83 protein-coding genes are annotated in these 97,634 nt (G+C 71.0%); 25 read left to right on the top strand and 58 right to left on the bottom strand.

What is annotated here, in order from left to right; genetic code table 11:
* Positions 1 to 414 precede the first annotated feature (414 nt).
* Together AC07EJ_RS07925 and dapE are read right to left on the bottom strand one after the other, a co-directional pair.
* Positions 415 to 1,164 carry an LOG family protein gene (locus tag AC07EJ_RS07925; RefSeq protein ID WP_389478527.1) on the bottom strand — a complete coding sequence of 250 codons (750 nt, stop codon included), beginning with the start codon at positions 1,162 to 1,164 and terminating at the stop codon, positions 415 to 417.
* Between the two features lie 73 nt (positions 1,165 to 1,237).
* Positions 1,238 to 2,317 carry a succinyl-diaminopimelate desuccinylase gene (gene dapE, locus AC07EJ_RS07920; protein WP_362903732.1) on the bottom strand — a complete coding sequence of 360 codons (1,080 nt, stop codon included), beginning with the start codon at positions 2,315 to 2,317 and terminating at the stop codon, positions 1,238 to 1,240.
* Between the two features lie 62 nt (positions 2,318 to 2,379).
* Here dapE and AC07EJ_RS07915 point away from each other — a divergent pair, with 62 nt between their 5' ends.
* Positions 2,380 to 3,306 carry a VldE C-terminal domain-containing protein gene (locus AC07EJ_RS07915; RefSeq protein ID WP_389478526.1) on the top strand — a complete coding sequence of 309 codons (927 nt, stop codon included), beginning with the start codon at positions 2,380 to 2,382 and terminating at the stop codon, positions 3,304 to 3,306.
* A gap of 300 nt (positions 3,307 to 3,606) precedes the next feature.
* Positions 3,607 to 4,065 carry an ATP-binding protein gene (locus AC07EJ_RS07910; protein ID WP_389478524.1) on the top strand — a complete coding sequence of 153 codons (459 nt, stop codon included), beginning with the start codon at positions 3,607 to 3,609 and terminating at the stop codon, positions 4,063 to 4,065.
* Between the two features lie 112 nt (positions 4,066 to 4,177).
* Here AC07EJ_RS07910 and AC07EJ_RS07905 read toward each other — a convergent pair whose 3' ends face one another.
* On the bottom strand, positions 4,178 to 5,287 hold the full coding sequence (locus AC07EJ_RS07905) for a bifunctional succinyldiaminopimelate transaminase/glutamate-prephenate aminotransferase (protein ID WP_389478522.1): 1,110 nt from the start codon (positions 5,285 to 5,287) through the stop codon (positions 4,178 to 4,180).
* Between the two features lie 103 nt (positions 5,288 to 5,390).
* A complete protein-coding gene (fdxA, locus tag AC07EJ_RS07900) occupies positions 5,391 to 5,711 on the bottom strand; it encodes a ferredoxin (protein ID WP_030573070.1) in 321 nt (106 codons plus the stop codon).
* A gap of 140 nt (positions 5,712 to 5,851) precedes the next feature.
* Between fdxA and AC07EJ_RS07895 the strand changes: the two genes are divergently transcribed.
* Positions 5,852 to 6,865 carry a GNAT family N-acetyltransferase gene (locus AC07EJ_RS07895; protein ID WP_389478521.1) on the top strand — a complete coding sequence of 338 codons (1,014 nt, stop codon included), beginning with the start codon at positions 5,852 to 5,854 and terminating at the stop codon, positions 6,863 to 6,865.
* 11 nt (positions 6,866 to 6,876) lie between these two features.
* The gene (locus AC07EJ_RS07890) at positions 6,877 to 7,719 is read left to right on the top strand and encodes a transglutaminase family protein (protein WP_478883953.1); all 843 of its coding nucleotides are present in this window, start codon (positions 6,877 to 6,879) and stop codon (positions 7,717 to 7,719) included.
* Between the two features lie 19 nt (positions 7,720 to 7,738).
* Here the strand turns inward: AC07EJ_RS07890 and AC07EJ_RS07885 are convergent, their stop codons facing one another.
* From AC07EJ_RS07885 to AC07EJ_RS07850, 8 genes are all read right to left on the bottom strand, one after another.
* Positions 7,739 to 8,353 (bottom strand): response regulator, encoded by a 615-nt coding sequence (locus tag AC07EJ_RS07885; RefSeq protein WP_389478517.1) that lies wholly within the window; start codon positions 8,351 to 8,353, stop codon positions 7,739 to 7,741.
* Positions 8,350 to 9,492: a sensor histidine kinase gene (locus AC07EJ_RS07880; RefSeq protein ID WP_389478652.1), complete on the bottom strand. Its 1,143-nt coding sequence runs from the start codon at positions 9,490 to 9,492 to the stop codon at positions 8,350 to 8,352. The genes AC07EJ_RS07885 and AC07EJ_RS07880 overlap by 4 nt, the downstream gene beginning before the upstream one ends.
* A gap of 35 nt (positions 9,493 to 9,527) precedes the next feature.
* On the bottom strand, positions 9,528 to 10,268 hold the full coding sequence (locus AC07EJ_RS07875; RefSeq protein ID WP_389478515.1) for an ABC transporter permease: 741 nt from the start codon (positions 10,266 to 10,268) through the stop codon (positions 9,528 to 9,530).
* Positions 10,265 to 11,185 (bottom strand): ABC transporter ATP-binding protein, encoded by a 921-nt coding sequence (locus tag AC07EJ_RS07870; RefSeq protein ID WP_362903717.1) that lies wholly within the window; start codon positions 11,183 to 11,185, stop codon positions 10,265 to 10,267. The genes AC07EJ_RS07875 and AC07EJ_RS07870 overlap by 4 nt, the downstream gene beginning before the upstream one ends.
* Positions 11,186 to 11,367: 182 nt before the next feature.
* Positions 11,368 to 13,386, bottom strand: coding sequence for a hypothetical protein (locus AC07EJ_RS07865; protein ID WP_389478512.1), 2,019 nt, complete (start codon positions 13,384 to 13,386; stop codon positions 11,368 to 11,370).
* A 307-nt stretch (positions 13,387 to 13,693) separates the two neighbouring features.
* Positions 13,694 to 14,173: a DUF6113 family protein gene (locus AC07EJ_RS07860; RefSeq protein ID WP_478883952.1), complete on the bottom strand. Its 480-nt coding sequence runs from the start codon at positions 14,171 to 14,173 to the stop codon at positions 13,694 to 13,696.
* Positions 14,173 to 15,066 carry an N-acetyl-1-D-myo-inositol-2-amino-2-deoxy-alpha-D-glucopyranoside deacetylase gene (mshB, locus tag AC07EJ_RS07855; RefSeq protein ID WP_389478508.1) on the bottom strand — a complete coding sequence of 298 codons (894 nt, stop codon included), beginning with the start codon at positions 15,064 to 15,066 and terminating at the stop codon, positions 14,173 to 14,175. The genes AC07EJ_RS07860 and mshB overlap by 1 nt, the downstream gene beginning before the upstream one ends.
* Positions 15,067 to 15,097: 31 nt before the next feature.
* Positions 15,098 to 15,292 carry a hypothetical protein gene (locus AC07EJ_RS07850; RefSeq protein WP_100596611.1) on the bottom strand — a complete coding sequence of 65 codons (195 nt, stop codon included), beginning with the start codon at positions 15,290 to 15,292 and terminating at the stop codon, positions 15,098 to 15,100.
* Positions 15,293 to 15,457: 165 nt separating this feature from the next.
* Here AC07EJ_RS07850 and AC07EJ_RS07845 point away from each other — a divergent pair, with 165 nt between their 5' ends.
* Positions 15,458 to 17,590 (top strand): S9 family peptidase, encoded by a 2,133-nt coding sequence (locus AC07EJ_RS07845; protein ID WP_389478506.1) that lies wholly within the window; start codon positions 15,458 to 15,460, stop codon positions 17,588 to 17,590.
* A 174-nt stretch (positions 17,591 to 17,764) separates the two neighbouring features.
* Here the strand turns inward: AC07EJ_RS07845 and AC07EJ_RS07840 are convergent, their stop codons facing one another.
* The 13 genes from AC07EJ_RS07840 to AC07EJ_RS07780 all read right to left on the bottom strand — a co-directional run bounded on the left by AC07EJ_RS07840 (position 17,765) and on the right by AC07EJ_RS07780 (position 36,786).
* Complete coding sequence (locus AC07EJ_RS07840) at positions 17,765 to 18,838, bottom strand: ABC transporter ATP-binding protein (protein ID WP_478883951.1); 1,074 nt, start codon at positions 18,836 to 18,838, stop codon at positions 17,765 to 17,767.
* Positions 18,831 to 19,805: an ABC transporter ATP-binding protein gene (locus AC07EJ_RS07835; RefSeq protein ID WP_389478502.1), complete on the bottom strand. Its 975-nt coding sequence runs from the start codon at positions 19,803 to 19,805 to the stop codon at positions 18,831 to 18,833. Before AC07EJ_RS07835 ends, AC07EJ_RS07840 begins: the two co-directional genes overlap by 8 nt.
* Before the next feature lie 6 nt (positions 19,806 to 19,811).
* The gene (locus tag AC07EJ_RS07830) at positions 19,812 to 20,825 is read right to left on the bottom strand and encodes an ABC transporter permease (RefSeq protein WP_478883950.1); all 1,014 of its coding nucleotides are present in this window, start codon (positions 20,823 to 20,825) and stop codon (positions 19,812 to 19,814) included.
* Positions 20,818 to 21,741 (bottom strand): ABC transporter permease, encoded by a 924-nt coding sequence (locus AC07EJ_RS07825; RefSeq protein ID WP_389478499.1) that lies wholly within the window; start codon positions 21,739 to 21,741, stop codon positions 20,818 to 20,820. The genes AC07EJ_RS07830 and AC07EJ_RS07825 overlap by 8 nt, the downstream gene beginning before the upstream one ends.
* A gap of 63 nt (positions 21,742 to 21,804) precedes the next feature.
* Positions 21,805 to 23,439 (bottom strand): peptide ABC transporter substrate-binding protein, encoded by a 1,635-nt coding sequence (locus tag AC07EJ_RS07820; RefSeq protein ID WP_389478498.1) that lies wholly within the window; start codon positions 23,437 to 23,439, stop codon positions 21,805 to 21,807.
* 156 nt (positions 23,440 to 23,595) lie between these two features.
* Positions 23,596 to 24,906 carry a serine hydrolase domain-containing protein gene (locus tag AC07EJ_RS07815; protein WP_389478497.1) on the bottom strand — a complete coding sequence of 437 codons (1,311 nt, stop codon included), beginning with the start codon at positions 24,904 to 24,906 and terminating at the stop codon, positions 23,596 to 23,598.
* Positions 24,907 to 25,045: 139 nt separating this feature from the next.
* Entirely contained in the window at positions 25,046 to 26,176 is a 1,131-nt protein-coding gene (locus tag AC07EJ_RS07810; protein WP_389478496.1) for an ABC transporter ATP-binding protein, read from the bottom strand.
* Positions 26,177 to 26,203: 27 nt separating this feature from the next.
* Positions 26,204 to 27,265, bottom strand: a complete 1,062-nt coding sequence (locus AC07EJ_RS07805) for an ABC transporter ATP-binding protein (protein ID WP_389478494.1) — start codon at positions 27,263 to 27,265, stop codon at positions 26,204 to 26,206.
* A gap of 10 nt (positions 27,266 to 27,275) precedes the next feature.
* Positions 27,276 to 28,253 (bottom strand): ABC transporter permease, encoded by a 978-nt coding sequence (locus AC07EJ_RS07800; protein ID WP_389478492.1) that lies wholly within the window; start codon positions 28,251 to 28,253, stop codon positions 27,276 to 27,278.
* A gap of 110 nt (positions 28,254 to 28,363) precedes the next feature.
* Positions 28,364 to 30,163, bottom strand: coding sequence for an ABC transporter substrate-binding protein (locus tag AC07EJ_RS07795; RefSeq protein WP_389478490.1), 1,800 nt, complete (start codon positions 30,161 to 30,163; stop codon positions 28,364 to 28,366).
* A 104-nt stretch (positions 30,164 to 30,267) separates the two neighbouring features.
* The gene (locus AC07EJ_RS07790) at positions 30,268 to 31,299 is read right to left on the bottom strand and encodes an ABC transporter permease (RefSeq protein WP_389478488.1); all 1,032 of its coding nucleotides are present in this window, start codon (positions 31,297 to 31,299) and stop codon (positions 30,268 to 30,270) included.
* A 914-nt stretch (positions 31,300 to 32,213) separates the two neighbouring features.
* Entirely contained in the window at positions 32,214 to 34,088 is a 1,875-nt protein-coding gene (typA, locus tag AC07EJ_RS07785; RefSeq protein WP_389478486.1) for a translational GTPase TypA, read from the bottom strand.
* Positions 34,089 to 34,425: 337 nt separating this feature from the next.
* Positions 34,426 to 36,786: an ABC transporter family substrate-binding protein gene (locus tag AC07EJ_RS07780; RefSeq protein WP_478883949.1), complete on the bottom strand. Its 2,361-nt coding sequence runs from the start codon at positions 36,784 to 36,786 to the stop codon at positions 34,426 to 34,428.
* Positions 36,787 to 37,217: 431 nt separating this feature from the next.
* Here AC07EJ_RS07780 and AC07EJ_RS07775 point away from each other — a divergent pair, with 431 nt between their 5' ends.
* Genes AC07EJ_RS07775 through AC07EJ_RS07755 form a run of 5 tightly spaced genes read left to right on the top strand, consistent with a single transcriptional unit; the run spans position 37,218 to position 42,029 of the window.
* Positions 37,218 to 37,505, top strand: coding sequence for a hypothetical protein (locus AC07EJ_RS07775; RefSeq protein WP_389478482.1), 288 nt, complete (start codon positions 37,218 to 37,220; stop codon positions 37,503 to 37,505).
* 20 nt (positions 37,506 to 37,525) lie between these two features.
* A complete protein-coding gene (locus AC07EJ_RS07770) occupies positions 37,526 to 38,353 on the top strand; it encodes a hypothetical protein (protein WP_393584649.1) in 828 nt (275 codons plus the stop codon).
* A 17-nt stretch (positions 38,354 to 38,370) separates the two neighbouring features.
* Positions 38,371 to 40,323, top strand: coding sequence for a fumarate reductase/succinate dehydrogenase flavoprotein subunit (locus tag AC07EJ_RS07765; protein WP_393584650.1), 1,953 nt, complete (start codon positions 38,371 to 38,373; stop codon positions 40,321 to 40,323).
* Positions 40,320 to 41,090: a succinate dehydrogenase/fumarate reductase iron-sulfur subunit gene (locus tag AC07EJ_RS07760; protein WP_389478477.1), complete on the top strand. Its 771-nt coding sequence runs from the start codon at positions 40,320 to 40,322 to the stop codon at positions 41,088 to 41,090. Before AC07EJ_RS07765 ends, AC07EJ_RS07760 begins: the two co-directional genes overlap by 4 nt.
* A gap of 39 nt (positions 41,091 to 41,129) precedes the next feature.
* The gene (locus tag AC07EJ_RS07755) at positions 41,130 to 42,029 is read left to right on the top strand and encodes a hypothetical protein (RefSeq protein ID WP_389478476.1); all 900 of its coding nucleotides are present in this window, start codon (positions 41,130 to 41,132) and stop codon (positions 42,027 to 42,029) included.
* A gap of 99 nt (positions 42,030 to 42,128) precedes the next feature.
* Here the strand turns inward: AC07EJ_RS07755 and AC07EJ_RS07750 are convergent, their stop codons facing one another.
* The 3 genes from AC07EJ_RS07750 to AC07EJ_RS07740 all read right to left on the bottom strand — a co-directional run bounded on the left by AC07EJ_RS07750 (position 42,129) and on the right by AC07EJ_RS07740 (position 44,476).
* Positions 42,129 to 42,818: a hypothetical protein gene (locus tag AC07EJ_RS07750; protein ID WP_389478475.1), complete on the bottom strand. Its 690-nt coding sequence runs from the start codon at positions 42,816 to 42,818 to the stop codon at positions 42,129 to 42,131.
* A 75-nt stretch (positions 42,819 to 42,893) separates the two neighbouring features.
* Positions 42,894 to 43,526 (bottom strand): NAD(P)-dependent oxidoreductase, encoded by a 633-nt coding sequence (locus tag AC07EJ_RS07745; protein ID WP_389478474.1) that lies wholly within the window; start codon positions 43,524 to 43,526, stop codon positions 42,894 to 42,896.
* Positions 43,523 to 44,476, bottom strand: a complete 954-nt coding sequence (locus AC07EJ_RS07740; protein ID WP_389478473.1) for an EamA family transporter — start codon at positions 44,474 to 44,476, stop codon at positions 43,523 to 43,525. Before AC07EJ_RS07740 ends, AC07EJ_RS07745 begins: the two co-directional genes overlap by 4 nt.
* Positions 44,477 to 44,556: 80 nt before the next feature.
* Between AC07EJ_RS07740 and AC07EJ_RS07735 the strand changes: the two genes are divergently transcribed.
* From AC07EJ_RS07735 to AC07EJ_RS07725, 3 genes are all read left to right on the top strand, one after another.
* Entirely contained in the window at positions 44,557 to 45,447 is an 891-nt protein-coding gene (locus AC07EJ_RS07735; RefSeq protein WP_389478471.1) for a LysR substrate-binding domain-containing protein, read from the top strand.
* Positions 45,448 to 45,594: 147 nt separating this feature from the next.
* Positions 45,595 to 47,694, top strand: coding sequence for a TPM domain-containing protein (locus tag AC07EJ_RS07730; RefSeq protein WP_389478470.1), 2,100 nt, complete (start codon positions 45,595 to 45,597; stop codon positions 47,692 to 47,694).
* 101 nt (positions 47,695 to 47,795) lie between these two features.
* The gene (locus AC07EJ_RS07725; RefSeq protein ID WP_389478469.1) at positions 47,796 to 48,509 is read left to right on the top strand and encodes a PspA/IM30 family protein; all 714 of its coding nucleotides are present in this window, start codon (positions 47,796 to 47,798) and stop codon (positions 48,507 to 48,509) included.
* Positions 48,510 to 48,530: 21 nt separating this feature from the next.
* Here AC07EJ_RS07725 and AC07EJ_RS07720 read toward each other — a convergent pair whose 3' ends face one another.
* The 6 genes from AC07EJ_RS07720 to AC07EJ_RS07695 all read right to left on the bottom strand — a co-directional run bounded on the left by AC07EJ_RS07720 (position 48,531) and on the right by AC07EJ_RS07695 (position 55,634).
* Positions 48,531 to 51,236: a SpoIIE family protein phosphatase gene (locus tag AC07EJ_RS07720; RefSeq protein ID WP_478883948.1), complete on the bottom strand. Its 2,706-nt coding sequence runs from the start codon at positions 51,234 to 51,236 to the stop codon at positions 48,531 to 48,533.
* Between the two features lie 299 nt (positions 51,237 to 51,535).
* Complete coding sequence (locus AC07EJ_RS07715) at positions 51,536 to 51,949, bottom strand: ATP-binding protein (protein ID WP_393584658.1); 414 nt, start codon at positions 51,947 to 51,949, stop codon at positions 51,536 to 51,538.
* Positions 51,950 to 52,200: 251 nt separating this feature from the next.
* Entirely contained in the window at positions 52,201 to 52,596 is a 396-nt protein-coding gene (locus tag AC07EJ_RS07710) for a (deoxy)nucleoside triphosphate pyrophosphohydrolase (protein WP_478883947.1), read from the bottom strand.
* Positions 52,597 to 52,626: 30 nt separating this feature from the next.
* Positions 52,627 to 52,818 (bottom strand): SPOR domain-containing protein, encoded by a 192-nt coding sequence (locus AC07EJ_RS07705; protein WP_389478465.1) that lies wholly within the window; start codon positions 52,816 to 52,818, stop codon positions 52,627 to 52,629.
* A 222-nt stretch (positions 52,819 to 53,040) separates the two neighbouring features.
* Positions 53,041 to 54,726, bottom strand: a complete 1,686-nt coding sequence (locus tag AC07EJ_RS07700; RefSeq protein ID WP_393584661.1) for a purine-cytosine permease family protein — start codon at positions 54,724 to 54,726, stop codon at positions 53,041 to 53,043.
* 155 nt (positions 54,727 to 54,881) lie between these two features.
* Positions 54,882 to 55,634, bottom strand: a complete 753-nt coding sequence (locus AC07EJ_RS07695) for a GntR family transcriptional regulator (RefSeq protein ID WP_389478462.1) — start codon at positions 55,632 to 55,634, stop codon at positions 54,882 to 54,884.
* A 287-nt stretch (positions 55,635 to 55,921) separates the two neighbouring features.
* Between AC07EJ_RS07695 and AC07EJ_RS07690 the strand changes: the two genes are divergently transcribed.
* A complete protein-coding gene (locus AC07EJ_RS07690; RefSeq protein WP_478883946.1) occupies positions 55,922 to 58,582 on the top strand; it encodes a discoidin domain-containing protein in 2,661 nt (886 codons plus the stop codon).
* A 93-nt stretch (positions 58,583 to 58,675) separates the two neighbouring features.
* On the opposite strand, the gene AC07EJ_RS07685 is transcribed toward AC07EJ_RS07690, so the two are convergent.
* From AC07EJ_RS07685 to ychF, 17 genes are all read right to left on the bottom strand, one after another.
* Positions 58,676 to 60,103 (bottom strand): sodium:solute symporter family protein, encoded by a 1,428-nt coding sequence (locus tag AC07EJ_RS07685; RefSeq protein WP_389478460.1) that lies wholly within the window; start codon positions 60,101 to 60,103, stop codon positions 58,676 to 58,678.
* On the bottom strand, positions 60,100 to 60,330 hold the full coding sequence (locus tag AC07EJ_RS07680) for a hypothetical protein (RefSeq protein ID WP_389478458.1): 231 nt from the start codon (positions 60,328 to 60,330) through the stop codon (positions 60,100 to 60,102). Before AC07EJ_RS07680 ends, AC07EJ_RS07685 begins: the two co-directional genes overlap by 4 nt.
* Positions 60,331 to 60,392: 62 nt before the next feature.
* On the bottom strand, positions 60,393 to 61,844 hold the full coding sequence (locus tag AC07EJ_RS07675; protein ID WP_389478456.1) for an amidase: 1,452 nt from the start codon (positions 61,842 to 61,844) through the stop codon (positions 60,393 to 60,395).
* 157 nt (positions 61,845 to 62,001) lie between these two features.
* Complete coding sequence (locus AC07EJ_RS07670; protein ID WP_389478455.1) at positions 62,002 to 63,000, bottom strand: AsnC family transcriptional regulator; 999 nt, start codon at positions 62,998 to 63,000, stop codon at positions 62,002 to 62,004.
* Between the two features lie 61 nt (positions 63,001 to 63,061).
* Positions 63,062 to 63,745 carry a DUF1775 domain-containing protein gene (locus AC07EJ_RS07665; protein WP_478883945.1) on the bottom strand — a complete coding sequence of 228 codons (684 nt, stop codon included), beginning with the start codon at positions 63,743 to 63,745 and terminating at the stop codon, positions 63,062 to 63,064.
* A 69-nt stretch (positions 63,746 to 63,814) separates the two neighbouring features.
* On the bottom strand, positions 63,815 to 65,413 hold the full coding sequence (locus AC07EJ_RS07660) for a YncE family protein (protein ID WP_478883944.1): 1,599 nt from the start codon (positions 65,411 to 65,413) through the stop codon (positions 63,815 to 63,817).
* Positions 65,414 to 65,503: 90 nt separating this feature from the next.
* Positions 65,504 to 66,151 (bottom strand): hypothetical protein, encoded by a 648-nt coding sequence (locus AC07EJ_RS07655; protein WP_389478451.1) that lies wholly within the window; start codon positions 66,149 to 66,151, stop codon positions 65,504 to 65,506.
* Positions 66,136 to 66,732: a sigma-70 family RNA polymerase sigma factor gene (locus AC07EJ_RS07650; RefSeq protein ID WP_389478450.1), complete on the bottom strand. Its 597-nt coding sequence runs from the start codon at positions 66,730 to 66,732 to the stop codon at positions 66,136 to 66,138. The genes AC07EJ_RS07655 and AC07EJ_RS07650 overlap by 16 nt, the downstream gene beginning before the upstream one ends.
* Before the next feature lie 210 nt (positions 66,733 to 66,942).
* Positions 66,943 to 67,668: a hypothetical protein gene (locus AC07EJ_RS07645; protein ID WP_478883943.1), complete on the bottom strand. Its 726-nt coding sequence runs from the start codon at positions 67,666 to 67,668 to the stop codon at positions 66,943 to 66,945.
* 46 nt (positions 67,669 to 67,714) lie between these two features.
* Positions 67,715 to 68,296, bottom strand: coding sequence for a COG4315 family predicted lipoprotein (locus AC07EJ_RS07640; RefSeq protein ID WP_478883942.1), 582 nt, complete (start codon positions 68,294 to 68,296; stop codon positions 67,715 to 67,717).
* A gap of 195 nt (positions 68,297 to 68,491) precedes the next feature.
* On the bottom strand, positions 68,492 to 69,487 hold the full coding sequence (locus AC07EJ_RS07635; RefSeq protein ID WP_389478445.1) for a zf-HC2 domain-containing protein: 996 nt from the start codon (positions 69,485 to 69,487) through the stop codon (positions 68,492 to 68,494).
* Complete coding sequence (locus AC07EJ_RS07630) at positions 69,484 to 69,966, bottom strand: sigma-70 family RNA polymerase sigma factor (RefSeq protein WP_389478444.1); 483 nt, start codon at positions 69,964 to 69,966, stop codon at positions 69,484 to 69,486. Before AC07EJ_RS07630 ends, AC07EJ_RS07635 begins: the two co-directional genes overlap by 4 nt.
* Positions 69,967 to 70,183: 217 nt before the next feature.
* Complete coding sequence (locus AC07EJ_RS07625) at positions 70,184 to 70,582, bottom strand: Imm7 family immunity protein (protein ID WP_389478442.1); 399 nt, start codon at positions 70,580 to 70,582, stop codon at positions 70,184 to 70,186.
* A gap of 4 nt (positions 70,583 to 70,586) precedes the next feature.
* Positions 70,587 to 75,272 carry a putative T7SS-secreted protein gene (locus AC07EJ_RS07620; RefSeq protein WP_389478441.1) on the bottom strand — a complete coding sequence of 1,562 codons (4,686 nt, stop codon included), beginning with the start codon at positions 75,270 to 75,272 and terminating at the stop codon, positions 70,587 to 70,589.
* Positions 75,273 to 75,275: 3 nt separating this feature from the next.
* Positions 75,276 to 75,935: a hypothetical protein gene (locus AC07EJ_RS07615; protein ID WP_383887063.1), complete on the bottom strand. Its 660-nt coding sequence runs from the start codon at positions 75,933 to 75,935 to the stop codon at positions 75,276 to 75,278.
* The gene (locus AC07EJ_RS07610; RefSeq protein ID WP_389478439.1) at positions 75,932 to 76,372 is read right to left on the bottom strand and encodes a hypothetical protein; all 441 of its coding nucleotides are present in this window, start codon (positions 76,370 to 76,372) and stop codon (positions 75,932 to 75,934) included. Before AC07EJ_RS07610 ends, AC07EJ_RS07615 begins: the two co-directional genes overlap by 4 nt.
* Before the next feature lie 207 nt (positions 76,373 to 76,579).
* Positions 76,580 to 77,668, bottom strand: a complete 1,089-nt coding sequence (ychF, locus tag AC07EJ_RS07605; RefSeq protein WP_383002514.1) for a redox-regulated ATPase YchF — start codon at positions 77,666 to 77,668, stop codon at positions 76,580 to 76,582.
* A gap of 149 nt (positions 77,669 to 77,817) precedes the next feature.
* On the opposite strand from ychF, the gene AC07EJ_RS07600 reads away from it, so the two are divergent.
* The gene (locus AC07EJ_RS07600) at positions 77,818 to 78,507 is read left to right on the top strand and encodes a DUF6542 domain-containing protein (protein WP_478883941.1); all 690 of its coding nucleotides are present in this window, start codon (positions 77,818 to 77,820) and stop codon (positions 78,505 to 78,507) included.
* Between the two features lie 71 nt (positions 78,508 to 78,578).
* On the opposite strand, the gene ppgK is transcribed toward AC07EJ_RS07600, so the two are convergent.
* Positions 78,579 to 79,328 (bottom strand): polyphosphate--glucose phosphotransferase, encoded by a 750-nt coding sequence (ppgK, locus tag AC07EJ_RS07595; protein WP_389478416.1) that lies wholly within the window; start codon positions 79,326 to 79,328, stop codon positions 78,579 to 78,581.
* A gap of 30 nt (positions 79,329 to 79,358) precedes the next feature.
* Positions 79,359 to 80,357 (bottom strand): 4-hydroxy-3-methylbut-2-enyl diphosphate reductase, encoded by a 999-nt coding sequence (locus AC07EJ_RS07590; protein WP_389478415.1) that lies wholly within the window; start codon positions 80,355 to 80,357, stop codon positions 79,359 to 79,361.
* Between the two features lie 86 nt (positions 80,358 to 80,443).
* On the opposite strand from AC07EJ_RS07590, the gene AC07EJ_RS07585 reads away from it, so the two are divergent.
* The 4 genes from AC07EJ_RS07585 to AC07EJ_RS07570 all read left to right on the top strand — a co-directional run bounded on the left by AC07EJ_RS07585 (position 80,444) and on the right by AC07EJ_RS07570 (position 84,276).
* Entirely contained in the window at positions 80,444 to 81,823 is a 1,380-nt protein-coding gene (locus AC07EJ_RS07585; protein ID WP_389478414.1) for an APC family permease, read from the top strand.
* 147 nt (positions 81,824 to 81,970) lie between these two features.
* The gene (gene xseA / locus AC07EJ_RS07580; RefSeq protein ID WP_389478412.1) at positions 81,971 to 83,218 is read left to right on the top strand and encodes an exodeoxyribonuclease VII large subunit; all 1,248 of its coding nucleotides are present in this window, start codon (positions 81,971 to 81,973) and stop codon (positions 83,216 to 83,218) included.
* Entirely contained in the window at positions 83,215 to 83,451 is a 237-nt protein-coding gene (locus AC07EJ_RS07575; protein ID WP_389478411.1) for an exodeoxyribonuclease VII small subunit, read from the top strand. Before xseA ends, AC07EJ_RS07575 begins: the two co-directional genes overlap by 4 nt.
* A gap of 234 nt (positions 83,452 to 83,685) precedes the next feature.
* The gene (locus tag AC07EJ_RS07570) at positions 83,686 to 84,276 is read left to right on the top strand and encodes a malonic semialdehyde reductase (RefSeq protein ID WP_362903593.1); all 591 of its coding nucleotides are present in this window, start codon (positions 83,686 to 83,688) and stop codon (positions 84,274 to 84,276) included.
* Positions 84,277 to 84,364: 88 nt separating this feature from the next.
* Here the strand turns inward: AC07EJ_RS07570 and AC07EJ_RS07565 are convergent, their stop codons facing one another.
* On the bottom strand, positions 84,365 to 84,886 hold the full coding sequence (locus AC07EJ_RS07565) for a DUF4245 domain-containing protein (protein ID WP_389478410.1): 522 nt from the start codon (positions 84,884 to 84,886) through the stop codon (positions 84,365 to 84,367).
* A gap of 149 nt (positions 84,887 to 85,035) precedes the next feature.
* On the opposite strand from AC07EJ_RS07565, the gene glpX reads away from it, so the two are divergent.
* Complete coding sequence (gene glpX / locus AC07EJ_RS07560) at positions 85,036 to 86,070, top strand: class II fructose-bisphosphatase (RefSeq protein WP_100596554.1); 1,035 nt, start codon at positions 85,036 to 85,038, stop codon at positions 86,068 to 86,070.
* Positions 86,071 to 86,153: 83 nt separating this feature from the next.
* Here glpX and AC07EJ_RS07555 read toward each other — a convergent pair whose 3' ends face one another.
* Positions 86,154 to 86,531 (bottom strand): WhiB family transcriptional regulator, encoded by a 378-nt coding sequence (locus AC07EJ_RS07555; protein WP_383886754.1) that lies wholly within the window; start codon positions 86,529 to 86,531, stop codon positions 86,154 to 86,156.
* A gap of 171 nt (positions 86,532 to 86,702) precedes the next feature.
* The gene (locus tag AC07EJ_RS07550) at positions 86,703 to 87,371 is read right to left on the bottom strand and encodes a DUF1707 SHOCT-like domain-containing protein (protein WP_389478409.1); all 669 of its coding nucleotides are present in this window, start codon (positions 87,369 to 87,371) and stop codon (positions 86,703 to 86,705) included.
* A 166-nt stretch (positions 87,372 to 87,537) separates the two neighbouring features.
* Between AC07EJ_RS07550 and AC07EJ_RS07545 the strand changes: the two genes are divergently transcribed.
* The gene (locus tag AC07EJ_RS07545; RefSeq protein WP_478883940.1) at positions 87,538 to 89,208 is read left to right on the top strand and encodes a fumarate hydratase; all 1,671 of its coding nucleotides are present in this window, start codon (positions 87,538 to 87,540) and stop codon (positions 89,206 to 89,208) included.
* 74 nt (positions 89,209 to 89,282) lie between these two features.
* Here AC07EJ_RS07545 and AC07EJ_RS07540 read toward each other — a convergent pair whose 3' ends face one another.
* Positions 89,283 to 90,806 carry a ricin-type beta-trefoil lectin domain protein gene (locus tag AC07EJ_RS07540; RefSeq protein WP_478883939.1) on the bottom strand — a complete coding sequence of 508 codons (1,524 nt, stop codon included), beginning with the start codon at positions 90,804 to 90,806 and terminating at the stop codon, positions 89,283 to 89,285.
* A 104-nt stretch (positions 90,807 to 90,910) separates the two neighbouring features.
* On the opposite strand from AC07EJ_RS07540, the gene AC07EJ_RS07535 reads away from it, so the two are divergent.
* The 4 genes from AC07EJ_RS07535 to AC07EJ_RS07520 all read left to right on the top strand — a co-directional run bounded on the left by AC07EJ_RS07535 (position 90,911) and on the right by AC07EJ_RS07520 (position 96,150).
* On the top strand, positions 90,911 to 92,329 hold the full coding sequence (locus AC07EJ_RS07535; protein ID WP_389478405.1) for a class II fumarate hydratase: 1,419 nt from the start codon (positions 90,911 to 90,913) through the stop codon (positions 92,327 to 92,329).
* A gap of 73 nt (positions 92,330 to 92,402) precedes the next feature.
* Positions 92,403 to 93,095: a cytidylyl-2-hydroxypropylphosphonate hydrolase gene (gene fomD / locus AC07EJ_RS07530; RefSeq protein ID WP_389478404.1), complete on the top strand. Its 693-nt coding sequence runs from the start codon at positions 92,403 to 92,405 to the stop codon at positions 93,093 to 93,095.
* A gap of 93 nt (positions 93,096 to 93,188) precedes the next feature.
* Entirely contained in the window at positions 93,189 to 93,929 is a 741-nt protein-coding gene (locus AC07EJ_RS07525; RefSeq protein WP_389478403.1) for a class I SAM-dependent DNA methyltransferase, read from the top strand.
* 49 nt (positions 93,930 to 93,978) lie between these two features.
* Positions 93,979 to 96,150, top strand: coding sequence for an ATP-binding SpoIIE family protein phosphatase (locus tag AC07EJ_RS07520; RefSeq protein ID WP_389478402.1), 2,172 nt, complete (start codon positions 93,979 to 93,981; stop codon positions 96,148 to 96,150).
* Positions 96,151 to 96,211: 61 nt separating this feature from the next.
* On the opposite strand, the gene AC07EJ_RS07515 is transcribed toward AC07EJ_RS07520, so the two are convergent.
* Positions 96,212 to 97,372 (bottom strand): RNA-guided endonuclease InsQ/TnpB family protein, encoded by a 1,161-nt coding sequence (locus AC07EJ_RS07515; RefSeq protein WP_478883938.1) that lies wholly within the window; start codon positions 97,370 to 97,372, stop codon positions 96,212 to 96,214.
* Positions 97,373 to 97,634: the final 262 nt, after the last annotated feature.

Below are 97,634 nucleotides of genomic sequence, written 5' to 3'. Positions count from 1 at the left end.
GGTCCACGAGGTGGCCGAGACCAGGCAGGTGCTCGACATGGTCGCCACGATCGCCGGCCACCGGCCACCCGCCGTCGCCCGCCGCGGACTCGCCTGACGCCGACACCCACCAGAGGCCGGAGGCCGACACAGCCGCCCGAAGCCGGGGAGGCCGCCGCCGGCCGAGCAGTGCGAGAACGGCACGAAGAAGCAGCCCAGGCAGGTGCTCGACATGGTCGCCACGATCGCCGGCCACCGGCCACCCGCCGTCGCCCGCCGCGGACTCGCCTGACCCCGACACCCACCAGAGGCCGGAGGCCGACACAGCCGCCCGAAGCCGGGGAGGCCGCCGCCGGCCCCCGGCGATCACCCACCGCGGGCCGGCTCTTGGGCGCCTGCTGTCAGGAACCCGCTCTCAGGGCCGCTCTCAGGCGCCTACTTGCCGACTTCCTTGGTCACGAGGGCGATCGCCTCTTCCACGTCGTCCGTGACGTGGAAGAGGAGCAGGTCGGCCTCGGATGCCTTGCCCTGGGCGATGACGGTGTTCTTCAGCCACTCGACCAGGCCGCTCCAGTACTGCGTCCCGAACAGGACGATCGGGAAGCGCGTGACCTTCGTGGTCTGGACGAGGGTGAGCGCCTCGAACAGCTCGTCCAGGGTGCCGAGGCCGCCCGGCAGGACGACGAAGCCCTGCGCGTACTTCACGAACATCGTCTTTCTGACGAAGAAGTAGCGGAAGTTCAGGCCGAGGTCGACGTACTGGTTGAGGCCCTGTTCGAAGGGCAGCTCGATGCCGAGGCCCACGGAGATGCCCTTGGCCTCGACGGCGCCCTGGTTCGCGGCCTGCATCGCGCCGGGCCCGCCACCCGTGATGACCGCGAACCCGGCCTCGACGAGCGCCCTGCCGATGGCGACTCCGGCCGCGTACTCCGGCGAGTCCGGCTGTGTGCGGGCGGAGCCGAACACGCTGATGGCGGGCGGGAGTTCGGCGAGCGTGCCGAAACCCTCGATGAACTCCGACTGGATGCGCAGGACCCGCCAGGGATCGGTGTGCACCCATTCGGAGGGACCGTCGGAGTCGAGGAGGCGCTGATCGGTGGTGCTCGACTGGACCTGGTCGTGGCGACGGATCACCGGGCCGAGCCGCTGCTCCTTGGGACGCTTCCTGCCCTCGGGGTTGCTCATTCGCTGCTCCCTCCACTGCGTACGTTCAGCAAGGGTAGGTCTACGCGGGTTACGTGCGAGGGACCTCGGAGTGTCAGGCCGTGAGCCAGGAGCGCAGGCGTTCCTCGGTGGCGAGGATCTTGCGGGTGTCCACGTGCTCGTCCCTCTTGTGGGCGAAGATCGGGTCGCCGGGGCCGTAGTTCACGGCGGGGACGCCGAGCGCGCTGAACCGGGAGACGTCCGTCCAGCCGAACTTGGGGCGGGCCTTGCCGCCGACGGCGGCCATGAAGGCGGCGGCGGCCGGGTGGTCGAGGCCGGGGCGCGCGCCGCCGGTGTGGTCGTCGACCACGTAGTCGTCGATGTCGCAGCCGGCGAAGAAGTCCCGCACGAAGGCCTCGGCCTCCTCGGCGCTGCGATCGGGCGCGTAGCGGAAGTTGACGGTGACGGAGCAGGCGTCGGGGATGACGTTGGTGGCGACGCCGCCCTCGATGCGTACGGCGTTGAGCCCCTCGTGGAACTGGAGTCCGTCGACGACGGGCTTGCGGGGCTCGTACGCGGCGAGGCGTTCGAGGATGGGGGCGGCCTTGTGGACGGCGTTGGAGCCCATCCACGCGCGCGCGGAGTGCGCCCGCTCCCCCTTGGTGGTCAGGATGACGCGCAGGGTGCCCTGGCAGCCGCCCTCGACCTCGCCGTCGGTGCCCTCCAGGAGGATCGCGAAGTCACCCTCCAGCCAGTCGGGGTGGGCCTCGGCCACATGTCCCAGACCGTTGAGGTGTGCGGCGACCTCTTCGTTGTCGTAGAAGACGAACGTCAGGTCGCGGTTGGGCTCGGTGACGGTCTGCGCGATGCGCAGCTGGACCGCGACGCCCGACTTCATGTCGCTGGTGCCGCAGCCCCACAGGATGCCGTCCTCGTCCAGGCGCGAGGGGACGTTGTCCGCGATCGGGACCGTGTCGATGTGCCCGGCGAGAATGACCCGCTCCGCACGGCCCAGGTTCGTCCGCGCGACGAGGTTGTTGCCGTACCGGTCGACCGTGAGGTGCGGCAGGGCGCGCAGGGCCGTCTCGATGGCGTCGGCGAGGGGCTTCTCCTGGCCGCTCGGCGACGGGAAGTCGACCAGCTGGGCGGTGAGCAGCGCGGCGTCCTGTGCGAGGTCAAGGGCGGTGAGGTCCATGGCGTCGACCCTAATGCCCGGCGGCCGCGGGCCGTGTCGGTGGCCTCCAGTACCTTGGACGCGTGCCTGAGCCCCCCACCCTCGTCCGGCGCGGCCGTCTCCTCCGTATCGGGGCGGCCGTCGTGGTGCTGCTCGCTGTCGCCGCGTATCTGGTCGTCCAGTACGTCTCGGGCGGCAGACCGGCCCCGCGCTGCACGGTCGTGTCGGGGAACGACGACGGCGCGTCGTACGAGTTCACCTCCGAGCAGGCGGTGAACGCGGCGACGATCTCGGCCGTCGGCACCTCGCGCGGCATGCCCGAGCGCGCGGTCACGATCGCGCTCGCGACCGCGCTCCAGGAGTCGGGCCTGCGGAACATCCACCACGGCGACCGCGATTCGCTGGGCCTGTTCCAGCAGCGCCCGTCGGAGGGTTGGGGCACGCAGGCGCAGATCATGGATCCGGTGTACGCGGCGGGGCGGTTCTACGAGCATCTGGACAAGATCCCGGGCTATTCGCGGCTGCCCCTGACGGTCGCGGCGCAGCGCGTGCAGCGCAGCGGCTATCCGCAGGCGTACGCGAAGCACGAGCCGGACGCCACGCTGCTGGCCGCGGCGCTGACGGGCCGGGCGGGTGCCTCGCTGACCTGCGAGGGCCGGCCGAGCGGCACGGAGGTCAGGAAGCCGGGCGATCCGGCGAAGGTGCGGGCGGCTCTGGTGCGTGACTTCGGGCGCGAGGTGTCGCCGGCGGCCGCCGGTGGCGGGCACGGCGTGACCGTGCCGGTGCCCGCCACCGTGGACTCGGCCGAGGGCGGGGAGCGGCAGCGCGGCTGGGAGGTGGCGCACTGGGCGGTGGCCAACTCCTCGGCGCTGCGCATCGAGCAGGTGTCCTATGCGGGCCGCGAGTGGACCGCGGGCGACGACGGCGGCAAGTGGAGCGGGACGGCGGCGCAGGCCGCGGCGGGGGCCGCGAAGGGCCTCGGCGAGGTCCGGATCGTCATCGCGCAGTAGTGCGGTTGATAGCTCGATCGGGCGATATGCGTCAGCCGGGGGCGACGCCTCGCACGGTTCTTCGCAGGACCCGTGGGCATATGCGGAATTCCCTTGCGGGCCAAGGGGCGTAGGCGTTTTACGACCTCGCGGGGCGCGTGGCGTTTGCCCGTTTTTCGCCGCAGATGATAATGCGACACATTGCCAACTCTTTACGTTGCGTGAGCGAAACCTTCGCGACCTTCGAGCGGTAGTCACTGCGTCCGAGCGCCGGGCACCCGACGCCGGACACCACCGTTCTCTCCCGTCTAAGGAGCATCAATGTCCCTCCCCCTGACCCGCCGGATCGCCCGTGCCGCGCTGCTGATCGCAGCGGGAGCGGCTCCCGTGGTCGGAGCGGCCGGATCCGCGAGCGCCGTAGACCTCCCGGCCACCCCGAACGTGGGCAGCCTCACCGCGCTCGACGGCGCGAACCTCGGCAACACCGTCGACGGCGCCGCCCAGAGCGCCACCGGCCTCGCGGGCGACACGGGCAGCAAGGCCGTGAAGAAGGCCGTACCGGCCGCCGGTAAGGCCGTGGGCCGGAGCGCCAAGACGGCCACCCCCGCCGCCCAGAAGGCGGCCGGTGACGTCGCGGGCAGCGCCGGCGACGTGGTCGGCCAGACCGCGGGCACGGCCACCAACGGCGGCCTCCCGACCGACGCGCTGGGCAGCGGCCTGCCCGCCGGCGCGCTCCCCGCCACGGGCGACCTGCCGACGCAGGGCCTGCCGCTCGGCTGATCGTCCGGTACACGGCGAAGGGGGCGGGGAGCCTGTGACGACAGGCTCCCCGCCCCCTTCGCTGTGCCGGGTAAGCCGTAAGCCGGAGGCCGTAATCCCTAAGCGGTAACCCCTAGGCCTTGCCGGCCTGGCTCAGGCGCTCGGCCGCCGCGGCCACGCGCTCGTCGCTCGCCGTCAGCGCCACGCGGACGAACCGGTCACCCGCGGGCCCGTAGAAGTCGCCGGGCGCGACCAGGATCCCCAGCTCCGCCAGGTGCGCCACGGTGTCCCAGCAGGACTCGTCGCGCGTCGCCCACAGGTAGAGGCTCGCCTCGCTGTGCTCGATGCGGAAGCCGTGCTCGACGAGGGCGTCACGCAGGGCCGTGCGGCGGGCGGCGTAGCGTCCGCGCTGTTCCTGCACGTGCTGGTCGTCGCCGAGTGCCGCGACGACGGCCGCCTGCGTCGGGGCGGACGTCATCATGCCGCCGTGCTTGCGGATCTGGAGCAGGTCGCCGAGGACGGCAGCGTCACCGGCCAGGAAGGCGGCCCGGTAGCCGGCGAGGTTCGACCGCTTCGAGAGCGAGTGGACCGACACGATCCCCTCGTACGAGCCGCCGCAGACGTCCGGGTGCAGGACCGAGACCGGGTCCGCCTCCCAGCCGAGCTCGATGTAGCACTCGTCGGAGAAGACGAGGATGTCGTGCTCGCGCGCCCAGGCGACGATCCGGGTCAGCTCGTCCTTGGACAGGACGCGGCCGGTCGGGTTCGAGGGCGAATTGAGCCACAGGAGCTTGATCCCCGTCGGGTCGAGCTCTGTCGGGTCGTCGTACGAGACGTGGTCCGCGCGGGCCAGGCGGGCGCCCACCTCGTACGTCGGGTAGGCCAGGCGCGGGTAGGCGACCTTGTCTCCGGGGCCGAGGCCCAGCTGCGTCGGGAGCCAGGCCACGAGCTCCTTGGAGCCGACGATCGGCAGGACGTTGTGGTGGGTGAACCCGCGCGCGCCGAGGCGCCGCTCGCTCCAGCCCACGAGTGCGTCCCGCAGCTCAGGCGTGCCCCACACCGTGGGATAGCCCGGTGAGTCCGCGGCCGCGATCAGCGCTTTCTGGATCAGCTCGGGCACCGGATCGACCGGCGTGCCGACGGAGAGGTCGACGATCCCGCCCTCATGGGCGGCGGCCGTCTTCTTGTACGGCTCGAGCTTGTCCCAGGGAAACGTGGGAAGGCGGTCGGAGACTGCGGACACCTGGCTCACTTCTTTCATACATGCATGCGCACTCGGGCCAACGCCTCGGTCCCGTACGGCGAGCGTGCCGTACGGGACCGGGGTTGCGCGTTGTGCGACCCGCTTACTGGTTCTGCGGCGGAAGCGCGGCGATGAAGGCGTGGTCGCGTTCGATCAGGCCGAGCTTGCTGGCGCCGCCGGGCGAACCGAGCTCGTCGAAGAACTCGACGTTCGCCTTGTAGTAGTCCTTCCACTCTTCAGGAGTGTCGTCCTCGTAGAAGATCGCCTCGACCGGGCAGACCGGCTCACAGGCTCCACAGTCGACGCATTCGTCCGGGTGGATGTACAAGGACCGGGAGCCCTCGTAGATGCAGTCGACCGGGCACTCCTCGATGCACGCCTTGTCCTTCACGTCGACACAAGGCTGCGCGATGACGTAGGTCACGCTGTCGTTCCTCCTCGGTAGGGCGCGGCGGGCCGATCTGCGGCTCGTCCGCGTGGCGCGCGGGAGCGCGGCGTCGTCGATGCCCGCACCTAGTATCTCCGTTCCTGGGCATGATCCGAACAGGAGGGGTGGACCGAGCTGTGGAATTCACTGCGGGCGGACGGCTCGAGCTTCGCTTGACGGCCGCTGACGTGGGAAAACGCGTGTCTGTTCGGCGGCTTGCGGCCGAAGGCTCGCCGGGGGCGAAGTTCACCGACACGGTCGGCGTTCTCACATCGTGGAACGCGGGTGTGCTGCACATCACACGACGGGACGGTGAACAGGTCCAGATTCCGGAATCCTCGCTGGTCGCGGGCAAGGTGGTGCCGCCCGCGCCCGCCCGGCGCCGCGGGCCCGCCGCCTCGTACGAGGAGCTGGCGCGGGCGGCGGCGCGCGCGTGGCAGCCGGTGGAGAGCGAGCGGCTCGGCGGCTGGGAGCTGCGGGCGGCCGACGGCTTCACGCGGCGGGCAAACTCCGTGCTGCCGCTCGGCGATCCGGGGCTCCCTCTCGACGAGGCGCTCGCGCGCGTCGGTGCCTGGTACGAGCGGCGCGGGCTGACTCCGTACATCCAGACCGCGACCGGCGCCGAGGGCACGCAGGAGCTGCTGTGCGCGGAGCTGGACGTGCGGGGGTGGGTGCGTGAGGTCAGTGCGGAGATGTGGATCGGCCCGCTCGCGCCGGTCGCGGACGGCGTGGAGCCGGGCGACCGGGTCGAGCTGACGCGGGAGCCGGGCGAGGCGTGGCTCGGCCGGTACCAGCGCAAGGGCGCGAGCGAGGTGGCCCTGAAGGTGCTGACCGCCGGGCCGTCCGTATGGTTCGCGACCGTGCCGGGCGATGGAGAGGAGCCGGACGCGATCGGGCGGTGCGTCGTGGACGGGCGGTGGGCCGGCTTCGCGGCCGTCGAGGTGGCTCCTTCGCGGCGGCGCCAGGGCCTGGCCTCGGCCGTGATGACGGCGCTCGCGCGCCGCGCGCTGGAGGAGGGCGCGTCGGCGGCCTGGCTGCAGGTGGAGGCGGACAATGAGGGGGCTCGGGCGCTGTACGGGCGGCTGGGTTTCGCCGCGCACCACGCCTACCACCACTACCGGGGCCCGGACCCGGAACCGGCCGGACTCTGAGCGAGGCACGCATGTCCCCCCACATCTCACCCCGTTCCGAGGAGCTGCGCCGGCGGTTCGCCGAGGAGGCGCGGGCGGAGCGGCCCGATCTGTCGCAGCTGTGCCTGCTGGTGGCCGCCGAGGCCGACGGTTCGCTCGACGAGGCCGGGATGGACGCCGTCCAGATGGACCTCGACCGGCTCGCCGGGCAGGTGCCTTTCCGTCCCGGCGGGCCGCGGGAGTGGGCGACGGCGCTGGCCGGGCTGCTGGGCGACCGCTGCGGCTTCCGTGGCTCGCCCGGCGACTACGAGCGGCTCGAGTCGTCGCTCCTGCACGAGGTGGTGCGGCGCAGGCGGGGGCTGCCGATCCTGTTGTCGGTGGTGTGGATGGAGGTCGCGCGGCGGGCCGGGGCGCCGGTGTACGGGGTGGCGCTGCCGGGGCACTTCGTGGTCGGGTTCGGCCCCGCGCAGGACCAGGTGCTCGCCGATCCGTTCGACGGGGGCCAGGTGCTGACCGGCGCGGACGCGGAGCTGCTCGTGGCGGGTGCGACGGGGGCGCCGCTGAACGCGTCGATGCTGCGGCCGGCCGACCCGCTGGACGTCGTGCTGCGGATCCTGAACAACATCCGCGCGTGGGCCGCCGCGCGGCCGGAGCGCTCGGACGTGGCGATGTGGGCGGTCGAGCTGTCCCTGCTGCTGCCCACGCACCCGGCCCGGCTGCGCTACGAGCGGGCCCAACTCCTGGTCCGCAGCGGGGACTTCCTCGCGGGGGCGGCGGAGCTGGACGCGTACGCGGATGTGGTGGGCGCCGTGGACGCCCCGGCCGCCGAGACGGTGCGCGCGCAGGCGCGGGCGGCCCGCGCGATGCTCAACTGACCGGGCTCCCCGCGCCCAGCTACAGCCACCCCTTCTCGCGGGCGATCCGTACCGCCTCCGCCCTGTTGCGCACGGCGAGCTTCTGGATGGCCGTCGAGAGGTAGTTGCGGACCGTTCCCTGCGACAGGTGCAGGGCCGCCGCCAGCTCGGCGTTGGTCGAGCCGTCGGCCGCCGCGCGCAGGATCTCGCGTTCCCGGTCGGTCAGCGGGTTGGCGCCCCCGGCGAGCGCGGCGGCCGCGAGGGTGGGGTCGATGACGCGCTCACCGGCGAGCACCTTTCGTACGGCTTCGGCGAGTTGGGCCGCGGGGGCGTCCTTGACGAGGAAGGCGTCGGCGCCGGACTCCATCGCCGTACGGAGATAGCCGGGGCGGCCGAACGTCGTGAGGACGACGACCTTGAGGGCGGGCAGGTGCTCGCTGAGCTGGGCGGCGGCCTCGATGCCGGTCATGCCGGGCATCTCGATGTCCAGGAGCGCCACGTCGGGGCCGTGGGCGCGGGCCGCCGCAAGCACCTCGTCGCCGCGCGCCACCTGGGCGACGACCTCGATGTCGGGTTCGAGGCCCAGGAGCGCCGCGAGGGCCTCCCGCACCATCGACTGATCCTCCGCGAGCAGGACCTTGATCTGAGCGCTCATGCGGCGGATCCTACGGAGCCCACCGGCACCCGGGCCACCAGCAGGAACCCGCGGTCCCGCCCGGGGGCCGCCTCCAGGGTGCCGCCGACGGCCTCGACGCGTTCGCGCAGGCCGGTCAGGCCGTTGCCGGGAACGCCGCTGCCGCCCGCCGCGGCACCGGCCCCGTCGTCCTGCACCGTCAGCTCCATGACGGGGCCGTCCAGGGTCTGGCGGCGGGCGATGCCGACCGTGCAGCGGTGGGCGCCGCTGTGCCGTACGGCGTTGGTGACGGCCTCGCGCAGGGTCCAGGCGAGGGCGGCCTCCTGTTCGGCGGGCAGGTCGTCGGGGGCGTCCGCGGGGACGTCGGCCTCGATGCCGGCGGCGCCCAACGCGGCGCGTGCTCCGGCCAGTTCGGTGCCGAGGCGGGGGCGGCGGTAGCCGGTGACGGCCTCCCGGACGTCGACGAGTGCCTGGCGGCTGACCTGCTCGATGTCGGCGACCTCCTTGCCCGCCTTCTCGGGGTGGTCGGGGAGCATGCGGCCGGCGAGCTCGCTCTTGAGCGTGATGAGGGAGAGCGAGTGGCCGAGCAGGTCGTGCAGGTCGCGGGCGAGGCGCAGCCGCTCCTCGTTGGCCGCGAGCTGGGCGACGGTGGCGCGCGCCCGGCGCAGTTCGACGGTCGTGCGCACGAGTTGGCGTACACCCGTCATCGCGAAGCCGCCGAGGAGGGCCGGTACGACCAGGCCGAGGTCCCAGCCGCGGCCGAGCGGGATCCCGAGGAGGACCATCCCGACGGTGACCAGGACGATCGTCCAGCGGGCGTACCGCATGGGCAGCACGGCCCCGCAGGACACGGAGACGTAGACGAACAGGACGAGCCAGGGGGCGCCGAGCGTGAGGGACATGACGACGGCGACGGCGGCGAGCGCCCCGAGGATCGCGGCCAGCCGCCCAGGGCCCATGGCGCGGGCGGTGTGCCGGAACACGAGGACCAGGTAGACGCCGACGAAGCCGACCAGGCCGAGCCAGCCGAGCGCAGTGGCCCAGGCCGTGTGGCCGCCGCCCACGAGATCGTTGATCGGGTCCGCCATGAAGACCAGCCAGATGCCGATCCACAGCAGCTTGCGCAGGGCCTCACGGTGATTGCGGGGCGGCTGCCCCATGCCGGTGAGCCTGATCTCGTCCGACGTCGTGGCGTTCACGCCTTCAGGGTGTCCTTCCGGTACAGCCAGGCCGCGCCGCCGGCGAAGACCAGGAAGTAGGCGACGATCAGCGTGACGTCCTTGCCGTGCGGGGCGTTGCCCAGCTCGATGGCCTGGCCGAGGGCAGCGTACGCGTGTGTGGGCAGCCAGGACGCGATGTCGCTGAGCCACTGCGGGAAGCCGGTCGAGGGGAACCACAGGCCGCCCAGGATCGACAGGCCGAAGTAGACGATCATCGTGATGGGGCGGACGGCGTCGCCGCTCGCGAGGTAGCCGATGGCGACGCCGAGCGCGGCGAAGCAGAGGCTGCCGGCCCAGATCGCGACGACGAGGGCGAGCCACTGCCAGGCGTCGAGGCGTACGCCCTTGGTGACCGCGGCGACGACGAAGACGACGACGATGGACGGCAGGCTGACCACGGCCGCGCTGGCCGTCTTGGCGAGGACGTAGCCGCGCCCGGGGAGCGTCGTCAGGCGCAGCTGGCGCACCCAGCCGCTCTCGCGCTCCTTGGCGATGCGCTCGCTGTTGCCCATGAGGACGGCGGTCAGGGCGCCGAAGGACGCCATCGACACCATCATGAACGCGGCGAGGTTCAGGCCGGTGCCGTCGACCATGGTCGAGCTGTCGGAGCTGCCCGCGATGAGCAGGAACAGGACCGACGGGTAGACGACGGAGAAGAACAGAAACTTCTTGTTGCGCAGGGCGCGGGTGATTTCGAGCTTGATCAGGCTGTTCATGACGTCCTGGCCTCCTCGGCCGTGGTGATGGCTACGAAGGCCTGCTCCAGGCCGAGTCCCGCGACCTCCAGGTTGCGCGGGTAGACGCCGAGTCCGTACAGGGCGTGCACGGTGGCGTCGGCGTCGCTCGACTGGAGGCGGACGGTGCGGCCCGACACGTCGAGGGTGGTGAGGAACGGCAGGGCGCGCAGGGCGTGTTCGTCGATGTCGCCCTCCAGGTCGAAGGCGACCTTGCGGGCGCCCGCCCTGGCCTTGATCTCGGCGGCGGTGCCGTCGGCGAGGAGGCGGCCGCGGTGCAGGACGAGGACGCGGTCGGCGATCGCGTCGGCCTCCTCCAGGTAGTGCGTGGCGAAGAGGACCGTGCGGCCCTGGTCGGCCTGTTCGCGCATCGTGGCCCAGAACGCCTGGCGGGCCGAGACGTCCATGCCGGTGGTCGGCTCGTCGAGCACGATGAGGTCGTTGGCGCCCGCGGTGGCGAGGGCGAAGCGGACGCGCTGCTCCTGGCCGCCGGAGAGCTTGTTGACCTTGCGGTCGGCGATCTGCGTGATGCCCGCCCGGGACAGCACCTCGCCCGGCTTGTACGGCTTGGGGTGCAGGGCGCAGGCGAGCTTCACGAGCTCGGCCACGGTGACCTCGTCCATCAGGCCGCCGCTCTGCAGCATGGCGCCGACGCGGCCCTGGACGATCGCGTCCCGGGGGCCGGTGCCGAAGACACGGACAGTGCCGGTGTCCGCCGGGCGCAGGCCGAGGAGGAGGTCGAGGGTTGTGGACTTGCCCGCGCCGTTCGGGCCGAGGAGGGCGACGGTCTCGCCCGGGTGCAGTTCGAGGGTGAGCCCGTCCACGGCCCTGACGTCCCCGTAGCTCTTGCTCACCCGCTCGAAGCTGACCACCTCGGTGGCCTTGGCTGTCGTTGTCATGGAATCCATGGTGCCGGGCGGGGGCGGGTGGCCGGCAGTGTCGGGAGGCCGTTGTCCGGGATGACAGATGTCATGTCCGCTGTCACGTCCGCCGTCACGTCTGCTGTCACGGTCCGCGGGAGACAGCACAGCGGGCGGGCCCCCGCGAAGGGACCCGCCCGGTGTGTGACGTTACGTGGCGACTAGCTCGGGTTGGTCTCGATGACCCCGATGCGCTCGGCAGGCGTCTTGCCCTTCAGGGCGAGACGCATAGCGCTGATCACGTCCTGGGGCGTCACCGGGGTCTTCTTGCCGGTGGCGCGGGTGATGAGGACGCCGTCGAACGTGTTGCCGTAGAGCTTCTTCACGGCGTCCGGGTCGTAGTAGTCGACGAGCTTGCCGTCGATGGCCTTGACCCCGAGGATCTTCGGCAGCGACTTGGCCGGGCCGAACGGGATCTGCGCGTTGCCCGCCTTGATGATGACGTTCGCGGACATGGCCGGCTCCGCGAACTCCTTCATCATCCGGTCGACCTCGGCGTTCGAGACGGTGGGCTTGCGGGTCGTCGTCGCCATCGGCACGGCCCGCGCGGCGCCCGTCTCCACGTGCGCGCGGTACGCCTCCTCGACGGACGAGGAGGAACGGGCGACGTCGATGCCCTTGCCCGTCTTGCCGTACACGGCGATGGCCTTGCCCGGGACGAACTTGATCGTGCCGTCGCCCGACGAGGCGCCGCCTGCGGCCCGTTCGAGGGCGGCCTGGAGCTTCTCCGCGTCGACGGGCATGACCGGCTCGACGACGCGTTCGTTGCCGAACAGCGAGCCGATCACGGAGACCGGGTTGTAGTCGCTGCCCGCGGCCGCCGCCACCGTCGCCGTGCTGTCCAGGCTCAGGCCCGCCTGGTCCGGCCTGAGCGGCACGGACTTGCCGTCGACCGACAGCTGGAGCGGGTCGGTGGTGCGCTTGCCGAAGGCCGTGTCGAGCTTGGCCGCGGCCTCGTCACGCGTGCCGCCGCCGATGTCGACGCCGAGCACGGTCGTGTTCTTGGGCACGTCCGAGTGGTTCATCAGCAGCCCGGCGCCGTACGCGACACCGGCGAGGCCCACGACGCCCGCCCCCACGAGGACGAGCTTGTTGCGGCCCTTCTTCTTGCGGGGCGCGGCCGGGGCGCTCTGGCCGACCGGGTCGGGGAGCTTCGGCGGGGTGTGCGGCAGCGGCCCTTCGGGGCGCGGGCCCTGGGCGAACGGCGCGTTCGGTCCGCCGAGGCCCGGCGGGACGACCGGGATGCCGCTGGTCAGCGTCTCGCCGGAGACATGGCCGCCCGGGGCGCCGGGGCCCGGCTCGGGCGCGGGCTTCTGCGGCGTGAGGATCGCGGTGTCGTCGCTCATCTGCGGCGGCCGCTGACCGCCGGGAGGGCCGCCGACGGGACCGCCGATGGGGCCACCGGGAGGACCGGCGACAGGACCACCAGGGCGCGCCAGCGGATTGTCGCCGCCGGGACGCGCCATGGGGCTGTCGCCGCCGACGGGACCCGTGGTCGGGCCCGAGGGGCCGCGCGGGGGGACCCCGGGGCCGCTGCCGTCGACGTTCCCTGCGAAGTAGGGCAGGTCGCCGCGGTGCGGGTCGCCGGAGTTCTGGGGCTGCTGCGGGCGGCCCTGCGACGCGGTGGCGCCGAGCGGCCCGGCCGCGCCGGACACGTCGAAGGCGCCGGAACCGCCCGAAGAGCCGGGCGCCGCACCGGAGTTGCCCGGAGCGGGAGCGCCGGCGGAGGCGCCCCGCTGGGGGCCGCCCGATCTGCGCGGCGCGAACCAGTCGCTCGTCTTCTCCTCCGCGGCCGGTGCGCCCTGGCCGTCACCCGAAGGAGCGGTCCGGGGAGCGGGGGCGGCGGGGGGCTCCGGCGCGGGGGCCGGTGCGGCGGCCGGGCCGGCCGGATTCTGGGGTCCGGGTCCCGCGTCCACGTCGCTCATCGGCGTACGCATCACTACGGGCGGGATGGGGCGCGATCCGGGGATGTTGATCCGGATCCGCGTCGTCAGCGTGGTCTCCGTCTTGCGTTCCTCGGGGACCGGCCGGCCCTCGGCGGGCTGCCCGGCATCGCCGGGCGCACCATCGCCGGACCCGGCGCCCTGGGCGGAGGTGCCGTACGGAGGCGTTCCCGAGGGGTACGCGGCACCGCCGCGGCCCTGGGGCCCGGAGGACGAACTGTCAGTTTCACGGCTCAAAGCAGGTTCTCCCGGTTGGCTCCGCCGCCCGTCTCGACCTCACGCGGGCTGCTCGGCGGCGCGCACCACCATACTGGCCGCGGCCGGAACGCATCCGGTGACCGCCGACGAAACCTGTGCGAGGCACGGGCCGGGGCGTGCCCGGCGGGTCAGGGTCGGACAGGTCGCGGCGCCTGGTGCGGTGCATCGCAAGGCGCCGGAGCATCCTAATAGCGGAGCTATTCGGGCGTTTCGGCAACGCGACGAGGTGCCGTGCCGGACGCCGGGACCCCGACCATGACCCGCCGGGCACGCCCTAAGTGGTACGTCACTTCCCAAGTCGGGCGGCGGGCCCCGTTGGTTGCTGCGGCAGGCCAAGGGTGGCGCACATCACAGCGACAGCCATCCCGCCGAGAAGGAACAGATAGGAGCCGGTTCCCGCGCCGAAGAGGAAGTCGCCCTCGGGCCGGGTCGAGGTGAGCAGGATGACCGTGACGGCCCAGCCCACGGCGGGCGCGACGGCCCCGCCCCTGGTGCCCGTCGCCCGCGCCCCGCCGAGGAACGCGCCGGCCGCGCCGAGCAGCGCGAGCAGCAACCCGCCCGGGAACAGGCCGCCTTGGACCAGGGAACCCGCCACCCCGACGAGCGCGCCGAGCACGAGGAGCCCCGCCAGCGCGGCGATGCTCCCGGCGTCGGGGCCGGACCCCGTCGGCCGGACGGGCGGGCCGGCCGGGGGCTTCGCGGCGCCGCTCGACACCGCCGCCCGGCCGGACTTGGCCGGGTTGCCCGACTTGCCTGCACCACTCATCACGCCACCACTCCCGCGAACAGGTCCGTCTCGTGCGGCGCCCCTGCCTCGCCCCGCGCCAACTCGTAATACTCCACGTCGAAGACCGGCTGGGCGAGCCCGTTCGACAGCGCGAAGACCGGTTCGCCGCCGGGCGCGATCTCCACCTGGGTGGCGTGGGCGCGCATCGCGGCGGTCTTGGCCGCGGCGAAGGCCCTGCCGTCGATCTCGGCGGTGACCTGCTCGTCGTCGACGACGCCCGGCACGTCGCCGATCGAGGCCACGGTCTCGTACGGGGTCGAGCCGAGGACACCGGCCAGCCACCGGAAGCGCTCCTCGGCCACGGACCGGGGGACGCGGTTCCAGTAGATCTTCGCGACGGTGTGGGTGTCGCCCAGGTCCCGGCGGAACGCGGGCTCGGCCGCGAGGTCGGCCGCGCGCATCGCGACGCGGTGGGCCTTGATGTGGTCGGGGTGGCCGTAGCCGCCGTCCGGGTCGTAGGTGACCAGGACCTGGGGGCGGATCTCGCGGATCACCTCGACGAGATGGGCGGCGGCCTCGTCCAGGTCTGCGGACCAGAAGGCGCCGGGCCGCTCGTTCTGTTCGGCGCCCATCATCCCGGAGTCGCGGAAGCGTCCCGGGCCGCCGAGGAAGCGGTGGTCGGTGACCCCGAGCTCCTTCATGGCGGCGGTGAGCTCGCCGATGCGGTGCGGGCCGAGGATGTCCTCACGGTCCGGGGCGAGGTGCGCGAGGACGTCCGGAATGACCTCGCCCTCCTCGCCGAGCGTGCAGGTCACCAGGGTGACGTGGGCACCGTCGGCCGCGTACTTGGCCATGGTGGCGCCATTGTTGATCGACTCGTCGTCGGGGTGCGCGTGCACGAGGAGCAGACGCCGGTCGGGCAGTTCCGTCATGCGTCCCAGCCTAGGACGCCCGCGCGCGCGGCTAGAACTTGATCCCGCCGATCATGCCCGCGACATTCGTCGTGAGCTCGCTGATGGTGGGGGCGATGGAGGAGCTGGCGAGGTAGAACCCGAGCAGGACGCAGACGATCGCGTGTCCGGCCTTCAGACCCGACTTCCTGATCAGAATGAAGACGATGATCGCGAACAGCACCACTGCCGAAATCGAGAGTGCCACAGCGGTCCACCTCCCTTGATCCGAGTCCAACTCCCGTACGCCACGCGGCAGCCGACCGGCTCCTGCCCACGCAGCGCTATGGATCATAACTATCCGTCCCGCCGCATGAGTCGGTGCATGGCAGCAAGGGGGGCGCACGGCGGCACGGCCCCATAGGGTCGGGGGATGACCACCGAGCCTCTCTCCTTTCCGCGCCAGCACGCCCGCACCCAGCGCTTCACGCTCGGCGCACCACGGGCGTTCACGGTGGCGCCCGACGGCGAGCGCGTCGCCTTCCTGCGGTCCGGGTCCGGTACCGATCGGGCGAACGCCCTGTGGGTCCTCGATGTGGCGTCCGGCGAGGAGCGGATCGCCGCCGATCCGCGGCTGCTCCTCGGCGGCGCCGAGGAGAATCTGTCGGACGAGGAGCGCGCACGGCGCGAGCGCAGCCGCGAGGGCGCCGCGGGCATCGTCGCCTATGCGACGGACGCGGCCGTGGAGCTGGCCGCGTTCGCGCTGTCCGGGCGGCTGTTCACGGCAGAGCTGCGTGCGGGCACGACCCGCGAACTCCGCGAGCCCGCACGTCATGGTCCGCTGATCGACCCCCGCCCGTCTCCGGACGGCCGCCATGTCGCGTACGTGTCCGGAGGCGCCCTGCGCGTCGTCGGCGCGGACGGCGACGGGGACCGGGCTCTCGCCGGTCCGGGCGAGGACGAGGCGTCGACCGTCACGTACGGGCTCGCGGAGTTCATCGCGGCCGAGGAGATGGGGCGCTCGCGGGGCTTTTGGTGGTCGCCCGAATCGGACCGGCTCCTGGTGGCTCGCGCGGACGACGCGGCCGTGCGGCGCTGGTGGATCGCGGATCCGGCGCACCCGGACCGCAAGCCCGCCCGCACCGCGTACCCCGCGGCGGGCACCCCCAACGCGGAGGTGCGGCTCTTCGTCGTCGGCCTGGACGGTGCGCGCACGGAGGTCTCCTGGGACCGGGCGAGGTACCCGTATCTGGCGCGGGTGCACTGGTCGGCCGACGGGGCGCCGCTGATCCTCGTACAGGCCCGTGACCAGCTCAGTGAGCTGTACCTTGCGGTGAACGTCGAGACCGGGTCGACGCGGATGGTGCACGCCGACGAGGACGGGCAGTGGCTCGAGCTGTTCCCCGGCGTGCCGTCGTGGTCGCCGAGCGGGCAGCTCGTGCGGATCGCGGACGAGGGCGGGGCGCGGGTCCTCGCGGTCGGTGAACGGCCGCTGACCGGCCCGCAGTTGCATGTGCGGGCGGTCCTGGACGTGGGGGAGAGCGATGTGCTCATCTCGGCGTCCGCGGGCTCGGCGGCGCCGGACCGGGAGACCGGCGAGGTCCATGTGTACCGGGTCAACGAGCTGGGCGTGGAGCGCGTCTCGGACGAGCCGGGCGTGCACTTCGCGGCGCGCGCGGGCGGCGTGACCGTCCTGGCGTCCGCCCGCACCGACGAGCCGGGCACGCGGGTGCGGGTGGTGCGGGACGGCAAGCAGATCGCTACGGTCGCCTCGCACGCCGAGCGCCCCTCGCTGAGCCCTCGCCTGACCCTCACCGAGGCGGCCGGCATCCCGTGCGCCGTCCTGCTCCCGTCCTCGTACGAGCAGGGCGACGGGCCGCTGCCGGTGCTGCTCGACCCGTACGGCGGCCCGCACGGGCAGCGGGTGCTCGCCGCGCACAACCCGCATCTGACGTCGCAGTGGTTCGCCGACCAGGGCTTCGCGGTGGTCGTCGCGGACGGCCGCGGCACCCCCGGCCACTCCCCCGCCCGGGAGAAGGCGGTCCGCGACGACCTCACGCTGACGCTCGACGACCAGGTCACGGCGCTGCACGCGCTGGCCGACGCCTTCCCGCTCGACCTGAACCGGGTGGCGATCCGCGGCTGGTCGTACGGCGGCTACCTGGCGGGGCTCGCGGTCCTGCGCCGTCCGGACGTCTTCCACGCGGGCATCGCGGGCGCCCCGGTCACGGACTGGCGGCTCTACGACACGCACTACACGGAGCGCTACCTGGGAGACCCGAAGGCCTCGCCGCAGGTGTACGCGAAGAACTCGCTGGTCACCGACGACGGTCTGGCCGAGGCGGCGGGGCAGCACCGGCCGCTGATGATCGTGCACGGCCTGGCCGACGACAACGTCGTGGTGGCGCACAGCCTGCGCCTTTCGTCGGCGCTCCTCGCCGCGGGCCGGCCGCACGAGGTGCTGCCGCTTTCGGGCGTGACGCACATGACGCCGCAGGAACAGGTCGCGGAGAATCTGCTGCTGCTCCAGGTGGACTTCCTGAAGCGCTCGCTGGGGCTGGTCTAGCCGGGCCGGGCCGGGACAGGCGACCGGCCGGGGCGACATGGCGCGCCCCGGCCGGTCCACGGCACCCGCACGGCCGTACGCTGTTCAGCCTGACGCGTTCGTATATCGGTGCCGCGACGGTCAAGTTGCCTGTGTGTTAACGAAGTTGACACGTATTTATCACGACATGTACGCCTACTCGCTGGGGACGACGTGCTTCTCCTCGGCGAAGTGGCAGGCCGAGTCGTGCTTCGCCGGTGAGTCCCCGATGCGGAACACGGCGGGCACCGCGAGCGCCGGCACCTCCAGTTCGCACCGCTCCTGCGCCTTCCAGCAGCGGGTGCGGAAGCGGCAGCCCGAGGGCACGTTGGCCGGGGACGGCACGTCGCCGGTGAGGATGATCCGCTCGCGGTGCTCGCGCGCCTCCGGGTCGGGGACGGGCACGGCGGACAGGAGCGCCTGGGTGTAGGGGTGCGTGGGGTGTTCGTAGATCTCCTCGTCGGTGCCGATCTCGACGATCCGCCCGAGGTACATGACGCCGACCCGGTCGGAGATGTGCCGCACGATCGACAGGTCGTGGGCGATGAAGACGTAGGACAGGTCGAACTCGTTCTGGAGGCTGTCGAGCAGGTTGATGACCTGCGCCTGCACGGAGACGTCCAGCGCGGAGACCGGCTCGTCGGCGACGATGATCTCGGGGCGCAGGGCGAGGCCGCGCGCGATGCCGATGCGCTGGCGCTGGCCACCGGAGAACTGGTGCGGGTACCGGTTGATGTACTCCGGGTTCAGCCCGACCACGTCCAGGAGGTCCTGCACCTTGCGGCGCCGGTCACCCTTGGGCGCCACCTCGGGGTGGATCTCGTACGGCTCCCCGATGATGTCGCCGACCGTCATGCGCGGGTTGAGGGACGTGTACGGGTCCTGGAACACCATCTGGATGTTGCGGCGTACGGCCTTGAGGGCGCGCCCGGACAGCTTGGTGATGTCCTCGCCCTTGTACTTGATCTGCCCGGCGGTCGGCTGCTCCAGGTTGACCAGCATCTTGGCGACGGTCGACTTGCCGCAGCCGGACTCGCCGACGATGCCGAGGGTCTCGCCGTGGCCGAGCACGAAGTCGACTCCGTCGACGGCCTTGACCGCGCCGACCTGCTTCTTGAACAGGATCCCCTGGGTGAGCGGATAGTGCTTGACCAGCCCGCTGACCTCGAGGATCGGCTCGCCGGCCGACCCAGAGGCGGCGGCGTGCGTCTCTTTCGCCAGGTCAGCCATCGAGCGTCTCCTTCCAGAAGTAGCAGGCGCTCCGGCGCGTCGGACTCACCTCGAAGAGCGGGGGAACATCCGCGCGGCACACGTCCTGGGCCATCGGGCAGCGCGGGTTGAAGGCGCAGCCGGGCGGGATGTGCATCAGGTTGGGCGGCAGGCCCTTGATCGCGTACAGCTCCTGGCCCTTCTGGTCCAGGCGCGGGATCGATTCGAGCAGGCCCTTGGTGTACGGGTGGGCGGGCGCCTTGTAGATCTCGCGCACGGGGGCGGTCTCGACGATGCGGCCCGCGTACATGACGGCGATCTTGTCGGCGACGTCGGCGACCACGCCGAGGTCGTGCGTGATGAGGATGAGGCCCATCCTGAGCTCGCGCTGGAGGTCGGCGAGCAGCTCCATGACCTGGGCCTGGACGGTGACGTCGAGGGCGGTGGTGGGCTCGTCGGCGATGATCAGGTCCGGTTCCAGGGCGAGCGCCATCGCGATCATGATGCGCTGGCGCATGCCGCCGCTGAACTGGTGCGGGTACTGGCCGACCCGCTCCTTGGCGGCGGGGATCCGCACGCGGTCCATCAGCTCGACGGCCTTGGCCTTGGCGTCCTTGCGGGACATGCCTTTGTGGACGGTGAACAGCTCGCCGATCTGCGCGCCCACGGAGAGCACGGGATTGAGGGAGCTGAGCGCATCCTGGAAGATCATCGCCATCTTCGCGCCGCGGATCTTGCGCCGTTCGTCCTCCTTGAGCCCCAGGAGGTCCGTGCCCTGGAAGAGGATCTCACCGCCGGTGATCTTCCCGGGCGGGATGTCGAGGATGCCCATGATCGCCTGGGCGGTCACGGACTTGCCGGATCCCGACTCGCCGAGCACGGCGAGGGTCTCGCCCTCGTCGACGGAGTAGCTGACGCCGTTGACGGCCTTGGCGACCCCGTCGCGCGTGCGGAACTCCACGTGCAGATCCCGTACTTCGAGCAGCATGGCCGCCTACCTCAGCTTGGGGTCGAGGGCGTCGCGCACCGCGTCGCCGAGCATGATGAACGCGAGCACGGTGACCGCGAGGGCGCCGGCGGGCCAGAGCAGCATGTGCGGGGCGTTGCGGATGTACTGCGACGCCGCGGAGATGTCGATGCCCCAGCTCACGGTGGGCGGCTTCAGACCGACGCCGAGGTACGAGAGCGTGGCTTCGAGGGAGATGTACGTACCGAGCGCGATGGTGGCGACGACGATGACCGGCGCGACCGCGTTGGGCAGGATGTGGCGCAGCATCATCCGGGAGTTGGAGGCGCCGAGCGCCCGCGCCGCCTGCACGTAGTCGTTGTGCTTGGCCGTGATGACGGAGCCGCGGGCGATGCGGGAGAGCTGCGGCCAGCCGAGCAGCACCATGAACCCGATGACCGGCCAGACGGTGGAGCTGGTGACCACGGACAGGAGCACCAGGCCGCCGAGGACGACCGGGATCGCGAAGAAGACGTCCGTGATGCGGGACAGGACCGCGTCCCACCCCCCGCCGAAGAACCCGGCGAGCCCGCCGAGGACGCTGCCGAGGAGTGCGACGCCGATCGTGGCGCAGACGCCGACGGTGACGGAGGTGCGGGCGCCGTACACGGTGCGCGTGTAGACGTCGCAGCCCTGGCCGTCGAAACCGAAGGGGTGGCCTGGCTGGGAGCCTTCCTGGGCCTTGGCGAGGTTGCAGGAGAGCGGGTTGCCGGAGGCGATGAGCGAGGGCCACAGCGAGATGACCACGAGGAAGACGATGATCAGGCCCGAGATGATGAAGATCGGGTTGCGGCGCAGATCGCGCCAGGCGTCCGACCAGAGGCTCCTCGGCTTGCCGGAGGGCCCTGTGCCTTCGGGGCCGCCAGGGGTCCGCTCCAGGCTCACCCCCTCGCTCGTGGCGAGGTCCATGGCGCCGCCCGCACCGGTCGAGGCGATGGCGCCGTCCTGCGGGGCGCGGCCCCCGCCCGACAGATAGGGCTCCGGCGGCTCGGGTTCAGGCATAGCGGATCCTCGGGTCGAGTACGGCGTACAGGAGGTCGACGATCAGGTTGGCCACCAGGAAGACGAGGACGAGGACGGTCACGAAGCCGACGACGGTCTGGGTGTTCTGCCGGAGGATGCCCTGGTAGAGCTGGTAGCCGACGCCGTGGATGTTGAAGATCCGCTCCGTGACGATGGCGCCGCCCATCAGGGCGCCGATGTCGGTGCCGATGAACGTGACGACCGGGATCAGCGAGTTGCGCAGCAGGTGCCGGACGATGACGCGGTGGCGCGGCAGGCCCTTGGCGATGGCGGTGCGGACGTAGTCGGCGCGGCGGTTCTCGGCGATCGAGGTCCTGGTGAGCCGGGTGACGTACGCGAGGGAGACCGAGGCGAGCACGAGGCCGGGGACGATCAGCTCGGAGAACGTCGCCTCGGTGGACACCGCGGGTTTGATGATCCCCCACTCGACGCCCAGCAGGAGTTGGAGGAGCAGACCGGTGACGAAGGTCGGGACGGAGATGACGACCAGCGTGAGCAGCAGCACGGAGGTGTCGATGGGGCGCCCGCGGCGCAGGCCCGTGACGACGCCGAGGGAGACGCCGATGACGATCTCGAAGAGGATCGCGACGATGGTCAGGCGGATCGTCACGGGGAAGGCGGCCGCCATCAGTTCGGTGACCTTCTGGCCGTTGAACGCGGTGCCGAAGTCGCCGGTGAAGACGTTCCCCATGTACGTCAGGTATTGCTGCCAGACGGGCTTGTCGAGGCCGAACTCCCTCTCCAGCTGAGCGGCCGTGGCGGGGTCGCACTGCTTGTCGCCGCACAGTCCCGCGATGGGGTCGCCCATCACGTTGACCATCAGGAAGATGAGCAGCGTCGCGCCGAAGAAGACCGGGATCATCTGCAGCAGACGCCTGATCACATAACGTCCCATACGGGGCTCCGGAATCGGGGGGAGCGGCCGCCCTTCAGGCCCCGGACCGCCGCTCCCCGGGCGTCAGTTGACCTTGATCTCGTTGTAGACCGGAACGCTGAACGGGTTGAGGGCGACGTTGGAGACCTGGTCCGAGTAGCCGGCGCTGCCGTTCTGGTACCAGAGCGGGATGGCCGCCATGTTGTCCCTGACGACGCCCTCGGCCTGCTGGAAGATCTTGACGGCCTTGGCGCGGTCGGACTCGGCGTTGGCCTGGTCGACGAGCTTGTCGAACTCCTTGTTGGACCACTTGCCGTCGTTGGACGAGGCGTTGGTGTAGTACAGCGGCTGCAGGAAGTTCTGGATGAGCGGGTAGTCCATCTGCCAGCCGGCCCGGAACGGGCCCGTCATCTTCTTCTGCGTGATCTTGTTGCGGAAGTCGGCGAAGGTGCCGGTGGGCAGGCCGACGCAGGCCTTGTCGTTGCCCAGGGCGTTGTTGATGCTGTTGCAGACGGCGTCGACCCACTCCTTGTGGCTGCCGGTGTCGGCGTTGTAGCCGATCTTCACCTGGCCGCCGGGGATGCCGCCGCCCTCCTGGACCAGCTTCTTGGCCTCGGTGGGGTTGTAGTCGCAGCCGTCGCCGCACAGGCCGTCCTGGAAGCCGCCGTCCTTGCCGAGGACCGGCGAGGTCCAGTCCGTGGCCGGGGTGCGGGTCTTCTGGAAGATCGTCTCGGTGATCTGCTTGCGGTTGATCGCCATCGACAGGCCCTTGCGGACCTTGTCGCTGTCCGCCTCGTTCCACGCGGGGTCGTAGAACGGGAAAGCGAGCGTCTGGATGATGCCGGCCGGGGTGTTGATGTACCGGCCGCTGAGGTCGGCCTTGACGTTCTTCAGCTGCGAGGCCGGGACGTCGTCGACGAGGTCGAGGTTGCCGGCCGTCAGGTCGGTGTACGCCGTGTTGTTGTCGGTGTAGACCTTCAGGTCCACGCCGCCGTTCTGCGCCTTGTCGGTGCCGGGGTAGGCGTCCCACTTGCGCAGGGACATCTGGGAGCCCTTGGTGTAGCTGTCGATCGTGTACGGGCCGTTGCCGACGGGCTTGCTCACCCACGCGTCGTGGCTGTCGAAGAAGGCCTTGGGGAGCGGGGCGAAGGCCGCGTAGCCGAGGGTGTCGGGCCAGAGCGAGAACTTCTGGTTGAGCTTGACCGAGAAGGTCAGGGGGCCGGTGACCTTGAGCCCGGACAGGCTGGTGGCGCTCGGGGTGCCGGAGTCCGGGTGGACCTTGTCGTAGCCGTCGATCTGGCCGAAGAAGTAGGCGTTCTTCTGGTTGTTCTTCAGGTCCGCGCCGTAGTTCCAGGCGTCCACGAAGGACTGCGCGGTGACCTTCTCGCCGTTGGAGAACGTCCAGCCGTCCTTGACCGTGATCTTGAAGTTGACCGAGTCCGTCGTCTCGATCTTGTCCGCGAGCATGTTCTCGGCGGCGCCCGTCTTCGAGTTGTAGCGCTTCAGGCCACGGAAGAGCATGTCCATGACCTTGCCGCCCTGCACCTCGTTCGTGTTCGCGGGCTCCAGCGGGTTCTGCGGGTCACCCCAGGACGAACGGACGATCCCCGAGCCGTCGCCGCCACTGCCGCCACCGTCGCTCCCACCACCACAGGCCGTCGCCGCGAGAGCGACGGCCACCGCGCATACGGCCCACTTGGCGTGCGTGGCTCCACGCATCGAGTGCCTCCTCCGAGTGCTCTGGGTCCGTGCCTTACGGCACTTAGGCCCAAATATCGCTCCGAGAGGGATATGACGCACTTTCAGCCCGTCCGTATGGGGGGCGGACGTGATCCGTCCGTGCGTGATCGTCTCCGCCGCCAACCCCGACAGCGACTACCGCGACAAGCTCTTCAGCACGCAGGGATGGCTCAGCAGGTTCCCGAGGAAGCCCTCCGTGTCACCGTTCTTGTACGCGAGCGCGCGCCCGGTCAACGAACCTTCCGTCAGGCCGAGTTCGATGCCGAGCACCGGGCTGCTGACCCTGGCGTCGGCGGTCGGCAGCTGTACAGGGAAGGAGCCTCGCAGGGCGAGGGCGTCCGTGGCGTCGACGGGGGCGACGGCACTCTCGTCGCCGGTGGTGAGCTCGGCCCGGCCGCCCGGCAGGATCCGCAGGCGCAGGGGTACCTCGCCCTCCGGCGCCAGGACGTGCCCCGCCCACTCCCCCGCCGCCAGGCTCAGCGGGCGCGCAGGCGCCGAGAACACCGGCGAGATCAGCTCGGGCCTGAACCCGGGCACCAGCTCTCCCAGGACGTGGGCGAGGACCGCGTCGCGGGCCGCCTTCACCGTCGTGTTCGTCAGGACCGCCACCGACAGGTCCAGTTCCGGCGCGGACACCGCCATCGCCGCCACCCCGCCCATGCCGCCGCCGTGGCTCACCAGGAGCGGCCCCTCGCCGCGCGAGACGCACCAGCCGAGGCCGTACCCGAGGTGCTCGCCGATCGGGACGGCGTCGAGGACCGCGGCGGCCGTCTCCGGCTTCAGGAGCCGCGGCCAGGTCTGCGCGAAGAGGGCGAGCTGAGGGGCCGTCGCCCAGCCGAGCGAGGCGCCGGGATGGCTGGTGCGCAGACCCTCGGGATAGGGACGCCCGTCAGGGGTGTAGCGGGTCGCGGCGCCGGGGCAGGCCGTGGCGATGCGGAAGCCGTCGAGTCCGAGGGGCCCGAGGACCCGTTCGTGGGCGTACGTGGCGAGGTCCTGTCCGGTGGCGTCCTCCAGCAGCCGGCCGAGGAGCCGGTAGCCGAGGTTCGCGTACTCGAACCCGGAGCCGGGCGCGCGGCTCAGCCGGGTGTACGGCTCCGGGTCGACGGCCGGCTCGCCCCGCTCGCCGTAGTGGAAGTCGTAGTGCGCGCCGATCCCACCGCGGTGCCGCAGGAGCTGGCGCGGGCTCGCGCCGAGCGGTCCCGGTGCGTCCAGGTCGAGCAGCCCCTCGTCGGCGGCGACACAGACCGCCGCGGCCGTGACCGGCTTCGTGGCGGAGGCGAGGGCGTACGGGGTGTGGGCGGTGGCGGGGATCCGCGCGCCGGTGTCGGCAAGTCCGTACGCCTCGGCGAAGATCACCTCGCCGTGCGCGGCCACGGCGACCGAGACGGACGGACTCCCGTGCTCCGCCATCGCCTGCGCGCACCGCGCCCCGAGGTCGTCCAGCATGTGCGTCCCCTCTCCCTCACCCGCTCGTCCCTGGATCATCGCCCACGTCGGGACCGTCACGACCGCCCGCCCAAGAACGCCGACGGCCCGTCACCGGTGCGTCACCGGTGGCGGGCCGTGTCGGTCGGTTCGGGAACGGTCAGGCGTCCTGGCCGGACCCGTCCTCGAGGGCCGCGAGGGCCGGGTCGAGGACGATGTCCTCGCCGCGGTCCTCCGTCGTCGGGTCCTCCGGGAAGTGACAGGCCGTGAGGTGGCCCTCGCGGCTGCCGGAGATCTGGACGAGCGGCGGCTCCTCCGTGGCGCACTTGTCCTGCGCCTTCCAGCACCGGGTGCGGAAGCGGCAGCCGGACGGCGGCGAGATCGGCGAGGGGACATCGCCCTCCAGGCGGATCCGCTCCTTCTTCACCGCGTCGATGTCCGCGTCCGGCACCGCCGACATCAGCGCGTGCGTGTACGGGTGACGGGGGCGGTTGTAGAGCGAGTCGCGGTCGGCGATCTCCACGATCTTGCCCAGGTACATCACCGCGATGCGCTGCGAGAAGTGGCGCACGATGGCCAGGTCGTGGGCGATGAAGACGAACGCGATGCCCATCTCCCGCTGCACCTTCTGCAGCAGGTTGACGACCTGGGCCTGGATCGACACGTCGAGCGCGGAGACCGGCTCGTCCGCGACGATCAGCTTCGGCTCCAGGGCGACGGCCCTGGCCACGCCGATGCGCTGCCGCTGGCCGCCCGAGAACTCGTGCGGGAAGCGGTTGTAGTGCTCCGGGTTCAGGCCGACGATCTCCAGCAGCTCCCGCACCCGCGCCTCGCGGCCGCCGGGCGGGTTGATGCCGTTGATCTCCATCGGCCCGGAGATGATCGAGCCGACCGTCTGCCGCGGGTTCAGCGACGCATACGGGTCCTGGAAGATCATCTGGATCTCGGACCTGATGGGCGCCAGCTGCTTGCGGTTGGCCGTGCTGATGTCCTGGCCGTTGTACGTGATCGTGCCGTGGGTCGGCTCGTACAGGCGGGTCAGCAGGCGGCCCGTCGTCGACTTGCCGCAGCCGGACTCGCCGACCAGGCCCAGGGCCTCGCCCCGGAAGACCTCGAAGGAGACGCCGTCGACGGCCTTGACGGCGCCGATGGTCCGCCGGATCGGGAAGCCGCCCTTGATCGGGAAGTGCTTCTTCAGGTCCTTGACCTGGAGGAGGGGTGCGCTGTCCGCGTCCCGCTGCTGCGGGATCGCTTCCGCGACCGCCGTGGTGGTCTGGTTGTTCTCGCTCATGGTCATGCCCCAGTCGCCGGTTTCAGCTCAGCCCAGCCGGGGCTGAATCGTCTCGATGAACACCTGCTGCTTCTGATCCGCCGTCAGGTGGCAGGCAGAGCCGCGGCCGACCGGCAGCGTGGGCCTGTCGCCCTTGCACTTGCCGCCTTCGACCTTGTCGGTGAACGCACACCGCGGGTGGAAGGCGCAGCCGCTCGGCGGGTTCAGCAGCGATGGCGGCGAGCCGGGGATCGGCAGCAGTGGCTCGTCGACGTCCGAGGTGAGACGCGGCATGGAGCCGAGCAGCCCCCAGGTGTAGGGGTGCTCGGGCGACTTGAGCACCTCGCGCACGGAGCCGCGCTCGACGGCCCGGCCCGCATACATCACGAGCAGGTCGTCGGCCATGTTCGCCACGACGCCGAGGTCGTGGGTGATCATGACGATCGCGGAGCCGAACTCCTGCTGGAGGTCCTTGAGCAGGTCGAGGATCTGCGCCTGGACGGTCACGTCGAGCGCGGTGGTCGGCTCGTCGGCGATCAGCAGGTCGGGGTTGCAGACCAGGGACATGGCGATCATGGCGCGCTGGCGCATACCGCCGGAGAACTGGTGCGGGTAGTCGTCCACCCGCTGCTTGGGGTGGGGGATGCCCACCTTCTCCAGCATCTGGACGGCCCGGTCCCGGGCCTCCTTCTTGCTGGCCCCGGTGTGCTTGCGGAACGGCTCCGAGATCTGCCGGCCCACCGTGTAGTACGGCGACAGCGCGGTCAGCGAGTCCTGGAAGATCATCGCCATCTTGTTGCCGCGGAGCTTCTCGAGCTCGGGCTCGGTGGCGGTGATCAGTTCCTTGCCCTCGAGGAGGATCTCGCCCTCGACGTGGGTGTTCTTGCGGTTGTGCAGGCCCAGCACGGTCAGGTTCGTCACCGACTTGCCGGAGCCCGACTCGCCGACGATGCCGAGCGTCTTGCCGCGCTCGAGGTCGAAGGAGAGCCCGTCCACAGCCTTGACGATGCCGTCCTCGGTGGAGAACTGCACCTTCAGGTCGCGTACCGAGAGGAACGCGTCGCCGCCGGTAGGGGCCGGGGCGTCCTCGGTCTTGGTGAGTGTGGTCACGGTCGTTCTCCTAGGACAGACGCACGCGCGGGTCGATGACGGCGTACAGAGCGTCCACGATGATGTTGAAGAGAATGATGAAGGCGGCGCTGAGAATCATGACGCCCATGAGGACGGGCAGGTCCTTGCCGGTGACCGATTCGATCGCGAGACGGCCGATGCCGGCCAGACCGAAGGTCAGCTCGGTGACCATGCCACCACTGAGCAGGGCGGCGATGTCCATGCCGAGGATGGTGACGATCGGGATCAGCGAGCCGCGCCAGGCGTACCGGAAGAAGACGTAGCGGCTGCCCATGCCCTTGGCTCTGGCTGCCCGCACGTGTTCTTCCTGCAACTGCTCGATCATCGACGAACGCGCCATACGCGTGTAGTTGGCCGTGAAGATCGTCGCCATGACCAGCCAGGGAATCAGCAGGCCCATGAACCAGGCGCCGGGATTCTCGCTGATCGGGGTGTACTTGGGCCTGTCGAGCCATCCCGTGCTGTACACGAAGATGCCGAGGACGACCGGGCCGAGGAAGTAGATCTGGAACGAGCTCATGACCAGCGAGCCACCGCTGAAGACCTTGTCGAGCCAGGTGCCGCGGAAGCGGGCCGCCGTCAGACCGGCGCCGAGACCGGCGATCAGGAAGACGATGAGGCCGCCCGCGGTGAGGGACAGCGTCAGCGGGAGACGGTCCATCATCGTGGCCCAGACCATCTGGTTGTTCTTGAACGAGACGCCGAAGCACGGCGCGTCGCAGTGTCCCACCGCGAAGTCACGTCCGGCGAAGATGCCGGTCAGGTAGTGCCAGTACTGCACCGGCACCGGCTGATCCAGCCCGAGGTTCTTGTGGATGATCGCCAGTGCGTCCGGGGTGCAGTTCTTGCCGCACGCCAGTGTCGCCGGGTCCTGTGGGATGGCGAAGTACATGAAGTACGTGAACGCGCTGATCAGCAGGAGGATGAGTGCTGCGCCGAGCGTCCGGCGTATAAGAAATCGAAGCATCGCAGAAAGCTGCTCTCAGGACGGCGGCGGTGGGAGGCCAGGAGGGAGTCCGGCGACCCGGGGATGAGGGCACCGCCGCGCCCTCATCCCCGGGAACTGCCTTGAACTGACTACTTCTTGAGGTAGACCGCGGTCGGGTCCGTGTAGCTCGTCACCGTCGAGTACCGCAGGCCACCGACGTTGGAGCCGGCGATCTGGAACACCTTGGTGTAGTAGATCGGGGCAGCCGGGTTGATCTTGTCGGTGATGTAGCGGGAGAGCTTCTCCCACTCCTTGGCCGACTGTGCCGTGTCCTTGATCTTCTGGATACGCGCGATCTCGTCGTTCACGTGCTTGTCGTTCGTGTGCGAGTAGTTCGACGAACCGTCCTGGATCTGCGCACCGTCGAAGGACGGCGGGAAGACGGTGTTGCCGGACGCCCAGTCCTGGCCCCAGCCGGTCATGTAGAGGTCAAGGCCGTTCTTGACCTTGCCCATCTGCTCGTACCAGGTCGCCGGGTCGATCTCCTTCTTCTGGATGTCGAGCCCGATCCTCTTCAGGTTGTTGATGATGAGGTTGGCCTGGGTGGTGCGCACGCCGGTGTTGGCGTACGCGTAGACGAGCTTCTTGCCCTTGGCGCCGGCCTGGTCGATCAGCTTCTTCGCCGCGGCGATGTCACCGTTCGGCTTCTTGAGCTTGTTGAACGGGTCGTAGCTCTTGTCGAAGCCCGGCGTGGTGGGCGACATCAGGCTGGTCGCGGGCTCACCGCCGTAGGTGCCGCCGTCGGCACGGCCGGCCGCGCTGCCCGGCATCGCGAGGGCGATGGCGTCACGGATGCGCTTGTCCTTCACGCGGTCCATGTTGAAGTTCAGCTGCCACACGTACGGGGCGTAGCCCTGCACCGTGCGCTTCATGACCGCCTTGTTGGTGGTGATCTTCTGCAGCTGGGTGGCGTCGACCTGGCCGGTGAACATGATCGCGTTCTTGGCCTCGGCACGGTCGGCCAGGATGGTCTTGGTCTGGTCGGCCTTCGACTGGTTGTAGTCGATGTTGAAGCCGTCGACGTACTGGTGACGCATCGGGTCCGTCTTGGCGTCCCAGTTGGTGTTGCGCACCAGCTGGATGCTCTTGCCCGGCTTGTACGTGGAGATCTTGTACGGGCCGGACGCGACGGGCGACTGGTCGTACTTCTCCTTCGTGTCCGTCTTCTCGGGCACGACCGAGTAGCCGGCCATCGCGAGCGCCTGGGCGACGTCGGTCTGCGGCTGGAGGAAGTGGAAGACGATCGTCTTGTCGTCCGGGGTCGCGAGGACCGAGTCGGGCAGGTGCTTCTTGCCCTTGAACGGACCGGCGTACGCCTTGCGGTACTTGGTGCCCGTACCGGACAGCCACTGCTGGACGTAGGTCGGGCCGTCGGTCTCGAAGGACGAGTACAGACGCTCGATGGTGTGGCGGATGTCGGCCGACGTGATCACGTTGCCGTTCTGGTCCTTCACGCCGTCCTTCAGCGTGTAGGTCCAGGTCTTGCCGCCATCGGAGGACTTGCCCGCGTCGGTGGCGAGGTCACCGACGACGGTCTGGTTGCCCTTGTCGTCCTCCTTGTACGTGGTCAGGCCACGGTAGAGGAGCTTGGAGAGCAGGCCGCCGTCGGAGACGTAGATCTGGCCCGGGTCCAGGTGGGAGAAGTCCGTCTCCTGGTAGACCTGAATGGTTCCGCCCTTACGGGCACCGGGCACCTCGGCCGCGGGGCCGACCGAGTCCTGGGCGGTGCCCATGATGACCGGCTTGGCCTGCGCCGCGGCGTCCTTCTGGGTCTTGCTGTTGTCCTTGGCGTTGTTGTTGCTGCCGCTGCTGCAGCCGGTCAGCGCCAGGGCGCCTGCGGTGACGGCGACGACCGTTGCCTGCGCCGTGCGCGAACGAAGGATGCTCATGGAGTTGAATCCACCTGCCTGTGAGTAGTGATCCTTAGGTGCTGCCTGGCGCATCCGGTCGAAGCCGGCGCCCGGGTGGCAGCTTCCCCCTCGGAGGAGTTGGTTCAGCGTCCGGTCTTGGGATCGAAGGCGTCCCTGACCGAGTCACCGAGGAGGTTGAACGCCACGAAGAAGACGACCATGGCGACGCCCGGGAAGAGCATGTAGGTCGGGTCCTGCTCGTAGATCTTGGCGCCGGTGGCGAACATCAGGCCCCAGTCGGGGGTGGGGTCCTGGTAACCGACGCCGACGAACGAGAGGAAGGCGACCGAGAGGATGGTGCTGGGAAGCAGGTAGGTGCCCTGCACGATGATCGGCGTGACCAGGTTGGGCAGCAGTTCCTTGCGGATGATCCGCCAGGGCGACGCGCCCGCGACCTTCGCGGCCTCGACGAACTCCCGCTCGCGCAGGGAGAGTGCGACCGCGCGGACGAGCCGGGACAGGCTCATCCAGGTGAGCATCCACAGCACACCGGTGATGGCGAGGAAGCGGATGTAAGTCGGCGTCTCCTCGTCGGGTGCCACGAACACCGAGACGATGACGGGCATCGCGGCGACCATGAACAGCTGGCTGGGCAGGGCGAGCATGAAGTCGGTGAAGCGCCCGAGCCAGTAGTCGATCTTGCCGCCGAAGTAACCGGAGACCAGGCCGATGACGACACCGAGGAACACCATGCCGATGGTGGCGATCAGCGCCGTGTACAGCGACGTACGCATGCCGTAGAGCAGGTACGAGAACACGTCGCGCCCGTAGTTCGGGTCGATACCGAACCAGAAGTCGGGCGACATACCGCCGTTGGGGCCGGCCGGCAGGTTGAACTCGTTGAGGAGCGTGGGGTCGTCCTGGCCGTAGAAGGTGTACGGATCCTTGCCGTACAGCTTCGAGATGAGCGGCGCACACGCGGCTATCAGGAAGAAGAACAGCACGATCCAGGCGGAGACGACACCGGTCTTGTCCCGCTTGAAGCGGCGCAGCATGAGCTGGCCCGGGGAACGCCCCTCGACCTTCTCGGCATTCTTCTCGACGCCCTTCGGCTCCGGCTCGTTGTCCAAGGCGGAAGAGGTCTCGGCGCCCTCAATCTCGATTGGACTCGTCATGATTCGTCCATTTCACAGGTGTTGGAGGTCGTCGGCACACGGCGGGCTCCTCCCTGTGGGAACGGAGCACCGGACCGACGGCCGTCGCACGGCGTACGCCACTCCAGCTGGATTGCCACCAGGGGGTACGACGACCTACGGGCGGTACACGGCAACCCAAGGCCGGATGCGCGCGGTTGAGCTACGACTGGGGTGAACTCACCCCGGGGGAACCTGACCCGACCGGGCAGGCCGTGCCGTCAGAGACTGTCGCGGCGCTTGAGCGCCGTGCCGGCCGATGGGCTACTGCCCGCGAGTCCTGTACCTGCCATCGGGGACGACGCGACCCATATGGCGCTTGTGGCACCTCGCATGGGTTCCTCCTCATGAGTCCACTTTTGTTCACTACAAGTGGAGGCACATGCCACCTGACCGACACCCCTGACGGCGAGGATTGAAAGTGCCTCAGTGTGCTCGCGAGTCGGCACTCCCCACAGTGCGTGACCCATTGACCCGAGCTCTACGCGCTCAACTATCTGGCATCAGAATCGGACCGACCACAGTGTTTTGGTCTCGGTTCGATCACACCTGATGCGTACTTAGCCCAATATCCGGACAAACTGATCCTAGATAGATCCCTGCGAAACGGACTCGTTACACATCTATCGGTCAGTGGACTCCGGATTCCGGACAACTGCCTCTGGAAAACGAGTTGCACATCACCAGCCCATGCGCAGGGCTGTGGGAAGACTCGCACCGGGCGGATCAACGCGCGTGGATCGCGCGGGAACGCGTCCAGGATGCCACGAGGGTAGTGAAGTACCACCTGGTGCGGGCGATGATCCTGCAAAAACTCCTGCACGCGACCGCAGCGGCAGGACATACGACAAAGGCCCGGGCCCCCCGAAGGGGACCCGGGCCCAACTGTCGACGGATCAGCTGTGCTTGGCGCGCGAGGCGCTGCGGCCACGCTGCTTCTGGTCGAGGACGACCTTGCGGATACGGACGGTCTCCGGGGTCACCTCGATGCACTCGTCGTCGCGGCAGAACTCCAGGGACTGCTCGAGCGAGAGCTTGCGGGCGGGCACCACGTTCTCCGTGGTGTCCGCGGAAGCCGCACGCATGTTGGTGAGCTTCTTCTCCTTGGTGATGTTCACGTCCATGTCGTCGGCGCGCGAGTTCTCGCCGATGATCATGCCCTCGTAGACCTCGGTGCCGGCCTCGGTGAAGATGACACCGCGCTCCTGGAGGTTGACCATCGCGAACGGCGTCACCGTGCCCGAGCGGTCCGCGACCAGCGAGCCGTTGTGACGGGTGCGCAGCTCGCCGAACCACGGCTCGTGGCCCTCGAAGATGGAGTGCGCGATACCGGTGCCGCGGGTCTGCGTGAGGAACTCCGTACGGAAGCCGATGAGGCCGCGGGACGGGACGATCCACTCCATACGGACCCAGCCCGAACCGTGGTTCGTCATGGTCTCCATACGGCCCTTGCGGGTCGCCATGAGCTGCGTAATGGCGCCGAGGTGCTCCTCGGGCGAGTCGATCGTCATGCGCTCGATCGGCTCGTGCGTCTTGCCGTCGACCTGCTTGGTGACGACCTCGGGCTTGCCGACGGTCAGCTCGAAGCCCTCGCGGCGCATCTGCTCGACCAGGATGGCGAGCGCGAGCTCACCGCGGCCCTGGACCTCCCAGGCGTCGGGACGCTCGGTGTCGAGGACACGGAGCGAGACGTTACCGACCAGCTCGCGGTCGAGGCGGTCCTTGATCTGGCGGGCCGTGACCTTGTGGCCCTTGCCGCCCTTGCCGACCAGCGGCGAGGTGTTCGCACCGATGGTCATCGAGATGGCCGGCTCGTCGACCGTGATGAGCGGCAGCGCGATCGGGTTCTCGGTGTCGGCCAGGGTCTCGCCGATCATGATGTCCGGGATACCGGCGATGGCGCAGATGTCACCCGGGCCCGCCATCTCGGCCGGCTTGCGGGTGAGCGCCTCGGTCATCAGGAGCTCGGTGATGCGGACGTTGGACATCGTGCCGTCGCGCTTGATCCACGTGACGGTCTGGCCCTTGCGCAGCTCGCCCTGCTCGACGCGGCAGAGCGCGATACGGCCGAGGAAGTTGTCGGCGTCCAGGTTCGTGACGTGCGCCTGGAGGGGGGCGTCCTCGTCGAACTCGGGGGCCGGGACGTGCGCCAGGATCGTGTTGAAGAACGGCTCGAGGTTCTCGCTGTCCTGCGGGACGGTGCCGTCCTCGGGCTTGGTCAGCGACGCGACGCCGTCACGGGCGCAGGCGTAGACGATGGGGAACTCGATCTGGTCCTCGTCCGCGTCCAGGTCCAGGAACAGGTCGTACGTCTCGTCGACGACCTCGGCGATCCGGGAGTCGGGGCGGTCCGTCTTGTTGATGCACAGGATGACCGGCATCTTGGCCGAGAGGGCCTTGCGCAGCACGAAGCGGGTCTGCGGCAGCGGGCCCTCGGAGGCGTCGACGAGCAGCACGACCGCGTCGACCATCGACAGGCCGCGCTCGACCTCACCACCGAAGTCGGCGTGGCCGGGGGTGTCGATGATGTTGATCGTGATGGCCTCGCCGCCATCCTTCGGGTGGTACTTGACCGCCGTGTTCTTGGCCAGGATCGTGATGCCCTTCTCACGCTCCAGGTCGTTCGAGTCCATCATGCGGTCGTCGAGCGACTCGGCGGCGTGCGCGGCGAAGGCGCCGGCCTGCTTGAGCATGGCGTCGACCAGCGTGGTCTTGCCGTGGTCGACGTGGGCGACGATGGCGACGTTACGGATGTCGTGGCGCGTGGCCATATTGCGGCGTACTCCCGGAGTGAGTGGACGGCTGCGCGTACGTCTCTTCGTACACGCGCCCTGCCGGGCTGGACACGCCACGGCCTCACCCCATCGTACGTGGCTTCGGCCGGGCAGGCCTTCTGGGGCTCTGGGGTCAAGGATGCACAGTGAGTGAACGCCGCGGAGAGGCATGGGGGACGCCCCGGAGAAACCGCAGGTCAGTGGTGAAACGAACCTTGCCCGCCGGACGGACCGGCGGGCAAGGGACTTGAGCCAGATCTGAGCTGGGTGATCTTCCGGAAGATCACCCAGGGGCTCTCGGGGGCTCTTCCGGGCACTCAGGGTGCGATGTGCGTCACTTCTCGGAAGGGCTCGCGGAGGACTCCGCCGAGGGGTTCGCGGACGACTGCGCGGACGCGCGCGCCGAGCCGGAGACGTTCGGCTCGGCACCCGGCCGCGCACCCGGCTTCAGGAAGCCGATGTCCTCGTACTCGGGCTCCTGGAAGCCGAAGGCTCCCGCGTTGGCGACGGTGCGGCGGGCGGCCACCAATTCCGGACGCTGGTAGAGAGGAATCGATCCTGCTGCGGCCCAGATACGGGCGTCGGCCTGCTTGACCAGGGAGCGCTCCTCCCCCTCGTCGAGCTCACCGATCGCCTGGTCGAAGAGCTGGTCGATGTGGTCGGTGCCGACCCGGGTGTAGTTCTGCTCGACGGTCAGCGAGCCGTCCGCCGCCGGCACCGGCTTGGCGTAGATCGGGCGGGCGTCGGTGGCCGGGAAGGCCGAGGCGGGCCACGAGTAGAGCGCCAGGTCGTACTCCCCGGACGCGATGTGGTCCTTGAAGTAGCTGGCGTCGGCGACCTTCGACGTCTCCGTGCGGATGCCGATCTTCGCCAGCATCTGCGAGATCCGGTCGGCGACCGCGTGCAGCGAGTCCGAGCCGGGGCCCGACGGGAGCACGAAGCGCAGCGTCAGCGGCTTGCCGTCCTTGGCGAGCGGACCGGCGGGGGCACCGGCCGGTGCGGGCGTCCCCTTCGGGGCGTACGCGCCTGGGGCGGCGCCCCGCTGGGCGGCCTCCTTCGCGTACTGATCGGCGTGCTTCTTCTCCTTGTCGGCCTCGCGCAGCTTCTGCGCGTCGGCCTGGCGCAGGAGCGCGGCGTGCTGGAAGGCGGCGACGCGTCCGGGGGTGAGCAGCGAGCCCTGCCGGTCGCCCGGCTTCTGGTCGCTCTCGCCGACGATGTACGTGCCCTCGTCGGAGTCCTCGGAGGCGGCACCCTTCTTGCCCTCCGTACCCTTCTTGCTCTCGCTGCCGGATTCACCGTCGGCCTTGCTTCCGGCCGTCTTCGGCTTGGTCTTCTCGGTCTCCTTCTTCAGGGGACCGCCCTGCACCCAGCCCGCGTCCGTGAGCAGTGCACGGGCCTCTGCGGTGTCCTGGTTGCCGAGGGCGCCGCTGCTGTCGGCGTACGCCTGCTGCCCGGCGAGGGCGAGATGGCTGCCGACGGTGTGCGCGGGCAGGCCGAGCGGCTTGAGGACGACCTCGGCGAGCTTCTTGCGGTCGATGGCGCGGGCCACGGCGCGGCGCACGCGCTCGTCGGCCAGCGGGCCCTCGGCGCCGTTCAGCGCGAGCTGCGTGAAGGCGGGTTCGAGGGACTTGCGGACGACGTAGCCGCCCAGGCCCGTCTGTCCCTGCTCGTCCTTCCTGGCGGCCCCACGGGCCTCGGCCTCCTGGCCGGCCGCCTTCTCGCCCTCGGCGGGCGTGACAGTGGCTCCGGGGCCTTGGGCGAGCGGGCCCGAGGTGTCCTTGTCGCGGCCGGCGCGGGAGATGCGGGACGCGTCCTCCGGGTCGACGGCGGCGAGGTCGATCTTCCCCGCGACGAGCGCGTCGGCCCGCTTCTCGCGGGGCACGACTTGCAGGACGATCTTGTCCAGCTTGGCCTGACGGCCCCACCAGCGCGGGTTGCGCACCAGCGTGACGTCCTTGGCGTCCCGGTCGACCTCCTTGATCGAGAAGGGGCCCGCGGTGACCTTGAGCTTGCGGCGGGCTCCCTCGTTGAAGGCGTCCGGGGTCCCCATGACGTCCTTGGGGTACAGCGGCGAGAACAGCGAGCGCCAGTCCGCGTACGGCTTCGCGAAGGTGACCCGCACCTCCAGGTTGTTCTTGCCGCGCTCGATCTTCTCGATGCGGTCGTAGCCCGCGTTGTGGGCCGTCCAGTACGCGGATTCCTTGCCGGACAGGGCGCGCCACTGGGCGGCGAAGTCGGCCGCGCCGATCTCGCGGCCGTCGCTCCACACCGCCTGCTGGTTGAGCTTGTACAGGACGACCTGCTTGGGCTCGGTCTCGATGACCTCGGCCTTCTCCAGGAAGTCCGGGTCGCGCACCGCCCTGCCCTGCTTGTCGAGCCGGAACATCGAGGGCAGTACGGCTCCGGAGACGCGGGAGGTGCCCGCGTCGGCGTCGGCCTGGAAGGAGTTGAGGGTCCCCGGCAGGGCGTCGAGCGCCCAGCGCAGGGTGCCGCCGTCCGCGACGTCGCCGCGGGCCGTGGACGCGATGTCCTGGGCGGCGGCCGGGCTGCTGGACTCGTCGTCGTCATCGCCCGAGCCGCAGCCGGCCAGGGCCGTCACCGCGAGCGCCCCCGACACGAGGAACGCGGCCGAGCGCAGGACGGGACGCCGCGCGGGACGCCTGGCGGGGCGCGATGTGGCGCCGTCATGGGACATCACGAGTACCTCCGGGGCTAGCCCGGCCGCCCGCTTACCAGGACCGGGCCGGGTTTGATCACGTTTGGCGGTATATGGAGCTGATCACATCTATCGCCCCACTGAAGGGGGTGCCTCTCGGCGGGTGGCGACGACACGGCGATATCCGCCCGGAACCCCACTCGTGCGGCCCAACGTGGCGCCGATCGGGGTGGGCGCCGTCTCTTCGGCGGGTGCGGGTGGCCGTCGGTCGGTCGCGCAGTTCCCCGCGCCCCCCAGGGGGCGCGGGGCTGTCGCACTCGCGCGGCTCCGCCCGGGAGGCGCAAAAGCGGGGCGCACGCCGACGCGCGCTTCAGGAATCCGCGCAGATCCCTTCACAAGGCGTGATGTGACGCGCGACACTCGCAGGCGCATGAGCATCTCCGCCGCACCAGCGGAAGCGAGGGCAAGTCATGTCCCTGAACGACGACTTGGCGGCAGCCGAGCGCTGCCTCGACGAGCTGTGCCGGACCGTGGGGCGCCTGGAGCGGCAGCTCGACGGCGGCCTCGACGTACGGCGCGTACGCACCGACGCCGACCATCTGCGCGAGAGCGTCGCCCTGCTGCGGGCGGCCGCGGCCGGCGCCCCGCCACCGCGCCGGCCCGAGCTCGTGCCCGTCCCCGACACCCCGTACGACAGCTCGCTCTGGACCGACTCGGACGACGAAGGACTCGGCGTCCGGGACCGGCACGCCCCCTGACCCTCTGAGCGGAGGCTTCGTTGGCCACCGGCACGGAACCCCATCCCCAAGCGGGCGCGCACGGCGTCCGGGACAGGACGCGCGCCGCGATCGCGTCCGGACACCTGCGCACCGACCGCTGGTGGCTGGCGCCCGCCAGTACCGCCGCGGGACTGCTCGCCTTCATCGTCTACTCGACCTGGCGGGCCTTCGCGAACGCGGACTACTACCACGCGCCGTACGTCTCGCCGTTCTACTCCCCGTGCATCGCACAGAACTGCAAGCCGATGCACGCGGGCCCCAACTGGGAGATATTCGGCGGCTGGTGGGGACTGTCCCCCGCGCTGCTCATCCTGATCTTCCCGCTCGGCTTCCGGCTGACCTGCTACTACTACCGGAAGGCCTACTACCGCGGGTTCTGGGCGTCTCCGCCCGCCTGCGCGGTCGCCGAGCCGCACAAGAAGTACACGGGCGAGACCCGCTTCCCGCTGATCCTGCAGAACATCCACCGGTACTTCTTCTACGCGGCGATCCTCGTGGCGGGAATCCTCACCTACGACACCGTGCTCTCGTTCCGCAACGAGAAGTACGAGTGGGGCCACATGGGTCTCGGCACGCTCGTCTTCCTGCTGAACATCACGCTGATCTGGGCGTACACCCTGTCCTGCCACTCGTGCCGGCACATCGTCGGCGGCAAGCTCAAGCACTTCTCCAAGCACCCGGTGCGCTACCGGATGTGGCAGTGGGTCGGAAAGCTGAACAACCGTCACATGCTGCTCGCCTGGGCGTCGTTGATCAGCGTCGCGCTCGCCGACTTCTACGTGTTCCTGCTGGCGTCCGGCGCCTTCGACGATCCGCGCTTCTTCTAGATGGGGTGGCACTTCTGATGTCTCAAGTGGAGCGGCAGCAGTGGGACGTTGTCGTGGTCGGGGCGGGCGGTGCGGGCCTGCGCGCGGCGATCGAGGCGCGCGAGCGCGGCGCGCGTACGGCCGTGATCTGCAAGTCCCTCTTCGGCAAGGCGCACACCGTGATGGCCGAGGGCGGCATCGCCGCGGCCATGGGGAACGTGAACTCCGGCGACAGCTGGCAGGTCCACTTCCGTGACACGCTGCGCGGCGGCAAGTTCCTCAACCAGTGGCGGATGGCCGAGCTGCACGCGCGCGAAGCACCCGACCGGGTCTGGGAGTTGGAGACCTGGGGAGCCCTGTTCGACCGGACGGCGGACGGCCGGATCTCGCAGCGCAACTTCGGCGGGCACGAGTACCCGCGCCTCGCGCACGTCGGTGACCGCACGGGTCTGGAGCTGATCCGCACGCTCCAGCAGAAGATCGTGGCGCTCCAGCAGGAGGACTTCAAGGAGTTCGGTGACTACGAGGCGCGTCTCAAGGTCTTCCAGGAGTGCACGGTCACCCGGGTGCTCAAGGATGTGTCCGACAGCGGCTCCGCCGCGGGCGACAGGGTTTCCGGCGCGTTCTGCTACGAGCGCGAGAGCGGCCGTTTCTTCGTCCTTCAGGCGCCGAGCGTGGTGCTCGCGACGGGCGGCATCGGCAAGTCGTTCAAGGTGACGTCGAACTCGTGGGAGTACACGGGCGACGGCCACGCGCTCGCGCTGCTCGCCGGGGCGCCGCTGCTGAACATGGAGTTCGTCCAGTTCCATCCGACGGGCATGGTCTGGCCGCCGTCGGTGAAGGGCATCCTCGTCACGGAGTCGGTGCGCGGCGACGGCGGGGTCCTGCGCAACTCCGAGGGCAAGCGGTTCATGTTCGACTACGTCCCCGACGTCTTCAAGGAGAAGTACGCCGAGTCGGAGGACGAGGGCGACCGCTGGTACGACGACCCGGACCACAACCGGCGCCCGCCCGAGCTGCTGCCCCGCGACGAGGTGGCGCGCGCCATCAACTCCGAGGTGAAGGCGGGCCGCGGCTCCCCGCACGGCGGCGTCTTCCTCGACGTCTCCACGCGCATGCCGGCCGAGCGCATCCGGCGCCGGCTGCCGTCGATGTACCACCAGTTCAAGGAGCTGGCCGACGTCGACATCACGGCCGAGCCGATGGAGGTCGGCCCGACCTGCCACTACGTGATGGGCGGCATCGCCGTCGACTCGGACACGGCGGCGGCGCGCGGCGTGCCGGGCCTGTTCGCGGCCGGTGAGGTGGCGGGCGGCATGCACGGCTCGAACCGCCTCGGCGGCAACTCGCTGTCCGACCTCCTCGTCTTCGGCCGCCGCGCCGGACTGCACGCGGCCGAGTACGCGGCCGGGCTCGACGAGCGCCCTGCCGTCGACGCGGACCAGGTCGACACGGCGGCGGCGGAGGCGCTGCGCCCGTTCTCCGCGGAGGGTCCGCCGGACGGGGGCGTCGCCGAGAACCCGTACACGCTCCACCAGGAGCTTCAGCAGGCGATGAACGACCTGGTCGGCATCATCCGGCGCGAGGAGGAGATGGCCGAGGCGCTCGACCGGCTCGCCGGACTGCGGCTGCGGGCACGGCGGGCCGGGGTGGAGGGGCACCGCCAGTTCAACCCCGGCTGGCACCTCTCGCTCGACCTGCGCAACATGCTGCTCGTCAGCGAGTGCATCGCGCGCGCCGCCCTGGAGCGCACGGAGTCGCGCGGCGGCCACACTCGTGAGGACCACCCGACGATGGACCGCGGCTGGCGGCGCACCAACCTGCTGTGCCGGCTCGTCGACCCGACCGGCGGCCTCGCCGCCACGGACCCGGTCCGGGGCCAGATCGACCTCGTGCACGAGACCACCGAGCCCATCCGCCCGGACCTGCTCGCCCTCTTCGAGAAGGAAGAGCTGGTCAAGTACCTCGCCGAAGAGGAGCTCTACGAGTGAGTTCGTACGACGCGCGTTTCAGGGTCTGGCGCGGGGACGCCGAGGGCGGTGACCTCAAGGACTTCTCCGTGGAGGTGAACGACGGCGAGGTCGTCCTCGACATCATCCACAGGATCCAGGCGACCCAGGCCTCCGACCTCGCGGTCCGGTGGAACTGCAAGGCGGGCAAGTGCGGTTCGTGCTCGGCGGAGATCAACGGCCGGCCCCGCCTGATGTGCATGACCCGCATGTCGGTCTTCGACCGCGAAGACGTCATCACGGTGACGCCCCTGCGCGCCTTCCCGGTGGTCCGCGACCTCGTCACGGACGTCGGCTTCAACTACGCGAAGGCCCGCGAGATCCCGGCGTTCGTCCCGCCTGCCGGGGTCGGGCCGGGCGAGTACCGCATGCAGCAGGAGGATGTGGACCGCTCGCAGGAGTTCCGCAAGTGCATCGAGTGCTTCCTGTGCCAGGACACGTGCCACGCGGTGCGCGACCACGAGGAGAACAAGGCGGCGTTCGCCGGCCCGCGCTTCCTGATGCGGGTCGCCGAGCTGGACATGCACCCCCTCGACGCGGCGTCGGACTCCGGCCTCGACCGCAAGCGCTCGGCCCAGGAGGACCACGGCCTCGGCTACTGCAACATCACGAAGTGCTGCACGGAGGTCTGCCCGGAGGGCATCCACATCACGGACAACGCACTGATCCCCTTGAAGGAAAGGGCAGTTGACCGCAAGTACGACCCCGTGGTGTGGCTGGGGGACCGGATCCGGCGCCGTAAGGGATGACCGGGGCGACCCCTCGACCGCTGTGCCAGACTGCGGCGCATGCGGAATTCTGCGGGGGTTCTCGGGACGATTGTGCTCGCCGGGGTGATGGCGGCGGGGACGACGGGCTGCTCGTCGGGTGACGGCTCGGCGGGCTCGGACCTGACGCGGGCGCTGAGCACACTGCCCGCGTCGGCCGGCGACGAGAGCATCACGTACATCGACGTACCGACAGCCCGGAAGCTTTACACGAAGGACCGCAAGCAGTACATGGTCCTCAGCGGCTTCGGGATCCAGGAGCGCACCCAACTCGGGTACACCGGCGGCTCGTTGAAGGCCAGGTGGGGCTTCGACGACAAGGACGTGGACACGTCGCTGATGGTGGGCAACGGCTCTTCCCGCCTGTCCGGGAAGTTCGACACGGAGGCCGTCCGTCGTGCGATGTCCAAGCACGGATACACGGCCACCAAAACCGACGGAGGCGTCAGCCTGCGTAAGTCGGGCAGTACCGCCGTCGACGTCTCCGACACCGTCCGTGTCACGCATCAGTCCACGTCCCCGAAGCTCCCCCTCGCCGCTCCGGGCAGGACGCCGGCCGACGACAAGGCGTACACGGCAGTCAGTGCGTGCATGGGAGACGTGTACGAGGCGACGTTCTACGGGAAGCGGCAGCAGGGCGGCCGGGTCGTGCTGTCCGGGATAGGGGGCCGCCTCGCCGGCGACGGAACCTCGTCCGAGAAGCTCTGCGCGCTGACTTCGTCGAGGAAAGCGGCCGAGAGAACCGCGCAGGCACTGCGCGAGGAGACCGGGCCCGGGAAGGCGTACGCCGGCACGAAGGTGACGGTCGGCGAGGGGGACACGCCTCTGGTGACGATGAGCTGGAAGAACAGCCGGGAGTCGAGCCATCGCCCGATGGCCAACAACCAGACGCTCACGCTGCTGCAAGCGATGATCAAGTAACACGTGTCGCACCGCTGAGCCCGGCTGCCGCCGCGTGGACTCTTCCGCGTCCGCGCCGGAGAACGGTCGGTCCGGCGTTGCGCGAGGCCGGGTGAGCCCCTAGCGCGTGCCCCCGTCGAGGCGGCGCATCAGCGCGTCCACGTCCCCCGCCACCAGCGGCCGCAGCCGCGCCGGCGTGAGGCGGCCACCGGTCGTCTCGACGGTCACGCCGAGTGCGAACTCCGCGTCACCGTCCAGGACATGGACCTCCGCCGTGCGCCCGTGGACGACCGTGTACGCCCGCTCCCCGAGCCCGGCCACCGTACGTACGTCCGCCCGCCCCGGTATCCGCTCGGCCGCCGTCGCCCTCGCCGCGTCGAATTCCTCCGCCGGGCTCGTCGCCTTGTGCAACACCACGGACGCCGTCAGCGTCGCGGCCCGCGCCGACCCTTCCTTGCGCTCCAGCTGCCCGGAACAGTCCGCCGTGTCCACGGCCGGATGCGTACTCTCCGTCGACTCCCAGCGGGAGCCGCGGTCGAGGACCGTCGCGAGGTTCGGCATGGTGAGGAGCGAGCAAAGGCGGTCGCTCACCCGGTAACCCCTGAGGTCGGGGCCCTGCGCGCCGAAGGCGTAGAGGCCGGCCCCCCAGACGGCGGACGCGGCCACCGCGCCGACGAGCAGTGGGCCGAGGGAGCGTCTCCCCCGGCGGCTGGTGCCGGGTGCCGGCTCCGCGGGAACCGTCCCGCCGCCGGACACCACGAGCTCCGGTTCACTGATCGCGCCGCCCGCGGCCAAGGATCCGTACGTCATCCCGGAAACCTATGTTGAGCAGCGGTTTCACAGGAGAGGCCGCCGATAACGATGCGGATTCGGATGGCTGAGACCCTAGTGGCCGACGGTGAAGTGCCTGTCTTCACTCGGGCTCTCGAGTTCGTCGAGGACGGCCATGGCAAGGTCTTCGGCCGAGATCCGGGACCCGCCGTCGGCGTCGGTGATGAGGGTGGTGGTGCCGCGTCGGTACTTTCCGGTGCGGTGTCCGGGTTCGAGGACGGCGGGCGGGCTGAGATAGATCCAGTCGGCGGGATGCGCCCGGCAGACGTCCAGCTGCGCGGTGCTGGCGGCGGCGACCGTGCGCCATTCCCGCGGCACGTACTCGGGGCTGTCGAGGACCAGCAGGTGAGGGCTTCCCGGGTTTTGCAGGGGTCCGGCTCCGCCGACGACGAGGATCCGCGTCCGGGCCGCCCCGGCCGCGTCGAGCAGGGCCTTCGTGGTCGGGGCGGCGGTGTGTTCGTGCCCGGGGACAGGGCGGGTGGCGGCCACGATCGCGTCGACGCCGTCGAGCAGTCGCCTCATGCCGTCCGGGTCGTTCGCGTCACCCTGGACGGCGATCACACCGGGCGGCAGGTCGGCCGGCCGTCTGCTGCGGAACACCGCTACGAGCTCATGGCCCCGGTTCACGGCTTCGGTGACAACGCGTGAGCCGACCATTCCTGCGGCTCCGATGACGGCGATCCTCATCGCGGGGTCCTTTCCGGTGCGGGTGTTGAAGTGGCGTCGGGTGAACGGGTGGGCGCGGGGAGCTGCCCCGCGACGATCGAGGCGAGGGCGAGGCCGAACCCCGCGAGCTGGACCGGGCCGAGGGTCTGGCCCAGCACGACGGCGCCCAGAACGGCGGCGACCAGCGGGGACAGCAGGCCGAGAACGGCGACCGAGGTGACCGGCAGGGCGGCGATGCCCTGGAACCACAGCACGAAGGTGATCAGACCACCGACCAGGCCCAGCCAGAGGTAGCCGAGAGCGGCGTGCAGGTCGATCGCGGGAGGCGCTCCCTCGACGAGGAAGGTCAGGGGCGTCAGGAACAGGCCCCCGGCGGTGAGTTGCCAGCCGGTGAAGGCGAGGGGACCGACGCCGTCGGGGCGTCCCCAGCGTTTGGTGAGCGTCACGCCGAGGGCCATCGTGGCCGCCCCGGCGAGGCCTGCGGCGATCCCGGCGGTGTCGAGTGCCGCGTTCGGCCCGATCACCACCAGGGCGACCCCGGCGACGCCCGCCCCGCCCCACAGGAGGCGCCGGGCGGAGAGGCGCTCGTGGAGCACGGTCACGGCCAGGACGGCGACGATGAGCGGCTGGGCAGCCGACAAGGTGGCGGCGACGCCTCCCGGCAGGCGCTCGGCGGCCATGAACAGCAGTGGAAGGAACAGGCCGATGTTCAGCACGCCGAGCACCGCGGCCTTCCCCCACCAGGCTCCGCGCGGCAGCTTCCGGGTGACCGCCAGCGCGATCAGGCCGGCGGGCAACGCGCGCAGGAATCCCGCGAACAGGGGGTGTCCCGGGGGAAGGAACTGGGTGGTGACGATGTAGGTCGTGCCCCATACCGAGGGCGCGAGCGCGGTCAAGGCGGTGCGGGCCATGGTCCCGTGGCGGGTGCCGCCGGCTCCGCCGGGAGCCCGTTGCACGGTTCGGCTTGTCATGTCCCGAAGTCTCGCCGGGACTCGATCAATGAGTCCAACACATGCTTGTCACCCCATTGATCTCGATTCACGATGGATCAATGGAGCTTCAGCAGATGCGTTACGTGGTCGCCGTCGCCGAGACGAGCAACTTCACCCGGGCCGCCGAGCGGTGTCTGGTCGTCCAGTCCGCCCTCAGTCACCAGATCGCCCGCCTGGAACGGGAACTCGGGGCGAGGCTCTTCGAGCGCACCAGCCGCCGGGTGCGGCTCACGCCGGCCGGCGAAGCGTTCCTTCCGGCCGCCCGCCAGTGCCTGGACGCCGCCGACCGCGCGGCTGCCGAGGTCGCCGCGGCGGTCGGAGAGGTGCGCGGGCGGCTCGCCGTGGGCCTGATCCCCACGGTCACCGCGGTCGACATCCCGGGTGCGCTGCGGGATTTCCGCCGGCAGCACGCGCAGGTACGCATCAGCCTGAATGTGGGCGCGAGCAACGACCTCGTCGAGCAGGTCAAGCAGGGAGAACTGGACGTGGCTTTCCTCGGGCTGCCGACCACAGCGCGAGTCCAGGGAGTCGCCGCCCACGAACTCGCCCGTGACCGGCTGGTCGCCGTGGTCTCGCCGAACCACCCACTCGCCTGCGAACCGGCCGTCGACCTCCGCAGGCTCTCCTCCGAGGTCTTCGTGGACTTTCCGGCCGGGACAGCCGGCCGCGCGCAGTCCGACCTGGCGTTCTCGGCCGCCGGTCTCGTCCGTGACGTCGCCTTCGAGGTCACCACCGCCGACTACATCGCTCAACTCGTCGGGCCGGGCCTCGCCGTGGCCATGCTTCCCTCCGCCTACGCGCCTCAGGTCGGCGGAGTCGTCACCGTCGACGTGTCCGACGCGCCGGACCGCGTCGAGTACGCAGTCTGGAGCCGCTTCGGCCGCACACCGGCGGCGACCGCGTTCCTCGGCATTCTCGACATCGCAGTGGAGGACCGAGACGACTCGTGAAGCGTGGCGGATCGTGAAGTGCGGCGGAGCGACTGAGAACGCGCCACCCGAGCGAGACACGGCCCGCCTCCCGTCCGGTACCGCGGCCGTCGTGCGGTGAGGCCGTCCCGGTAGCGGCACCCCAGATCCGGTCATACGCTCCCAACTGTGACGCCGCCTCCGAGTCGCCCCCGTCCGGTACGGATAGCCGCGCGGTCGGCCGTGGCCGCCGTGCTCGCGCTCTGCTGGACACTGCTGCCCGCCACGACCGCCCGCGCCGACGACCCCGTCACCCTGTCGAGAACAGGCCAGATCACCGACAAGGTGGACGCCCTCCGCGACCGGAAGCCCGCTGTGGCCTCGGCCCTCGACTCGCTCGACAGTGCGCGCAACATCCAGCTCTTCGTGGTCTACGTACGCGACTTCTCCGGCCGCTCCGCCCAGGACTGGGCGAACGACACGGCCGCCAAGAACGGCCTCGGCCTGGGCGACGTGCTCCTCGCCGTCGCCACGCACGACCGGCAGTACGCCTACTCCGTCGACGAGAACTCCCAGCTCACCGACGCGCAGCTGCGGGATGTCGCGCAGACCGCGATCGAACCGGCGCTGCGCAGGAACGACTGGGCGGGCGCCGCGATCGGCGCGGCGGACGGCATCTCCGCCACGCTCGCGGGCAGCCCCGTATCCGCCCCGGCGATCACCCCGGGCCCGGCCGACCCCGGCGGCTCGGACACGAGTCCCAGCGCGGCCGATCTCGCCCTGCCCCTCATCGTGGTCGGCGGCGCGGGCGCCCTCGCGGCGTTCACGTACACCCGCCGCAAGAGGCGTACGAGTACCCGCACCACACCCGGCGGCGGCTGGGGCGGGGGCGGGGGACCGCAGGTCACGCCGCTGCCCGAGCTGGACAAGCGGGCCAGGCAGATGCTGGTGGAGAGCGACGACTCGATCCGCACCAGTACGGAGGAACTCGGCTTCGCCACCGCGCAGTTCGGCGACGAGGCCGTCAAGCCGTTCACCGAGGCGGTGGCGTACGCCCAGTCGGAGCTGACGGCGGCCTTCCGGCTCCGCCAGCAGCTCGACGACGCCCACCCCGAGGACGACGCGACGAAGCGGCGGATGCTGGACGAGATCATCAGCCGCTGCACCGAGGCGGGGCGCAGGCTCGACGCCGAGGCAGCCGGCTTCGACCGGCTGCGGGCCCTGGAGCGCACCGCCCCCGAGGCGCTCGCGCACGCCGAACTCACCTCCCGCGACCTGGCAGCCCGCACCACGACGGCCCAGGAGACGCTGACGGCGCTCGGCTCCCGCTACGCGCCGTCCGCGCTGCTTCCCGTGGCGGGCCACATCGAGCAGGCCAAGGATCGCCTGGAGTTCGCGACGACGAACCTCGGGCAGGCACGGAGTTGCGTCGACGCGGGCGACAACGGCAGGGGCGCGGTGTTCCTGCGGGCCGCCGAGTCGGCCGTCGACCAGGCGGGCACCTTCGTGGACGCGATCGACCGGCTCGGCCATGAGCTGGCCGAGGCCGCCGAGAAGGTGCCGGCCGCGCTCACCGAGTCCGACACCGATCTCGCGGACGCGCACGGACTCCTCGAAGGCATGACCGAGGGCGCGTCCACGGCCGATCTGCGCGGGCGCATGGCGCGCGTGGAGACCGTCACCGCGGGCGTGCGCAAGGAGATGGCCGCCGGCCCCTACGACCCGATCGACGCGCTGCGCCGCGTGGAGCAGGCCGACTCCGCGCTCGACGCGTCCCTGGACGAGGCCCGCGAACGCGAGTCCGGCACCGCCCGCGCGCGCTCCCTGCTCGACCAGGCGGAGCTCACGGCCCGCAGCAGCGTCGGCGCGGCGTCGGACTACATCACCACGCACCGCGGGGCGGTCGGCAGCGAGGCCCGTACGCGCCTGACCGAGGCGCAGCGGCACCTGGAGTACGTACGGACGGCGGCGGAGGCGGATCCCGCGGCCGCCCTGGCCGGTGCGCAGCGGGCCGACGCGCTGGCCCGGCAGGCGCAGCAACTCGCCGAGCAGGATGTGCGGTCCTTCGGGAATCCGTACGACGGCGGGGGCGGAGGCGGGCGCGGTGGCGGTGGCATGGGAGGCGCGGTGCTCGGCGGGATCATCCTCGGCGAGCTCCTGGGCGGCGGGCGGTCCGGCGGCGGTTTCGGGGGCGGGTTCGGCGGGGGCGGCGGGTTCGGCGGCGGAGGTCCGGGGAGTTTCGGCGGGGGCGGGACCCGTGGCCGGAGGGGCGGCGGCGGACGGTTCTGACCCGGCGTCTTTCACCCAGTTCCCCCACGTACCTCCCTGTGCGTTCCCCCAGTTACCTCCCTGTGCGTCCCCCACGTACCTCCCTGTGCAAGGAGCACCTCATGACCAAGCAGACCATTCTCGGCCGTGTCACCCAGCTCGCGAAGGCGAATATCAATGCCCTCCTGGACGGCGCCGAGGACCCGCAGAAGATGCTCGACCAGCTGATCCGCGACTACTCGAACAACATCGCCGAGGCCGAGCAGGCCGTCGCGACGACCATCGGCAATCTGCGGATGATGGAGCAGGATCACAAGGAGGACGCCGAGGCGGCGGCCGAGTGGGGCGGCAAGGCGCTCGCCGCGAGCAAGAAGGCCGACGAGCTGCGGGCGGCGGGCAGCGCCGCGGAGGCCGACAAGTTCGACAACCTCGCCAAGGTGGCGCTCGGGCGGCAGCTGAACTCCGAGAAGGAGGCGAAGGACGCCGAGCCGACGATCGCCGCGCAGAACGAGGTCGTCGGAAAGCTGAAGTCCGGCCTCGACCAGATGAAGACGAAACTGGTCGAACTCCAGTCGAAGCGCGACCAGTTGGTGGCGCGCTCGAAGACGGCTCAGGCCCAGAATCAGATGATGGACGCCGCCAAGAACATCAATGTCCTCGACCCGACGAGCGAGCTGAGCCGCTTCGAGGAGAAGGTGCGCCGCGAGGAGGCCAGGGCGCTGGGCAAGCAGGAGCTCGCCGACTCGTCGCTCGACGCGCAGTTCGAACAGCTGGAGGGCCTGGGCGACACGGACGAGATCGAGGCGCGCCTGGCGGCGCTCAAGACATCGGCGTGAATCCGCACGGCGCGCGCCCGGTCAGTACAGGCTGAGCAGCGCCTCCGTCGGGTCCACGGCCGTCGAGTCGCCGTCCGGCAGCGGGAGTTCGAACCAGACGGTCTTGCCGCGCGGCGTCCTGCGCGAGCCCCAGGACGCGCTGAGCAGGCCGACGAGCTGAAGTCCGCGGCCGCCCTCGTCCGTGTCGCGGGCGCGGCGGCGGCGCGGCTGGACGAGGCCCGCGTCCCACACCTCGCACACGAGGGTGCGGTCGAGCAGGAGGCGCAGCCTGATGTCGCCCTCGCCGTACCGCAGAGCATTGGTGACCAGCTCGCTGACCAGGAGTTCCGTCGTGTCGACGAGCGGCTCCAGGTCCCATTCGGTGAGCTTGGCGCGGGTGAACTCGCGGGCGCGGCCCACCGAGCGCGGCTCGCGCGGCAGCGTCCAGTCGCCCACGGCATCGGCCGGCAGGCCCTGCACGCGAGCCATGAGCAGCGCGATGTCGTCCTCGCCGTGGTGCGTGTCGAGCGTGGCCAGCACGTGGTCGCAGACGTCTTCGAGCGCGGGCGAGGGATCGTCCAGGGCGCTGCGGAACGCGGAGAGGCCCTCGTCGAGGGGATGGTCGCGGGACTCCACGAGCCCGTCGGTGTAGAGGGCGAGGAGTGAGCCCTCGGGCAGCTCGACCTCGACCTCCTCGAAGGGCTCCCCGCCAACGCCGAGCGGCATGCCCGGGGGTACGTCGAGCATGAGCGCCCCTTCGCCGGGCTCGACCAGGACGGGCGGCAGATGGCCCGCGTTGGCGAAGGTGCAGCGCCGGGTCACGGCGTCGTAGACCGCGTACACGCAGGTGGCGAGGTAGACCTCGGACAGGTCGGCGTCGCCGGTTCTGCGGGCGGCGCGAGTGGCCTGCTGGACGCCGCCGCGGGGGCCGAGGGGGGACGTCGGACCGCCGGGTGCGCCGAGGCCGCGGGCGATCTCGTCGAGCGCGGAGAGCACCTCGGCGGGTTCGAGGTCGAGGAGGGCCAGGGTCCGTACGGCGGTTCGCAGTTCGCCCATGGCGACGGCGGCGCGCAGGCCGCGGCCCATGACGTCGCCGACGACGAGCGCGGTTCTGTGCCCCGGCAGCTCGATGACGTCGAACCAGTCACCGCCGACCTCGGTGGCCGCGTTGCCCGGCAAGTAGCGGCAGGCGATGTCGAGGCCGGACGCCTCGGGGTCGTCCGGCGGGAGCAGCGACCGTTGGAGTATCAGGGCGCGCTCGTGCTCACGCCGGTAGAGGCGGGCGTTGTCGATGCAGACGGCGGCGCGGGCGGCGAGTTCGACGGCGAGGGCGCGGTCGCGGTCGTTGAAGGGCTCGCTGCCCTTCGTACGGGCGAAGCGCGCGAGGCCGACGACGGTGTCGTGGGCGACCATCGGCACGGCCAGCGTGGATTGGACGAGGCCGCCGGACTCGGCGGGGACGAACTGCGGGCGGGCGGTGCGCAGGGCGTCCGCGCAGGGCGAGTTGAAGGCGTAGCGGTGGACGGCCCCGACCTCGACGACCCCGTCACCGCCGGACGCTTCGAGGTACGGCACGTCGGCGACGGCGCTCGCGGCGGCGACCCTGCGCAGCTCGGCGCTGCCGTCGGCGAGGCTGCGGCTGTTGAGCGCCGACTCGTCGCCCGAGAGGAGGCCCTGGTAGAGGTCTACGGACGCGAGGTCGCAGAAGCCGGGGACGACGACGTCGAGGAGCTCGCGGGCGGTGGTCTCCAGGTCGAGCGAGTTGCCTATGCGGGCGCCCGCCTCGTTGAGGAGGGCGAGGTTGCGGCGGGCGTGGGCCGCCTCGCGGGCGGCGGCGTGCCGCCGGGTGACGTCGGTGGCGATCCCGGCGACGCCGATGGGCCGGCCGCTGCCGCTGTGCACGCGGTAGAGGTTGATCGACCAGTGGCGGCGCTCGGCGGAGTCGGGCGCGGGCCCGACGAGCTGCATGTCGGTGACGGACTCGCCGGTCTCCAGGACGCGGCGCAGCGCGGCCTGGACGCGGTCGGCCTCGCCGCGGGGCAGATAGTCGTGGACGGTGCGGCCGCGGTGGTCGTCGGCCCGGCCGCCGAAGACGGCGGCGAAGGGCCGGTTGGTCCGCTGCACCTTCAGGTCGGTGCCGAACAGCAGGAAGCCGAAAGGAGATTGGCCGAAAATAGCCTGCGCCGCGGCGAGGTCCGTCTCGATCTGGCGCAGGGCGCGGACGTCGACGACGATACAGACGGCGGCGTGCTCGCCGGACTCTGTCTCGGTCGGCATCACATAGACCTCGGCGATGCCTTCCGTATACGCATCGGGTAGATGCCGGCCGGGGCCGTGCTGATCAGGGACCTGCGGATCGCGCTCGCCGGACTCGGTGCCGCTCGCGCCCGCCGCCCGGCCCCTCGGCATCCGGAAGGGGACGACGCCGGTCCACTCGCGGCCGTCGAGGATCTCCGCCATCTTGCGGTGGCCGCGCTCGCGCAGTTCCGTGGAGACGAACGCCTCGATGGGGTCCTTGCCCACGGCTTCCTGCGCAGAGACCCCGAAGAGCTGCGCCGCGCGCCGGCTCCACTGGTCGATCAGGCCGTCGGGGCCGATGGAGAAGGAGGCGACCTTGATGTAGTCGTACATGGAGCCGGGCGGACTGCTCTGCCACGTCTCGTCCCGGGGCAGGCCTGCCGCATCGCGCGCGGCCGTCCCGCCCGAGGTGTCCTCGGACGACGTGGCCTTCGCTGGTATCTCGCTCACGCGAACCGTCCCCTCCAGCTCACCGCGTCCGGCACCGGTCACCGGGGCGGCTGCCCGCAGTATCCAGCACTACGGAGCCGCGCAACACGGTGTTCACGATCACACCACGGTCCCGACGCTTTTTGGCCCGTCCCCGCATAACAGGACGACACCCAGATCCGCGACCGTCCCGTGACCTTCCTGGCCGGCCCTTCGCCGATCAGCATGCTCCCTGTCTCCTAACCAGGGAGGGTTCCTCTTAACCGGCGCGACGCCACCGGTTCCGGCCGCCTGTTCCGGCCACCGGCTCCGGCCGCCGGTCAGTGCAGACCCGGCAGCGACAGTTCGAACCACACCGTCTTGCCCGCGTCACCGGGCCGCGTCCCCCACCGCCGCGCGGACCCCGCGACCAGCTGGAGCCCCCGCCCGCTCTCCTCGTCCGGTCCCGCGACGCGCTCCAGGGGCGGATCCGGAAGGGGGTCGGAGACCTCCACCCGCAGGGTGTCCGCCGGGTCCGTCGACCGCATGAGGCGCAGACCGATGGGGCCGGAAGCATGCCGGAGCGCGTTGGTCACCAGCTCGCTGACGAGCAGTTCGGTGACGTCGCCGACGGAATCGAGCCCCCAGACGCCGAGCTGGCCACGGACCGCGGCACGAGCGGATCGGACTGCGCCCGGCTCCTCGGGGAAGAACCACTCGGCGCACTCCCCGTCGGTGTCGATCACTCCGATCACTTCCCAGGCAGCAGTAGAACCCCGTCCGCCCCTTCGGAACGTGTCCTATTTCACAGGGTTAATCGGCATATACCCGGGTGTGAGTGGCAGCTACCGTCTCACGGCAACACTCCGCGAACGGCGGCACCAACGGAGCACTCAGGACGGTACGACGCGCGACACAACCCGCGGCACGACGCGCGACAGAACCGGCAGCACGACGGGTGTCACGACGGCCGGCACCACGGACCGGACGACGCCCGGCCTGCGGATCACGACTGCTGCGCCGCGAGCACCGCCTTCACCGCCGGTACGTCCTGGTCGAGCCAGTCGACGGACCAGATCTCGTCGGGCCCGAGCCAGCGCAGCTCGTCGTGGTCCTCCAGGGGGCGCGGGCGGCCGGACAGCAGGCGCGCGGTCCATACCCGCAGCACATATCCGGGCTTCAGGGGCCACTCCCCCGGGACGCGCGCCACAAGTTCGGCGCCGATCCCGAGCTCCTCGCGCAGCTCCCGTACGAGAGCCTGCCGCGGGTCCTCGCCGGGTTCGACCTTGCCGCCGGGAAGCTCCCAGCGTCCCGCGAGTTCGGGGGGCGCACTGCGTCGCGCGGCCAGCAGAGAGCCGCTCTCGTGGAGGGCCGCCGCGACGACGACGGTCTGTTCAGTCATGCGCCGGAGCCTACGGCGCAAGGGCGGACGTCAGCGCGCGGCGCCGTTCTGTGCCTGGCCGAGGCGCTCGACCCAGTAGAGCTGCTTGTGGCCGCGGTCGTCGAGACTGTCGGCGATCTGCTGGGCTTCCGCCCTGGTCGCATACCTGCCTACGCGATAGCGGTTGCCGTTGTCGTCCTGGCGTATGACGAGCCACGGAAGCGTGGTCGTGCCCTCGTTCATCGCGCCCCTCCACTCCCCGACCCCGGCTCGCACAGCGCCCCGCTTTCTGAGGAAACCCCACTCCGCATATGCCCGAGCGTACGCCTGACCTTCACGCAGCGGATACGGATTGGCACAAAGAGATACGCAACCAGCCAATCCACAGGGGGCGCACTCCGAAGAGTGCGCCCCCTGGAAATCCCCCGCCCGAATTCCCCGCCCCGTGGTCCCAAACTCCCGGCGTCAGCCCGTCCGCACCGTCGGCATCGGCATCAGTACCGGTCCTGCCTGCGGCTGCTTACGGCACGCGTCGCCGCACTCCGCGTCGAGCGAGCAGCACAGCGAGCAGATGGGACCCGACCGGACGGGACAGTCCGCGATGTCGGGGAGTTCGTACGCCGTGTCGCAGACGGTGCACGAGTGGGTCGCCGTGATGTCGGCGATCTCGACGTCGGGGCCGTTCACGGGGTTGGGCCTGGCCAGGTAGTACTTGCCCTTGGTGGCCCAGGCGATCAACGGGCAGAGGGTCAGGGCGAGTCCGGCCGCGATGAACGTCGAGAACGCCTCCGCGTACTCACCGAACACCCCGAAGAACGCGACGATCGAGACGGTCGACGCGATCACCATGGCGCCGAAGCCGGCCGGGTTCACGGCGTACAGGTAGGCCCGCTTGAACTCGATGTACTTGGGGCTCCAGCCGGCGCGCTTGTTGATGACGAGGTCGGCGGCGACGGCCGCGATCCAGGCGATGCCCACGTTCGAGTAGAAGCCGAGCAGCTTGTTGAGGGCCGCGAACATGTTCATCTCCATCAGCGTCAACGCGATGGCGAGGTTGAGGAAGATGTACCAGACGCGGCCCGGGTGACGGTGGGTGATGCGGGAGAAGAAGTTCGACCACGACAGCGAGCCGCTGTAGGCGTTGGTCACGTTGATCTTGATCTGGGAGACGACCACGAAGAGCGCGGCGGCGGGCAGGGCGACCGAGCCGAGCCACGGCTTGAGCGCCTCGACCTGCGGCGCGATGGGCTCGAGCGCGTGGGTCTTCCCTACGGCTTCGAGGGCGACGAAGGCGAGGAGCGCGCCGCCGAGTTGCTTCGCGGCGCCGATGATCACCCAGCCGGGTCCGGCCGCGAGAACGGCCAGATTCCATCGCTTCCGGTTCTGCTCGGTCTTCGCCGGCATGAAGCGCAGGTAGTCGGCCTGCTCGCCGATCTGCGCGATGAGGGAGAGCGCGACACCGGTGCCGAGGCCGAAGCCGAGCCAGGAGAACCCGCTGCCCGCGCCCTCCGTGCCGCCGAAGTGGGTGAAGTCGCCGAAGGAGCCCGGCGCGTGGAAGGCCAGGATCACGAAGGGCAGGACGAGCCCGATGAGCCAGACCGGCTGCGTCCACGCCTGCACCTTGGCGAGCGCGCCCATGCCGCGGAAGACGATCGGGATGACGATGAGCGTGGTCAGCAAGTAGCCGACGGGCAGCGGCAGTCCGACGACCTCGTGCATGGCCTGCGCCATGATCGAGCCTTCGAGCGCGAAGAAGATGAACGTGAACGAGGCGTAGATGAGGGACGTGAGCGTCGAGCCGAAGTAGCCGAAGCCCGCGCCCCGGGTGATGAGGTCCATGTCCAGGCCGTACTTGGCGCAGGCGCGGGCGATGGGGATGCCGGTCAGGAAGATGATCGTCGCCGCGCACAGGATCGAGGCGAGCCCGCTCGTGAAGCCGTACGTGAAGACGATGGAGGCGCCGATCGCGAAGTCGGCGAGGTAGGCGATCCCGCCGAGCGCGGTGGACGCGACCATGGTCGGTGACCAGCGCCGGTAGGCGTGGGGCGCGTAGCGCAGCGAGAAGTCCTCGCGGCTCTCGTCCGCGGCGAGCTTGGCGTAGCTGCGCCGCGGCGGGGCTGCCTCTGTGTCACGGGTGACCGTGTCCGTCATGAGGGTTCCTGTCGTCCGGCCGAATTGCGGGTACGGACGGAAGTTAGGAGCCGTGCATGACAATGCGGGGCGGCCGGTGATTGCCCCGGCGTTACGGGAGGCGCTCGCGCGTTAAGTCGCCGTCACGCCCTCCGGACAGGGCGTTCGCGTATCGGTCACTTCACGGGCAGGTGGTATGCGATCCGGTACCGGTCGGCGGGGACGACGACGTCCGCCGTCTCGACCGGTCTGCCCGACGCGTAGTACGTGCGCTGGATGACGAGGACGACATGGCCGGGCACGCCGCCGAGCGCCATGAGCTCCTCGGCGAGGCCGGGGCGGGCGCCGACCTCCTCCGTCACGTTGTCCACGATCACGTCGATCGCCGCCATGCGCTCGGCGACGCCGCAGCCGCCGAGGGGGCCCTCCTCGGGGAGCATCACGGGGGTGCGCCCCGTGACCACGAGGGGCTCCCAGGAGGTGGAGAGCATCATCGCCTCCCCCGCGTCCCGGTAGACGTACTTCGTGCACATCACGCGGTCTCCGGCGCGCACGCCCAGGCGCTCGGCGATGGCGCCGCTCGCCTCGACCTGCTCGCTGCGGGAGTCCCAGGTGCCGCGCGCCGTCTCGTCGGCCTGCTCCTGCTTGAAGGGCGTGGAGCCGCTGGTCGGCCGGTAACCGGAGCGGGCGACGCGGCGCGGGACCGGGGTCTCGCGCACATATGTGCCCGATCCCGAGCGTCCCTCGACGAGGCCCTCGGCCATCAGCACCTTGCGGGCTTCGAGGGCGACGGTGTCCGAGACCCCGTACTCCTCGCGGATCCTGGCCTGTGACGGAAGGCGGGTGTGCGGTGGCAGCGATCCATTGACGATCTTCTTGCGAAGATCACCCGCGACGCGCAGATACGCCGGCTGCTCACCGAATGTCACTGGCTGCACTCCCTAAGACCCATGGCGACCCGTCAGATTGACAGACAGCAACAGCGTCGCAACCCTGGGTTGTACGCCGCAAGTGAAGGCCAAAGAATCACTCGAAGTGATGACAAGCCAGGGCCCATGCCTTTACGCAGGGACTTTCTCCAGGTAGAGGTCCCCAGACGGAGGAACGCTTACGCCTGGCCGTCGAGGCAGGGGGCGGCCGGTGACACCCCGCCATCCGTGGGACCTCCGGCGCGGGTTGCCCGACTCCCGTCCGCAACCGCCCGCATCGTCGGAGCGTGACCCGATCCCGCCGCTACCCCGCCCGCCTCACCGTCCTCCTCGCGCTCGCGGTGCTCGGGGCCGCACCGGGCGCGGCCCTGGCGACGCCCGGCCCGGCGCCCGCCGCCCCCGCGCGCGCCCCCGGGCCCGCCGGCTCCCCCTCCGCAACGTGCACCGGCGACCCCGCCTGGGCCCCGGCCACCACCCGCGTCGACCCCGCGAACGCCTATCACGCGTACACCGGCAACGGATATCTCGGCGTGCGCGTCCCCCCGTCCGGCGCGGGCTACGCCGAGACCGGCGACAAGACCGGCTGGCCGCTCTACACGCCGCGCTACGACGGGGCGTTCACCACCGGGCTCTACGCGCGCGGCCCCGAGAACACCGCGCACCGCGAGGCCGTCGCCGCGCTGCCGAACTGGACCGGTCTCGAACTGACGGTGGGCGACGAGACCTACGGCCCCAAGAGCCGGATCTCGCACTACCGGCAGACCCTCAGCCTGCGCTGCGGATTCGTCCGCACGTCGCTGACCTGGACGCACAAGGACGGCCGGCGCACCGACCTGACGTACGACGTGCTGACCGACCGCTCGCACGCACACGCCGGGGCCGTGCGGCTGCGCTTCACGCCGCACTGGAGCGGTGCGGCGGCCGTCACCGACCGGATCGACGGCCGCGGCGCCCGACGGATCGCGCCCACCGGCGGCGGCGCCGCGGGCAAGCGCACGATGGCGGTGGGTTTCCGCACGGACGGCACCCGCGCGGACGGCGCCGTCGCCTCCACGCTGCACGCCCCCGGCCGCATCCGAACGGCGGGCCACACCAGCACGCTGACGGACCACCAGGAAGCCACCTTCTCCGTCGGCACGGGCCGCACGTACACCGTCACCAAGTACGTCGGGGTGGACACGGCTCTCACCACCCGCACCCCGCACGACTCGGCCGTCGGCGCCTCCCAGCGGGCCGCCGCCACCGGATGGGACGAGCTGCTGCGCGAACACACCGCGGCCTGGCGCAAGTTGTGGACGTCGGACATCGAGGTGCCGGACCGCCCCGAGCTGCAGCAACAGGTACGGGCAGCGCAGTACGGGCTCCTCACGGCGGTGCGCGCCGGCGGCCGCGACAGCGTCGCACCCTCGGGGCTCACCAGCGACGCCTACGCCGGCATGATCTTCTGGGACGCCGAGACGTGGATGTTCCCCGCGCTGCTCGCCGACCGGCCCGAACTGGCGCGCCCCGTCCTCGAATACCGCTACCGCACGCGCGAGGCGGCCGCCGACAACGCCCGCAAGACGTCGGTCAAGGGCCTCATGTACCCGTGGACCAGCGCGAGCCGCGGCGCCCTGTGGACGGAGTGCCAGAGCTGGTACCCGCCGCACTGCGTCACCCAGAACCACCTCCAGGGCGACATCGCGCTCGCCGCCTGGCAGTTCTACCTGGCCACGGGCGACCGCGCCTGGCTGCGCTCGCGCGGCTGGCCGCTCCTCAAGGGCCTTGCCGAATACTGGACTTCACGCGTCACGGAGAACACCGACGGCTCGTACTCCATCAAGGACGTCGCGGGCCCCGACGAGTACAGCAACGGCGTCGACGACGGCGTCTACACGAACGCCGTCGCGGCCACGGCGCTGCGCTCCGCCGCCCGCGCCGCCCGGCTCGTGGGCGCCACGCCCCCGGCCGCGTGGACGGCGATCGCCGACGGGCTCCGCATCCCGTACGACCCCAAGCGCCGGATCTTCCTCCAGTACGAGGGCTACAACGGCTCGACGATCAAGCAGGCCGACGCGGTCCTGCTGCTGTACCCGCTGGACTGGAAGCCGATGCCGAAGGGCGCGGCGGCGGCGACCCTCGACTACTACGTCGCGCACACCGACCCGGACGGGCCCGCGATGACGGACTCCGTGCACGCGGTGGCCGCCGCGTCGGCCGGGGAGCCGGGCTGCGCCACGTACACGTTCCTGCGGCGCGCCTCGAAGCCGTTCTTCCGCGAGCCGTTCGGGCTCTTCTCGGAGGCGCGCGGCACGAAGGCGGGGTCCAGCGACCCGCTGTCGGGCACGCCCGCTCAGGACTTCCTGACCGGGAAGGGCGGCTTCCTCCAGGTGTTCACGCACGGCCTGACCGGCCTGCGCCTCCAGGAGGACGCCCTGCGCCTGGACCCGTCGCTGCCGCCGCAGCTCGGCAGGGGCGTCACGCTGCGCGGGCTGGCCTGGCGCGGACGGACGTACGACATCGCGATCGGGCCGGAGCACACGACGGTCAGGCTGACGGCGGGCAAGCCGTTCCCCGTCGTCACGCCCACCGGGCGTGCCACGGTCGACGGCGACGGGCTCGTCCTGCGCACCCGGCGCCCCGACCTCGAACCCACCTCCGACCTGGCTCGCTGCCGCACGGCGACGGCGACGTCCGAGGAGCCCGGCCTGTACGCGGAGGCGGCGGTGGACGGCAATCCGGTCACGGCCTGGCGCCCGGCGACCGCGCATGCCTCCCTCACGGTCGACCTCGGCCGGAGCCGGACCGTGTCCGGGGTGGAGGTGACGGGCACGCGCGCATACGTGGTGACGACGTCCGCCGACGGGTCGGCGTGGCGGGCCTTCGCACCGGGGCGGGCGGCCCGGTACGTGCGCATCACCGAGGACGGTGAAAAGCCGGAGCCCGTACGGGAGTTGAGGGTGAGGTAGGCGAGGTAGGGCCGTGCCGCCGACCGGTAAGGCCCTGGGCCGCCGGGCGTTGTGCGCGCGGCCCCACACCGCCCGACTGCGCCCGGCGGCCGGTCAGTTGGCCTCGGCCGGTACGGCGGCCAGGGAGCGGGAGCGCACGACGAGCTGGGCGGCCGCCGTCACCACCAGGTTCAGGACGAGCGCGATCAGCCCCGTGTCGACCGTGCCGACGTCCACGCCCCCGAACGTGAGCCAGATCAGCACGCCGACGCCGGTCAGGATGCCGAGCAGTGCGGGCACGGCATCCAGACGGACCTTCTTCGCGAGGCCCATGACGATCGCCGGGGCGAGCTGGGTGAGGCCTCCGTAGGTGAGGAGCAGCAGGTCGGACAGGAGCCCCGGCCTGGTCAGGCCGAGCACGAGAGCGAGCGCGGCGGCGGCGATCACGCACAGGTGGTTGGTGCGCAGTTGCGTACGTTCGTTGCGCACGCTCAGCAGATTCCGGGACAGCAGGCTGGAGATGCCCACGACGATGGCCGCCGAGGGGACCATGGCGGCCGAGGCCGCGGCGACCGCGACGACGCCGACGAGCCAGCCGGGCAGGGTCTGTCCGGCGAGGGTCAGGGCGACGGAGTTCGCGGGTGAACCCGGCTTGACCAGGAGGATTCCGGCGAAGCCGACGATCACCGGAATGCCGAGGGCTATCTGGTAGAGCGGCAGCCAGACCGCGTTCTTGCGCAGGGCGCGCCCGCTGCCGGCGGCGAGGACCGGCGGCCACAGGTGGGCCATGGTGCCGAGTCCGCCGCCGATGCCGGAGATGATGACGGCCGTGACGAAGAAGGTGGCGTCATAGCCTTCCTGATTGAGCGTCAGGAGCTGTGGGTGGCTGTCCCGTACGGTCTCGAAGAGGCCTCCGATGCCACCCTTCACGGAGACCGCGACGCCGATGAACAGCACCACGAGCCCGACGATCATCAGGGCGTCCTTGAGGTAGGCGACGCGTGCGATGCCGCGGATCCCGGACCACAGGACGAAGCCGACGGTGAGGACGGTCGCGAGGACCATGCTGAGGTTGCCGCCCGTGCGGCTGCCCGTGGCGAGCTGCACGATCATGCCGAGCCCGGTGATCTGGAGCTGGAGGTAGGGCAGCAGGAAGACGGCGCCGACGACGGCGACGACCTTGCCCAGCAGGGGGCTGCGGTAGCGGTCGACGAAGAAGTCCGCCTGCGTCAAGTAGCCGCCCTCGCGCCCGAGTTCCCGCATGCGGGGCGCGGTGAAGTATTGGAGGACGAAGTTGATCGCGAGGTAGCACAGCGCGAACGCGGCGGCGACGCCTCCGCCGAAGGCGATGCCGGCGAGGCCGAGGAAGCTGAAGGTCGTGAAGGCCTCGCCCGCCTGGAGGAACCAGGTGGTGAAGGTGGAGAACTTGCGCTTCCCGACGGTCCATTCGCCGAGTTCCCCGCTGCGCGGCCTGCGCCCGCTCACGCCGACCACGGCGACGCCGACGATGCCGATGAGAGTGATGACCATGGTGGTGTTCACGCGGCGGCCCCCTCGGCCTCGTCGCGGTCGTCCGCGTGGTCCGCGTGCTGCGCGAAGTGCTCGACGAGCGCGAGCGACGCCGTCGTACCGGCCGTCCACAGCAGACACCAGGCCAGGACGGAGGGGATGCCGAACCAGAGGTACGGGCCGTTGACGAAGGGCAGGAACGGGGTGCTGAGGAAAGCCAGTACGGGCACGACGGCCCAGAGCGCGTGCGGTTTTCTCATCAGGGCTCCATACGACTGCGGAAGGTACGGCTGAGGGGGGGTACGGCTACGGGGAGGTACGGCTACGGGAGGAGGGGGCGGCGGCGACCGTGCCCGGTGGCGGCCTCGTACGCGGCGCCGGTCTCGAGCACGGTCCGCTCGGCGCGGGGCGGGCCCACGATCTGGAGGCCGACGGGAAGCCCGGCCGCGGTGAAGCCGGCGGGTACGGAGAGGGCGGGCGCGCCCAGGACCGAGACGAAGTACGCGGAGCGCATCCAGTCGAGATAGGTGTGCTGCGGCTGCCCGTCGATGACGGTCGGGTACTCCGCCTCCACGTCGAAGGGGGTGACCTGGCTGACGGGTGCGACCAGTACGTCGTAGCGCTCGAAGAAGCCGACGGCCGCGAGGTGGATACGGGCGTGCTCGGCGGTCGCGCGGGCGAGGTCGGCGCCGGTCAGGCGGCGCCCCTCCTCGATGTTCCAGACGAGGCTGTCCTTCAGCCGGGCGCGGTCGCTGTCGAGGAGCGCGCCGAGCCCCTGGTTGAACTCCTGGGCGCGCAGGGTGCGGAAGACGTCCTCGGCGCCGTCCAGGTCGGGGCAGTCCTCGACGACGGCGCAGCCGAGGTCCTCGAAGACCTCGGCCTGCCGTTCGAAGACGTCGCGCACGTCCCGGTCGACGGCGACCCGCCCGCCGAGGTCGGGCGCGAACGCCACCCGCAGCCCGGCAGTGTCCCGCCCGAGCGGCGCGCGGAAGGCGGCGCCCGGCGTCTCCAGGGAGATCGGGACGCGCGGGTCGGGCCCGGCCATGACGGACAGCAGCAGCGCGGTGTCGGCGACGGTGCGGCCCATGGGCCCGGCGACGGCGAGGGTCTCCCACAGGTTGCCGGTGGGGTGCGAGGGGACGCGGCCGGGGGTGGGGCGCAGGCCGACGACGTTGCAGAAGGACGCCGGGTTGCGCAGGGAGCCGCCCATGTCGCTGCCGTCGGCCAGCGGCTGGAACCCGGCGGCGAGCGCGGCCGCGGCCCCGCCACTGCTCCCGCCCGCCGACCGTTTCGTGTCGTACGGGTTCCTGGTCGCGCCGAAGACGGGGTTGAAGGTGTGCGAACCGGCCGCGAACTCGGGGACGTTGGTCTTCCCGATGCGGATGGCGCCCGCGTCCTGGATGCGCCGCACGAGCAGTTCGTCCTCGTCGGGGACGTGGTCGGCGAAGAGGGGCGAGCCGTGCGTGGTGCGCATGCCGCGGGTGAGGTGGGTGTCCTTGAACGCGATGGGCAGGCCGTGCAGGGGCCCGAGCTCCGCACCGCGCGCCTGGCGCTCGTCGGCGGCGGCCGCCGCGGCGAGCGCGCCCTCGGGGTCCACGGTGACGATCGCGTTGACGGCGGGGTTGAGGCGTTCGATGCGGTCGAGGTGGGCCTGGACGAGCTCACGGGCCGACAGCTCACCGCCGCGGACGCGCGCCGCGAGGTCGACGGCGTCGAGGGCGCAGAGTTCGTCGTTCACGGGAGCGGAGTCGGCGGGACCTGTGGAATCGGGCATGTCAGTCCTAGGGCAGCGGGCAGAGGGACGCGGCCGGCCGGGGCGAGGGCGACGCGTGTGGTGCACCACACTGCGGGCGCTGACGATTTCAGTCAACACCTAGGACTCTATGAACTTTTAAGACGCCATTCCCATGGGTGTGAATATTTCGGTCGCGTTACGCAGGCCGACTGGACATCGGGAACCCCACCCCGCTGCGCTTGAACGCGTCGACCACGAGATGCGACTGCACGGCCTCCACATGCCGCACCCAGGGCGAGGCGGTCAGGAACTCGTACAGCGCGGCCTTCGACGGCTGCGTCACGTCGACCAGGAGCTGGTGCTCACCCATGACCACGGCGGCGTACCGCACGAGCGGCGATTCCACGAGCAGCCGCCCCACGTTCTCGACCTCGTCGGGCCGGGTCCTGATCCACAGGAGCGCCTCGACCGGCAGACCGAGCAGCGCGGGCTCGACGGCGGCCCGGATGCTCACGCGCCCGTCCCGGGTCAGCGTCTCGACGCGGCGACGGGCGGTCGCCACGGAGACCCCGGCGACGGCGGCCAGGTCCTCGTGCGTGCGCCGCCCGTCCTCGGCGAGCGCGCCGAGGATCGCCCGCTCCTCGGGCCCGGCCCCGACCTCCGGAAGCCCGATCTCGTCGACGATCCCGGACGGCCCGCCGAGCGCCTCGATCTCACCGGCGTCCAGGATCCCCGGCGACCACTCGTGCACGGTCCTGAAGTACCGCAGCACCGGCGACACGCTCTGCGAGACGAGACCGGGCAGCGCGGGCACCTCGTCGAGCATCAAAGGCCCCAACTGCCCCTGTGGAAACTGAAGTTCGGCCACGCAGTCGACCGGCCCCGCGAGCGCATACGAAAAGATGCAGTCCGCCCGCCGGGCCGCCGCCACGGCCGCGTCCCGCACCGAGCCGGGCCGGCACGTCATCCGCAGAATCACGGTCTCGCCCCGCACGACGAGCCCGCGCACGGCCACGTCCCCGCTCTCCAGCAGCCGCAGCCCTCGCCGCGCCACCTTCCGCTCGGGTTCCCCGATGGCCGCGGCGATCCGCCGCCACGAGGCCCGCCCGTCGATCTGCAGGGCGGCGACGATGCGCCGGTCGAGGGGGTCGAGAGGGGTGGGGGCGGTCGGAGTGGGCGGTACTGGGTGCGTCACAGGACGACCCTAACGACCGGGGGCCGCCCGTACCCCTGGGTGGCGGGCGGCTCCTGCGTGCTCACTTGCCCGGCGTCGTCGGGGAAGAGGCCGGTCTGCGGCGGAGCGTCACCACCGAGACGGCCCCCAGCACGGCGACGCCGGCCACGGTCCATGGAAGCCACGATGCCGTGCCCGAACGATCTTCCCTGCCCGTGGTCGCTGCCGCGGGAGAATCGGCCGTCACGGTCGGCGCGGGCTCGGCGGATGCGGTCTGCCGGGCCTGCCGCGCCTTCGCCGCCGCGGCGTCGAGGACCAGCACGGGCGCCGGGAAGTCCGGCTCCTCGCCGCCCTTCCCCGACTCGTTCCAGTTGACGACGGACCCGTCCGAGTACGTCTGGGCCACGTCGAAGGTGAGGCTCGGCTCCTTCGGCAACGGGCCCACCCGTACGTCGAAGTAGCGGTGCGCGTCGGGCTTGAGCTCGTGGCCGGCCGTCGCGGTCCACACGATGTGGGTGGCCCCGTCCGGCGCGGACGGGGCCCGCCGCGGCGTCCACCCGGTGGCCGGGGGGACGGCGGTGGGCGTGACGCCCTTCGGGAGTGTGACGTCGAGGCGGACGGTGGTGACGTCCGCCTTCTCCGAGGGGACCCGGAAGCGCAGCTCGGCCGGGTGTCCCTCCTTCGCTCCGTCGGAGAAGACCCGGACGTGGGCCGAGGCCGGACCCGCGAGGAGGAGGAGGAGCGACCCCGCGGTCGCTGCCAGCACGGCCGCGGTCTGGTGCGCGCGTCGCCGGGAGCGACCGCGAGGTGGGGGTGTCATGGCGGGGTGAGCCCTTCAGCAGCAGTCGCAGTAGAGGAGGTCGGCGGCCTCGACCGCGTCGTCCGAGCCGGGGTGCATGGCGGAGGCGGCGGCCGCCATCTGCGCGAGGGTCTGGGCGGTGGCCTTGCCCTTCGAAGCGAGGGAGACGCTCGCACCGTCGAAGTCGGCGAAGGCGAGCACCTGGGCCGCGTTGCCCGAGGAGTCCGTGGTGAAGGACAGCAGCGGGATCCTGCCGCCGTCCTTCTGGACCGCGTACGCCTGGTAGGTGGTGGTCGGCCGGAGGTCCCGCGCCTGGAGCTGGATCATGTCGAGCCCGCTGACCGGCCGGACCGTGGCCTCCAGGCGGCGGCCCCTGTTTCCGGAGCGCGTGGTCTCGCCCGGGGTCCCGTCGGGCAGGGTGGTGGACACGTTGCGCGGCGTCGAACCCAGGCCCTGGCGGCCGAGGTTGGCCGCCGAGCCGGCCGGCGCCGCGTTCGGCACGTAGACGAGGGCCTGGGGCTCCTGCCCGACGCCCAGCGTGCTGACGACCTTGTTGGTGGCCGTGTCGATGACGTCGACCGTGTCGGACTTCTCCATGCCCACGTACATGCGGGTGCCGTCGCCGGCCGGCCAGATGCCGTGCGGCGCGTGTCCGGAGTTGTGGATGCGGGTGACCAGGTGCGGTGTGCCGCCCGGTTCACGGCGGTAGACGACGGTCTCGTCGAGGCCGCCGACGGTCTGGTAGACGAACGAACCCGCCTTGGTGTCGGCGAAGTTGGGGTGGTTGGAGTCGGGACCGGTCTTCAGTACGGCCGCGACCCTGCGGTGCTTGAGGTCGATGACACTGGTGAGCCCCACGCGCTTGTGCGTCGCCCACAGCTCCGTGCCGTCGGGCGAGATCGCCTCGTCCGAGGAGAAGGAGTCGCCGAGTCCCTTGACGGTGTGAAGGACCTTGTGGGACTTCACGTCGACGGCGGTGATCTCGGGGGCGCTGATGTGGTTGATGTAGGCCGTCCCGCCGTCGGGGCTGAGCACGACCTTGGACGGCCCGGGGCCGACCTTGATGGTGCTGACGACCCCGCCGTGCACGGCGTCGACGATCGTGACGGTGTCACGCCCCCGGTCGGCGACCCAGAACTGCTTGCCGTCCGCGGTGAACGTGCCCTCGTGCGAGGCCCGGCCGACATCGGTCTCGTTGACCACCTTGTTGGTGGCCGTGTCGATGATGTCGACCGTGTTGCTCGTGACGCTGACCACGCCCAGGCGCTTGTCGTCGCGGGAGAACGCCAGGCCGTGCACACCGACGTTGTCCGTGTACTGGGGGCTGAGGGTGGCCCCGAGCCGCTGGGCACCCAGAGCGATGGTGCCGAGGGTCTTCTCGGTGGACGGGTCGATGACCGTGACGGTGTTGGACGTCTGGTCGGCGGTGTACACGCGGTCGCGGCCCGAGACGGGTACGGACACCGACGTACCGTCGCCCGCCGTGGTCCGCGTCGCGGTGTGGTGGGCGGCGACCGGGTGGTCTGCGGCCGGGTGCGCCGGCTGGGCCTGGGCGACACTCACGACGCCGAAGGCCGTGGCGCCGATGCCGGTCAGCACCGCGACGGCACCTGCGGCACTCCTGAACGAAATCACTGAAAAACCTCCATGAAGGCGCGCCCATGGGCGCGTTGGGGCGAGGAGCCGGCCGCGGCCGGCCTTCCTGGTGCGGCGGGCGCTCCCGCGTCAGGTGGCGCGGCGGGGGCGCACGGCGGCCTGGCCGATGAAGTGCCCGTCGGCGTCCTGCACGTACAGGGTGGTGATGGAGTCCTTGGACATGGCGGTGGTCATGCGGACGCGCAGGGGGGCGCCGTCGCGGGTGGCCGCGCGCACACTGCCCGCCTGTACGCGGACGCCGCGTGCGTCACCGGTCATCAGCCGGTAGGTGCCGCCGTCCCGCAGTCCGGACAGCGACACCGGGATCTCGGTGCCCCAGGGGTGGGACACCATCGCGCCCTCCTGCGCGACCCGCACCGACGCGACGGACGGGTGCGTCCCGTCGCCGGAGGTCGCCACGACGGTCACGAGCCCGGCGCACGCCGCGAGCGTCAGGGACGCGATACCGACCGCGGCCCGTCGGCGGAGCCGCCCCGGCCGCCGGTCGGGGTCGGGGGTAGGGCCGGGGCAGGCCGGGGAAAGGGCACCCGGGATGCGCGGGGAGTCCGCGCGTTCGAAGGTGCGCACCACCCGGCGCACTCCCTCCGCCTCCTGCGCGCAGCCCTCGCACGATGCCACGTGGCGGGCGAGCGGAGCGGGCAACGGCCTTCCCAGGAGCAGGAGTTCGGTGACCTCCTCGCGGATGGCGGTGCAGACGTCGTTCATGGTGCCAGCCATCCGTTCTCGTCGAGGATGCCGCGCAGGGCGCGGATGCCGTGGTACAGGCGGCTGCGGGCACTGGAGGCCGGGATGCCGAGTTCCTCGGCCAGTTCGGCGCAGGTCCGGCCCAGGAAGTACACCTCGACGACCGCCTCCCGGTGCCGCGAGGGCAGCCGGTCCAGCGCCTCCCGCATCTCTATCCGCGCCAGCAGCTGGTCGTACGGGTCGACATCCGCGCTCTCACCCGCCGACTCCGCCTCGCCCTGGCCGGCCGGGGCCGGCCGCGCCGCCCGGTAGCGCCGTGCGTCCACGATCGCGTTGCGGGCTATCGCGTACAGCCAGGTCCGCAGGCTCCCGCGGCGGGCGTCGAAGGACTCCGAGGAACGCCAGGCCCGCAGGAACACCTCCTGTACGACCTCCTCCGCCAACTGCGCGTCACCGAGCGCGTTGCGGGCGAAGCCCAGCAGTTCGCCCCCGTACTCGCTGTAGGCGGCCCGCACGCCCTGCTCGCTGCACAGGGCTGCCTCGTCGGACCTCCTCCGGCGCCCACGCCCCGTCCGGACACCCACTACGAGCGCCCACCGTTCCCGGCGTCCCACACGTCCATCCGACAACCTCCTGTCCCGTCAGTCCCGTCAGTCCCGTCTGTCCCGCCATGCGTTGTGTCGCGAGGGGATACGGGGGCTCCGCCCGCAGTGTTGACGGACACCGATGTGGCCCGCGTCACTGCGGAGGCCGAAGGAACCGGACGCCGGGGCACGTTGGTGCGGAACAGGCGGATCAGGAGGCCGGGGCAACGTTGATGCAGATCAGGACGCCGGGGCACCGTTGATACGGAAGGGCACCTCGACCACGTCGGAGGCGACTCCGAGCGCCCTCAGGTCCTTCGCGTCGATCCTGCCGTCGTGGTTCGCGTCCCGGATCACGGAGGGCGCGTCGTTGTAGATCCCGTCATGGTTCAGGTCGTCGACGACGGCGACCGTCAGGACGCTGTCGACGTCCTTGCCCGCGATGGAGTCGCCGACGATCCAGGTGTCCCACAACTCGGTCTCGTGCGCGGTGCGGTTGGTGACACCGGTGAGGTTGAACAGGTTGGCGAGGTTCGTGCCGGGCCCGGAGAACGGCGCGGCGGCGGTGACCGTCGAGTCGAGGACGACGAGGCCGGGGTTGCGGTCGTCCGCGCCGGGCGAGAACGCGCCGGGGAAGGGCGCCGTGTTGCCGTGCGCGGCGGGGCCGGTCAGCTGCGGGCCGGTGAACCCCGTCTGCCGGAGGGTCTTGCCGTGGAAGGACAGCTCAAGGTCCACGAACCAGCCCTTGCCGTCGGCGCCCGCGTTGTCGCCGCGCTCCGGCGCGAACACCTCGATCGACACCGGTGCGGCGTGCGAGGGCCTGGAGTGGGAGGAGGCCGCGCCCGCGGTCGGCGAATGCGGTGTCGCCGCACTGGCGGTCGGCAGGAAGGCCGTGACGCCACCGGCGGCGGCCGCGAGGGCGGCACCGCCCAGGAGGATGCGGCGGACCTTCTTCGTGTGCTGCATGGGGGTTCCTTTCGTCTGTGGCAGGCAGGCGGGCGGGCGGGGCGCGTCAGCTGCCGTCACCGGCGGCGGACGCGGTGATCTTGGTGCCCTTCGGGCTCACCGCGTGCCAGACGCCCTTGAGGCCCTGTCCCTTGGTGTCGCCCGCGGCGCTGTCGCCCGCGAACAGGTACACAGGGGCGGAGTCGACGGTGAGCTGGCGGGTGCCGTCCTTGCGGGTGATCGAGCCGAGCAGGCTCGCGTCGACGCCGTCGGCGTGGGTGGTGGCGGGCACCGGGGGCCACTTGGCGGCACAGTCCTTGTAGCAGGACGAGCCGCCGGGGGTGGTGGCGTCCTTGTCGAAGACGTAGAGGGTGCGGCCGGCGCCGTTGACCAGCAGCCCGCCCAGCGCCGACGACTGCGAGACACCGACGCCGCCCGCGCCGTCCGCCGATGCGCTCGGCGAGGCGGGCGCGCTCGACGGAGCGGCCTTCTCCTTCGCGGGCTTCGACGCGGCGGAGTCGGACGTCCCGCCGCCGGAGGAGCCGGAGGAGCCGGAGGAGCCGGAGGAGCCGGAGGAGCAGGCGGTGGCGAGGACGGCCAGGGCGAGGCCGGCCGCCGCGAGGGCGGGGGTGCGCAGGTCGCGAATCATGGTGCTCTCTCTTTCTCGATGGTGTGGAAACAGCCGTTCGGGCATGCCGGAGCAGCCCACGGCGGGGTGCGCCCGCGACCGCGGTGGTGGCGGTGCCGGGCGGGATCTATGAGGGAGGTGGCATGCCCGCCGGGTCGGCGGGCGTCGCCATCGGTGTTGGAGGTGGCCTGCCCGCCGGGTCGGCGGGCATCGCCCTCAGGACGGGCGGACGGTGGCCAGCACGCGGCCCGAGCGGTCGAGGACCGACAGGGAGCGGATGTGTCCGGGGGGTACGGAGCTGGCGCCGGTGACCTTGGCCACGGCGCCCGGCGTCGCCCCCCAGGTGGCGGCCTGCTGCGTATGTCCGTCGTCCGAGGCAACCCGGAGGGTGAAGGAGCCGGTGACGGGCAGGTGGCGCAGGTCGATGTCGACCGCCGTTCCCCAGGGCTTCGCGGTGAGCCTGGCCTCACCGGAAACGCGAGCGCCGGAAGCGGCGACGAAGGTCCACGCGGGTTCGCCGCCGGCCGGCCCACCTCGCGTGAGGATGCCGCCGAGCAGCGCGACCGCACACAACGCGGCGGCCAGGGCGAACCAGCGCGCCGGCGCCCTCCACCGCCCCTGCCGCGCCGCCGACTCCCGGAGCGACGGCTCGCCCGGGGGTCGGCCTCCGGCGGACGGCTCGCCCAGGGGCCGCCCTCCCGCGGACGACTCGCGGACGGGCCGCTCTGCCGACGGCGGCTCCCGGCGCGGCGGTTCCCCGAAGGACCTTTCCTCGGTGGGCCGTTCCTGGACGGGCCGCTCCCCCAAGGGAGACTTCCGGCCGAGCTGTTGCCTCAAAGGGTGTTCTTCCGCAGCCGGTTCCCCGACCGACGACTCCCCTACGGGCGACTCCCCGACGAACGGCTCCCGGCCGAACGGCCCCCCTACGGGCGCACCGTCGGCAGACGGTCCCGGGATGCCCGGATCCGACGCGAACGGCACCCCGAACGGCGCCCCTGACGGCCCCCCGGCAAAGCTCCGCGGGACGAGCCCGGAGCCCGGCAGGGTCGTCCGTCGGAGCAGGCCGAGCACTGGCGTCAGGCCCGCCAGCTCGTCCCGGCACTCGGTGCAGCCCGTCAAGTGCCTCTCGAACAGGCGGCGTTCGCGCTCTTCGAGACCGCCCAGGACGTAGGCGCCCACCAGTGTGTGCACCTCGGTGTGACCGCTGTTCACCGCATGACCCCCATCTCCTCGAAGGCCGCCCGCAGGCTGCGCACCGCGTAGTAGGCCCGGGACTTCACCGTGCCCTCGGGCACGGTCAGCCGACGCGCCGCCTCGGCCACGCTCACCCCGTCGTAGTACAGCAGCTGGACCACGGCCCGGTGGTCGGCGGTCAGTCGTTCCAGGGCGGCGGCGACGAGTTGTGCCTCCAACGCGGCCTCGATGTCGTCGTGGGCGGACACCTGGTGGATCGCCCGGTCGTCGCTGACGGTGGCGGGACGCACCTGCGTCGCCCGCCATCTGTCGGTGACGACGTTGCGTGCGACGGTGAAGAGGTAGGAACGCGCGGTGTCCAGGTCGACCCGTTCGATCGTGCGCCAGGCCCGCAAGAGCGTCTCCTGCACCACGTCCTCGGCCTCGTCGCGCCCGTCGACGTAGCGCAGCACGAATGCCACCAGCACGTCGTAGTGATCGCGGTGCAACGCGGTCATCAGTCGCTCTTCCGGTGAGGGCACCGGCATCGATCCGCCTCCTGAGGTCCGGGGACGCGGAGGGCGTCCTGCCGAGAGCGTGTACGAACCGTTGTGCACTCCGGTTCAACACACACCCGGTCTGTTCGGCGACCGGGACCTGGAGCATGCTCCTGCCGTGCCACGCGCAGGTGATCGCGGCGCCGCGGACCATCCGCCGGAGAAAGCCTCGTAGGGCTCAGTCCTCGATCACCGGATCGCACGGCGAGAGGAACGGGTCCAGGCGCTCCTCGACGCCCCCCCTGCGCACGACGCGCACCCGGAACGCGTTGTCGGCGTTCGGGATGTCGCCTTCGTCGGAGCGGTCGTGGAGCAGCCCCCACGAGCCGGGGAAGCGGCGTGCGATGTACGCCACCAGTTCGTCCAGCTGCCCGGCCTCGTAGCCGATGTGGTTCGTGTGACCGGCGGCCGTGACGACGGGCAGCCCGTTGAAGACGTCGAGCACGACCTTGCAGCTGGAGGACCACTGGACCGCGTCGATCCGCGCACGCAGCTCCTCGACCCCTGACCTCAGAGACTGCGGGTCGTCCTCGTACGGGTCCTCGGAGATACCGAACCAGCCATGGAACTCGTACATGCCCTCACTCCAGCGGAGTCGTGTCGATCACCGGCTCGACGCCGTACCGGCGCCCGTATTCCTGGAGCTTATCGATCACGCCTGGTCCGGGCGGTCCGTCGAACTGGAAGTACGGCGTGCGGCCGCTCTGGATCGCCGCCTCGAACGTGGCTTGCGCCTGCTTGCGGAACTTCTTGTTCAGGGTGAAGTCCGCGGGCTTCGCCTGGGCCACGTACTCGTCGCTGATCGCGTCGAACTCACGTCCGTCCGGGTCGTTCTCGAACCTCCTGCGGGGCTCTCCGCCGAGCTTCTCGGCCAGCTTGTCCGCGTCGGGGTCGGGCTTGTTGACCTCGTGGAGTTCGCCGAGCCCCCCGTTGTCCTCGTACGGCGCGAGGCCCAGCGGATCGCTGAACCGGTGCGGGTTGTGCACGTACGCCGTCGGGTTGGGCGCGGGCGCGAGGCCCAGCGGGTCGGGCGTGACGTACCGGGCGGTCTGCGGGTCGTAGTAGCGGTGGTGGTTGTAGTGGAGGCCGGTCTCCGGGTCGAAGTACTGGCCGGGGAACCGCAGTGGTGTGTAGGCGGACGCGTCGGCGTTCCACGTCGTGATGCCCCACAGCGTGGTGCGGCTCTGCCAGGCGATGCGCCCGTCCTCGTCGATGAGCTCGGTCGGGGTACCGATGAGGTCGGTCGCGATCGCGAAGAACCGTGCGTCGATCTCCCGCTGCGTGGCCGCGTCGGTGAGCCGTTCGGTCTGGGCGACAGGGGTCAGGCCGTCATGGTCCCAGCTCAGCGTCGTCCGGTGAGGCAGCTCGCCGGGGAGCTCCGTGGTCTGCTCGGCGAGCACGGGACCGTCCCAGACGAAGCGCGTGCGCTCGGCCACCGCCTCGCCGTCGGCCGCCATGCGCTCCTTGGCGACGCGCCGGCCGAGCGGGTCGTACCGGTAGCGCCACAGGGTGCCGTCCGGGGTCGTGACCTCGGTGAGCCGGTCCTCGGCGTCGTACGCGTACGTCCACACGTCACGCTTCTTCGACAGCCGGGTCTTCGAGCGGCGGATCAGCCGGCCGGCGTCGTCGTACACGTAGCGGTTGGCCCCGGCCTCCGTGATCCGGGTGCCGGTGTAGGAGCGTTCGCCGCGCGCGTCGCCGCCGGCGTGGCGGTCCGGCCAGGCGGCGGAGACGTTGTTGCCGCCGCTGTCGTACGCGTAGGACTCGCTCCACCGGTCGGCCGATACGGCGGTGACCCGGCCCGTCACGTCCAGGCCGAAGCGGCGCGGGCCGCGCAGGGCGTCGTCGACCTCGACGAGATAGCCGTCCTCACGGTACGTGTACGTCCGCAGGTTCAGCCGGTGGGCACCGCGCGCGATCTCCTGGGCGGTGAGCCGGCCCGCGGCGTCCCAGTCCGACGTCAGCGTCAGCGTCTCCCCGACGCTGCGGGTCAGTTCGCGCCCCGCGGCATCACGCGTGAACACGATGTCGTGGCCCGCGACGGTCAGCGCGGCGGCGCGGCCCGCGCTGTCGTGCGTGTACGAGGTGACATGGCCGCTCGGGGTGGTGCGCCGGGTGCGGCGCCCGGCCGCGTCGTACGAGAACGTCAGCGCGCGCCCGTCGGTCAGCTCGGTCTTGACGTGGCCCCGGCGGTCGTACGCGTACGTCAGCTCCGCGTCAGGCCCGACGGCCCGCAGCAGCCGGCCCGCGGGGTCGTACTCGTACGTCGTCACGGCACCGCCGGCGTCCTTGCGGACGACCTGGCCGAGCAGGTCCCGCTCGTAGCGGACGGCCGCGCCGAGCGGGGTGGTGCGGGTCAGCACCCGGCCGAGCGGATCGACGTCGTAGGTGAGGGTGCGGCCGTCGAAGTCGGTCTCGGCGACGAGGTTGCCGACCGGGTCGTAGGTGTAACTCCAGTGCAGGCCAAGGGGGTTGCGGACCTCGGTGAGGCGCAGCTCGGTGTCGTGCGTGAACTCGTGGCGGGTGCCGTCGGGGTCGGTGCGGGCCGTGAGCAGGTCGAAGTGGGTGTACTCGAAGGCCGTGGTGCCGCCCTCGGGGTCGGTGTGGCGGACGCAGTTGCCCTCGCCGTCGTACGTCCACGACTCCACGGCGCCGTCCGGGCCGGTGAACCGCGCGAGCCGGCCCTCGGGGGTCCACTCGAAGCGGGCGACGGCGCCGCTCGGTCCGGTGCGCTCGGTGATCCGGCCGAAGGCGTCCCGCACGTACGCCGTCGTGCCGCCGTCCGGGGCCGTCTGAGCCATGAGAAGGCCCGCGGCATTGTGGCGCAGCAGGGTCGTGGCGCCTGGGGGTCCCCCCACTCGCGGGGGCGGGTCGGTGACCGAGGTGACGTGGCCGAGCACGTCGTGGGTGTATCGGGTGGTACGTCCGGCGGGGTTGGTGATCGCGACCCGGTTGCCGCGTTCGTCGAACTCCTGCTTCCAGCGCAGCCCACCCGGCTGGACCAGCTCGACCGGGCGGCCTTCGCTGTCGTAGGCCGCCGTCTGCACGCTGCCGTCGGGACGGGTCGTCGAGACGAGACGGCCCTCGTCGTCCCAGCGGAACTCGGTGCGCGCGCCGAGAGGGTCGGTACGGGACAGCAGTCGGTCGTCGCGGTCGTACGTGTACCGGATCGTCGCACCCCCGGGCCAGGCCTCGGCGACGACCTGGAGGTGGCTGTTGACCCCGTAGCGCCAGGTGTGGCCGAGGGAGTCGGTGACCGTGGTGATGGTCAGGCCCGTGTCGGGGTGCGGGTCGCTGTAGTGGAACTCCGAACGCAGATGCCCTTCGGCACCGGTCTGGGACACACACCGGTCCCCGTCGTCGTACACGAAGCTGTAGCTGGAGCCGTTCGTGTCGGTCCAGGCGGCGATGCGGCCTTCGGTGTCGTAGGCGAACCGGGTGGGGATGCCGGAGGACTTGGTGACCTCGGTGAGATGGCCTTCCTCGCTGTATCCGTACCTGGCGATCTCGGTGCCGCCGAGGCTCAGCGAGGTGATCCGGCGGTTCTCCGTGGTGAACGTGAGGCGGTAGCCCCCCGAGTGAGTGAGGGCGAGCGGGGCGCCCTCCTCGTCGTACTCGGCGATGATCGTGCGCCCGTCGCGGTCGGCGATCTCGGCGAGCGGCGCGGTGCCGTTGTCTCCCGGCTCGGCGCCGGGCGGGGCGAGGAAGTGCCGGACGACGCCCGTGTCCGGGTCGGTGAGCGTGTAACTGCCGTCGGTGTGCCGTTCCAGCGGCCGGCGCGGCCCCGCCACGGGGAGCACCGGTGTGCCGGGGGCCGGGTGCGGATACGGGACGAGCAGGTTGTCCTCACCGTGGAAGACGACACCGATCGGATCGACGGTCAGGCGCTGGTCGATCGTCGACGACCAGCTCTCGCCGAACCACCGGCCCGCCCGGTACGAGGACTCGAAGTCCCTGCGGAACAGCAGCGGCAGGCTGCCCGGCAGAGCCACGTCCTCCTGCGGCAGGAACATGCGGCCGGTCGCGAAGTCCACGGGCTCACGGCCGCACCGCTTGCCGTCGGGCCTGCGGATGGTCTCCCTGAGCCTCTTGGCGCGGCGCGCCTTGGCGGCATCCGCGAGCTCGTCCGTGAGTCTCGCGCCCTTCGCGGCGGCTCCGGCGCCACCCGTCGCGGCGGTGAGGATCGCGTCCGGCACCATCGTGCCGAGCCCTTCCGCCGGGTCCTTCATGAAGTCGTCCAGCATCTGCTTGCCGGTGCCCCAGGGGTCGTTGGCGACCTGGACGAGTCCGGCGACGGTGCTGTTGAGGTTCATGACGTAGTCGGCGGGATGCGTGATGTTGTACGGGTCCATCGGGTTGAGGCCCCGGACGAAGTTCACGATGCCCGTGGCGCCCTTGACCACGCCCATCGTGAAGTGGGTCTTCATCAGTTCGTACTCGTCGAGCCCGTCCTTCAGCTGTTCGCCGTAGGAGGGCTTGGGCGGGGCCGCGTCCCGGGCCTTCTGCACGGCTTTGCGGGCGGGCTCCGCGGCGGAGTTCCGCTGCTTGCGCGCCTCGGCGAGGATGTCCTGCGCCTCCTGCATCAGCGCCTTGCCCGGGTCGGAGAACTCGCCCGGCTTCGCCGGCAGCGTGGCGGGATCACGCTTGTCGGCGGGCATCGCGTTGTACTTGTCGACGGCGTCGTTGTAGCCGTCGACCTTCTTCTTGTGCGCGTCCAGGGCGTCAGCCGAGGACTTCGTGCCTTCCTTCCACTTGTCGATCGCGAGCTGCGCCTGACCCTGCGCCCAGGTCACCGTGTCCGCGAACGACTCCAAGGACTTCGTCGCTTCTTCGAACGCGTCCGCACCCTTGTACCACTTGGACGGCTCCGGCTTCACCGTCCTGCGGAACGCGTCCGCCGCCTGGCCCTGCAGGGAGTCCGAGTCGAGCCCTTCGAGACCGAGGCCGACGTCGTTGAACGAATCCGTGAGGTCACGCAGGTGGGAGGCGGTGGAACGCAGCTTGCCCGGCGAGCCGTAGATGAGCTTGGTCTTGTCCTCGGTCTGCCCGAGGTCCATCTCGTCGACCTCGGCACCCATCCGGTTCGCCAGTGAACGCGACTGCTCGCGCACCCAGTCCGCACCGGACTCCCAGCCGACGTCATCGAGCCGGTCCGCCGCCCAGTCACCGGCGTCCTCGACCCGGTTGCCGGCCCACTCGACGCCGTCCTCGACCGCGTCCTCGACGACATCCGGCGTGAGGTCACTGACAATGTCCCCGATGCCCATGGGTCAGTTCCCCTCGCCGTCGTTCTGCTGCTGTTCCTGCTGGGCCCGCTCCTCGGGCGACGGCCCGAAGGTGTCGTCGACGGCCTTGTCGAACTGTTCCTGGTCGATGCCGAAGAGGTCGTTGAGCCTGCGCGACTGTTCGCCGCCCTGTCCCTCGGTGACCAGCGCGCGCCCGGTGTCCTTCCAGGTCTGGCCCATCTCGTCACCGGCGCGGTCCCACGACTCGGCGCTCCAGTCCGGGTTCAGCGCGTCGGGTGTGAAGACATCGCCCCAGTCCTGCCCCGCGATGTCCTCCTCGGAGGCGTACGGGCTCCCGCCGGCGATCGAGTTGACGCCGTACTTCAGCGCGCTCTCGACGTACCGGTCCTCCTCCCACAGCACGCCCGCGGCCAGGCCGAGCTTCGCCGCGATGGTGTTGGCGTCCTGGATCAGCGCCCGTACGCCCCACTCCCACCGCTCGCAGAAGTCCTCGAAGTCCACGGACAGGCCGTGGTGCCCGGCTTCCATGCCGGTCATCGCCAGTTCGGAGAAGCCCTTGCCGAGCACCGCTCCGGTACTGGTACCGATCTCCTTCAGCTCACCGACCGCGTCGCGTATGCCCTGGGTGAGCCGCTGGACGGTGTAGTGGTCGACACCGAGATCCTTCGCCCCGTCGCCCATCAGGCGGCACCCCCTGCGGTCCCGCCGGCCGGCTTGTCCGGCCCGTCGACGGCGGCTTCGTCCGGAACGATGCCCATGGCGGGCGGGAAGAGCATGGACCCGTCGGGGTCCGCGACATCGACGGCGATGCCCGCGGGCTCGCCCATCGCCGGGATGATCTCGTCGAGCAGCCGGGCGCCGAGCAGTTCGGCGAACTCCCAGGGCCGCGCGCTGTCCTGGGCGCTCGCGGACTCCCGCGATTGCGCGAAGCGGGCGAGGGCCTCCTCGCCGGTGAACGCGAACACCCACCGCACACCGCCGAGATGCCCCGTCCACAGCCCGCCCCGGTCCAGCGGTACGAGCACCGTGGCCCGCCTCAGCTCCCCGAGGAGCGCTCGTGGGTCACCCGCCCCGTCCCGCCGCTCGGCGATCTGCTCGGCGAGCGCAGTCCCGTCACGCACTTCGTTGCCTCCCCCGGCATCGACAACAACACGCCTTCCCAGGAAGCACGCCCCACCACCTCCGGCGGTTCCCGTCCACCGTGGCGGCCACCACCGCCGCCACCACCCTCAAGGCCGCCACCGCACCCGGTAGGCCGAGGACTTCCCACAGACAGAAAAGTGCCCGCCCGCCCAACAGGCGGTACGGGCACGTTTCCTGATGAAGAATCAGACGTTGAAGCGGAACTCCACCACGTCCCCGTCCTGCATCACATAGTCCTTGCCCTCCATGCGGGCCTTGCCCTTGGCGCGGGCCTCCGCGACCGAGCCCGTTTCCATCAGGTCGCCGAAGGAGATGACCTCCGCCTTGATGAAGCCCTTCTGGAAGTCGGTGTGGATGACACCGGCCGCCTCGGGGGCCGTGGCGCCCTTCTTGATGGTCCAGGCGCGCGTTTCCTTCGGGCCTGCCGTCAGGTACGTCTGGAGGCCGAGGGTGTCGAAGCCGACGCGGCCGAGCGTGGCCAGGCCCGGCTCTTCCTGGCCCATCGACTGGAGGAGTTCAAGCGCCTCGTCGTCGTCGAGCTCGATCAGCTCGGACTCGATCTTGGCGTTCAGGAAGATCGCCTCGGCGGGGGCGACCAGGGCGCGCTGCTCGTTCTTGAAGTCCTCGTCGACCAGCTCGTCCTCGTCCACGTTGAAGACGTAGAGGAAGGGCTTGGTGGTGAGGAGGTGGAGCTCGTGGAGCAGGCGGCCCTTCTCCGTGCCGGCGGTGATGCCGGCGGCGAAGAGCGTCGTGCCGGACTCGAGGATCTTCTGCGCCTCCTCGACCGCGGCGAGCACCGCGACCTTCTCCTTCTGGAGGCGGGACTCCTTCTGGAGGCGCGGGACCTGCTTCTCGACGGACTGGAGGTCCGCGAGGATCAGCTCGGTGTTGATCGTCTCGATGTCGTCCTTGGGCGAGACCTTGCCGTCGACGTGCACGACGTTCTCGTCCTTGAAGGCGCGGATGACCTGGCAGATCGCGTCCGACTCGCGGATGTTCGCGAGGAACTTGTTGCCCAGGCCCTCACCCTCGGAGGCGCCGCGCACGATGCCCGCGATGTCGACGAAGTCGACCGTCGCCGGGAGGATCTTCTGCGAGCTGAAGACCTCGGCGAGCTTGGCGAGGCGGGGGTCGGGGACACCGACGACGCCCACGTTCGGCTCGATCGTGGCGAACGGGTAGTTGGCCGCCAGCACGTCGTTCTTGGTCAGGGCGTTGAACAGGGTCGACTTGCCGACATTCGGCAGACCGACGATTCCGATCGTGAGCGACACGTTGCGACTTCCCGTACGTGAGGATGGAGGACCCCCAGTCTACGGCGTGCCGCGCGACCCCCCGGCGCCGTATCGAACGCTTGGCCAAGGTCAGCGAAACCGCGTGTCCCGGAGCGGATTCCACACATAACCCGACCTAAGTTGGTGCGGTGGAACAACCCCGACGCACGCCGCCGCGCGCCCCGCAGACCCGGCCCCGCCGCACGCCCCCGCTCCCCCCGCAGGCGCAGGGCGGCAGCGACGGACGCGAAGGGCCCTCCGGGTCCGATTCGGGGTCCGGCTCGGGTTCCGGCACGGTGTACCGGGCGTCGGGCAAGGGCGGCGGCAATGCGCCCCGCCCCGTGCCGCCGGTCGCCCTGGCGCTGCGCCGCTTCCCCGATCCGCGCCTCACCGGCCTCGGCAGCGGGCTGTTCTGCGTGGCCACGATGTTCGCGCTCGCCTGCCTGGACGGCCTGCTGCTCGACGGCTCGATCGCGGTGTATGGGGTGCTGTTCCTGCTGGTGAGCACGCTCACCGCGATGTGGGTGCGGCACGCCGACCTGGTGTCCGCGCCGGTCGCCGTGCCGATCGGCTTCGCCGTCGGCATCCTGCCGGTGGCCGACGGCTCGGGCGGGTTCGGCGGGCGGGTGATGGGGCTGGTCACGGCCCTCGCGATGCACGCCGGCTGGCTGTACGGCGGCACGCTCGTCGCCGGACTCGTCGTGACCGTACGCGGCATCCGCCACATCGGCCGGCGCGCGGCCCGCCGACGAGCCCTCGCACAGGCCCGCGCCGGCTCCCCGGGGACGGGAGCACAACAGGTGACCTCGGCCCCACGCCCCAGGCGGCGTACGCCCTGACCGCCGGCCTCCGGCCCGAGCACCCCGGCACCGCACCCCGCCCGAGCCCGGTGGCCGGTGCCCCGTGCCCGCTATCCCTGCTGTGCCGCCGCCATCGCCGCGCCCACGATGCCCGCATTGTTCTGCAGCTGCGCCGGGACGATCTCCGCCTTGATGCCCTTGATCAGGGGCAGGAACTTGTCGGCCTTGCGGCTGACGCCGCCGCCGATGATGAACAGTTCGGGTGAGAACAGCATCTCGACGTGCGCCAGGTACTTCTGGACGCGGTGCGCCCAGTGCTCCCAGCTCAGGTCGTGGTCTTCCTTCGCCTTCGTCGAGGCGTGCTTCTCGGCATCGTGCCCGTGCAGTTCCAGATGGCCGAGCTCGGTGTTCGGTACGAGCTGCCCGCCGACGAACAGGGCGCTGCCGATGCCGGTGCCGAAGGTGAGGAGCAGGACCACGCCCTTGCGGCCGCGGCCCGCGCCGAAGTGCATCTCGGCGACGCCCGCCGCGTCCGCGTCGTTCAGGACCGTCACGGGGAGCCCGCCGAGCCGCTCGCCGAGGAGGGCGCGGGCGTCGACGTCGATCCACGACTTGTCGACGTTGGCGGCCGTACGGATCATGGCGCCGCCCGTGACGACGCCGGGGAAGGTGATGCCGACCCGGTCGGGCCGTGTGCCGAAGTTCTCCACGACCTGCTTCACCCCGTCGGCCACGCCGTCGGGCGTGGCCGGATGCGGGGTGAGGACCTTGAACCGCTCCTGTGTCAGGTCTCCGCGGTCCAGGTCAACGGGTGCGCCCTTGATCCCTGATCCGCCGATGTCCACGCCGAAGATCTGCATGGACACCACGTTACGACGAGTGGCTGACCGTTACTTCCCGGCGGAGCCGTCCGCGGTCAGGGCCGCGGCCTCCGCACGCAGGTCACGGCGGAGTTCCTTCGGCAGCGAGAAGGTGATGGACTCGTCGGCGGTCTTCACGGTCTCCACGTCGCCGTAACCGCGCTCGGCCAGCCACTCGAGCACGCCGTCGACCAGCACGTCGGGGACCGAGGCGCCGGAGGTGAGGCCGACCGTGGTGACGCCCTCGAGCCAGGCCTCGTCGATCTCGGCGGCGAAGTCCACGAGATGGGCGGCGGGCGCGCCGGCGTCCAGAGCGACCTCGACCATCCGGATCGAGTTCGAGGAGTTCTTGGAGCCGACGACGATGACGAGCTGGGCGTCCTCGGCCAGCTTCTTCACCGCGATCTGCCGGTTCTGCGTGGCGTAGCAGATGTCGTCGCTGGGCGGCGAGAGCAGGTTCGGGAACTTGGTCTTGAGTGCGTCGACCGTCTCCATGGTCTCGTCCACGGAGAGGGTGGTCTGGGAGAGCCAGACGACCTTGTCCGGGTCGCGCACCTCGACGCCCGCGACGTCCTCGGGGCCGTCGACCAGCGTGATGTGGTCCGGGGCCTCGCCCGACGTGCCGATGACCTCTTCGTGGCCCTCATGGCCGATCAGGAGGATGTCGTAGTCCTCCTTGGCGAAACGGACGGCTTCCTTGTGGACCTTGGTGACCAGGGGGCACGTCGCGTCGATGGTCGCGAGCCTGCGCTCGGCGGCCTCCTCATGGACGGTCGGCGCCACACCGTGGGCGGAGAACATGACGATCGACCCCTCGGGGACCTCCGCCGTCACGTCGACGAAGATCGCGCCCTTCTTCTCCAGGGTCTGCACGACGTACTTGTTGTGGACGATCTCGTGGCGGACATAGATCGGGGCCCCGTACTGCTCGAGGGCCTTCTCGACGGCGATCACGGCACGGTCCACACCGGCGCAGTAGCCCCGGGGGGCGGCGAGCAGGACGCGGCGGGGGCCAGTCGTAGCAGTCATGCACACCATCGTAAGGCCGCGCCCAGCAGGTCAAAGATCGCCCGTCTGGGGAGACTGAAGGCCTGTGCGCGACGAACGGAGGCACGATGTCCGCCAACGCTCCCGCTGACGTCCCCCCACGGCCCGCCGGGGAGGACGGGCTGCGGCGCAGCCTCGGCTTCCGGGACCTCGTCGTCTACGGGCTCCTGTTCATCGCCCCGATGGCCCCCGTCGGCGTCTTCGGCACCCTCGACGCCAGGTCGCACGGCGCCGTCGCCCTGGTGTACGTCGTCGCGACGGTCGCGATGGCGTTCACCGCGTTCAGCTACGCGCAGATGGTGCGGGTCGCCCCACAGGCCGGCTCGGTCTTCACCTACGCGCGCGTGGGGCTCGGCGAGGCGCCGGGGTTCATCGCCGGGTGGATGGCGATGCTCGACTACCTCCTCATCCCGGCGGTCGCCTATCTCTTCTCCGGGATCGCGATGAACGCCCTGGTGCCGTCGGTTTCGCGCTGGGTGTGGACGGCTCTGGCCGTGATCATCACGACCCTCCTGAACCTGTGGGGCGTGCGGGCGGCGGCACGAGCCGGCTTCGCGGTCCTGGCGATGGAGATCGTCGTGCTGCTCGTGTTCCTCGTGTCGGCGATCGTCGTACTCACACGCGACGGCGCGGCGCGCGGCTGGCTCTCGCCGCTGACCGGGGACGGGTCGCAGGGCGCGTTCGCGCTGTCGGCGGTCGTCGGCGCGGTGTCCGTCGCCGTGCTGTCGTATCTGGGCTTCGACGCGATCGTGTCGTTCGCGGAGGAGGTCACGGGCGGCTCGGCGAAGGTGGCTCGGGCGGTGCTGTTCTGTCTGGCGCTCGCGGGTGTGCTGTTCATCGCGCAGACGTATCTCGTGGCGCTCCTCGAACCGGTGTCGTCGGCGGAGCTCGCCGCGGACCCGGCCGAGCAGGGGTCCGCCTTCTACGACGCGATCGACGTGTCGGTCGGCGGGTGGCTGCACGACCTGGTGGCGGTCAGCAAGGCGATCGGCGCGGCGTTCGCGGCGCTGGCCGGGCAGGCGGCGGCCGGGCGGCTGCTGTTCGCGATGGCCCGTGACCGGCGGCTGCCGAAGGCGCTGTCGCGCACCGACTCCGGGGTGCCGCGGGTGGCGCTGCTGTGCGCGGCGGTGGTGACGCTGGTCGCGGCGGTCTGGGCGGCCCGCAGGGACGACGGCCTGGACCATCTGGTCTCGGTGGTCGACATCGGCGCTCTCACGGCGTTCGTGCTGCTGCACGCGAGCGTGGTGGGCTGGTTCGTGGTGCGGCGCGGCGGGGGGCCGGTCAGCTGGTGGCGGCATCTGCTCGTACCGGTGCTCGGCGCGGCCATCACGGTCGCCGTGATCGTGGAGGCGTCGGGCACGGCGCAGGTGGTGGGCGCGATCTGGCTGGCGGTGGGGCTCGTGGTGCTGGTGGCGCAGAGGGGGCGGCGGGGCGAGCGGGCGGTCTGACGGGGGGGCGCACGCCGGTGCGTACGGCCGGGCCGCCACGGCGTCCCCCGTACGCCCTTCGTACGCCCTTCGTACGCCCCTCGTACGCCCTTCGTACGCCCTTCGCGTCACGGAGCGTTGTCGGTGGGTGCGGCTACGCTCACCGGCATGGCTGTGAATACGTCCGCGGACGCCCCGCTGCCCGTCGGGGAGGTGTCGCGGCTCATCGGGCGGTGGATCGACCGGCTCGGTGCCGTGTGGGTCGAGGGGCAGATCACCCAGCTGTCCCGGCGCCCCGGTGCCGGCGTCGTGTTCCTGACGCTGCGCGATCCGTCGCACGACATCTCGGTCGGCGTCACCTGTTATCGCCAGGTGTTCGACGCGGTCGCCGACGTCGTGAGCGAGGGCGCGCGCGTCGTCGTCCAGGCGAAGCCCGAGTGGTACGCGCCGCGCGGCCAGCTGTCGCTGCGGGCCTCCGAGATCAGACCGGTGGGAGTCGGTGAACTGCTCGCCAGGCTGGAGCAGTTGAAGAAGTCCCTGACCCGCGAGGGCCTCTTCGCGCCGGAGCGCAAGAAGGCGCTGCCGTTCCTGCCGCAGCTCATCGGGCTCGTGTGCGGACGCGCGTCGGCCGCCGAGCGGGACGTCCTGGAGAACGCGCGGCACCGCTGGCCCGCGGTCCGCTTCGAGGTACGGAACGTTCCGGTGCAGGGCGTGCACGCCGTGCCGCAGGTCGTGCAGGCGGTCAAGGAGCTGGACTCGCTCGACGACGTCGACGTGATCATCGTGGCGCGCGGCGGCGGCAGCGTCGAGGACCTCCTGCCGTTCTCGGACGAGCAGCTGGTGCGAGCGGTCGCCGCCTGCCGCACGCCGGTCGTCTCGGCGATCGGCCACGAGCCGGACAACCCGCTCCTCGACCATGTGGCCGACCTGCGCGCCTCCACTCCGACCGACGCGGCGAAGAAGGTCGTGCCGGACGTCGGCGAGGAGTACGAGCGGGTGCAGTTGCTGCGGGACCGGGCGCGGCGCAGCGTCGAGTCGTTCGTGGACCGGGAGGAGCGCGGGCTCAGACATGCGCTCGCCCGGCCCGTCATGGAGGACCCGCACCGCATGATCGAGGTGCGCGAGGAGCAGGTGACGTCGCTGGCCGAACGCGGCCGGCGCACGCTCGGGCACCTCCTCGACCGCGCCGAGTCGGAGCTGTCGCACACGCACGCGCGCGTGGTGGCCCTGTCTCCCGCCGCGACCCTGAAGCGGGGTTACGCAGTGCTGCAGAAGGCCGACGGGGACGTCGTGCGCGCCGCGGACGACGTGACGGCGGACGAGGTGCTGCGGGCGCGGGTCGCCGAGGGCGAATTCACCGTACGGGTCGAGAACGGGAACGTACGGGTCGAGAACGGGAACCAGGAGAGCGCATGACCACCAGGACGGACGAGGCCGGGCTCGGCTACGAGCAGGCGCGGGACGAGCTGATCGAGGTCGTCCGGCGGCTCGAGGCGGGCGGCACGTCGCTCGAGGAGTCGCTCGCGCTGTGGGAGCGGGGCGAGGAGCTGGCGAAGGTGTGCCGGCGCTGGCTGGACGGGGCGCGGGCGCGCCTGGACGCGGCGCTGGCGGAGTCCGGGCCGGACGGGGCCGCGGACGACGAGGAGTGAGCGGCGGGACCTGCGGACGATCAGCGGGACCAGGCCTGTCCGGCCCCGAGGGCAGCGACCAGGGTTTGTGACGCGGGGTTTACGAAGCGGGGTTTGTGAAGCGGGTCACGAGGTCCGGGTTTTGGTTGAAAGTTAAACGGTGCTGACGTACGGTCGTGTGCATCGGCTGGTCCGTCGCAGCGTCGCAGCGGACCGGCCGCACCCCCAGCACGTACGTATCGAGAAGGTTGATCCATGTCTCTCGTTCTTGACCCCGCCGCCCAGGACCTGCTGTTCCGCGAGGCCCGCACCGCGAACACCTTCACCGACGAGCCGGTGACCGACGAGCAGGTCCAGGCGATCTACGACCTGGTCAAGTTCGGCCCGACGGCGTTCAACCAGTCGCCGCTGCGCATCACGCTGGTCCGCTCCCCCGAGGCCCGCGAGCGCCTCGTGCAGCACATGGCCGAGGGCAACCAGCCGAAGACGGCCTCCGCCCCGCTGGTCGCGATCCTCTCCGCGGACAACGAGTTCCACGAGGAGCTCCCGGCGCTGTTCCCGCACTTCCCGCAGGCCAAGGACGTCTTCTTCGCGGAGCGTCCCGCCCGCGAGGGCGCCGCCGCCCTGAACGCCACCCTCCAGGCCGCGTACTTCATCATCGGCGTCCGCGCCGCCGGCCTGGCCGCGGGCCCGATGACCGGCCTCGACTTCGCCGGTGTCCAGAAGGAGTTCCTGGACGACGACCACACCCCGCTGATGGTCATCAACATCGGCAAGCCGGGCGAGGACGCCTGGTTCCCGCGCTCCCCGCGCCTGGAGCACGACCAGGTCATCACCACGGTCTGAGTCTGCGGCCGAGCGCTCGCGCCGAGTGCTCCCGCACGCTTCATGGGAAAGGCCCCCCGGCAACAGCCGGGGGGCTTTCCCATGCCCGCTACTTCGTCCGCAGCGCCTCGGCCATCTTCGTCAGCTGCGCGAACGACGCCGTACCGGTCACGACGGTCGTCGACTTGTCGCCCTTGAGCACCAGGGCGTCGTACTGGCCGCCCTTGTAGCGCCGCCAGGTCTCGTCGCCGATGCGCTGCGTCGCGCCGGTCTCGGTGGCGCCCTGGCTCGTCCGGTCGATGAAGACGGACGCCTTCTCCGTGGACTGCTCGATGCCCACGTACTGGCCTTCGGGATCGAAGAAGCCGAGGTGCCAGGCGTCGAAGTTCGAGCCCTGGAACCGCACCGACGTCGGCTTCCAGGACTTCGCGAGCCCCTCGGGCGCCGCCACCGGGTACGCCGCCGCGCGCCGCGCCGTCAGCAGCTCCACGCGGTAGTCCACGCGCTTCACCGGCGGGGTGCCGGAGTCGTCGTGCGGGACGAACACGTAGATGCTTGCCGCCGCGAGCACGGTCGCCCCCATCGAGAGGACCAGACTTCCCACGGTCTTCTTGCCTTTGGTACCTGCCACGCCCCCATCGTCGCAGGTACGTGAGCGATCACCGCACGTGGGCCCGGTCTGCTCAAACGTGGGGCCCTCTGCTCATTTTGTCGGCCTGACGATAGAGTCGGGGCCATCACCCTCATCCGGCCGTCGTCGTATCAGAAAGGTGCGTCTCGATGACCGAGCATCACCAGTTGCCGTCCGAACTCGAAGTCCCCGCAGAGGCTCCCGACCGGAACCTCGCCCTGGAACTCGTCCGGGTCACCGAGGCCGCGGCCATGGCCGCCGGCCGCTGGGTCGGCCGCGGCGACAAGAACGGGGCGGACGGCGCCGCCGTGCGCGCCATGCGGACCCTCGTCTCCACCGTCTCGATGAACGGCGTCGTCGTCATCGGTGAGGGTGAGAAGGACGAAGCCCCGATGCTCTACAACGGGGAGCGCGTCGGCGACGGGACGAGCGCCGAGGTCGACATCGCCGTGGACCCGATCGACGGCACCACCCTCTGCGCCAAGGGCATGCCGAACGCCATCGCGGTCCTGGCCGCCGCCGACCGCGGCACCATGTTCGACCCGTCCGCCGTCTTCTACATGGACAAGCTGGTCGCGGGCCCCGAGGCCGCCGACTACGTGGACATCAACGCCCCGGTGGCGGTGAACATCCGCCGTATCGCCAAGGCCAAGCGGGCCGCTCCCGAGGACGTCACGGTCGTCATCCTGGACCGGCCGCGCCACGAGGGCATCATCAAGGAGGTCCGCGAGGCCGGCGCCCGGATCAAGCTGATCTCCGACGGCGACGTCGCGGGCTCCGTGCTCGCCGTGCGCGAGGACAGCGGCATCGACCTGCTCCTGGGCATCGGCGGCACCCCCGAGGGCATCATCTCGGCGTGCGCCATCAAGTGCCTGGGCGGTGTCATCCAGGGCAAGCTGTGGCCCAAGGACGACGCGGAGCGCCAGCGGGCGATCGACGCGGGCCACGACCTGGACCGCGTCCTGTCGACGAACGACCTGGTCTCCGGCGAGAACGTGTTCTTCGTCGCCACCGGCATCACGGACGGCGAGCTGCTGCGCGGCGTCCGCTACCGCGCCGAGAGCGCCACGACGTCCTCGCTGGTGATGCGTTCCAAGTCGGGCACGATCCGTCAGATCGACTCGCAGCACCGGCTGTCGAAGCTGCGCGCGTACAGCGCGATCGACTTCGACCGCGCCAAGTAGGTCGCGGAGCAGCTCCTTTCCCCTACGCGTTCGGGGCGCCCCTTTGTGCGGAGGGGCGCCCCATTCGCGTATCGGGAGTGCGGCTAACCGGCCGCGCGGATCTGGTCGACCGAGCTCGCCGCCTTCTGGAGCTCGACCTCGCGCCGGCGCCTGCGGGCGAGGGCGACGCGGCGCTCCGCGGCGGTGAGGCCGCCCCACACCCCGTAGGGCTCGGGCTGAAGGAGCGCGTGCTCGCGGCACTCGACCATCACGGGGCAGCGGGCGCAGACGCGCTTGGCCGCCTCTTCGCGGGACAGGCGGGCCGCGGTCGGCTCCTTGGAAGGGGCGAAGAAGAGGCCGGCTTCGTCGCGCCTGCACACGGCCTCCGTGTGCCACGGGGCGTCCTGGTCCCGATCTCGCACTGGCCCCCGCTGCGGGGGGACGGCGGCGACCTGCAGGGACTGATGCGGCGGATGCGGCACGGTCTACTCCTGACGACGGCTTCGCGAGCGAGCGACGATGCAGCAACCTCTACCCGCTGTGTGCGCGCCTATGCACTGAGTTCCGAAGGACGGGAGTTCCCCGGCCACCGGACGCCGCGCCTCCGCCATGCGTCTGCCATGCGTCCGCCGCGCCTCCGCCGCCGCGGAGAGTCAGTCGTCCAGGTGCTTGCGCATGCGGTCGTGCAGATCGCGCAGGCGCTTGCCGCGCTTGGGCTTGGCCTCGATGTTGCCGAGGACCGCGATGCCGTCGACGTAGACGACTGGCGCGTCCGGGTCGGCCGAGTCGAGGGTGTCCACCTCGAAGTTGCCGAGGACGCCGCCGCCGCTGCCGCGCAGCGAGATGTTCTCCGGGACGCGGACCTCCACGTTCCCGAAGACGGAGACCGCCTTGATCACGACCTGCTGGTACTCGAAGATCGCCTCGCTGAGGTCGATCTCGATGTTGCCGAACACGGCGTACGCGTGGGTCCTGCGGCCCACGCGCCAGCGGCCCTTGCGGGACGAGGTGCTGAAGACGGCGACCAGGTTCTCGTCGGCGACCGCCGGGACCGCGCCCGTGGCGGGGCGGTTCGGGGCCGGCGAGGAGGACGCGGGCCGGTGCTGCGCGTGGGCTCCGGGCAGGTCCCTGACGAGCGGCTCCAGCTCGGCGTGGGTCTTGGCGCGGTACACCCCGTCGATCCGCTCGGCGTGCTCCTCCGCGGTGAGCCGGCCCTCCGCGAGGGCCTCGCGCAGGATGTCCGCGGTGCGGTCGCGGTCGGCGTCGGAGGCGCGCAGGTCGGTCTGCGGCGCGGGCTGCTCGGGGCGCTTCTCAAGGTCCACCCGGCCACAGTACCCAAACGCGATAGATCGCGACTAGGGGGCGTGCGGTACAGGGCGGTGCGCAACTGAGCCTTACCTCACAGGCTCGGCCGTGCCGTCAGGTTCTACGCTGGTTGGCGCTGCCAATGGATGCCAGCTGCTACCGGCCGAAAGAGGAATGGGCGAGATGCCTGAGTTCGCGTACACCGATCTGCTCCCCCAGGGCGAGGACACCACCCCATACCGACTGGTGACCACGGAGGGTGTCTCCACCGCCGAGGGGCCGGACGGCCGTACGTTCCTGAAGGTCGAGTCCGAGGCGCTGCGCAAGCTCGCCGAGGAGGCCATCCACGACATCCAGCACTACCTGCGCCCGGCCCACCTGGCCCAGCTGCGCCGCATCATCGACGACCCGGAGGCGTCGGGCAACGACAAGTTCGTCGCGCTCGACCTGCTGAAGAACGCGAACATCGCGGCGGCCGGCGTGCTCCCGATGTGCCAGGACACCGGCACCGCGATCGTCATGGGCAAGCGCGGGCAGAACGTGCTCACCGAGGGCGGCGACGAGGCGGCCCTCTCCCGCGGCATCTACGACGCGTACAAGAACCTGAACCTGCGCTACTCGCAGATGGCCCCGCTGAACATGTGGGACGAGAAGAACACCGGCTCGAACCTGCCGGCCCAGATCGAGCTGTACGCGACCGACGGCGGCGCCTACAAGTTCCTGATCATGGCCAAGGGCGGCGGCTCGGCCAACAAGTCCTTCCTCTACCAGGAGACGAAGGCGGTCCTCAACGAGGGCTCGATGATGAAGTTCCTGGAGGAGAAGATCCGCTCGCTCGGCACGGCGGCCTGCCCGCCGTACCACCTGGCGATCGTCGTCGGCGGCACGTCCGCCGAGTACGCGCTGAAGACCGCGAAGTACGCCTCCGCGCACTACCTGGACGAGATCCCCGCCGAGGGCTCCGAGCTCGGCCACGGCTTCCGTGACAAGGAGCTGGAGGAGAAGGTCTTCGAGCTGACGCAGAAGATCGGCATCGGCGCGCAGTTCGGCGGCAAGTACTTCTGCCACGACGTGCGCGTGGTGCGCCTGCCGCGGCACGGCGCGTCCTGCCCGGTCGCCATCGCCGTGTCCTGCTCGGCCGACCGCCAGGCCGTCGCGAAGATCACCGCCGAGGGCGTCTTCCTGGAGCAGCTGGAGACCGACCCGGCGCGCTTCCTGCCGGAGACGACCGACGAGCACCTCGAGTCGGACGGCGACGTCGTCAAGATCGACCTGAACCAGCCGATGGACGACATCCTCGCCGAGCTCACCAAGTACCCCGTCAAGACCCGCCTCTCCCTGACCGGTCCCCTGGTCGTGGCGCGCGACATCGCGCACGCCAAGATCAAGGAGCGCCTGGACGCGGGCGAGGAGATGCCGCAGTACCTGAAGAACCACCCGGTGTACTACGCGGGCCCGGCGAAGACCCCGGAGGGTTACGCGTCCGGTTCCTTCGGCCCGACGACGGCCGGGCGCATGGACAGTTACGTGGAGCAGTTCCAGGCGGCGGGCGGCTCCAAGGTCATGCTGGCCAAGGGCAACCGCTCGCAGCAGGTCACCGACGCGTGCGACGCGCACGGCGGCTTCTACCTCGGCTCGATCGGCGGCCCGGCCGCCCGCCTCGCGCAGGACTGCATCAAGAAGGTCGAGGTCGTCGAGTACGAGGAGCTCGGCATGGAGGCGGTCTGGAAGATCGAGGTCGAGGACTTCCCGGCGTTCGTCGTCGTGGACGACAAGGGCAACGACTTCTTCAAGGAGCCGGCCCCGTCCCCGACGTTCACGAGCATCCCGGTGCGCGGCCCCGGCCTCGTGTAACACCTCACCCACGGCAGAAGGGCCGCCCGCCGACTTCACGGCGACGGGCGGCCCTTCTGCTGTCTGCCGGAGGGTCAGGCGAACCGCTGGCCCGCCGAGCCGTCGCAGTTCTGGAGCCGTACGTTGTCCTTCGCCGAGGCGAGCGTCAGGCACAGGCCCGTCGACGCGGCCGGGCGCAGTGTGTCGCCCTGGCGGACGAACTGCTGGTTGGTGCCGCCGTGGCAGTTCCACAGGACGAGGGCCGTGCCCGCCTTGTAGGCGCTGTCGGGGACGTCCAGGCAGCGGTCCTGGGTGAGTTCGGTGTGCACGGACTTGCGGTCCGAGTCGTACCACCAGCCCTGGTTACGGGCTCCCGAGCAGTCCCAGCCGATGACCGCCGTGTTGTTCGCGCTGCTCGCTCCCTTGGCGTCGGCGCACGTGCCGGTGCCCGCGTTCTTCAGTGGCCGGTACCCGTCGTCCCAGCCGCCCTTGTAGAGCTTGGGGGTGCCGGTGCTGGCCGGATCGGCGCAACCTGCTTCCTGGTAGCCGGAGTTGTAGAGCTGGGTGAGGCAGGAGGCGAAGGCGCCGTGGCCGCGCACGTTCGGGTGGAAGGACTGGCGCACGGAGTTGGAGTCGGGCGGGAACGGGTTGGAGATGTCCACGTAGAGGCCGCGGGCCCAGGTGTCCTCCATGCAGACCTCGTGGCCCTGGAAGAGGCGGGAGTTGTCGAGGTAGACCGCGCCGGACTCCTGGGCGGCCTTGCGCATGCCGCGTTCGAAGGCGGGGACGGCCGCGTTGCGGCCCCAGGCGGCGTCGGAGTCGTAGCCGAGGCAGCCGCCGGGCAGCTTGCCGGGGAAGTTGGGGTTGTCGTGGATGTCGGGGCCGATGGGGCTGGGATAGCCCATGACGACGAGCTTGTAGTCGCTGTCGGCATAGCCCGCTCCGCGCATCACGGTCTTCAGGTCGGCGACGGTCGCCTCGACCTTCGGCACGAGCCCGTCGACCCTGGCCTGCCAGCCGGGCGCGTACTTGGGCTCGCACGTTCCCTGGAGGGTGAGATAGCGGGTCACGCAGTCGGTCATGACGGGGCCGAACTGGAGGTCGTCGTTGGCGCCCGCGACGAGCACGATCATCTTGATCTTCGTGTTGCGCGCCTTGACGGCGAGAGAGTCGCTCTGCACCAGCTCGTCGGCGTACTGCTTGCTGCCGCCGACGCGGATGTTGCCGGTGTACGCGCCCGAGCAGGAGACGTTGTACGTCACGTCGGCCGGGATCCCGGTGCGGTGGATGGCGGAGTCGGGCGAGCGGTGGCACCAGTTGTCCGGGCCGTTCGTGCCGGGCTCGTACGTGCCGGTGCCCTCCCCCGAGATCTCGCTGTCCCCGAGCGAGATGAGGGCGGTCTTGCGGTCGGCGAGGGGCCGCTCGGCCGGGTCTCCGTAGAGCTTGGTGGCCTCGGCGGCTCGGATCTGCTCCAGGTCGGGCGGGAGCGGGGTGGTGGCCGCCGCGGCGGGTGCCGCGGACGCGGTCGGCGCGGTCAGGCCGACGAGTGCGGCGGCCGTCGCCGCGACAACGGCGACGGCACATCTGATGCTGGGTCTGGTGCGGTGCAGGACGTTCATGACGCCTCCCCGGTTTGGGTGTTACCCGAGGTATTTACTGGCGGGTAAGGGACTTGGGAATAGCCAGAACAAGACAAGTGCTCATGTTTTACGGAGGGATGACGATGACGACGGCAATGGATGACGACGGCGGCGACAGCGGCCGGTACCGGATCGAGCACGACTCCATGGGCGAGGTGCGGGTGCCCGCGGACGCCAAATGGCGGGCCCAGACGCAGCGGGCCGTGGAGAACTTCCCCATCTCGGGCCAGCGCCTGGAGCGCGCCCACATCGAGGCGCTCGCGCGCATCAAGGCGGCCGCGGCCCATGTGAACGCCGAGCTCGGCGTCGTGGACAAGGACATCGCGCAGGCCATCGCCGAGTCGGCGGGCGAGGTCGCCGACGGGCGCTGGGACGACCAGTTCCCCGTGGACGTCTTCCAGACCGGCTCCGGCACGTCGTCCAACATGAACACCAACGAGGTGCTCGCGACCCTCGCGACGGAGCGCCTCGGCCGCGACGTCCACCCGAACGACCATGTGAACGCTTCCCAGTCGTCGAACGACGTCTTCCCCTCGTCGATCCACATCGCGGCCACCGCCGCCGTGACCCATGAGCTGATCCCGGCGCTCGGCCATCTGCGGGCGGCCCTGGAGCGCAAGGCGGAGGAGTTCGCCGACGTCGTGAAGTCGGGGCGAACGCACCTCATGGACGCGACGCCGGTGACCCTCGGGCAGGAGTTCGGCGGATACGCGGCGCAGGTCGCGTACGGCATCGAACGCCTTCAGGCCTCGCTGCCGCGCCTGGCCGAACTGCCGCTCGGGGGAACGGCGGTGGGCACGGGGATCAACACGCCGCCCGGGTTCTCGGCCGCCGTCATCGCGGAGGTGGCACGGACCACGGGACTGCCGCTGACCGAGGCGCGCAACCACTTCGAGGCGCAGGGCGCGCGCGACGGCGTCGTGGAGACGAGCGGGCAGCTGCGGACCATCGCCGTCGGCCTGACGAAGATCGCCAACGATCTGCGCTGGATGGCGTCGGGACCCCGCACCGGACTGGCCGAGATCAGCCTGCCGGACCTCCAGCCGGGCTCGTCGATCATGCCGGGCAAGGTGAATCCGGTCATTCCCGAGGCGGTCCTCATGGTCGCCGCCCAGGTCACGGGGAACGACGCGACGGTCGCCGCCGCGGGTGCCGCCGGAAACTTCGAGCTCAACGTCATGCTGCCGGTCATCGCCAAGAACGTCCTGGAGTCGATCAGGCTCCTCACGAACGTCGCCCGTCTGCTCGCCGACCGGACCGTGGACGGCATCACCGCGAACCGTGAACGCGCCCGCGAGTACGCCGAGTCCTCACCGTCCGTGGTGACACCGCTGAACAAGTACATCGGCTACGAGGAGGCCGCGAAGGTGGCCAAGAAGTCGCTGGCCGAGAGGAAGACGATCCGCGAGGTCGTCCTGGAGGGCGGCTACGTGGAGCGCGGCGACCTCACGGTCGAGCAGTTGGACGAGGCGCTCGATGTCCTGCGGATGACGCGCCCGTAACAGCATCCGGCGACTGACCGAATTCGTGACGCGTGCCGCAGCGTCACGTGCCGGGGGCACCTAATATCTGTCCATGACGGACCGGACGAGCATTCTGGCGGGTGAGACCGACGGCAGCGTGGGGCGCTGGGCGCCTGGCAGCCGGATTCTGTGGCGCTACAAGGCGAACGGCGGGGACGGCTTCCACATCTGCCGTCCTGTCACCGTCGTCGAGGACAGCACGGAGCTGCTCGCCGTGTGGCTGGCACCAGGCACCGAGTGCGTGAGACCGGTCCTGGCCGACGGCACACCGGTGCACGAAGAGCCGCTGGCCACCCGGTACACCAAGCCGCGCACCGTCCTGCGCGACCGGTGGTTCGGCACCGGCGTCCTGAAGCTGGCCCGCCCGGGAGAGCCCTGGTCGGTGTGGCTGTTCTGGGAGCCGGGCTGGCAGTTCAGGAACTGGTACGTGAACCTGGAGCAGCCGCGGGTGCGGTGGGCCGGCGGCGTGGACTCCGAGGACCACTTCCTCGACCTGTCGGTCTACGCGGACCGCACCTGGCGCTGGCTCGACGAGGACGAGTTCGCGCAGGCACAGCTCGCGGGCCTGATGAGCGCGGCGCAGGCCGAATCCGTACGGAGAGCGGGGCGCGCCGCGGTCGAGGTGATCGAGGGCTGGGGGCACCCGTTCCCCGACGGCTGGCAGCACTGGCGGCCCGATCCGTCGTGGCCGGTTCCCGCCCTTCCAGGTGACTGGGACCGTACGCCCGCGCATGTGTCCTCATGAGACCCTTGATGCGCCCCCGTGGTTCAAACGTAGGATCGTCCTCCGCAAGTGCACACAGGTACAACTCTTCGTGCTTGCAGCAGGTCTGACACGATGTCAACGAGGTCATCGAGGGGCGGCGGGACCGTGAGTCACGGCAGCGAGGAATACGAGACGTACGCGAGCGGCCGCCGGACCCCGGCGCCGGACCGTACGGGCCAGGCCGAGGCCTTCGACGCGATCGGCGCCCGCTACGACGACGCCTTCCCGCACAAGGAAGGCCAGTTGGCCGCGGGAGACGCGCTGCTCGCGAGCCTCGCACCCGGCTCGCGCATACTCGACGTGGGCTGCGGCACGGGAGTTCCGACGAGCCGGCAACTGGCGGACGCGGGACACTCCGTGGTCGGCGTGGACCTGTCGGCCGGCATGCTGGAGCTCGCCCGCAAGAACGTCCCCGAGGCCGAGTTCCACCAGCTGGACCTCGCGTCACTGAGACCCGAACCGGGCCAGGAGCACGGCGAGTTGGGCGAATTCGACGCCATCACCTGCTTCTTCACGCTGCTGATGCTGCCGCGCGCCGAGATCCCCGCGGCGCTGCGGCTGCTGCGCTCGATGCTCCGGCCCGGCGGGCTGCTCGCCCTGTCGATGGTCGAGGCCGATCTGGACGACGCCGAGATTCCGTTCCTGGGGCACACAATCCGGGTATCGGGCTTTCTGCGGGACGAGCTGCGCCAGGTCGTACACGACGCGGGACTGGAGATCACCGGCGAGCACACGTACGCGTACGCTCCGGCGAGCACCGATGTACCACCCGAACACCAGCTGTTCTTCAACTGCCGGCGCGCCGGAAAGTGAAGCGGCACGTCGTACGGCGCGCAGCCCAGGACGGACGGATTCGAAACGCGTGACGGAGCACCCCACCTCCCACGAGGGCCGCCGGCCGGCCGCCCGCCCCGCCGCCCCCGCGGACCCCCGCGGGGCCCTGAGGCGCGCCTCCGACGCGTTCCCCGCACAGGGGCGCCCCGGAGTGAACGCGTCTGCCGACGACGCCGATGCCGCACGCCGGGGGCCCGCTTCGGGCGCCTCCGCGCAGCGGGGCGCCGAGCCCGAACACTCCGGAGCCGCACCCGTACCGGACCCCCCGCGCCGTGAGAGCGGCACCGGTGGCGTGCCCGGACGGCGCAAGCCCGGTTCCGCCTCCGGGGCCGCCGGGAGCGCGCCCGAGCACGCTCTGTCGGACGCCGGGCCGGACGATCCCCACCGGCCCAGGCCCGTGCCCGACCGGCGCAGCGGACAGCCGCGCCCGGCGGGGACGCCCGTCGCGATGCGGCGGGACGGGGACCGGCTGCGCTTCGTCGGGGCCGCGACCCGGCGGATCGCCCGCGGGATAGACCTCGACGAGATCGTCATGGGCCTGTGCCGCGCCTCCGTACCCACGTTCTCCGACGTGATCCTGGTCTATCTGCGGGACCCGCTGCCGGTCGGCGACGAGCGGCCCACCGGGCCCGTCGTGCTGCGGCTGCGCAGGACGGACCGGCTGCGCCTCATCGAGGAGGGCGCCGAGGACCCGGACACCGACGGCGGCGGTCTCCTGACGATGGCGGCCGGCGCCGCCCAGGGCGACCCCGTCACCGCCGAGCTGTGCGAGGTGCGGACCGGCGGCGCGCTCGCCGAGGTGCTCAGAGGCGTACGGCCCGTGTTCGCGGACTCGCCGGCCGCCCTGGCCGCGCTGCCGGAGCTGCTCGGCGACGACCCGGACCTCGCCCTGCCCACCGGGCAGCGGGCGATCCTCGCGCCGCTGCGCGGACGCCGCCGGGTCATCGGCGCGGCCGTGTTCCTGCGCCGCCCCGAGCGCCACGCGTTCGAGAACGACGACCTGCTGGTCGCGGGGCAGCTCGCCACGCACAGCGCGCTCGGCATCGACAAGGCCGTCCTGTACGGCCGCGAGGCGTACATCGCCGACGAGCTCCAGCGCACGATGCTGCCCGAGACGCTGCCGCGTCCCACGGGCGTGCGCCTCGCGTCCCGGTATCTGCCGGCCGCGGAGACCGCGCGCGTGGGCGGCGACTGGTACGACGCGATCCCGCTGCCGGGCAGCCGCGTCGCCCTCGTCGTGGGTGACGTCATGGGCCACTCCATGACGTCCGCCGCGATCATGGGCCAGCTGCGCACGACCGCGCAGACCCTCGCCGGCCTCGACCTGCCGCCGCAGGAGGTCCTGCACCACCTGGACGAGCAGGCCCAGCGCCTCGGCAGCGACCGCATGGCGACCTGCCTGTACGCCGTCTACGACCCGGTCTCTCACCGCATCACCATCGCCAACGCGGGCCACCCGCCGCCGGTCCTGCTGCATCTGGGCGGCCGCGCCGAGGTGCTGCGCGTCCCGCCGGGCGCGCCGATCGGTGTCGGCGGGGTCGACTTCGAGGCAGTCGAGCTGGACGCCCCGGCGGGCGCGACGCTCCTCCTGTACACGGACGGTCTGGTCGAGTCGCGGCTGCGGGACGTGTGGACCGGAATAGAGCAGCTGCGGGAGCGGCTCGCCGCGACCGCCCAGCTGACAGGTCCCGATCACCCGCCGCCGCTCGAAGCGCTGTGCGACGAGGTCCTCGACATGCTCGGTCCGGGCGACCGGGACGACGACATCGCGCTGCTCGCGGCCCGGTTCGACGGGATCGCGCCGAGCGACGTCGCGTACTGGCTGCTCGAGCCCGAGGACGCGGCGCCGGGCCGGGCCCGCCGCCTGGCGCGCAGCGCGCTCGCCCGGTGGGGCCTGGAGGAGCTGACCGACTCGGTGGAGCTCCTTGTCAGCGAGGTCGTGACGAACGCCGTGCGGTACGCGTCCCGGCCCGTCACGCTGCGCCTGCTGCGGACCGACGTGCTGCGCTGCGAGGTCGGCGACGACGTGCCGCAGCTGCCGCGACTGCGTCAGGCTCGCGCCACCGACGAGGGCGGGCGCGGCCTGTACCTGGTCAACAGGCTGGCGCGGCGCTGGGGTGCGACGCGGCTGAGCACGGGCAAGGTCGTGTGGTTCGAGGTGGCTCACGGGAACGGCACTGCGTCAAACACCCGGTCGTGAAACGACCGGGCTTGCTGCTCGAGTCATCACTGGCTGTGATGGGTTCGGCTGCGTCCAGGACTCACGCGATGAGGGTGAGTTCAGGGGCCGTTGACTGAGCCCCGCAGACCCACACCATCCAGCCGCGTTGGCGGATGTTGTGGGACGCGTTGTGGTCCGCGTGCTCAACGAAGCCGCAGACCCGGCACGAGAAGACGGCCTGGGCAGGCCGGTTCCCGCGTGCGGTGTGATGACACTGGGAGCATTCCTGGCTGGTGTACGCCGGATCGACGTAGACGACCGGCACCCTGGCCCGCTTCGCCTTGTAGACGATGAACGAGCCGAGTTGCGCGAACGGCCAGGAGTGGATTTTGACGCGTTGGGGCTTTCTCAGCCGTGCCCGCTCGCGGATGCCCGTGAGTGTCTCCAGGGCGATCCCGCGACCGGTGCGTTCAGCCTCCGCCACGATCCGCTTGCTGATCTTGTGGTTGATGTCCTTGTTCCGCCGGGCTTCCTTGCCCGCGTACCTCTTCGCCCGCCGCTTGGCGGACTTGGTGTGCTTCTTCTGCAGCTTGGACCGCAAGTTGCGGTCCTGTTCCCGCTTGCGGTTGATCCGTCTGCCGCAGTGGCGTGCTCCGTCGGAGGTGGCCGCGATGTTCACGATCCCCAGGTCGACGCCGAGGAACCCGACCGGATGAGAGTTCGGGGCGGCTTCGGCGATCTCGCAGGTCGCGATCAGGAACCATGTCCCGCCCTGGAACACCAGGTCGGACTTACCCTGGCGGTGCGCGGCCAGGACCTCCAGTTGCCCGGCCTGCCCGGTGAACGCCACGTTCTTCAGCCGTCCGGCTGTGGTCCAGATCGATACCGTGCGTGCCTGGTGCTGCCAGGACAGCATCCGGTCGTCGTAAGGCTGCGCAACCTGGGACCGGAAAACCACCGGCCTTCCCGAAGCCCGGGCATGACGCCTGGAACCGGGCCGCCCGTACCGTCCCGCCCTCAGATTCGCCTTCAAGGTGGTGTAGGCGTCGCAGGTCTTCTTGATGGCGTGCTGGGCGGCCTGCGCGCCAAGCCCCCACCTGACCCGGATCTCGGCATAGGTGTGCTTGCGCAGCTCCAGCGGACGTCGCGCCTCCTTCTCGAACGCGACGGACGCGGCCCACGTGGCGGCCTCGTTGCAAGCATGCAGGGTCGCCTCAAGTGCCGACGCCTGGCGAAACCCGCCCCGGCCCTGCCCGCGCACTCCGCCGTACCCCGGCTCCGCCGGAACGCCCCGGGCCGCTCCGCGGCCGTTATGGCCTGCGGCACAACACGGCGACGCTCCGCGTCACACCCCGTGGATGCAATACCTCCCGGGCGTGAACGCCCGGGGCTCCTCGCAAGAATCCGCTGAATCCGGATATGCGAGTGGGGCCCGCACCGTAACGGTCCGGGGCCCCACGCGGGCGTGACAGGGGGCCCGGGAAACCGCGGGGGGGGGTGGGGGTAGAGTGGTCGGGGGTGTC

Source organism: Streptomyces sp. NPDC045026, from assembly GCF_056432625.1.
This window is presented reverse-complemented; position numbering and strand designations above follow the sequence as displayed.

Excerpts from the sequence above, each read along its gene's own strand:
- AC07EJ_RS07925 (WP_389478527.1), bottom strand. The coding sequence starts at position 1,164 with ATGAGCAACCCCGAGGGCAGGAAGCGTCCCAAGGAGCAGCGGCTCGGC.
- dapE (WP_362903732.1), bottom strand. The coding sequence starts at position 2,317 with ATGGACCTCACCGCCCTTGACCTCGCACAGGACGCCGCGCTGCTCACC.
- AC07EJ_RS07910 (WP_389478524.1), top strand. The coding sequence starts at position 3,607 with ATGTCCCTCCCCCTGACCCGCCGGATCGCCCGTGCCGCGCTGCTGATC.
- AC07EJ_RS07890 (WP_478883953.1), top strand. The coding sequence starts at position 6,877 with ATGTCCCCCCACATCTCACCCCGTTCCGAGGAGCTGCGCCGGCGGTTC.
- AC07EJ_RS07885 (WP_389478517.1), bottom strand. The coding sequence starts at position 8,353 with ATGAGCGCTCAGATCAAGGTCCTGCTCGCGGAGGATCAGTCGATGGTG.
- AC07EJ_RS07880 (WP_389478652.1), bottom strand. The coding sequence starts at position 9,492 with ATGGGGCAGCCGCCCCGCAATCACCGTGAGGCCCTGCGCAAGCTGCTG.
- AC07EJ_RS07875 (WP_389478515.1), bottom strand. The coding sequence starts at position 10,268 with ATGAACAGCCTGATCAAGCTCGAAATCACCCGCGCCCTGCGCAACAAG.
- AC07EJ_RS07870 (WP_362903717.1), bottom strand. The coding sequence starts at position 11,185 with ATGACAACGACAGCCAAGGCCACCGAGGTGGTCAGCTTCGAGCGGGTG.
- AC07EJ_RS07860 (WP_478883952.1), bottom strand. The coding sequence starts at position 14,173 with ATGAGTGGTGCAGGCAAGTCGGGCAACCCGGCCAAGTCCGGCCGGGCG.
- mshB (WP_389478508.1), bottom strand. The coding sequence starts at position 15,066 with ATGACGGAACTGCCCGACCGGCGTCTGCTCCTCGTGCACGCGCACCCC.
- AC07EJ_RS07845 (WP_389478506.1), top strand. The coding sequence starts at position 15,458 with ATGACCACCGAGCCTCTCTCCTTTCCGCGCCAGCACGCCCGCACCCAG.
- AC07EJ_RS07840 (WP_478883951.1), bottom strand. The coding sequence starts at position 18,838 with ATGGCTGACCTGGCGAAAGAGACGCACGCCGCCGCCTCTGGGTCGGCC.
- AC07EJ_RS07835 (WP_389478502.1), bottom strand. The coding sequence starts at position 19,805 with ATGCTGCTCGAAGTACGGGATCTGCACGTGGAGTTCCGCACGCGCGAC.
- AC07EJ_RS07830 (WP_478883950.1), bottom strand. The coding sequence starts at position 20,825 with ATGCCTGAACCCGAGCCGCCGGAGCCCTATCTGTCGGGCGGGGGCCGC.
- AC07EJ_RS07825 (WP_389478499.1), bottom strand. The coding sequence starts at position 21,741 with ATGGGACGTTATGTGATCAGGCGTCTGCTGCAGATGATCCCGGTCTTC.
- AC07EJ_RS07820 (WP_389478498.1), bottom strand. The coding sequence starts at position 23,439 with ATGCGTGGAGCCACGCACGCCAAGTGGGCCGTATGCGCGGTGGCCGTC.
- AC07EJ_RS07815 (WP_389478497.1), bottom strand. The coding sequence starts at position 24,906 with ATGCTGGACGACCTCGGGGCGCGGTGCGCGCAGGCGATGGCGGAGCAC.
- AC07EJ_RS07810 (WP_389478496.1), bottom strand. The coding sequence starts at position 26,176 with ATGAGCGAGAACAACCAGACCACCACGGCGGTCGCGGAAGCGATCCCG.
- AC07EJ_RS07800 (WP_389478492.1), bottom strand. The coding sequence starts at position 28,253 with ATGCTTCGATTTCTTATACGCCGGACGCTCGGCGCAGCACTCATCCTC.
- AC07EJ_RS07795 (WP_389478490.1), bottom strand. The coding sequence starts at position 30,163 with ATGAGCATCCTTCGTTCGCGCACGGCGCAGGCAACGGTCGTCGCCGTC.
- AC07EJ_RS07790 (WP_389478488.1), bottom strand. The coding sequence starts at position 31,299 with ATGACGAGTCCAATCGAGATTGAGGGCGCCGAGACCTCTTCCGCCTTG.
- typA (WP_389478486.1), bottom strand. The coding sequence starts at position 34,088 with ATGGCCACGCGCCACGACATCCGTAACGTCGCCATCGTCGCCCACGTC.
- AC07EJ_RS07780 (WP_478883949.1), bottom strand. The coding sequence starts at position 36,786 with ATGTCCCATGACGGCGCCACATCGCGCCCCGCCAGGCGTCCCGCGCGG.
- AC07EJ_RS07775 (WP_389478482.1), top strand. The coding sequence starts at position 37,218 with ATGTCCCTGAACGACGACTTGGCGGCAGCCGAGCGCTGCCTCGACGAG.
- AC07EJ_RS07765 (WP_393584650.1), top strand. The coding sequence starts at position 38,371 with ATGTCTCAAGTGGAGCGGCAGCAGTGGGACGTTGTCGTGGTCGGGGCG.
- AC07EJ_RS07755 (WP_389478476.1), top strand. The coding sequence starts at position 41,130 with ATGCGGAATTCTGCGGGGGTTCTCGGGACGATTGTGCTCGCCGGGGTG.
- AC07EJ_RS07750 (WP_389478475.1), bottom strand. The coding sequence starts at position 42,818 with ATGACGTACGGATCCTTGGCCGCGGGCGGCGCGATCAGTGAACCGGAG.
- AC07EJ_RS07745 (WP_389478474.1), bottom strand. The coding sequence starts at position 43,526 with ATGAGGATCGCCGTCATCGGAGCCGCAGGAATGGTCGGCTCACGCGTT.
- AC07EJ_RS07740 (WP_389478473.1), bottom strand. The coding sequence starts at position 44,476 with ATGACAAGCCGAACCGTGCAACGGGCTCCCGGCGGAGCCGGCGGCACC.
- AC07EJ_RS07735 (WP_389478471.1), top strand. The coding sequence starts at position 44,557 with ATGGAGCTTCAGCAGATGCGTTACGTGGTCGCCGTCGCCGAGACGAGC.
- AC07EJ_RS07725 (WP_389478469.1), top strand. The coding sequence starts at position 47,796 with ATGACCAAGCAGACCATTCTCGGCCGTGTCACCCAGCTCGCGAAGGCG.
- AC07EJ_RS07710 (WP_478883947.1), bottom strand. The coding sequence starts at position 52,596 with ATGACTGAACAGACCGTCGTCGTCGCGGCGGCCCTCCACGAGAGCGGC.
- AC07EJ_RS07705 (WP_389478465.1), bottom strand. The coding sequence starts at position 52,818 with ATGAACGAGGGCACGACCACGCTTCCGTGGCTCGTCATACGCCAGGAC.
- AC07EJ_RS07700 (WP_393584661.1), bottom strand. The coding sequence starts at position 54,726 with ATGACGGACACGGTCACCCGTGACACAGAGGCAGCCCCGCCGCGGCGC.
- AC07EJ_RS07680 (WP_389478458.1), bottom strand. The coding sequence starts at position 60,330 with ATGAGAAAACCGCACGCGCTCTGGGCCGTCGTGCCCGTACTGGCTTTC.
- AC07EJ_RS07675 (WP_389478456.1), bottom strand. The coding sequence starts at position 61,844 with ATGCCCGATTCCACAGGTCCCGCCGACTCCGCTCCCGTGAACGACGAA.
- AC07EJ_RS07655 (WP_389478451.1), bottom strand. The coding sequence starts at position 66,151 with ATGGCTGGCACCATGAACGACGTCTGCACCGCCATCCGCGAGGAGGTC.
- AC07EJ_RS07645 (WP_478883943.1), bottom strand. The coding sequence starts at position 67,668 with ATGCAGCACACGAAGAAGGTCCGCCGCATCCTCCTGGGCGGTGCCGCC.
- AC07EJ_RS07640 (WP_478883942.1), bottom strand. The coding sequence starts at position 68,296 with ATGATTCGCGACCTGCGCACCCCCGCCCTCGCGGCGGCCGGCCTCGCC.
- AC07EJ_RS07630 (WP_389478444.1), bottom strand. The coding sequence starts at position 69,966 with ATGACCGCGTTGCACCGCGATCACTACGACGTGCTGGTGGCATTCGTG.
- AC07EJ_RS07625 (WP_389478442.1), bottom strand. The coding sequence starts at position 70,582 with ATGTACGAGTTCCATGGCTGGTTCGGTATCTCCGAGGACCCGTACGAG.
- AC07EJ_RS07620 (WP_389478441.1), bottom strand. The coding sequence starts at position 75,272 with ATGGGCATCGGGGACATTGTCAGTGACCTCACGCCGGATGTCGTCGAG.
- ppgK (WP_389478416.1), bottom strand. The coding sequence starts at position 79,328 with ATGCAGATCTTCGGCGTGGACATCGGCGGATCAGGGATCAAGGGCGCA.
- AC07EJ_RS07590 (WP_389478415.1), bottom strand. The coding sequence starts at position 80,357 with ATGACTGCTACGACTGGCCCCCGCCGCGTCCTGCTCGCCGCCCCCCGG.
- AC07EJ_RS07585 (WP_389478414.1), top strand. The coding sequence starts at position 80,444 with ATGTCCGCCAACGCTCCCGCTGACGTCCCCCCACGGCCCGCCGGGGAG.
- xseA (WP_389478412.1), top strand. The coding sequence starts at position 81,971 with ATGGCTGTGAATACGTCCGCGGACGCCCCGCTGCCCGTCGGGGAGGTG.
- AC07EJ_RS07575 (WP_389478411.1), top strand. The coding sequence starts at position 83,215 with ATGACCACCAGGACGGACGAGGCCGGGCTCGGCTACGAGCAGGCGCGG.
- AC07EJ_RS07570 (WP_362903593.1), top strand. The coding sequence starts at position 83,686 with ATGTCTCTCGTTCTTGACCCCGCCGCCCAGGACCTGCTGTTCCGCGAG.
- glpX (WP_100596554.1), top strand. The coding sequence starts at position 85,036 with ATGACCGAGCATCACCAGTTGCCGTCCGAACTCGAAGTCCCCGCAGAG.
- AC07EJ_RS07545 (WP_478883940.1), top strand. The coding sequence starts at position 87,538 with ATGCCTGAGTTCGCGTACACCGATCTGCTCCCCCAGGGCGAGGACACC.
- AC07EJ_RS07540 (WP_478883939.1), bottom strand. The coding sequence starts at position 90,806 with ATGAACGTCCTGCACCGCACCAGACCCAGCATCAGATGTGCCGTCGCC.
- AC07EJ_RS07535 (WP_389478405.1), top strand. The coding sequence starts at position 90,911 with ATGACGACGGCAATGGATGACGACGGCGGCGACAGCGGCCGGTACCGG.
- fomD (WP_389478404.1), top strand. The coding sequence starts at position 92,403 with ATGACGGACCGGACGAGCATTCTGGCGGGTGAGACCGACGGCAGCGTG.
- AC07EJ_RS07525 (WP_389478403.1), top strand. The coding sequence starts at position 93,189 with ATGTCAACGAGGTCATCGAGGGGCGGCGGGACCGTGAGTCACGGCAGC.